The organism is Segatella bryantii, from assembly GCF_022024215.1.
Classification (GTDB): Bacteria; Bacteroidota; Bacteroidia; order Bacteroidales; family Bacteroidaceae; genus Prevotella; species Prevotella bryantii.
In genome coordinates this window covers 1,546,543-1,661,885 of the sequence record NZ_CP091798.1, presented here as the reverse complement: position 1 = coordinate 1,661,885, position 115,343 = coordinate 1,546,543, and the positions used below count along the sequence as shown (strand labels likewise).

The following is a 115,343-nucleotide window of genomic DNA, read 5'->3' as shown; positions in this document are numbered from 1 at the left end:
AAGATACAAGATTTTTAGTAAAGTACTACTTGTTTTGAAAAAAATGTGTAATTTTGCAGTCCAATTTAAACACGACTAGTGGATAGAATTTATCGAGTGCTTGGTCAACCTCGTAAAAAACAAGAACAATGGAACAAAAACGTAAAATGGTGAGTGTACTATTTATGCTTTTCAGTATACTCTTTTGTGTATGTTTGATAACAGCAAACGTACTCGAAACAAAGCAAATTCAAGTAGGTGCTATTAGTTTGACAGGAGGACTGATAGTTTTCCCTGTTTCGTACATTATTAATGATTGCGTATGTGAAGTTTGGGGGTATCGTAAGGCTCGTCTTCTTATATGGGTGGGTTTTCTTATGAACTTTTTCTTTGTCTCATTGGGTGCCCTGTGTGACTGGATTCCTGGCGCTTCATATTGGACTAATGATGCAGGTTTTCATGCTATATTCGGGTTGGCACCTCGCATTGCAGCAGCTTCGTTTATAGCTTTTTTGGTAGGTAGTTTCGTTAATGCGTATGTCATGAGTCGTATGAAGATACGCGATGGTGGACGTCATTTTTCAAGTCGTGCTATTTGGAGTACAGTATTGGGCGAAAGTGCAGACAGCTTGATATTTTTCCCGTTAGCATTGAGCGGAATAGTACCTACAGTAGAATTATTTAAACTTATGATCTGGCAGGTATTGCTTAAGACTGTTTACGAAATTATCGTATTGCCAATTACCATATGTGTGGTAAAGGCATTAAAAGATCATGAGGGTGAAGATGTCTATGATGAAGGCATTTCATACAACGTTTTGAAAATATTTAATTTATAAGCATTATGTCAAATAATCCTCAGAATCGTAAGGATGAAGGTCTGAAATCTTTAGGTGCGAAGACTCAGTATAGTCTTGATTATGCACCAAAAGTGCTTGAGACATTCCAAAATAAGCATCCGATGAATGACTATTGGGTGCAATTTAACTGTCCGGAGTTCACATCACTCTGTCCTATTACAGGTCAGCCTGATTTTGCGGAAATTCGTATTAGCTATATTCCTGCAGAAAAGATGGTTGAAAGTAAGAGTTTGAAACTCTATCTTTTTAGTTTCCGTAATCATGGTGATTTCCACGAAGACTGTGTTAACATCATCATGAAGGACTTAATCAAGTTGATGGAACCTAAGTATATAGAGGTAACTGGATATTTTACCCCTCGTGGTGGTATTAGTATTTATCCTTTTGCCAATTATGGATTACCAGGTACCAAATATGAAAAAATGGCAGAATTTCGCTTTATGAATCATAATATGAGCAAATGATTTTTTTTGCCATAAAAAAATGGAAATAGTTCTTTTGCTATTTCCATTTTTTATGTTTAAGTGTAAATATATTTATTGTAATTCCTGTTTTTGTCTTTCAGCTTGTTTGTTAACAGCAGCCTTAGCTTTCTCGTTTACGGTTTTAGCATCTTTACGATGGTATGAGAAAATCTCTTTATTCTTGGTAGAACGAATTGCAAGAGAATCATCATGTAAATATACGAATTCAAACGTGTCTCTCTTTTCTTTTTCGTTGTAAACAATGTTGTTGTATTCAACTCGGCCTTGTACCAAAATAAGCTTTCCATTGTAGGCATGCCACTCGGTATAGTGAGGTACTTCTGGATATTTTACAGGACTTTCTTCGTCATTACTACCATAAATTCGTCCGATAGCCTGAGCCTTGCTCTGGCGTGAAAGAGTAAATCCATATTCACGAGGTACAAGATAAGTCTCTTTAATAGAGTCTGGCATATTTTCAAACATCTCACGAATTTGTTTTCTGCTTATACCGCTAATATCCTTAAATACAGGTTTGACAGCGTGTGTCCATGTACCTTTAACTTGGTCAAGGTCGATAACCATGCGGGCAGAGTTCTTGCTGTCAGCTTGAGGAATAACACATATCCAGTCGCCAATACTAGGTGTACCAAATACTTGATGATTATTCATAGCCCAAACTATACGATATTTTATAGGATCTCCACCTTGGTTTGGTAGCAGTACGACAGCAGAGTCGTTAGTTCCCTCACATGCCAATCCATAGATGGCAGAGTCTCCCTTTGCATTTTGAGACATACTGATAGCCATTTTGTCATTACGAGGAACTCTTCTTTTCTTATTTTTGCACGAAGGTAGTAGGAAAAAAACCGCTAGAAGTACTATTAATAGTGTTTTAATTTTCATAACTTCTCTTTTTGCCCGCAAAGATAATGCAATATTTGTAAAAAATGAAGCTAACAATCGGATATTTGGAAATTTTTATCTAATTTTGCACGATGTGATGCCCAAAGGCATCTCTATTTAGGAAATAACTTTACTTTAGCAAAAAAGAAATATAACACATATAAAATGGCAAAGAAAATTCAGTTCAGTCTCGTTTACAGAGATATGTGGCAGAGTTCTGGTAAATTCCAGCCTCGCAAAGACCAATTAGAGCGTATTGCTCCTGTTATCATTGAAATGGGATGTTTTGCCCGTGTCGAGACTAATGGTGGAGCATTTGAGCAAGTTAATCTTTTGGCTGGTGAAAATCCAAATGAAGCTGTTCGTGCATTCTGTAAGCCTTTTAATGAGGCCGGCATAAAGACACATATGTTGGATCGTGGTCTGAACGCATTGCGTATGTATCCTGTTCCAGACGATGTTCGTGCTTTGATGTACAAAGTAAAACATGCTCAGGGTACAAATATTACTCGTATTTTCGATGGTTTAAATGATGTTCGTAACATTATTCCATCTATCAAGTGGGCTAAAGAGGCAGGAATGACTCCACAGGCTACACTCTGTATTACAAATTCTCCAATCCATACCCTAGAATATTATTCTCATATTGCGGATCAGCTTATTGAAGCAGGTGCAGAAGAAATTTGTTTGAAGGATATGGCTGGTATTGGTCAGCCTGCTCTCTTGGGTAAGCTTACAAAGGCTATCAAAGACAAGTATCCTGAAATCATTATCGAGTATCATGGTCACTCAGGTCCAGGTCTTTCTATGGCTTCTATCCTTGAAGTATGTAAGAATGGTGCTGATGTTATAGATACTGCTATCGAGCCATTATCATGGGGTAAGGTTCATCCAGATGTTATCTCTGTTCAGAGCATGTTGAAAAATGCAGGCTTTGATGTACCAGAAATCAACATGGATGCTTACATGAGAGCTCGTGCTCTTACTCAAGAATTCATCGACGATTGGTTGGGTTACTTCATTAATCCTGGTAATAAGTTGATGTCTTCATTGTTGCTTACTTGTGGTCTTCCTGGTGGTATGATGGGTTCAATGATGGCCGATCTTACAGGAATGCGTACAACTATAAATAATGTACGTAAAAAGAAAGGTGAAGAAGAACTCTCTATGGATGCACTTCTGGTAAAACTCTTCGAGGAAGTAGCTTATGTTTGGCCACGTGTAGGTTATCCTCCATTGGTAACTCCGTTCTCTCAGTATGTTAAGAATATAGCACTTTTCAACCTTCTTACTTTGGAACAGGGTAAAGGTCGTTATGTTATGATGGACGATTCTGTTTGGGGTATGATTCTTGGTAAGAGTGGTAAGGTTCCTGGTGAAATTGCTCCAGAAATCAAGGAACTCGCTAAAGAAAAGGGTTATGAGTTTACAGATGTAGATCCACATACATTGCTCCCTAATGCACTTGATGATTTCAAGAAGGAAATGGACGAGAATGGTTGGGATTATGGTCAGGACAACGAGGAACTTTGGGAACTCGCAATGCATCCAGAGCAGTATCGTAACTATAAGAGTGGCCAGGCTAAGAAGAATATGCTTGCAGATCTCCAGAAGGCTAAAGATGCTAAACTGGGCGCTAAGGTAAGTGTAGAAGAAGCAACAGCTTTCAAGCATGCCGTAGCTGATCCTATCGTAGCACCTGTTAAAGGTCAGATCTTCTGGGAATTCCAGGGTGATGCAGAGGCTGCACCAGCAGTAGAACCATTCATCGGTAAGGAGTATAAGGAAGGCGAAGCTTTCTGTTATATCTTGACCTCATGGGGTGAGTTTGAAACAATTCCTGCTGCTATGGGTGGTAAGCTCGTAGAAATCAATGCTAAGCAAGGTGCAAAGATCCGCAAGGGTGATGTAATTGCTTACATACAGCGTGACAACGCAGAATAATGGATTATCAGAAAATAATCGATAAATATTATCCGGATGATAACGCTTTACGTTACATCCTACTAACGCACAGCACACTTGTTATGAAGCGTGCTGTGCGTATTTGTGATGCTCATCCAGAGTTACACATGGATCGTAACTTCATTATGGAGGCTGCAATGCTTCATGATATCGGTATTTGCCGATGTGATGCAGCTGGTATTCAGTGTCTAGGTACAGAACCTTATATTTGCCATGGCAGAATAGGGGCAGAGATGTTACGACAAGAGGGATTCCCTCGCCATGCACGTGTCTGTGAGCGTCATACGGGAGCTGGATTGTCCAAAGAAGATATTATCAGTCAAAATTTACCTTTACCTCACGAAGATTTCCTTCCTGAAACTTTAGAGGAGCAGGTGATTTGTTATGCTGATAAGTTTTATAGCAAAACTCATCCTGAGCGTGAAAAAAGCGTAGAACAGGCAGAAAGGAGTTTAGCTAAATTTGGTGATGAAGGCTTAAACCGTTTTAAGCAATGGGAAAAAATGTTTGAAAATTAAGCATAATCCCTACTTTTTACTAAATTTGCAATTCATGAGAAGGCATTCATTCATAGCGCTATTTTTATGTGTCGTGGTTCTAGTTATGGCTGGGACCTCGCAACAATTTTGGAAACGCAAGAAAAAAAATCTGTCTCCGCAGGAATCAGCAGAGCCTGTAGATAGCGTTGTGCATGACTCTTTGGGTAATGTGGCTGTTGATACCACAAAAATGGATTCGTTACAGAAGGCTATCGTCCGTTATAATAAGGCGATAGATGACTCCATTCGCCTTGACTCTATTAATCGGGCAAAGGCATCTGGTATTGATGCTCCTGTTAATTACGAGGCCCAAGACTCTTTGGTTTATGATGCTGCATCACAGACAGCTCATCTTTATGGTTCTTCTAAAGTAGGTTATCAAAGCTACAATTTGACATCCGATCGTATAAAAATGAGTATGGGCAGTGATTTGGTACATGCTGTAGGTACTCCTGATTCGACTGCAGAAGGTGGCGTCAAAGGAAAACCTGTATTTAAGATGGGGTCAGATCAGTATGATACGGATACGATAGCATTTAACTTTAAATCAAAGAAGGCATATATTGATAATGTATATACCGAGCAGCAGGATGGTTTCCTTCGAGGCGAAAAGTCTAAAAGAGACTCTACGGGTTTGATTTATCTCCAACATGGTAAATATACCACATGTGATAAAGATGATCCTGATTTCTATATTGCACTTTCACGAGCTCGTGTTCGTCCGGGTAAAGATGTTGTATTCGGTCCTGCTTACCTTGTAGTAGCAGATGTTCCTCTACCTTTTGCTATTCCTTACGGATTTTTCCCTTTTACCAAAAGTTATTCTTCTGGTTTTATCATGCCGACCTATGGTGATGAGAGTGATCGAGGATTTTATCTACGTGATGGTGGATACTATTTTGCCATTAATGATAAATGGGATTTGAAGTTGTTAGGTGAAATCTATACCAAGGGTAGTTGGGGAGTCAGTGCAGCCAGCAATTATCAGAAGCGTTATCGTTATTCTGGTAGTTTCCTTTTTAGTTATCAGGATACGAAGTCTGGAGAAAAAGGTATGCCTGATTTTTCAGAAACAACGAGTTTTAAGGTACAGTGGAGTCATCGCCAGGATTCTAAGGCAAATCCATATAGTAGTTTTTCTGCCAGTGTTAACTTTGCCACACAGAGTTATGAGCGCAACAACCTCTCTAGTTTGTACAATCCGCAGACTATGACCCAGAGTACTCGTACTTCCTCTGTAAGTTGGAGTACTAGTTTTTCTAGTTTGGGAATGACTTTAAGTTCTACGGCCAACTTATCTCAAAATATGCGAGATTCGTCGTTGTCTGTTACTTTACCCGATTTGAATATCAATGTTTCGCGTTTCTATCCATTCCGTCGTAAGGCTAAGGTAGGTGAGGAGCGTTGGTATGAGAAAATAGGTTTTACTTATAAGGGTCAGCTCAAAAATTCGATTGATACCAAGGAAGACCAATTCTTTAAATCTAATTTGATAAAGGATTGGCAAAATGGTATGAAGCATGATATTGGGGCTTCTGCAAGTTTTACAGCTTTGAAGTATATTAATATCAACCCAAGTTTCTCTTTCTCAGATCGTATGCAGACTAGCAAGATTACTCGTAGCTGGGATACTGCTAATCAGGAAGAACTGAGAGATACCACTTATGGTTTTTATAATATCTATGATTGGAGTTTAAGTGTTTCCGCTTCTACCAAGCTCTATGGTTTCTATATTCCTAGTCGCAAACTTTTTGGAGACAAGATACAGGCTATACGCCATGTCCTTTCTCCAACAGTTAGTTTTAGTTATGCACCTAATTTTGGTTCTTCACAGTATGGATATTATGACACTTATTTGAAGACCGATGCGAATGGTAATGTTTCTATAGTGCAGTATTCTCCTTATAATACAGGTGTTTGGAGCGTGCCAGGTAATAGTAAGACTGGTAGTATCAATGTTACACTTGGCAACAACATAGAGATGAAGGTGAAGTCTGATAAAGATTCTACTGGTTATAAGAAGTTAAGCATTATCGATGACCTGTCTTTGAGTATGGGTTATAATATGGCAGCTAAGGTTCGTCCATGGTCAGATTTAAGTGTCAACTTGCGATTGAAGTGGTGGAAGAATTATACATTCAATATGAATGCTGTTTTTGCTACTTATGCTTACGAGCTTGATGCTAATGGAAATCCTTATATTGGTACACATACTGAGTATAGCAAGGGCCGTTTTGGTCGTTTCCAAGGTATGAGCCAGAATATCTCCTATACATTGAATCCTGAAAAGATTAAGAAAATCTTTGGTGGTAGTGATGATGAGGAGGACGACAAGCCTAAAAAGGACGATGAAGGCATTGATACAGATATAGAGACGAATGTAGACAAAACAATGGTTGACGCTCAGCATGGAGCTAAAAAGAGTTCTACTGTAGCAGAGACCGATGATGATGGCTATATGGCGTTTTCTATGCCGTGGAGTCTTACTTTCAGTTATGGTATTACTCTTCGTGAAAATACATCAGGTACCTTTAATAAGGAGTCAATGCGTTATCCATATAAGGTAAGTCAGACGCTGAACTTCAGTGGAAACATTCGTATCAGTGAGGGATGGAATATCAGCTTCTCTTCTGGTTATGATTTTGATTATCATAAGATTAGTATGACGACAGCCAGTCTTCAGCGCGATCTACACTGTTTCAATATGAGTTGTTCTGTAGTGCTTGCACCTTATACGAGTTATAACTTTAGTTTCCGTTGTAATGCCGCAACACTTACAGATGCTTTGAAATACGATAAGCGTAGTGGATATAGCAACGCAGTGCAGTGGTATTAATAATATAGATAACAACGTTCGTTAGATATAAATAAAGGCTTTGATTAATCAATCAAAGCCTTTAATTTTTCTTCTTCACCGACAACCCAAATAATATCGCCAATTTCAATTTTTCGATTAGGGTCTATCATAGTTAAGTTTTCCTGCCCTTCTTCAGCTCCAACAACCATACAGTGGTATTTGTCACGAACGCCACTTTCCTTAAGCGTCTTGCCAGCCAGTGGACTGTTTTCTTTAATTATGAGTTGGCGTAATTTCATCTCACGTTTTTCAATCTCAGGATCTTCAGGTATCAGTTCGTTTTCAATAGCTTCTCCAAATCGATGTAATTGTTCGTCATTACCAATTACTTGAAGAGTATCGCATGGAAAAATCACGGTATTGCCATTGGGTATATTCATTCTTAATCCTCCGCGGAGAATACTACTTAAGTGTACTCCAAACCTGTTTCTGAATTTTAGGTCCTTCAAAGAGCGTCCAACCCATGTGGATGCTTCGGGCACGTCAAACATACCGATATGGATATCACGATCGAGTAGGTGGCCCTCAAATAATGGTTTGCGTTTACCATGAACCTGTGCCTCGATATCTCGGCTTCGTAAGTTACGGATAAATATTCGTTCTATGCGAATACTTTGGCGTTTGAGTTGTTTCGACATAATCATCGATATGATGACACCAACACCAATGGTTACAATTAAAGCTCCACCAATATGTGTCATTTTGCCGAAGATATAGAAAACGAAACCTAATGCCATTGCAATCCTGAATACTATGGTAAAGATAAGAGGCAGACGATAGAACCTATTTTCTGTCCATAAGGCTTTAAACTCCTCGCTATGATTCTTTTTAATCATCATAGCTCGTAATGCAGGTGATATTAAGAGAACGGTAAGTATGGCGCAGAGTATGCTTCCAGGCCAGTAAGTGAGCACCCTTCGCATGGCTGAGAGAGCAAAGTAATTCATGGCAAAGATACCAGCAATAGAAAGGATTAAGCATATAATCGTATTGCGTGTCATCGAAATGAGCAACTTCTTCCAGTTACTTTTTTCTCTTGTGGTATTTGTGTGACTTCTGGTAGCATTATGGTTCAGACTGCGGACCCATCGTTTAGGCAGCCTCTTTGCCAGCGCATTGTAGCATGGTTCTGCAGCTCGTATCATGTATGGTGTAGCAAAAGTAGTAATAACACTGACGGCTACAACTACCGGATAAAGAAACTTACTGATTACACCAAGAGAAAGACCAAGAGAAGCGATAATGAAAGCAAATTCACCGATTTGAGCCATCGAAAATCCACATCGCATAGCAGTCTTCAACGGTTGACCACCGAGCATGAAACCCATGGAACCCATTATGGCTTGTCCAGCGAGTATTGCTAAAACTAAAAGCATTATAGGCATAGCATAATCGACAAGTATATGCACATCTACCAACATGCCGACAGATACGAAGAAGATAGCACCAAAAAGATTTTTTACGGGTTCTACTACTTTAATAATTTTATCAGCCTCGATGGTTTCTGCAAGAATACTGCCCATCACAAAAGAACCAAATGCACTACTGAACCCCACGCTTGTCGATATGATCGCCATTAAACAGCAAAGTCCGAGTGAAACGATAAGCAGTGTTTCATTATTCATGATTTTACGCGTCTTGCGCAAAAATAAAGGAATTAAGTAAATGCCAATGAGGAACCATAATATTAAGAAGAATGCTATTTTGAGTATACTTCCTACCATCTGTCCACCATCAGGATTTTGTCCACTAGCAATAGCAGACAACATAACCATCATCACGATGGCAAGTATGTCTTCCAGAATAAGTACACTCATTACAAGTCCTGCAAATGATTGTTGCCTCAATCCTAAGTCACTGTAGGCTTTGTATATAATGGTCGTAGAACTCATAGCCATCATACCACCGAGAAATATACAGTCCATCTGTCGCCATCCGAAAGAATAGCCTACCCCCACACCAAGAGTCATCATGCAGAATACGATGGTAAGGGCAGAAATGACAGGCGACATACCCATCTTTAATATCTTTTTAAAAGAGAAGTCAAGTCCTAAAGAGAACAAGAGGAAGAGCACCCCAATATCAGCCCATATCTGGATATCTTCTTTATCAATAACCGACATGAGATAGGGCATCTGTGGCGATACGAGGAAGCCTGCAACGATATATCCCAAGACTAATGGCTGCTTAAGTTTCTTAAACAGAAGGGTAACTATGCCTGCGGCTGATAGAATAAGAGTGAGATCTTGTATTAGAGGTGGTATGCCTACCATAATATTTAGGTTGTGATATTATGAATAAATAACTTAAGACGTCGTTTAGTGAGAAACTCTCGGCAGGTGTTATTACCTGCCGAGGCATGTATAAGTATGTAGCCTACTGTATCAGCAGTAGAATATGATGACGAAATTAATCGTTGAAGGCTGCTGTTATTTCACAGATCTTCACAATAGTTTGTACAGCTTTCTCCATAACCTGAACACTGACAAACTCATATGGGCCATGGTAATTTACACCACCAGCGAAAATGTTAGGACAAGGTAGTCCCTTGAAACTGAGTTGTGCACCATCAGTACCACCACGAATCGGAGCGACACGAGGAGGAACACCAGTTTCCTGCATAGCCTTGAGAACGATGTCAATGACATGCATGTTTGGTTCGATTTTCTCTTTCATATTGTAGTACTGGTCATGAAGTTCTACAGTACATGTACCCTGACCATATTTTTCATTGAGCTTTTCAGCGCAATTAGCAATATACTTTTTGCGATCTTCGAATTTGTCACGATCGTGATCGCGTATAATGTAACTCAGCTGAGCCTCTTCGATAGACCCTTCCAAATGGAGAAGATGATAAAAACCTTCATAGCCTTCAGTGCACTCTGGCGTTTGGTCTGCAGGAATCATATTCTGAAATTCTACAGCCAAGCGGTTTGCGTTAATCATCTTGTCTTTAGCATAACCTGGGTGTACGCTTACGCCCTTAATGTGTATCTTAGCGCTTGCTGCATTAAAATTTTCATACTCTAAATCGCCAAGGTCGCCACCATCCATAGTGTATGCCCATTCGCAACCGAATTTTTCAACATCAAAATGATGAGCACCCATACCGATTTCCTCGTCAGGGTTAAATCCTACACGGATATCACCATGTTTTATTTCGTCGTGATCTCGCAGGTAACACATTGCCTGCATAATTTCTGCAATACCTGCTTTGTCATCAGCACCAAGAAGGGTAGTACCATCAGTCACGATGAGGTCCTCACCGATGTGCTCTTTAAGTTCAGGGAATTTTGCAGTAGAAGAAATGATACCTGGAGAAAGCTCAATGTCATTTCCGTCATAGTTTTTCACGATACGTGCCTTGATGTCCTTACCGCTACAATCAGGGCTAGTGTCATAATGAGAGATAAAACCTATTGTAGGAATATTTTTCTTGGTGTTTGCTTTAAGTGTGGCGTAGATGTAACCCATCTCGTCCATCTCTACATCAGAGAATTTCTCGTCCTCTAATTCTTTTTTCAAGTACTTGGCGAACTCCAGTTGTTTCGCCGTGCTCGGGACACAGTCCGAATCTTCACTCGATTGAGTGTCGAATTTTGTGTAATTAATAAATCTTTCTGTTATTTCCATTTCTTATTTGAATAGAATTTTCTTACTTGCAAAAATAGCAAATTATTTTTTAATAGACAAAAATTATACCGGCCATTATTGTAGTTTATCTGACATGATTATCCTTAATTCTTGTTTTTTTTGTTATTTTTGTATCAAACAAAAAAATATGTCTATGAAAAAGCCAGTTTGGATGGATAAAGAGAATTTATATCATATTATTTTTGGTACAGATACAAAATGTGGAAAAATATATGATGTTGTTTTAATGATTTTAATAACTCTCAGTATTCTTGTTACTTTTATAGAGAGTGTACCAAGTTTGGCTTTTGTGTTCAAGACCGTGCTCGAAGTACTTGAAGCACTCATGACTGTCGCCTTCACATTCGATTATGTAGCTCGTTTATATTGTGCTCGTAACCCCAAACAGTATGCTTTCAGTTTCTTTGGTATCATAGATTTTCTATCTACGATACCACCTTATCTTGTACTACTCTTTCCGTCGGCACGTTATATGATATTGCTTCGTACGTTCCGCTTTATTCGTGTTTTTCGTGTTTTCAAGCTCTTTACGTTTATCAATGAGGGTTATCTATTGATGTCTTCTTTGCGTAGGAGTATGAATAAGATATTGGTTTATTTTATATTTGTTGTTATTTTGGTTATCTGTCTTGGCACCTTAATGTATATGGTCGAAGGCAATCGGCCAGGTACACAGTTTACGGATTTGGGTACATCAGTATATTATGCTATTGTAACGATGACGACAGTGGGGTATGGAGATATTACACCGGTAACTCCTTTAGGAAGACTCTTTTCAGCTTTTGTCATGCTTCTTGGCTATACGATTATCGCAATACCTACAGGAATTGTTACGGCTACTTTTGTCGATGAAACAAATCGTAAAGTGGAAAAAGGAAAGTGTCCTCGATGTGGAGGTAAAGTAGGGAAGAAAGATCGCTATTGTTCTCATTGTGGGGAGAAACTCTAATATTTCTTGATTTACCAACATTATGTGTTACCATTTTGATGCTTATAATGCGTTTCGATTTTTGTAATTCACTGATATACATTTGATTAGGTTTAATTTTGGATGAAACATGAAATCTTTTTTGTAACGCTTTTTTTTGTGGGATGTATAAATCGTTTTTCTATATTTGCATCAGAATTATTCAATCAAAATTAATTAATCAAAAAAAAGTTATCATGAAAAAAGTATTATTATTAGCCTTTGTTCTTTGTTCTGCAGTTTATAGTATGAATGCTTTAGCAGATATCCCTGATACAAATGTAATGATACCCGTTCATCCCCCAAGAAGATCTCCTGCACGCAATGTGATTCTCTCTGACTATAACGTAGGAATTGCAACAATATATTTTAATACGAGTTTGAAGAACGTGAGGGTCGAACTATATGAGGACGGCGTGCTTGTCGATGTGGTAGAGCAGGAAAACGTGAATGTAGGTGAAATTCTCAATCTTATCTATGATAATGAGCATTCGAGCAAGTCTTTGAGAGTGTATTCGGGCAATACTCTGGTATATTCAGAATAATCCTTGTTATAGATTAAAATATAATGTGTTTGAGTGACGTTCTTTTTATAAGAATTGTTACTAATGAGCTCGGTTTTACCGAGCTTTTTTGCTATTTGTGACATCTGAGGCTGATTTTCTTACAGAATGATATCTTTTGTATGAAAAAAATATTATCTTTGCAGAAAATATTTAGTCCATGAATCGATTATCACTATTCTTGAAGTCAACTATTGTTAGTTTAATACTCTTTTCTTTTTTATCTTGTGGGAATTCAGAGAGCGAGAAGTGTTCTGAGGTCGAGCGTTATCTTGACAAACAGGAAAACGATTCTGCCATCAACCTATTCAAGACCATAAATTACTCGGAACTGTACGATGACGACTCCAAGAATACCTATGCCCTTCTCAGAACGAGAGTGGACTACCTGGAGGGATACGAACAGGAGTCGGATACGATTATAAATCAGTGTCTCAAGCATTTCATCAGCAAGAATGACAATAAGAAAATTGCCGAATGTTATTATTATCTCGCAGTCTATAATTATGACCAAGGGCAAGTTAAGAAGGCTTTTTGGAGCATCTGTAAAGCGGATTATCATGCGGAGCAGACGAATGATATAGCATTGAAGCATAAAGTCACCGAGATACTTCTTGACTGGTACAATACTGCGGAGGAATACAGTTCAGCTCTGTCATATGGTAAGAAGAATCTTTACTTGTCCACTCTAGCGGGAGATAAAAACTGGTTGGCATATGCCTATTCCATGATGGCAACGACATACCATGGTTTGGGGCAGATGAAGAAATCGGAAGAGTTCCTCAACAAAAGTTTGGAGTATCTCAATTCGGTGCCTCGTAAGGAGCAAGCACAGTTTTATGTCTCTTTGGGTTCGGCTATCATCGACAGCGATCCTGCCAAAGCGAGGGTTTATTTTTCCAAGGCTATCAAGGCTAACAAGGACGCTTCGGCCTACTCGGGTCTCGCTATTCTGGAATATCAGGACGGGCACTTGGACGCTTCTGAGGAGTATCTGAGGAAAGCTTTGGATACAGACGACAAGTCTACCAGGATGTTCGTATATAGCAATATGTTGTCGATGTATTCTTCCAAGTGTGATTATAAGAAGGCTCTGGAATGTTCGATGAATATCAACAAACTGCAGGCTGAGAGGTACAAGGAACAGAAGGACGAGAGTCTCACTCTGGTGCAGAAGCAATTTACAAGCGAGATTGAACACCAGCGTTTTAAGCAGAGGTTGTCTGAGGGATTCTTCTTCGTCCTTATCTTTATATTGCTAGTGATAGCCATATATATCTACTTGCATTTCAAGAATGAGCGTTGGAAGAAAAATTCCCTTGAGAACCTGGTCATGCTGAATGTATATAAGGAAAAGCTCAACAAGCTGAAGGAGAAAGGTAGCCAGTCGGAGACTCCAGTTCTAGAGGAAAAGAAAATTCAGGAGAAGATCAACACCATTCAGAAGCGACAGTCGAAGATTCTCTATAATGGGCAGATACTATACCAAGATATCCTCGATGGTAAGAATACTCTCACATGGAATAAGAGAGACTATGAAAATTTCATGGAATACTATAAGGTGGTTGACTTACCGTTCGTCACTCAGTTGCAGACGGAGTATGATCATCTTTCCCCTAGGTATCAGTTCTTCCTGGTGATGAAAAATATGGGTAAGTCTGAGGAGGAAATACAGGATATCATGGTCATAAGCAGTGGAACCATCAGAACTATTAAATCTCGTGTAAAGACCTGTAAAATAGAGTAATATGGAGTGTTTCAATTTTTGAAACATTTCATATTGCGAATTGAAGCGGAGCCGTAACGCTCTTTTTTCCTTTTTAGATAGATTTTGAACTACCTTTGCTGTATAAATTTGAATATTTAAAATTTTTGTTATGAATGTAGTTCAAAAAATCAAAGAATTTAGGGTTCAGGAAATGGATTCCTCCCATGTGGAGAAGCAATACATCCTGTCTTACAATGACAGGAATTTTGCGATAAACCACAACACCAAGCTTTTGATCGACATCGTGCAAGACTCAGAGGGGCCGGACGAGTTGGTAGAGAACTTCTGTGAAGTACTCCATCGTGACTTGTCCTTTGATGAGCTTGAACTCAAGCTATCCGAAAAGTTTGAAGCCATCCTTTCTGACAGCAAAAAGGAGCCACAAATACGTCCTTTTCTTTTCAAGAAAGAGATTATCGACAAGATAAGGGTTGCAAAGATTGGCCGTTCGCTCAAGTCGTTGTTCGCTTTCAAGTTTTATTATGTTGTACTGGCAATCAATTTTGCCCTACTCACGGCATTCTTATTCTCCACGGGAGGAGAATACCTGACGCTTGAAAAGGTGAACCTCACGACGCTGGTGGTGGTATATGTTGCAATCTTACTATCCACGCTCTTTCATGAGTTCGGTCATGCCTCCGCTTGTTGTTACTACAACCTCCCTCCAGGAGCTATTGGCATCTGCGTGTACTTGAATTTGTTGGTATTTTATGCAGACGTGTCCAACGTCTGGCATCTGTCCCGTGGCAAGCGTATCGTAGTCAACCTTGGTGGCGTCTATTTTCAGATGCTTCTCCTTATACCTATCTATATAGTCTATAACATTACTCGAAACGATCTTCTCGCATATATCCTGCTCTCGTTTAACTTGAATTTCATATTGGTGCTCAACCCGCTCTTCAAGTTCGATGGCTATTGGATACTGTCTGACTTGTTGGGAGTTCCTAATCTGCGCAAAAAAGGTATCGAGTACCTTATGTATTGTATCAAGCGTCTCTTTGGAAAAAGTGGTGGTGAGAAGCCTGCCTTCATGTATTATTCCAAGTCTACCCGCTACGTCTCGATCGTGTATTCTATCGTCTCGATATTGTTCATCGGGTTTGTATTGTTTTTCTGGATGCCAATGTTCACTTGGCATTTCGTTCAAAACATACCTCACTGGTATCAGCAGGTACTCTCCAGTATTTCCTCAGATGAGGTCAACTGGGAGTTTGTTTCATATCTCATTCCACAATTGATTTTCATGGCATGTATAGCCATTACATATTTTTCCATCTTTAAAATGTTCATAGCACAACTTATAGCAAATATCAAGTATATCAGTTCCAAGAAAATTATGGCAGCTGTAGCTATGCTCTTTGTCGTGGTTCCCGATGCAGATGCACAGCAACAAGGTGATTCCTTAAGACTACATATGGAGGACAGCACCTTTACCCTCAGCGCCGTTGAGATTAAGGCGGACAAAATCATCAAGAAGAACGATGGTATGACGATAATTCCCCAGAAAGGACAGTTGAAGCTATCTACTGATGGCTATGATGTCATTTATGGCATAATGATTCCTGGTCTTGACGTGGATCGTCGAAGTGGAAGTGTTACCAGGCTTGGACAGAAGGTTGCTATCTACATTAATGGCGAGAAGGCCAATGATGCAGAGCTAAGAAATATCAAGCCTAGTTCCATCGTTCGCATAGACTATATCGACATCCCTTCGGGCAAGTTTATTAACGACCCTGTCTCTTTGAACATCATCACCCGTACAAGCACTAGTGGTGCTTACTATGCTTTTGATGATACGCAGTATATAGGCTATATGAGGAATACCTTTAATGCCACAGCGCAATGGAACCTCGAACATTCTAAAATAAGCCTGTTCGCCGGCAATGATCTTTCTAACTTTGGCAATGCAGGTTCACATGAGTGGGAGAACTATGCTTTCCCTGGCCGTAGCATTCTGCGTTCCACGGATATTCTAGGTAATCGTTACAAAAATAATAACCAGTATCTTCAGCTCAATGTCACGAAGTCTGCAAGAACTTATAATCTGGGTGTCAAGGTATCAATGGTGCGTAACGAAGATCCTTTTCAGGTGATTTCAGGAAAGGTTACTGTTGACGATTCTGGGGATAAGTCATCGCGAATCCTGAGCGATGGCAGCTCTTCACGTAGCTTTTATCCCGAGGTCAACGCTTTTGGCAATTTTATCTTAGGTCGAGGCCAGATGCTGTCGGTGAATGTGGATTTCTCTTATGGAAACAACCGTTACGGTGGCGACATCCAGGAAGAAGACTATCGTTTCCTTTCCAATGTCAAAGAGGATATCTGGCAGTGGAAAAACTTCGTCAGCTATAGTAAAATGGTCAAGACTCAGAAGTTTAGCCTACTGATGACAGACAATTACACGAGGAGTAACGCCCGATATACGGGAAGCATCGACCTTGGTCAGCGCTTCTATTCGAACGAGGGAATATTCCAGGCGGGCTATATGAATAATTTCAGCAAGAGTCTCATACTGAACCTCCAGGCCGGATCGTCATGGCTCTTGTATCGTTTAGAGGGGGCTGTTAAGACCAGCAAGCTGCTGCCAAGGGCAAGCGTCACACTACGATACACTCCGTTCAAGAGTCACGTTTTCACTCTCAACGCCAACGTGGGCAACAGTTTCCCTACCTTGAACACCTTCAACCAGGTTAGCCTTGGTAGGAATCCTTTCCTTCAGCATCGGGGAAATGCAGAGCAGAATATCACACGCATCTACAATGTCGGCCTCGCCTATAATGCGTTCTTGAAGAATTTCAATTACCAGTTGATGCTCATCAACAACACTTATATGCATCTGGCGGTTCCACGATTCGTTGTCGAAGACAATGTCATGGTTTCTACATATACCTCTGATGCTGACCTTCATCAGTATCTCGCCGTATTCTTTGGTACTTGGAACATTACCAGTGCTCTCGCACTGAAATCGGAGCTTGCTTATATCCACAATGATTTCAATGGCTATCTTGACAAGAACAAGGATACATGGAGGGTGAGACTCGATGTCACATATACATATAAGAACATGATGCTCAATGTCTATGGAAAGATGAAGGAGAATCGCCTCGAGAATACGGGAATCGAAGAAAAGGATTTCTTTAGATGGGGTATCAATGCTAAATATAATATAGGACGATGGCTCCTGGAGGTTGGAGGCAACAACCTGTTTTCTCCACGTAATTACCTAAAGTCGACCTATTCCGACATCTATTATGGTTACACTCGCTCCACATTCGACAAGATGGAGCAAGCAAATGCTTACCTGAAAGTTGCTTGGCGATTGAATGTCGGAAAAAAGGTGAATCCAGAAGGCAACAACTCTAGCAGAATTTATCCAAGTTCCATCATGAAATAAGTCTAAAAGATATCCTATTGCATGAGATTCTTTGTTTGCACCTCCCAATATCCTCAGTGATATTGGGAGTTTTTTTTTATATAGAATGAGTCTTCTGTTTCATGACCTAGTCTCAGCATGTCTTTTTCTCTTCCCAGTATTATAAATGATATTGGGATACATTGTTTGTGTTCTTTTAATGGTAGCAGATATAAAATTACAATATGTTTCAAAAAAATAAAGTTTCAGAAATATGTATAAACCTGTGTCATAGTGTGTTACATTCATTTGAAACACTTTTGAAACGAGTAAAATTTTTTAATTATCTTTTTCATTCATAACTTTGCATCGTCATCAGAAAATAACTGATAACACAGTTTGATGTAAAAAGCAGTTTTAAAGTTTCTAATTATAAAAATAGTAAGTTATGGCAAGATTATCAAATTATATGATTGATACTGAAATCTTGGATGAGAACAAGAACATGTTAGTGCATGGTTACACAGGTGCGCTCGACCTTATCGATCGTGAATTGGCTACCTATTTAAAGAGTAACAAGGATTCTTTGGATCGTGAAACCTTTCCTTTTGGTGAAGAGAATTACGATCTTCTGAACAAGCGTGGCTATATCACGGACAAGACTCCAGAGGAGGAAATCCAGCATGTAAAGAATCAGGCTAATCTGCTTCATAAGCAGAACCTCACAGGTATCAAGTGCTTCGGTTTTCTCATCACATATAATTGTAATTTTAGATGTCCATACTGTTATGAATCAAGAATCTCTAACTTTGGAAAGGATTGGTCACAGAAGGCTTTTACCAAAGAAATCGTTGACGAGGCATACGAGGCATTGGCGACCATTGAGCCAGTCAAGGAAAAACGATATCAGGGACTGCTCCTTTATGGAGGTGAGCCACTGCTAAAGAAGAATCAAGAGATAGTCAAGTATATTGTAAATAAAGGTGTCGGTTTGGGATATAGATTTGCAGCCATCTCGAATGGTTTTGAACTCGAGAACTATGAGGACATCCTGGGGCCAGATAAGTTGGGAGCCTTGCAAATCACTATTGACGGTCCTCGTGATCAGCACAACACCACTCGCATCCATAAAGATGGTATCCCAACCTTCGACAAGATTCTATCTAATGTAGAATTGGCTCTGAATAAGGGATGCAAGGTTGCCATTCGAATGAACACAAATATCGAGAATATTGGCAAGATTAAAGTCCTCCATGAACTTTTCGAGAAAAAAGGCTTCTACGAAAATCCATTGTTCCAGCTCAACAGTGCCTTGATTTATGATTATCTAGATGACTTGAAAGAGAAAGATGACAAGGCTAGGGAAGTCAATTACATGTCTCATAAGGACTATATCGACGTCTACGAGAAACATCCGGATTTCAACTTCGAGGATGAAGGTTTCTACAAGCGTATTTCCGATTCCATCACCAAAGGCCAGCGCCTGATGTTGCAGCCTACGTATTGCGGTGCACCTTCCAATTCTTATCTGCTCGACCCATATCATAATATCTACGCTTGTTGGGAGCGAGTAGGCGATGGGAGTCAGGTGGTCGGAAAATACGGTAAGAATGGGGTTGAGTTCTTCCCTAATCTCGAGGAGATTCATTCTCACAATGTTTCAGAGAAGGAATCCTGCTCAAAGTGCAAGTTTGTTTTTTTGTGCCGTGGTGGTTGCCCGCAGAAAGCCAAGACGCATAGTTGTAAACTTGTGAGGGAGTTATTCAAGACTTCCGTCAATAAAGTCTATCACAATAATAAGAAGTACTTCAAATAAAACATTAACAATTAAATGATTACAATTATGAAAAAGAATGTTATCAAGTCAGTGAACAACGATCTTTTTGATCAGGCTTACATGGAGAACCTTGAAGAGCGTATCGAGACAGCTCCGGTATCAGTTCGAACTAATCAGCAGGAACAGCAGCTCCAAGATTTCTGCAGTCCTATCTGTGAATTCACTTGCCTTGTATACTAATAACCCTATTCATTAATTAAATGATTACAATTATGAAAAAGAATGTTATCAAGTCAGTGAACAATGATCTTTTTGATCAGGCTTACATGGAGAACCTTGAAGAGCGTATTGAGACAGCTCCGGTATCAGTTCGAACCAATCAGCAGGAACAGCAGCTTCAAGATTTCTGCAGTCCTATCTGTAGTTTTACTTGCCTTGTATACTAATAACCCTATTCATTAATTAAATGATTACAATTATGAAAAAGAATGTTATCAAGTCAGTGAACAACGATCTTTTTGATCAGGCTTACATGGAGAACCTTGAGGAGCGCATCGAGACAGCTCCTGTATCAGTTCGAACCAGTCAGCAGGAACAGCAGCTCCAAGATTTCTGCAGTCCTATCTGTGAATTCACTTGCCTTGTATACTAGTCAGACAGTAGGAAGGTGACACTCTTGGGTATAGGCGATTGGTTTTTCATCAATCGCCTATTTCTGATTTATTCTTTTCAAATACGGCGAATTTTACACCTTTGTGAATAATTGTGACAGTCATGTAGGTATTCTTCACACATTAAAGAGCCTACTTTATGGTCACTCTTGCCTTTTGTAAAGGAAGAAACACCAGGAATTTATTCAAAGGGAACACCTGATTTAAAACCAGTTAGAACCGATAAAATATCATGTGAGTATAGTTTCTCTAAGGGAAATCTTTATGTGTCGCTTACTCCTTACTATAAGCGAATAAAGAACAAAATTGTTTCTATGGAAGAAAACTATCTGGATGGTTCTCTTGTATATAATGACAACCTGAAGAAATATCAGGAATGGGGAACAGAATTGTCTTTTTCTGATAATCTGTTCAGTTGGTGGATAGTAAACGCTAATGTTTGTGGTTATAGACAATACATCTCAGAAAATAGCTATTATAACAAATGTTTAAACACGATTGATTGGCAATTAGTAAGTTATTGGAGCTTGGCAAAAAAATGGGCTATTACATTACAATATATACATAATGGCAAGCAGTTAAGCTATAATGGATATATTAAACCGTCAAATACGAATTTGGCTCAGTTGACTTATAAAGTCAATAAGCGGATGAAACTATATCTTATTTATGTCTATCCATTTGGTAAGATGGATGATGAAAGATATATCTGTTCTGATAAAAAGACGATTACGACATATCAAAAAATAGATGTGCAAAAGGTCCTTTTGTCATTTACATATAATTTCAATAAAGGAAAGAAATCTAATAAAAAAGATATCTATATAAATGTAGACAAAAAATATGAATAATGATAATAGATAGATTTCTTATAAATTAAATTTCGAAACAAGCTGTGGAAGGGTTGATTTTCAGAGTTTATTAAACTCTGTTACTCTTCCGTGCATCTGAGCTATGAACAGCGTAAGGTAAGAGGAGTAGAGTATGATAGCGAATTTGTCTTCTTATCTGGATGTAGACCCAGTAAAAGAATGCCTAAGTATATTGAATTAGCTTGCAAGATATTGTTGTCGCTAGAGAACGGGGCTATTCTTTTAGTGGAGTTCTAGTAAAATAAAAAGGACCTTGAATAATTATTCAAAGTCCTTTCTTGTGGGCGTTGACGGATTCGAACCGCCGACCCTCTGCTTGTAAGGCAGATGCTCTAAACCAACTGAGCTAAACGCCCTTACTTCTTAAAAGCGAGTGCAAAGATAGAGCTTTTATTCGAAACCGCCAAACTTTTATCCAATTATTTTTAGTTTTTTCGTCAAAAAAGTGTTTTTTCTTGAAAAAATAGGGCTTATGAGCTCAAAAGGGGATATGTTAGGACTATTTTTTAAAAGTCCCAGTAAATCGTATAGACTCACGTTGGCGTGATAAGACTTGGATATCGGCAGAACCATTATCGAATATTTCCACTTGATATTGGTAAATATCCTCTTCATTCTGCGCGGTCAAGTCGATTCGGGTCAAATCTTTTTTGATTCGCTTAGTTTGATATTGTGATATACGGGCTTTAAAATTTAATCCTTTACCACCACCATACGGTAAACTGTAGGCTCGCCCAAAATAGGGAAGGTAAGAAATCAGACTGTCGTTACGAACGGTGATCTCGTAGCCATAATCTAAGTGTTGAGCTGGAAAGCGGGAAGGATATACGTGATCAACTTCCACGGTGAATTTATGTTCATTGAGAGCCGCTTGTATCAGTTGGGCATCTTGTTCGAATCGCTCAACCTTTGTTGATGACTTTTGTGATACGCATCCACAACAAAGAGTGGCTGCCATGAGAATAACTGTTAACTTCTTCATACTGATGTCTTTAGAAATCGGTACAAAGATAATTATTAATTAAATACTTTACAAAAAGTATCATGAGATTTGCATTTTTTTCAGGAACTTTAAATCTGAGGGTAAATATGAGGCTTATGGCTAATATGTAATGACTTATTAATTAGGAAGTTGTGCTGTTTTTTATACTTGTAGTATTCGATGCTATGGTTACGTGATCATTCAATGCATACTTACGAGTGATTAATAGCATAGATATGAAGGATTAATAGCATACTTACGAGTGGAAAATAGCATACTTTTATCTTTAGGGATTTAGTTGATGGTCACCTCGAACAATTGATAGATTTTGAAGAGCATGAAGATACATTAATGCAATTAATAGCCTTACTTGATATCATTTTGAATAATCAGGCAGAATATGCTACTGATATTGACTCAAAAATAGAGATTAACGACATTTATTTCTGTTTATGATATTGTTAGAAATAAGATAGCCGGATAAAAGTTGATAATCAGAAAATAGAAGGATGCGATATGTAATATGTAATAAGGTGACTCCGATGGGATTCAAACCCATGACCTTCAGAACCGGAATCTGACGCTCTATTCAGCTAAGCTACGGAGCCATATTGGATAGCTATCAAGTGATAACTTTTGCAAAAGTACAACAAATATTTGAATTGTCCAAAAATAATTGTTTTTTTCATAAAATAATGCAATTATTCGAATTATATAATACAAATAGTAACATAATAACTAATTTCTAATACGTTTTGCTAAAAAATCTTCTGTTTTGCTTGCAAATTAATAATAAAGTACTATCTTTGCATCGCAAATAAAAGAAATTTAGATTAAAAATCAAAATATGAGTAATCTGATTAAACCACAGGGATATAGAGCGCTCCTCGATATGCGCCAAACGGAACAAGGTATTAAATTGATTAAAGAATTCTTTCAGCAGAATCTTTCTACCGAGCTTCGTCTTCGTCGTGTTACTGCTCCACTTTTTGTGTTAAAAGGTTTGGGCATTAATGATGACCTGAATGGAGTAGAGCGCCCTGTTACATTTCCAATAAAAGATTTGGGTGATGCAAAAGCAGAGGTGGTTCATTCTCTTGCTAAGTGGAAGCGCTTGACATTGGCAGAATATGGTATTGAACCAGGTTATGGTATTTATACTGATATGAATGCTATCCGTGCGGATGAGGAACTTGATAATCTACATTCTCTCTATGTAGACCAGTGGGACTGGGAAGCTGTAATTAATGCTCCTCAGCGTAATGTTACTTTCCTTGAGAGTGTGGTTCGACGTATTTATGGCGCTATTCGTCGTACGGAATATCTTACCTGTGAAACTTATCCACAGATTAAGCCTTTCTTGCCAGACGATATTCATTTCATACATAGTGAAGATTTGTTGCAGATGTATCCTGATCTTACTCCTAAAGAGCGTGAGGATGCTATTTGTAAAAAATATGGTGCTGTATTTATCGAAGGTATCGGTGCTAAATTAAGCAATGGCGAAAAGCACGACGGTCGTGCAGCAGACTATGATGATTGGAGCACGGTAGCAGAGAATGGTAAGGCAGGCTTGAATGGTGATATTTTGATTTGGTATCCTGTTTTGGGTCATAGCTTCGAGTTGAGCTCTATGGGTATTCGTGTAGATAAGGAGAGTTTGCTTCGTCAGCTGAAGTTAGAAGGTCAGGAAGAACGTGAAAAGTTATATTTCCATCAGCAGCTTCTCGAGGACAAGTTGCCATTGAGTATCGGTGGTGGTATTGGCCAGAGTCGTCTGTGCATGGTTCTTTTGCATAAAGCTCATATTGGCGAAATTCAGGCAAGTATTTGGCCGGAAGAAATGCGCCAGGAATGCGAAGAAATGGGTATGAAATTGATTTGATTTATTTTCGAAGAGGGGAGGAAAATAAAACGGGGAAGTCCATCAGTTTGGATTTCCCCGTTTACTATTTGATATTATGCTAAGTCAAGATTAAGACTCTTGCGGAGTCGCTCTATAGCCGGGCGTTCTCGACATATTTTCTCGAATACTTCCCGTTTGGTAAGAATCTTACCCGCCTCTTCGGCTTTCGCCAGTCTGATGGTAAAACTGACATCAGCATTATGAAGCAATTGTATCATTGTAGCCTTGATGCGATTCTTAACTTCCTCAATCTGATCTATAAGAAAAGCATTATCGACAACGAGTTCGATATTCGGAAAATCGACAATTTTAGGTATCATATTCTTCATACGGGCTGCAATACCCATGTATTGCGGATATAGAATCATACGATTACACATAATCATCCAGTCGCGCTCAACATCTTCCTGTGTAAATACATTCTGCTCACCTTTTTCCTGACTTTGTTTGAGCTCTTCTGCTGCTTTTATTTCTTGCGCAACAATAGAATTCTGTTGTTCAGGCTTCTGTTGAAGATTTTTCCATGAATTAATAAAGTGAGCCGCTATAGATGGATTAACAGAACCATTGGCAAGTGAATTTTGTGGTTCAGCTTGCTGGCCGGCATGAGCTGATGCAGGCGACTTGATTGTAGCTGTAACAGCAATAGGAGAAGTACGCTCCTGATGACGAGAAGCAGTAATAGGTCTTTGCTCAGCCCCCGCCACCTGTGGAGCAGGTTTAGGCTGAGAACTCATGATATGTTTAAACAGGGATTTTAATCTATGGGGCATACGCCCCGCACTGGGTATATCCTTGTCTTCTGGTTGAGTAATCTGTGCGATCTGAATCAGAGTGAGTTCTACTAACAATCGTTTGCTGGAACTTTCCCGATAATGAATGTCGCATTGATTCATCAAGTCGAGCGCTTTATATAAGAAAGGTAAAGGACAGCGTTTAGCTTGTTCCTTAAACTTTACTTTCTGTTGCTCACTAGTTTCAAGAAGTGGCAGGGTAACCTCGTCCTTGGCCATCATCACATTACGTATATGCTGAGCCAATCCACTGATAAGATGACTGCCATCAAATCCCTTTTCAAGAATAGAATTAAGCAAAAGCATCGCATCGCTTACCTTATTCTCAAGCGCCAAGTCTGTCAGTTTGAAATAATTATTACTGTCGAGAACGTTCAGGTCGGCAATCACTTTTTCGTAGGTAATATTACCTTGACTATAACTGGCTACTTGGTCGAATATAGACAAAGCATCGCGCATTCCGCCGTCAGCTTTTTCTGCAATCACTTCGAGAGCGGCATCTTCATAGGTAATACCTTCCTTATCAGCAATCTGTTTGAGGTGAGCGATGGTATTAGGTACCGTCATTCGCTCGAAGTCATATATTTGACAGCGAGAAAGAATAGTAGGCAGAATCTTATGCTTCTCTGTAGTTGCAAGGACAAAGATAACATGAGCAGGCGGTTCCTCCAAAGTCTTGAGGAAAGCGTTGAACGCTGCCGTAGAAAGCATATGAACCTCATCGATGATAAACACCTTATATTTACCCACCTGAGGTGGAATGCGGGTTTGTTCCATCAGAGACTTGATGTTTTCTACCGAATTGTTGCTGGCAGCATCAAGCTCAAAGATATTGTATGAGCGCCCCTCATTAAAAGCCTTGCAACTCTCACATTCGTTACAAGCTTCACCATCTTCTCTCGGATTTTCGCAATTTATGACTTTGGCAAAGATACGGGCACATGTCGTTTTCCCGACACCTCGCGGACCGCAGAACAAATAAGCATGCGCTAATTTCTTGCTCTTTACGGCATTTTTCAGAGTCGTGGTGAGTGCGCTCTGACCCACAACTGAGGCAAATGTCATCGGGCGATATTTACGTGCCGATACAATATATTCTTCCATTTTTTTTCAGATTGATGATGCAAAGATACAAAAAAGTATTATCTTTGCAAACAATAATAATGGAATAATGGCCAATCGCCTTAACAATATCTTAGCATTTGTCGCTCATTATAAGTATTTTATAACGATCGTCATCGGTGTTCTTATCGTAGGTTTTCTCGATGAGAATAGTATTCGTGCAATTATAAAAAACAAAGTACGTATAAGCGAATTACAAGATATGATAGATCGTTATAATCAAGAATATGAACACGATTCCAAGAAATTGAACGATATGAAGACCGACCCGAAAGCGATAGAACGAGTAGCTCGAGAAGACTACTTTATGAAAGCTGACGATGAGGATATCTTTGTGTTGAGTGATGACCAGCCTAAGGAAAAATCTTTAGAAGAACAAGAGCAAGAACAAAATGAAGCAGCTGAGTAAATTGCAAAGTGCCCTATTTCTTTTTGGAGGTGTACTCATGGTTATAGGTGCAGGTCTCTTTGCATTTCAGATTAGACAAGACATAGCATCATGGATATTTCTGTGTGGTACAGTCTTTTTTACGTTGATGCAGATGATGCAAACTTATGAGGGTACCAGTATGGTGATGAAGCGTCTCAAGCGAATTCAGGGTATCGCCGATTTGTTTTTTATCATTTCTGGCATCTCGATGGTAGATACAGCCAATCACTTTTTCGTAGATCTTTTTGATAATTATCAGAGTTATATCGCATATTGTTATAATAAATGGGTCGTATTTCTTCTGATAGCAGCCATACTCGAAGTGTATACGACACATCGTATGAGCTCTGAATTGAAAAAAGAGGAGGCTTGATTTTGCGAAAAAAAACTAAAATGATACCTAATAAATTAAATAGCATAAAATAATTTTTGTAGTCAAAAAATCTACCGTACCTTTGTCTACAAACGATGAAAAAACGCTTATGAATAAAATTTTATACGCATTTCTCTCTGTATTGACCTTGGCATCATGTGCTAACTCATATAACATCACGGGTTCTTCTAATGTTTCTACTTTAGATGGACGTATGCTTTACCTTAAGATACTTAAGGATACATCATTTGTTAATATAGATTCTTGTGATGTTGTACATGGACAGTTTCATTTTGCTGGCAATGTGGATTCGGCGAAAATGGCCAATATTTTCATGGATAATGAAAACATTCTTCCACTCGTATTGGAAGATGGTGATATCACTGTAAAAATAGATGATGCTCAGCAGATTGCTAGTGGTACACCGTTGAATGATAAATTGTATAAGTTCTTTCATAAATACAATCAACTTAAAAATCAGGAGGCAGAGTTAGTTCATCAGCATGATCAGGCTATTATGAATGGTAGAAATATGGCTGCTGTTAATCAGAGACTTAATCAGGAGGCATTACGTATTTCAGAGCAAGAGGATAAACTGATTACTAACTTCGTAACGAGTAACTTTGATAATGTTCTTGGTCCAGGTGTATTCCTTCTTGTAACAATAGGATATGAATATCCACAACTTACTCCGTGGATTGAAGATATCATGAGTAAGGCTACTGATAAGTTTAAGAATGATACGTATGTAAAAGATTACTATCAAAAGGCTCAGGAAAATCAGGAAATTATGAATGGTATGAGAGATCCTATGCCACAGGCAGGTGCTGTTCAACAACCGCTGGCGCCTGTACCGACAGAAGGTATCACGCCAAACGAACTGGCTCAACCTTCTCAGCAGGCTCCTGAAGCTCAGGCTGTACAATAACCGAATTAATCTCGCAAAGATGACAATATTAATTAAGAATGGTAATATAGTCAATGAAGGTCGCTCTTTTCGGGGCGACCTTATAGTTAATAATGACCGTATTGAAGATATTTTCGAAGGCAACTGTGCACCCCGTGGTAACTATGATGATATTATAGATGCAACGGGGTGTGTCGTTTTGCCAGGAGTTATCGATGAACATGTGCATTTTCGTGAGCCTGGATTAACCCAAAAGGCTGATATCGAAAGTGAGAGTAGAGCTGCTGCTTATGGTGGAGTTACTTCTTTTTTTGATATGCCTAATACAAATCCTCAGACGACTTCGCTCGAAGCTCTTGATGATAAATTCGCACGCGGTAAGCAGAAAAGTCATGTAAATTACAGTTTCTTCTTTGGGGCAACGAATAGTAATGTAGAACTGTTGAAACAGTTGGATATACATCGTGTTCCTGGTGTGAAACTTTTTATGGGTGCCAGCACGGGTAATATGCTCGTGGACAAGATGGAGGCCTTGAAAGCCGTTTTTGAAGAATCGGCACGATTGGGACTTCCCGTCATGACTCATTGTGAAGACTCTCAGTTGATTAGCCGAAATATGGCAGAAATAGTAGCCAAGTATGGCGAGGATCCTGATGTGAAATATCATCCGGTGATCCGTGATGAAGAAGTCTGCAGTAAGAGTAGCGAATTGGCTGTTCAGTTGGCTCGTGAAAGTGGTGCTCATCTCCATATCGCACATCTTTCTACTGCAAAAGAATTAGCTCTGCTTGATCATAAGAATATTACAGGTGAAGCTGTTATTGCTCATCTTGTATTTAGTGATGAGGATTATGCTACCAAGAAAGCTCTCGTGAAGTGTAATCCTGCAGTAAAATCGAAAGCGGACAGAGATGCACTTCGACACGCTTTAATGGATGGTACGATTTATACCATTGGTACTGACCATGCTCCTCATCAGCTTCAGGATAAGCAGGGTGGATGTATCAAAGCTGCTTCGGGTATGCCGATGATTCAATTCTCATTGGTCTCTATGCTTGAACTTGTAGATGCGGGTATCCTAAGTCTGGAGAAAATGGTAGAATTGATGGCTCATCATCCTGCATCTCTATTCCAGATGAAGGATCGTGGTTATCTGCGTAAAGGTTATAAGGCTGATATTACGATAGTAAAACCAAACTGTCCATGGACAGTAACTAAGGACGTGATACAAAGCAAGTGTAAGTGGAGTCCTTTAGAGGGCAAAACCTTTAATTGGCAAGTACAGCAGACATTTTGTAATGGGCATCTGGTTTATAATCAGGGTAAGTTTGATACTGATTATCGAGCAGAAGAAATCGAATTCAGAAAGTAAAGTTTAAAGAGATATCCTATTTTGAAATTAGAATATAATATATCGGATATTGTTCCTTATATCAACTGGATTTATTTTTTTCATGCCTGGAATTTGACGGGTAAACCTCAGGCTGAAAAGGATAAATTGCAGGCTGATGCTGAACGAATTTTAGCTTCTTGGGAGGGGCATTATCATACGTATGCCCTTTTCGAATTATTGCCGGCTAATAGTGATGGTGATGATTTGATCGTAGGAGGGGAGAGAATTCCTATGTTAAGACAGCAGCGTCCGCAACGTAAGGGAGAACCTAATCTCTGTTTGGCAGACTTTGTATATCCCTTGTCCATGGGCAAGAAAGATGTAGTAGGCTTATTCTGTACAACGGTATCTCTAGAACTGCAAAAGGGTAATGATGATGATGCTTATCTCAAGATGATGCATCAGGTACTCTGTGACCGTTTGGCTGAGGGTACAGCTGAAAAAATGCATGAAGAGGTAAGGCGTCATTATTGGGGGTATGCACCTGATGAACAGTTGACGATGCAACAGACACATAATGAAGAATATCAGGGTATTCGTCCGGCTATTGGATATCCTTCACTGCCAGATACAAGTGTAAACTTTATACTGGATAAACTGTTGGATATGAAGCAAGTTGGAATCCGGTTGACAGAGAATGGCATGATGACCCCGCATGCTAGCGTTAGCGGGTTTATGTTTGCACATCCCTTATCGCGATATTTTGATTTAGGAAAAATCGGAGAAGATCAACTCCGAGATTATGCGCATCGTAGAGGACTACCAGTAGAATTGGTACGAAAGTTTCTTCAGGCAAGTCTTCTGAAGCGTTAAGATAGTCAGTTATTCTTGTAATCTATAATTTAAAAATAAATAGTAGTGATAGCTAAAATATTTATACCGATACTTCTAATGATAGTCTTCTCAGACTTATATTATGATATGCATTATTTGCGTTATCGCAAAGGTATGTCTGGATGGAAAAGATTATTGTGGTGGATGCCCGGTATTCTGATGATAGCTTATACGATAGGGTTAGCGAGCATTAAAGCTTTTGCTCCTCAAGATGTGCGTTGGCTCTATGTTTATCTTTTTCTTGTTGGAATATTACTTGTGCCAAAGTTTGTTATGGCCGTTTGCTCATTTTTGGGTTGGCAACATTGTAAGTTCCACCATACCCATAAGAATCGTGGTAATCTGATAGGACCAGTTCTGGCCGTTGTGGCAGCAGGAGCATTTCTATATGGCTTAACAATAGGACCTCGTCGCTTGGAGGTAAAACATATCGATTTATACTTTGAACAATTACCAGCATCGTTTGAAGGGTATAAGATTGTTCATTTCAGCGATTCTCACGTGGGCACTTTTAATCACAATATGGATAACTGTTTGCGTAGAGATATTGACAGTATTAAAGCTCAACATGCAGACCTTATTGTATTTACTGGTGACTTGCAGAATGTAGCACCAGAAGAAATTACATATCACTCTGATTGGTATAAAGAATTAACCAATGGGGGACATACCAAAGTGATGAGCATAATGGGAAACCATGATTATAGTGACTATATGCGAGGTCCTCGTAAAGAGATGGATGCTCGTGTACAGAAACATGAAGCTTTGCAGAGAAGTTTGGGGTGGGATCTGTTGCTCAATGAACATCGTATCATTAAGCGAGGAAAAGATTCCTTGTTTATTGCAGGTGAAGAGTGGGAAGCAAAAGAAGCAGATGATACTACCAATTATGTGAATCGAGTAAAGACTTATGCTGGAATTCCACAACAGGCTTTTGTGATAACCCTTCAGCATAATCCTCTTTATTGGGAAGAGCATTTGGTTCATGGACAGGGTATACCAGTACCGCAGCTTACCCTTAGTGGGCACACGCATGCCGGTCAAATCAGTCTTTTCGGAATGCGTCCAACGATGCTATCTTATAAGGAAGATTATGGTTTGCATCAGTTAGAAGGTAAATATATTTATGTGACAGCAGGATTAGGAGGACTTGTACCTATTCGTTTAGGGACGACTCCTGAAATCGCAGTAATCACATTGCATCGATTGAAAAAGTAGTATAACGAATTTATAATAATCAGTAGTTCCTTAATGATGAAATATTTATATCGGCTTTATCAGTTATTCATTTTTCTACCCATTTTTCTTGTCCTCTGTATCTTGACATCTCTGTCTACGTGTATCGGATGTTGGTTGGGTGATGGACATTTTTGGGGATATTATCCAGGAAAAATTTGGTCTTGGCTTGTGGTAAAATTACTGTTTATCCCGGTAAAAGTGGAAGGAAGAGAGCATCTTGTCGAAAATCAAAGTTACGTTTTTGTAGCTAATCATCAAGGTGCATTTGACATATTCCTGATTTATGGTTTTTTGAATCGAAACTTCAAGTGGATGATGAAAAAAGCTATTCGTAAAATACCATTGGTCGGTGTGGCTTGTGAGTATGCTCATCATATCTTTTTGGACAAGAGTGGTCCAAAGAAAATCAGAAAATCGTATGAGCAGGCAGAGTCAGTTCTGAAAGAAGGCATGTCGCTGGTGGTATTCCCTGAAGGGGCAAGAACCTTTACAGGACACATGGGTGTATTTCGAAGAGGAGCCTTTATGCTGGCTGATGAACTTCAGCTTCCAGTGTGCCCACTGACTATTAATGGCAGTTTCAATATTAAGCCGCGAATGAAAGATCTCTTTTGGGTTTTCTGGCATCCGATGAAGCTGACAATACATGAACCCATAGAGCCTATAGGAAAGGGAGCTGATAATATAAAAAACCAGATGGATAAGAGTTATGAGGTTATTATGTCAGCACTTGAACCTAAATATCAAGGATTTGTTGAAAATCCCGATCAATAATTGAGGGAAAATACTTATCTTTGCATTCAACGAAATATATAGGTTATATTAATTATATAGAGAAAAAATGGAAAGCGATAGTATCGTAATTATACCAACTTATAATGAGAAAGAAAATATAGAAAAAATTATTCGGGCTGTTTTTGGTCTGAATAAGCCTTTCCATATCTTGGTTATAGATGATGGCAGTCCTGACGGAACAGCACAGATTGTACATCATTTGATGAAAACGGAATTTTCCGACAGATTATTTATCATTGAGAGAAGTGGTAAGTTAGGTTTGGGTACAGCTTATATTACTGGTTTTAAGTGGGCTTTAGAGCGGAAATATGAATATGTTTTCGAGATGGATGCCGATTTTAGCCATGATCCTCATGACTTGCCAAGACTGTATGCAGCATGCCATGATGACGGTAATGATGTAGCTGTCGGCTCTCGTTATGTCAGTGGTGTTAATGTTGTCAACTGGCCTATCGGGCGTGTGTTGATGAGCTATTTTGCTAGTCGATACGTACAAATGGTAACAGGATTTAAGGTGCATGATACTACCGCAGGATTTGTATGTTATAAGCGCAAAGTATTGCAGACTATACCTTTAGACCTCGTTCGCTTTAAGGGTTATGCATTCCAAATAGAAATGAAATTTACATCCTACAAGATTGGCTTCAAGATTAAGGAAGTACCTGTTATCTTTGTTAATCGTCGAGAAGGTACCAGCAAGATGAGTGGAGGTATTTTTGGAGAGGCTTTCTTTGGAGTAATGCGTTTGCGTCTTGACGGATGGTTCCGTAAATATCCAAAAATTAAAGAATAATTTTGTCAATACAAGAATTACAAAAACTTTATGGCAGACTGCCCCAGGCGTCTGCCTTAGTTGATTTATTTAAGAAGAAGTCGATCAAGTCACTTTTTCTAGAGGGCCTTGTTGCTTCTTCTGTTCCGCTTCTTTTTTCATCAATTGCGTCAAGACTGAAGCGTACGGTGGTGTTCGTACTTGATGATAATGATGAGGCTGGTTATTTCTATCACGATCTTACTCAGATTATGGGGCAGGAGCAGGTGTTGTTCTTTCCTTCAAGTTATCGTCGTGCTGTCAAATATGGACAACGTGATAGCGGTAATGAAATTTTGCGAACGGAAGTTCTCGCCAAGTTAAGTGCTTCTTCTGCTGATGCTTTTTTTGTCGTTTCATACCCAGAGGCAATAGCAGAACTGGTCGTTTCAAAAAAGCGGTTGGATGATCATATCATAAAACTTAAAGCAGGGCAGACGTGTGTATTGTCTGAGCTTGAGCAGCAATTGAGATCATTCGGATTTGAGGAAAATGATTATGTATATGAGCCTGGTCAGTTCGCTGTGCGAGGCAGTATTATAGATGTCTATTCATATAGTTGCGAGTATCCATTTCGTATAGACTTCTTTGGTAATGAAATAGATACCATACGTACTTTCGAGGTGGAAGATCAGTTGTCTAAAGACAGAAAAACTGAAATCGAAATTGTACCGGAACTAGCCCAATCGCAAACGGAAAAAGTTTCGTTTCTCAAATTCCTTCCAGAGGATAGTATTCTGGTTATGAAAAATCTATCGTATGTGCATGATACAATAGATAATACTTATCAAGAAGGTTTTTCTTCTCAGGCCATGACAGAGCGTATGGAGGGGGCAACAGAACAAGAACAAGCCCAAATTATACGTGATATGCAAAAGGATAATAATCTGGTCACGGCTAGTACTTTCCTGAGAGATGTCGTAGCGTTTCAGCGTGTAGAATTCGGGCCCAATGCAGCAGAGGTAATGAGGCGTCAGGATGCTGATGCTCAAGAAGTATCTTCTAGAGCAACTCTACAGTTTCATACTACACCCCAACTTTTGACCCATAAAAACTTTGACCTGCTTGTTCAAAATTTGGAAGACTATATTCTTAAGGGATATCATATCTATATTCTCGCTGATAGTGCCAAACAGACGCAGCGTTTGAAGGATATTTTCGCAGATATGGATAATCCTCGAGCTAAGAGTATTGTCTTTGAACCGGTTGATAAGACGATACATTCGGGGTTCGCTGATGACGATCTTAAGATGTGTTTCTTTACTGACCATCAGATTTTCGATCGCTTCCATAAATATAACCTTAGGAGTGATGCTGCTCGTGCCGGTAAAATGGCCCTGACGATGAAGGAGCTACAGGAAATGGAGCCAGGTGACTTTATCGTGCATGTCGATTTGGGTATAGGTAAGTTTGGCGGTCTCGTTCGTGTTCCGGTAGGTAATAGCTATCAGGAGATGATTCGTATTATCTACAAAAATAATGATAAAGTAGATGTTTCTATTCATAGTCTATACAAAATAAGCAAGTATCGAAGTAGTGAAACGGGTGAGCCGCCACGTCTTTCAACCCTCGGAACAGGTGCTTGGGATAGGATGAAGGAGAAGGCAAAGAAGAAGATCAAGGATATTGCCCGAGACCTTATCAAACTCTATGCTAAGCGTAAACGTGAAAAAGGCTTTGCTTATTCTAAGGATGGCTATATGCAACATGAGTTGGAGGCGAGTTTCCTTTATGAGGATACGCCAGACCAGTCTAAGGCCACGCAAGAAGTAAAGGCTGATATGGAAAAGGATCGTCCGATGGACAGACTTGTCTGTGGCGATGTCGGTTTTGGCAAGACTGAAGTTGCTATGCGAGCAGCTTTCAAGGCTGCGTGCGATGGTAAGCAGGTAGCTGTGTTGGTTCCTACTACAGTATTGGCTTATCAGCATTATCAGTCGTTTAAAAAGCGTTTGGAAGGTTTTCCGGTTACCATTGAGTATCTTTCAAGAGCACGGTCTGCGAAAGCTACCAAGGCCGTACTGGAAAATCTGGAGGCGGGTAAGGTTGATATTATCATCGGTACTCATAAACTGATAGGTAAGAATGTTAAGTGGCACGATTTAGGACTGTTAATTATCGATGAAGAACAGAAGTTTGGTGTATCAACAAAAGAAAAACTTCGTAAAATCAAAACGAATGTTGATACGTTGACGATGTCGGCGACACCAATACCTCGTACGTTGCAGTTCTCATTGATGGGGGCTCGCGATATGAGCATCATGCGCACTCCACCACCAAACCGATATCCTATTCATACCGAATTGACGACTTATGGTCATGAGGTTATAGCAGATGCTATCAATTTCGAAATGAGTAGAAATGGACAGGTCTATTTCGTCAATAATCGTATCAGCAATTTGCAGGAAATAGCCAATCTTATCCATAAATATGTGCCAGATGCTCGAATAGCAATAGGTCATGGACAAATGAAACCCGATGAACTGGAAGAAATCTTGATGGGTTTCATGAATTATGATTATGATGTTTTGCTTTCAACCACTATCGTGGCTAACGGTATCGATATTTCCAATGCCAATACGATTATCATTAATGAGGCTCATCATTTCGGTTTATCTGATTTGCATCAGATGAGAGGTCGTGTAGGTAGAAGTAACCGAAAAGCTTTCTGTTATCTGCTTGCCCCACCTAAGAGTGTACTGAGTGTAGATGCTCGTCGTCGATTGGAGGCACTGGAAACATTCTCTGAATTAGGTAGTGGTTTCAATTTAGCTATGCAAGATCTTGATATCCGTGGTGCAGGTAATTTGTTAGGTTCTGAGCAAAGCGGATTTATGGCTGATTTAGGTTATGAAACTTATCAGAAGATTTTGAACCAGGCTATTACAGAGTTGAAGAATGATGAATTTCAGGACCTGTATTCTGATGAGATAGCAGGTGGCAATGATAAGATATCGGGAGATGATTTCGTAGACGACTGTGCATTGGAAAGTGATCTGGAAATGTATTTCCCAGATAATTATGTTCCAGGAAGTAGTGAACGTATGCTCTTGTATCGTGAACTGGATAGGATAGAGGATGATCTGGCTTTGGAAGAATATAAGAAGCGCTTAATAGACCGTTTCGGTCCTGTTCCTCATGAAGGTGAAGAGCTCATGCAAGTGGTACGTTTGCGTAGACTTGGTAAGCACTTAGGATGCGAGAAGATTATCCTAAAACAGGGTATGATGCAATTACAGTTTGTTTCGAATACGCAAAGTGCTTACTACAAGAGTATGAGTTTTGATCGAGTACTCAATTATGTAGCTTCTAATCCAAGAAAGTGTCACTTCAAGGAGATAAAAGGTAAGCGCATGATGATGATTGATAAGGTAAATAGCATAGGTCAAGCCACAGGATTGTTGGAAAGTATTGATCAAGCGGATGCGAAAAAGTAACTCTGCTTCAAAAGTCAGATATGAAAATCGCCGAATAGATAATTAGCATTCTATTCGGCGATTTATTTTTTATTGTATCTGATACCTATGCAGTAAGCAGTTCTTCTATCTGTTTTGCGATATTGTCAATACTTTCTGTAGGTTCGAATCGAGCGACAACCTGACCTTTCTTATTGGTGAGGAACTTGGTGAAATTCCATTTGATAGAAGGATTCTCTTTATAATTAGGGTCAGATTCAGTCAGCATCTTGTCGAGAATAGGGTAGATAGGATGGCTTTCGTCCCAACCTGCAAAACCCTTGGTTTCTGTAAGAAACTTATAAAGCGGAGCAGCATCATTGCCATTCACTTTAATCTTCTTGAAACGAGGAAATTCTGTACCGTAAGTCAATTTGCAGAATTTGTGAATACTTTCGTCTGTACCAGGAGCTTGCTGTCCAAATTGGTTACATGGAAAATCAAGGATTTCAAAACCTTGAGCATGGTATTTCTCATAAAGCTTTTCGAGTTCTTCGTACTGAGGTGTAAAACCGCATTTTGTTGCTGTGTTGACGATTAAAAGCACTTCATTAGCGTACTCTTTGAGTGATACATCTTTACCTTTTCTGTCTTTTACAGAGAATTCGTAAACTGTTCTCATTTTCTTGTATAAAATATATTTAGATTCGATTTGAGTAAATGTAATTGCAAAGATAGCATTATTTTCTGATTAGCGATAACAAAAGTACAGAAATTACAAAAAAAATGGATAGTAGGGAATTCCCTATTCTCGTATCGTAAATTCCTTTTCAAGAATGGGGATTTTCTTTTTACCAATCGGTTTATTTATGTACCTTTGTGTTATAAAAATGAATCATAAATAAAGGGATGAAATTATGAAAAAGTTTACTTCTATATTTAGTATTGCACTGGTTATGTTAAGTGCATTGGCATTCACTTCTTGTGATAGAATGGAGGATATGGCTATGTCTGACACATTGCAGGGTATTTGGGGTGGAACCCTTCAAAGTACCTATTATGATGACTTGGGCTATCCTGTAGGTAATGATCAATATCTTACGATTTTCCGGTTCGATCGTCAGACAGCAACGAAGGGCACAGGAGTAGAAATTGACGTAATAGGTAATCGACGGGGGTATGGGCGATTTGATTGGGAAGTTCGCAATCAGACAGCCTACCTTTATTACGAAGATGGAACAAGAGCGATAATCTATGATTATACTCTGGATGATTATCATTTCGAAGGTTATATCGATGATGGTACCCATAGAGATATCTATTTCAACTTGAGTTTCATGTCTGACGGAGATTTTAATTCTTATTATGACGACTATTATGATACCTATTATAATTGGGCAAAATCAAATCGTACCAGAGCTGGTTCAGAAGAAGGTGTTCTAATGAAAAAGGGAAAACTCTTTTTTGATAAGGATTCACTTAATGCTCTGAAAAGCAAGTAATTACGAATTTTAGCTGGGGGTATTCCTATTACAAATAGGGATTTTCCCCAAAGTGGTAGGGAAATTTCCCCCATATAGGTGGAAACTTTGTCGTATCTTTGCTCTCGTTAAAAGAAACATTTAGTAAGCATTAGTTATGAAACAGTTGAAATCATATCGAGTATGGATTGTTTTAGGGCTGTTGGCACTAACAATAGTAGGCTGTGATAATTATACTGATGAATGGTATCTAGGAAATCGTCATGGGTATTATGATGATGATGACGATGTCTCTGATGATATGTTAGCGATGGCTGAATATATTGAAGGTCAGTGGTCGGGTACATTAATTGCTAAATATACAGAGGGTGGTATTGCTTATGCTGATAGCTTCTATGTAGATTATACTTTTCAGCGTAGCAAGAATCAGGCTTCGGGTATAGGTACAGAGTATACTTTTACTTTAGCAGAGGAGCCTTATAAAACGCGTAAGTTTACATGGTATATTAACCAAGATGGTCATGTTTATATAGACTTTGCAGATCATGTCAGCATGGTGATATATTATGATGACTTCAGGTTGGATAGAAGTCGGTTCTGGGGAACGATGACTGCTATCAAAGGGGTACAAGAGTATGATGAGTTTGATTTAACCTATCAGAGTGCTCATGCTAAGAGTAATCGTCAGGGAAATGGACGTAGCTATGGTGGAAAAGCCAATACTGTAATGGTAAAGGGTGTCGCCATGAGCAAAACGAAATAAAAATATTAGGGGTCAAAAAACGAGATATATTATTGCAGAAACGTGTTAAGTTAGAGATGTAAAGCGAGTATTACTACATGCCTTTTGTGTGAAATTGGCACAAGTATAAAAAGAAAAGAATGCTCGTAAGGGCATAAAATTCAAGAAGTAGTAATGACAATTTAAGAAATTAATTTTTAAAGTAGTATTTATTCAAGTTAGAGAGTAAAAAAAAGGGCAGCCGTGAGGTTGCCCTTTTTTCTTCGTATGGTGTCTTGAGTCGATATATACTTATCAGTTAAGTTTCCAGGCTCTTAGAATATTCTCTACAGCAAGAGATTCTACATGTTCTTCTGTGTCATCAGGCAAGTTACAGAAGAAGTCTATGCCGGTTTTTTCTTCCAGAGTATCGATATTTACGACATGGCTTGCAAGAGTTCCTTGCTTAGATGCTGAAACAGTTTGGTCGAACCAAAAGCCAATAGCTTTATAGCCAGAAGAGTTCTTCATCAATACTGCAGAAAAATAATATCTTGGCACAAGAAGTCCTTTGCTTGTCGTCGTGAATATATCTGTTGACTTGTCAATAGTACCACCTTTGCAAACATATAACGTATCAGAATGACTGGAATTAACTGTAATCCATGAACGAATTAAGTTTTCCATATCACTCCAGATACCATCGTTGAACGAGTGAGCTTGTGGCTGCATGTTGGTAAGGTAGAAGGTTTGGTAGTTGGAATTTGCTGAATTCAAACGATCAGCAGAGGGACAAAGATGGCCATGGTCATACCCAGTCTTCCCAAACGGATCGTTATCAACGCTATATTGATAGCTACTGTTCATGTCAGGATCGGATGGATACTGTGGACTATCAGAATAGCGTTTGGTACGTGAGAGTCGGTTACTCCAATACATTTTATAGCAAGACCATCGGTTGGATTTCTTTTCGGTGTCCCATTCTATGGAGTAGTTGAGAGAATCGCCATCAAGGTGGCTGATGATAATGCTATTACCTCCTTTTACCTTCGGAAACTCCAAATCGCCAATATATTTCATGCTTGCTGTTGGTATGTTGGCATTTACATTAGAAGCGGAAGACCCAGATGTAGATGTTGAATTATCGTCATTACTACTGCCGCAAGCAACCAGAGCTAATACGCCCATGGCTAAAAATAAAGATTTAATTGTGTGCATAAGTGAAGTTTAGTTATATAGAATTACCTATTGAGATTTCGTTTAGAATGATAAAGGGTACGACCGACCGCATATGCAACTACGCTCGAACGTACCCTCTTGACTTAATATATACTTATAAAGGATATATTTACTTCTTCAGCTTACCGTAACGGTTCATGAAGCGGTCAACACGACCTGCTGTATCAACAAGCTTGCTCTTACCTGTATAGAATGGGTGAGAAGAGCTTGAGATTTCGACCTTAACCACTGGGTAAGTTTCGCCTTCAAATTCTACAGTGTCATTAGTCTTGCATGTAGAACATGTAAGGAACATATCGCCGTTGGACATATCCTTGAATACGACGGGACGATAGTCTGCTGGATGAATACCTTTTTTCATTTTAATCTAAAATATTTGTTTATTAATAATAATGTCACTATACGTAACGAGTTGCAAAATTACGAAGAATTTTGCAACTCGCCAAATATTTTAGGAATTATTTTCCTTTTTAGTTTGCGTAGTTAATAACAAAGCTTAATATTCTTAACTGAGACTTACCACCTGTATTTGTATTACTGTTAGTAAGTACAACTTTATTACTGTTAATATCGCTAATGGTATAAGTAAGTTCGTTGAGAGCAATTGTTCCTACAGAAGCAGTAGCCATTCCTTGGGCTGTATAATTTATTCCATTGTAGCTGTCACAAAGGATAGTTATGCTTTTAATATTTTTGGTAGCTTCGAATGTAAGTGTATTGCCTGGATAAACGCGAAGAGTACCACTACCTGCAATATAGAATTTTGGAGAATTAGATCCTGTTCCTGCTTCTGCAATAATCTTAGTGCCATCTGTCAGGGTTTGAGTACCCCATTCTGCAGCATCTGTCAAATTAAAGCTTGAAGTTGTGATTTGACCTGCTGCTTCAGAACCAGATTCTGTTGAAGTACCTTCACCTTCGATAGAGATCAACTTGCTTTCCTTATCCATTTCTTTAGTAGTATTATACAATGTCAGTTTACCACAAACCACTACAGTCTGACCTTTTTTCAACTGGCTCTTTGATGTAAACTTTTCACCATTCAAGTAGAAACCATGGTAAATCTCAAAGTCGTTAGTAGAAGTACCGTCATCAGAAATGTAGTAAGTAGCATTACCATAGTTTACAGTATCGATGCTGCCAACTTTAGCCACAATACCCTTTACGTAAACTTCCTTATTAGAATCGTAGCTATTATTTTCGTAGAGTTTGAGAACAGCTGCTACATTATAAGGGTCTGTCTCTGTTCCTGTACCTGTAGGTTCTGCTGTTGATGTACCACTATTAGAAGCAGTCTTACCGTTTAAGTATACGATATGGCTCTTGTTTGTGACAAATTCTTTTGTACCATTGTAAATAGTAACGTTACCTGCAACGACTACAGAATCTCCAATTGCAATATCACTTTCTGAAGTAAAATTCGCACCGCCAAGGCCAAGACCGCGATAAACATAGAATGTAGTTGAGGCCTCTTCATCTTTAATATAATAGGTGATATTACCAAAAGACTCATTAAAAGTACCTACTTGAGATACGACACCCTTTACATAGTAAGTAGCGTTCGCATCGAATTCATTATCCATTAAGCTATCGAGAGCGACAACGTTGAATGGATCTTCTGCAGTACCAGAACCCTTAGGTGCTACTTTAATCTCAGTATTTTCGCTGTCAGTTGGCAATGTATAAGGAGCTGGTACATCTTCACAACTAGTGAGAGAAAGTACGCTAACAGCTAATGCTATTGCTGAATAAACTAATTTTTTCATATTTGATTTCTTTTTTTTCTAATCTGTTATTTAATATCATTTAGGTCGCGAGCAAGAATCTGCCAAGTTGAGTTGTAAATGGTGAAGATACCAGTTACATCACATGTTCCAGATTTGATGATATCGTTCGCAAAGTCTGCATAAGTACTGGTGCGTAAACACAAATTACTAGAGTTGTATCCTGTAAACGCACGGTTAGCACAGTTTGATGTCAGTGATACACTACCATCGTTTGGAGCATAAACATTCTTTCCGTTAGCATCCTTGAAAGTAACGCCCTTGATCGTCATCAACTTTCCTGCATTGTCGAAAATATAGGATGCATCAGATAGCTTTGAAACATCAAAATCTTCTTTCAGACTGTTCAGTTTGGTAGTATCAGGTTCACCTACAAGCTTGTAGTGCTTTTCCCAAGTATAGCGGTCCATGCGACCTACGCCTTTGGCGCCAGTGCTCGTATTGGTATAAATACCACCAACTTCAGCCTGACCACCATAACCACCGATAATTAAATCTTTTAAGTCGATGATGACTTCCTGGCCTTCAGGTAAGTAGCCATAGAGACCACTAGCTGAAACACATACGAGAAGAGCGCCAGTTTCGTCCTGGATAGAAATCTCCTGATAGATATTACCACCACGGTCATTACCCGTTACAATACCTTTGATTTGCATATCTTCAGAAATCGTGGTATATGAATTACCGGTAATCTTATTCTTATATTTGGCTTTCAGTTGAGCAATTGTAACCAGATTAGTTGTCTCAATGCTATTATCGCCATAAGGTGATTCATCCAAGGTAGGGTCTGCATAGCTGCTTCCCATACACGAAGCAAAGATAACCCCTGCGAGCGCCAATGCTAAATATTTTAATTTTTTCATTGTTGTCTTTTTTAGAATCTATAAGATATCTGGAACATACCATTAGTACCCCATGCATAGAACTTCTTAGGGTTCTTAGAGAAGCTGTAAACGCGAGCTTTGGTAGTATTGGTAGTAGTATTAATGGTGTAGTCGCTTCGGCTCTGTACATAACCACCTGTTACAAGGTGAGTATTGTTCAGGATGTTGCTGACCATCAGATTAAAGTTCAATGAACCCTTCTTCAGGCGGATGCTCTTGCCGATACTTCCGTCAACCATCCAGCCACCATGACCTCTATACTGTTCTGGTATTATGTAGTTACCATCATTATCGACATACCCCATCTTAGACATCGTGCCACCATAAAGCATATTTGGCGCATAAGACAAGTAGATGGCATCATACCAGTTGGCATTAAGGTCGATATACCAGCCATTCTGGTGGAAGCTCAAACCTGCGCTACCCATAGTAAGAGGAGTACCGTTATCGCGATAACCCTTGTTGTATACAGTCTCAGTAACGTATTTACCCTCGATAGAGTTTAAGTAAATACCATTGGCATTATTGATATACTTAGCCTCGCTTATAGTACCTAATCCCTTCAAATCAAGGAATGAAGTTAGTTTTACTTTCAAACCGAGTTCTACACCATAATATTCTTTCTCGATACCAGTCATAGAAAGATATGAGAATGAATTGATATCATCGTAGTAGAAATTCTGCCATTCAGTTACGTGGTCAAGACGGTTGTAATAGCCATTAATATTAGCCTGCAACCAACTGCCCTTATACTGATAACTAAATTCGCTGCTGAATACATGCTCGTCTTTCAAGTTGTTTACGAAGTCATTATTCATTTCAGGAGCAGCGAAAGCGGTGTTTGCTGTAGGAGCGTTCCACTCGTAGCCTATGCCCAAAGCAAGAACGTGGCCTTTACCTGCATCATAAGTGATACGACCTTTACCGCCGCCTTCCCAGAAGCGAGCTACACCACTTTTACCGTATGAGTTATCGGCAAACATACAGTTACGCATCGCACCGTTGCGCTGCATGGTTTGGAAACTTGTTTTGCCTGAAACCATCAACTGTACTCGACCTACATTAGAAGTATAACTGCTCCAAAGAGTTGCTTTGTTGTTGTAGATTCTGTAATCGTAACCGAAAACATCACCTTCCTGTACTAAAGCGCCTTTACGGTCAGCACCCATAGTGTTCAAGTCGTATTGATATTGATCGCTTAGAGCAGAGTAGTTACCTAACGCATAGCTATTTACATTGTGGAATGACGTTGCACCGAGAAGATCGTCCATTGTTTTGTAATGACGATCATTGTTAGTCTGGCCGATAATACCCAAATTCCATACAGAGTGCTTGGTATCATGTTTGGTAAGAGTAGATGCCAAGGTCATATTGAAGGCATCATTATGTTTTGCCTCCACATAATACAAAGCATCCTGACCAGTAGCAGCTGCAGACTGGTTAGCATAGTATAATTTATCCCAGTTGATTTGACGATTAGCCTTTGACAACGTAAAGAAGTTGTACGCAGAAAGCCACTGGTTATAATCATTGCCGATATTGTTGCCTCCCCATACATCATAATAACTAGAAGGAAGAGCTTTCCAATAGTCAGGCTGTGGATTTTCACTATTATTGTAATTCAAGCGTGTACCCTTATACATGCTATATTTACCAAAGAGACTTGTTACCAGTTTGGTATTGTTGTCAATGTTCCAGTCCCAAGTAAGAATAGCAGAAGGAGCGAAATCGTTGATAACGCGAGAATTACGTTTATGTCCGTTCTGATAGCCCCAGTAAGGGTTGTACTGATTGTCATTAGCGAGCCAATACATTTCGTCAGTAGAAGCACCCTGTGAAGCGCGCTCGGTAGGATTACCCCAAGTAGAGAAAGAAAGGCTATGACCATTCTTCCACATTTTCTGAACTCCAAAGAAATAAGAAAGTGAGTTGTAGAACGTACCCTCGACATAGCCCTGTTTAGCCCAGCGATAGGTTACACCTCCGGCAAAAGCCCAACCTCTAGGGTTGAAACCAGAAGCATAAGTATACATGCCACGCGCCGTATAGTTGCGATTAGCAGCAGCAATCGAAACAAAGTGACCTTCTTGCATAGAACCAGCACGGAAGTCATAATTATTACTTCCAGCTAGACTGTTAAGACCAAAATTGTTGCTTTCAAATGGAAGAGCAAATTCTACATTGCGAGTGAAGCGATTTAAACCACCCACATTAGAGAATCTGAATTGTCCTGATTCCATGTCGTTTAATGGAGCACCGTTCGCATAAACCTGATTGTACTTCTGGTTTAAAGCACGATAGCGATAACGCATAGGAGAAAACAAATAACCAGCCTGAGATGCGAATAAATTAGTGCTGGAATTTAGAATGGTCACGTTTTGTGACATATTCTCGTCCTCTCCCAATTGTGCTTCGGTGAAAGTGAATGCCTGCTCATCTAGACTCTGGGCTTGCTTTTGCTCAGTATTATTAGTGTTTTGAGCAAGCGCAACAGGAGTGTAGCAGAGAGCCATCACAGCAATCTTTACCTTGTTTTGCATATTCTAAATTTAATAAAAATTATACTTTACTGTGCAAAGTAACGAAATATATTTTAAAAAAGGAAGTGTTTTTAGTTAAATTTTTCAGTTGTTTTGGCTTTTATATCAAATTAAATCACGATATTTGCAGAATACTTTCATCATATGTAAGTTAAGGAAGTTAGTAAGGTTAAAATTTTGGATAAACATTTTTAGCATTAATGAAAAAGAATATTCTTTTGTTGGCAGCTTGGTTTATGGCTTGCCTCACTGTATCTGCTCAGAAATCGTTTGTAGGTTATGCTATCGGTTTCTATAATCAAGAAAACTTGTTTGATACTTGTCATGATGAAGGCAAGAATGACTATGAGTATTTACCTGACAAGGGCTGGAATGGTCTTAAATATTCGAATAAATTGAAGAATATGGCTCAGGTACTTTCTGAAATGGGAACAGATGTAATTCCTGTAGGGTGTGCTGCGATTGGTCTTGCTGAAGTAGAAAACGATAATGTGCTTAAAGATTTAGTAGCTCAGCCAGCTTTGGCAAAGCGCGGTTTCAACTTTGTGCATATTGAGGGACCAGATCGTCGAGGTATCGATTGTGCCTTATTGTATAATCCTCAGTTATTTCAAGTAAGAAATGTAAAATTAGTTCCTTATGTTCAGGAATTAAAAAAAGACAGTGCCTTTTACACCCGTGGCTTCCTTACTGTAAGTGGAACTTTGGCGAATGAGCATGTTACGATTATTGTATGTCATTTACCAAGTCGTTTCAGTGCCAGTTTCTATCGTGAGAGTGGTGCACGCCAGATAAAAGTTGTTAAAGACTCTTTGCTTCGTGAAGATCCTACCTGCAAGGTTATCGTGATGGGCGATATGAATGATGATCCTGAAGATGCGAGCATGTATAAAGAGTTGGCTGCTAAGGAAAATATTAATAAGGTAAAGGCTGACGAGATGTTCAATCCTTGGTATAATGTACATCAGTCTGGCACTGGTACATTAAGTTATCAAGGTGCCTGGAACCTTTTCGATCAGATTATTCTGAGTCCAACTTTGATCAATCAGAACGGTAGCAAGGATTATTCTACACTAAAGTATTGGAAGAATCAGATTTTCCGTCGTGATTATATGTTCCAGACAGAAGGAAAGTATAAAGGTTCGCCAAAGCGTACTACAGCAGGTGGTGTTTGGCTTAATGGTTATAGCGATCACCTCCCAACAGTAGTCTATCTTTTGAAGGAGAAGAAGTAATGCCTACAGAAATGCCGATAGAGACCCATCCCTTTGAACCGTGGCTACCTAAGAATGCTCGGTTATTGATGTTGGGTACTTTCCCTCCTTCACCCAAGCGGTGGTGTATGGATTGGTATTATCCCAACTTCATGAATGATATGTGGCGAATCTTCGGCATTTGTTTTTTTGACGACAAACAGTATTTTATCGTTCCAGGTGAAAAGCGTTTTGCGCTCGAAAAAATAAAAACGTTCCTTGAAGAGAAGCGAGTTGCCATTTTTGATACAGCTCTTCGTATTCGTCGTACTAAAGGAACCGCATCCGATAAAGATTTGGAAATTGTTGAGCCAGCTGATTTAGACAGCATGCTTCGTGCTTTACCCGATTGTAGAGGTGTATTGACAGCAGGTCAGCTGGCAACCCAAATATTTACAGAACATTATGGTATAACAGCTGCCAAGAAAATGAAAATGGGCAGTTATGTTGAATTTCAGTTTGAAGGTAGGTCTCTGCGTTTGTATCGCATGCCAAGCAGTAGTAGGGCTTATCCGATGGCAACCGAGAAAAAGGCAGAATATTATCAGCGTATGTTTGATGATCTGCTGAAGTAACAAAAAAAATAATCAATAAATAGAGAATGGAAGATAATGTAACTATTATTGGAATTGCAGGTGGAACTGGTAGTGGCAAGACTACTGTCGTGAAAAAGATAGTAGAGGCTTTGCCTCCACATTATGTAGCAGTAGTTCCACTTGATTCGTATTACAATGATACGACACATATGACAGAAGAAGAGCGTCACGCTATTAATTTTGATCATCCAGATGCCTTCGACTGGAAGTTATTGACCAAGCAAATCAATGAACTCCGTCTTGGACATGCGATAGAGCAGCCTACATATTCATATTTGCAGTGTAATCGTCTTCCTGAAACTATCCATGTAGAGCCAAAGCCAGTTATTATTATAGAAGGTATTATGACTCTCTTGAATAAGAAATTACGTGAAATCATGGATCTCAAGATATTTGTAGATTGCGATCCTGATGAACGCCTTATTCGTAATATTCAGCGAGATACAATAGATCGTGGCCGCACTGTTAGTATGGTTGTAGAACGCTATTTACAGGTGCTCAAACCGATGCATGAGCAGTTTATTGAGCCAACCAAGCGCTATGCCGATTTGATAATCCCTCAGGGAGGTGAGAATATTAAAGGTATAGGTATACTATGTAAATATATCGAAGGACTGGTTCCTGCAATATAAAAAAGAAGAGCGCCCTCAACACAAGAGGGCGCTCTTTGTAATGGTGAGTTGGTATAACGCTAATTCTATATCTACTCGAAATCTTTTTCTGATAGTTCTTCGTTGGTCTTCTGCTCACGGTTAGAATTTGTATGAGTATCTTCAGCAGAAGATGTCGTGGTTGGTGTTGCATGCTGATTTGCAAAAGTTCTCTTTATCTGATGTATTTTGATGGCGTTGATACATTCGATAACCCCATAAAGCAGCATACTCCATCCGATGATTACCAATGGAGTCTCTGCAGATTCCAGCGGATTAACCATAATAAAGATACCTATTAGAAGAATGATGCTAGGTATAATCCACCAGAAAAGACCGATTTGAGCGAACTTATTGGCAGAAGCAAGGTTGGCAAACATGTTAATGGCACCTAAGATGAGAATAGATGCTAGAATGTACATCAGTCCGATAATAAATGTACTAGGCATAACCGTGAGAATACCACCTAATACGAGACTGCCGATGCCTACTATAGGAAAGGTAGGTTTTCTGTTGATGATCAAATTGCCATTGCTGTCGAATACCTGTATATCTTCATCTTGGTGTTTGATAGCGCTGTAATAAGAAACGACCGAAATCAAACCGGAGATGAGGAAGATAATACCGATAGCTATCATGAGCCAGTGCATCATTTCTTGGCGATATTGAATAAGCAGAATACCCACGATAATAGCACAAATACTTCGAAAATATGAACTTTGTAATGCTTTCATAGAAAATATATTTTTCTGCAAAGATAATAAATTATTTAAGATATTAAACGAATTATGACAACATTATATCTAGTAAGGCATGGTGAGACTTATGACAATGCCAACCATGTTATGCAAGGGCAAACCCCAGGCGAACTTAATGAAAATGGAATAGCTCAGGCTGAATCTGTGAGCCATCAGATGGCAGACAAGGAAATCGACGTATTTGTCTCTAGTGACTTACATCGCTCTGTGCAAACGTGTGAAATCATAGCAGCTCCTCACCATGCTCAGGTAGAGCAGATACCACTATTGCGTGAACGAGATTGGGGAAGTTTCACGGGTAAGTACATTCCTAATTTGCAAAATGTCAAACCAGAGGAATGGCCAGAGGATATAGAAAGTATACCCCGTCTGAAATCTCGAGCTACCAATTTTCTGACCTATATTAAAACAACTTATCCTGATAAAGTCGTGTTAGCTGTAGGCCATGGCATTATCAACAAAGCTATTCAAAGCGTCTACTACAAAAAGCCGATGAATGAAATTAAACCGATGACCAATGCAGAAGTACGTATTCTCATTTTATAGCATTGGGATATTAATCAAGAAGACACCTTGCTGAATTTAATCTGCAAGATGTCTTCTTCAATTATCCTATTTAGTCTTTTTAACCTTATATCTTATCTGTGTCCGCCGCCCAAGCTTGATCTCTCAGTGTGACCCTTGCTTGAACTTTCGCTAGAAGAGCGACTACTACCGATATTGCTGTTAACTCTACTTCCTCCGAATGAACCACTTCTTACCGTAGAACCGCCAAAGGAGCGATTTGCATTAGAACGATTTTCATTAGAGCGGTTACTAAAGTTTCCATAATTACGGTTAGTATTGCGCTCGATACCTCTAGTAACAGTAGACCTTGTGCTACTTTCACGATTGCCAAATCGTCCATTTCTGTTATCTAAAGACGGATTACTCCGATTATTATTGTTCGTTAATCCTCCGAACGAACGGTTTGCATTACTTCTATTATTACGATTCGTACTGATATGGTCACGTGTGTCAAAGTGTTGTCCACGTCCGTATTTACCATTATTCCATCCATCCCTCATGCCAACATGGGTGACTCTGTCGTGATGTCTCCAGGTACGGTTAGCATACCAAGAACGTCCTCCATTATGTCGCCAACTGTGTCCACCTCGATAAACGACATAGACTCTTGGACGACCAAAGTAGAAGTAGTTACGATGTGGATATCGTGCGTAAATTCTGAAGTGCCAATAACCGCCATCCCAATAAATAGGGCGATAGAAGTATAGGCAATTGAGGAAAGCGCGATACTGCCAGTCGAGTAATACATATTGCAAATCTAAATTTCGCTGATTCCAATATACACCAAAAAGATTGTCGTAGCTATCGATGCTCATCAGATAATCCAGATTGATTTCATAGGCAGCTTCGTACTGCTCATCAGTCAGATTAAGTTCATATGCCATCTTATCAGTTAAGAATAATGCTTCGTCACGTGCCTGATTGTAACTCATGGCGCTAGCAGAAACTGTTATGGTCAACAGTGCTATCAAGGCTATAATCATCTTTTTCATATTCGTGAGATTTAATTGTTTCTATTATTTTATCCTGATGCAAAGATATGAAGTCTGTTTAGTATTATGGGGGGAATATCCCTAAATCGATAAGGGAAAATCCCTATGTCTTTAAAATAATAACGAGACAATAACGTTATATATTATAAAATTGGTTGTTGTAAAAAAGTTAAAAATGAAAATAGGATACGCTATCCTTATTGCAAGTATTAGTAGCCCGTTTCCGTTATATGCTCAATATGCTTGGCAGGAGGAGACTGATAGAGAAGCATTGCAGTTAAATCAGAACATTACTTATAAGCTCGAGATGCAGAGCTCCTTTTCAAATCACGAAACACCATTATGGCTAAATGCTAATAAATATGGACTAAGCTCATTAGATAAATATAATGGCTATTTACGTGGAAGCCTTACTCGACCACTTCAAACTGATTCTGCTCGCCGATGGGGTATAGGATATGGGGTCGATGTGGCAGTACCCATACATTATACCAGTAAATTTGTTCTTCAGCAAGCTTATGTTGAGGCTCGCTGGCTTCATGGTACACTTACAGTTGGTGCCAAAGAGTATCCTATGGAGTTGAAGAATAATAGTCTGAGCAGTGGATCGCAGACATTAGGTATTAATGCTCGCCCAGTGCCACAAGTAAGGTTAGCCCTGCCAGAGTATTGGACAATTCCAGCTTTAGGCCGATGGCTTCATATCAAGGGACATATCGCTTATGGTAAATTCACGGATAGCAATTGGCAGCAAGAATTTTCTACAAGTTCTTATCATTATGCTACAGGAGCCTATTATCATAGTAAAGCAGGTTATTTGAAAATAGGCAGTCCTGAGCGTTTTTGTCCTTGGTCATTTGAAATAGGATTAGAAATGGCTGCCCAGTTTGGTGGAAATTGTTATAATGCTAATAATTCGTACAGTTCAGCACCTGTAACAGCTCCTCATGGGTTAAGAGATTTTTGGCATGCTTTTGTGCCTGGGGGGCAGGATGCCGCAGATGGAGAGTATGGTAATGTAGAAGGTAATCAGCTAGGCAGTTGGGTAGCTCGTTTGATGTACGATTCTGATTCTTGGATGTGGTCTTTATATGCCGATCATTTTTTTGAAGATCATTCCCAGATGTTTCTTCTTGATTATGATGGATATGGTGATGGTCCAGACTATATGGAAAAGCAGCATTCACGCTTCTATCTTTATAAGCTCAAAGATATGATGCTGGGTACCGAACTTCAATTTAAATTTGGAACTTGGCTTCGAGGACTTGTTTTCGAATATATTTATACCAAATATCAGAGTGGACCATATAATCATGATCGAACCTATAACATAGCAGATCATTTAGCAGGTCAAGACGATTATTACAATCACAGTTTCTATTCCGGATGGCAACATTGGGGGCAAGTGATGGGCAATCCTTTGTATCGATCACCACTTTATAATACAGACGGGAGTATTCGTGTAGAGAACAATCGTTTTTGGGCTTTACATTTGGGAATCAATGGTAAGCCAAGTGAGCGATTAGATTATCGCTTATTAGCAACATTTCAAGAAGGTTTTGGTACTTATAGTGACCCATATACCCGTAAACGTCATAATGTGAGCACTATGCTTGAAGCTACCTATCATTTCAATCATAATTGGCATCTCAAGGGAGCCTATGGTATGGATTTTGGCAGTATTTTAGGTGAAAATACAGGTTTTCAGTTAACGATATCTAAAACAGGAGTTTTACATTTTAAAAAGCGTCAGTAATCGTGAAACGTATAAAATATAATTTGACAGGAATTTTATTTCTAATGATGAGTGCAGTCATCTGCTCCTCATGCACGTTAGAAACAAGTGATAATGGTGATTTAGATGGTTTTTGGCATTTAGAAGCAATAGATACTCTTGCCACAGGTGGGCATCACGATTTAAGCGACCAAAAACTGTTTTGGGGCGTGGAGCATAAGCTCATTGCGCTTCAAGGAAGTGATTTCAGATTTTATTTTCGATTTACATATACCGGCGATAGTTTGAAACTCTCTTCACCTTATATCAATCATTGGCACCAGGATAAGGAGGATGGAGGTGATATACCTGTTGATGATCCTGAGATACTACGCCCTTATGGTATTCAGAATTTAGAAGAGAACTTTGCAGTAGAGGCTCTAAGTGGTTCTAAAATGATATTACGCTCAAAAGAATTGAAACTATATTTTACTAATTTCTAGTTATCGCTAGAATTTTTTTCCACTAATGATATTGGTAAAGGTCTTGAGCAATATCTTGCAATCGAACCACCAGCAGTGATGTTCCAAATAGTACAAATCTAGCTCCAGTCTTCTAAGCATTTTCTCTATGGTATCTGTATATCCATTATACAAAGTAGCATAAGAAGTTACTCCTGGTCGTATCTTGTACAATTGAGTATATCGGGCATCTCTTTCTAAGATTTGATTAATATAGTATTTTCGTTCCGGTCTAGGTCCGATAAAAGCCATGTCGCCTTTTATGACATTCCACAGTTGAGGAAGTTCATCCAAATGGTGATTTCTTAGGAATTTGCCCACATGAGTTAGGCGTGGATCGCCTTCGATATCCAGTAATTGAGGTTCTCCATGTTCTTCTGCATCCATTCGCATACTTCTAAATTTATAAATCATGAAAGGTTCACCATGTAAACCAATTCTTTCTTGGCTATAGATTACGGGAAGCCCGTCCTCCATACGAATGGCAAGAGCAATAACAGCAAGTAGGGGTGAAAATAATACGAGGCATATTATGGCCAAAATGCAATCTATAGCACGTTTCATATAGCGCATTCCTCCTTCAATTTATGCTGATAAACAGTTCCAATGATCAAATGTAGCCCCGTATAAAGAGCAATATCTGTTAAAAAGACGTATGTAAACCCGATAATAGGGAATAGAAGCATGTTAATAGCGATAAAAGCTAAGGCAAGGCCAAGAATAGTGATGAGAGTCTGGTGCATCGTCAATCCGAGATTCATTAATCTGTGATGAATATGGTTCTTATCAGCATCAAAGATTGGCCGATGATAGCGAAGTCGGTATATAATAATACGAGCGACGTCAAAAGTAGGTATCAACAATAGGGAAACGGCTATATTCATGCGTGTTGGGTCAAAGGCCATTACCAATCGATTGTCCATAGAGAGTTTAACAAAGAGGAAACTTAGGATAAACCCTAAAGTTAAACTGCCACTATCCCCCATAAAAATTTTCCGATTGTTTTTGCTTTTGCCAAACAAATTAAAGTACAAGTAAGGAACTAATACCCCCATAAGACCAGCTATCAGAATACAATATACAACGAGTCCTTCTTCCATGAAGGTTAGCAAGAATCCGCCCAAAGCAATTTCTGAAAGACCAGCACATAATCCATCGATACCATCAATAAGGTTCATGGAATTACAGATGAAAACAATGATAAAGATGGTTAGAGGCACCCCCACCCAATAGGAAATCTCATGGATACCAAAGAGACCATACATATTATTGATATATAGGCCAGCCAGTGGTAGTAGGCTTGCCGAAATGATTTGCACGACGAATTTGATATTTGCACTCAATCCTATGAGATCGTCCACGATACCTACAGAATAAATCAAAAGTAGACCGATAAAAAAGTAAATCGACCAAAGACTAATCTGAATCGTTCCTTTTCCAAACTGACTGTTAAAAACAAACAGAGCAATAATGAATGATAAAAGCATACTAGGCATAAAGGAAATGCCTCCCAAGCGAGGTACTAAGTTCTTGTGTACCTTGCGAGAATCTGGTATATCGTATAAGTTTTTGTCTTTACAATAGTTTAGTATTTCAGGTATTGCGATGAATCCGCATATGGCGCTTAGTAGAAAAGCTCCTATTATTAATGTGATGTATAAGGTCATGCGTTTAAATTAATATATATTATAAACTATAGAAGCGATTATTTATTGTCTTGCGTATAATAAAAAATAAAAAAATCTGTTTTAAAGATAAAAGTATAATTACTTTTGTGCAGTAAAAGTTAGCAATTACTAACTTATTGATTTTAGTACTTGGTGTATTATATGAAAGTATCGATCATAACAGTTACATATAATAGTGCGAATACATTAACTGATACGATTCAGTCTGTATTGGCTCAAACTTATCGTGATATTGAGTATATTATTATTGATGGTGGTTCTAAAGATAGTACTTTAGATATTGTTCGTCAATATGAATCCGATTTTGAAGGTCGACTTAAATGGATATCAGAAAGTGACAAAGGCATTTATGATGCTATGAATAAAGGTATTCGTTTGGCAACGGGCGATGTTGTTGGAATATTGAATTCTGACGATTTCTATACTAGTCCTAATGTGGTAAATCAATTGGTTCGCTATTTTGATAATTCGGATATAGATGCTGTTTATGGTGATATCCATTTTGTTAACAGTAACTGTTTAGAGAAGTGTGTGCGTTATTATTCTTCTCGTAGATTTCATCCTCGTTGGTTGCGTTTTGGTTTTATGCCTGCTCATCCTTCTTTTTATCTTAAAAAAGAGATATATGACAAGGTTGGGGGATATAAGTTGGATTATAAAATAGGTTCTGATTATGAAATGATGGTTCGTCTTTTTCATTGCTATAAAATAAAGAGCACTTATATCCCTATGGATTTTGTGACGATGAGAACAGGCGGTGCTAGCACCAAGGATATTAATAGCCGAATAACTCTAGTTAAAGAAGATGTACGTGCTTGTCGTGAAAATAATATGTATACAAACTCATTTATGATCAGCTTAAAATTTTTATATAAAATATTTGAGATCAAATGGTTCTGATTGTATTTTTGATTTTTCTAAAAGTGCAAAAAATATATTCTTTTGTTTGCTGATTTTTATTTTTTTATCAACTTTTCATACAATTCAATGTAGTCGCGGAAGCGCTTATCTTGGTCAAAATAGTCTTCTGCACGCTTTCTGCATTTTTGTCGAAAAATTAGGCGTTTTTTTTGAGAGATGTTGATGATGCTTTGCTTTACTTCTTCGATATTTCCTTTTGTGCAGACTATTCCTGTTTCTGGAGTTATGGCTTCCTGACTTCCGCCTGTGTTATAAGTTATTACTGGAGTTCCACATGCCATGGCTTCCAAATTTGTTGTTGGAAAATTGTCTTCCCTGGTCAAGTTCACATAGACGTTTGCTGCAGAGTAAAGCTGTGATAACTCTTCTTGGTTTTCTGTTCGTTTAATACCGATTATGCCTGAAGATAATTGTTTAAGTTCTTTATCTTTGAGACCAACTAAGATGATAGTGTAACTATCATCTAGAAGTTGCCTAAGCTGAATAAAGTCATCCAGCCCCTTACGATACCAGTTGGAGGCAACACCTAATATAATTATCTTTGATGTTGGAATATTATATTTCGCTCGTATGTTCTGCTCGTTCTTTTGAGGAATAAATTTATGTAAATCAATACCGTTGTATATGTTTACGATAGATTGATTTTTGAAGAATGACTTTTTTGTATCATTTTCTAACCATTTACTGACTGTAACTAAGGTGAGGTTTGGTACGGATAGAAAATATTTACGTTTATTTTCGAAATTTTGATATGATCGGTCCATTAGAATACTTTTAGGATAGTTGGATTTAAGAGGACATTCTTTGCAATGGGTCTGCCATTTTTTACAATCGACAAACATATAGTGAGCACAATGTCCTGTAAATGTCCAACAATCATGTAAAGTCCATACTACGGGTCGATTGTACTGCTTAAGAAACTCGAACAGTATTGGATAATTTATATAGTAGCCATGAATGTTGTGAAGATGAATCAAGTCTGGCTTTACTTTTTGGATATATGCAATAAGTTGTTTTGTTGGGTGTTTGGAAAGAAGACCTTGATTATCAAAAATTCTTGATATGACACCATGTAATCGTTCATCCCAATCGCTTCCTATGCGGTATAGCTTTGATTGGCTTGGGTTCATCCATCGACCATAGGCAATATAGCTTTGCCAACCTTTCTCTTGAATCTGTAGGCCTATACCTTCAGCAATTCTTCCATGAGATCCCCAATTGGCTGTTATATTTATTTGTAGAATTTTTATCATTATTATTTAGTAGGATTTATGACAACTTAAAAAATATTTTACGTGTTGTATAGGCCAAAATGGCTCAAAATGTCGTCGGTTAATAACTTTTCCGTCAAAAGAAAAATAGTGTTTATAATCAGATTGTGAGAAAATATGTTTGTATGTTTCGGATGCAATGGTAATTGAAAGTTCGTTGGCCTGGGACAGACGACCATATGGGAATGCAAAAAAGTCACATGGTTTTCCAATATGTGATTCGATGCTGTTTTTGCATGTTTTTATCTGATATTCCAGCACATTGACATCATCCGAATTTATCATGAAATGATCCATGGTATGAGCACCAATGATATGCCCCCTTTGTGCTAATTCCTGTAGGTGAGACCATCGCATCGGACGTTTGTGTGAAGTTAGAACGGTGTTCTCATTAAAATTTGCAATGTAGGTATCATCGCCTTCTACATAGTTAGGATTAACAAAGAAAAGTGCATTGATACCATATTTTTCTAGGGTTGGTGCAAAAACATTATACCCTTCCATAAAGCCGTCATCAAATGTAAAGGCGACTTTAGGTCTTGTTGGCCTTTCATGGTTCTCTATCATTTTTACAGCATCTTCAATTTTTATGAAGTCTACTATTTGTGATAATTCTTTCAGTAAATGTTCGAATGTTTTAGGTTGTGCTTCTTGCTGTATGCGATGTCCATTCAAAATATGAATTCCAGGTGCGGGAATCGCATAAGATCCTAATATGTTTAAAATTTGACTTCTAAAAAAGGAGCGTATTTTAAAATGTAATGTTTTTGTTTCATCCATAAATCACTTGCTTTAAAACATCAATTTGATGGTGTATATTCCATTTGTTGTCTATTTCTTCAAATGCTTTTTTTCTAGTTATTTCTCGTTCTGATGGTGTTTGTTGAATCCATTTTTTAACTTTTCTTACCAGATCGTCCAATTGATTTTGTTCAAAAAAATCACCTGTAAGACCAGGTCGTATGGCTTCAAATTCAGGCATTTGATGTGGAAAATTACCATGGGTAATGGCAGGACATCCAAAGGAGAGGGCGTGAATGGCCGTAAGTCCTATGTTTCCAGGAGATACACATACAGTGGCATTATAAAAGAGCTCACCTATTTTTCTGTCGTCATAGCAAGGGCCATACATCCAAAGTTGGTTTTCTACACCTTGTTTTTTTGCATAATCCTGTAAATTTACGCCATCTATATCTTTGCCGACAATTACTAAATTAGTTTTGATGTTGTCCAAATTGAGGACTTTTACGCAATCGACTAGCATCTCTAATTTTTTTCGTTTCTGAATACGTCCACAATAGATAATTGTGGGATTTGTATTTTTGAAATGGAATGCATAAATGTCGGTAGAATGTAAGTTCTTTCTGACGAATAATTCCTTGTCCGAATCCAGTGAATTGGCTATACAAAACATTTTTTTTCTGTCAAATCCAAGTCCTTCCATAAGGTTAATAGAATATTCGTTATAGAGCATTAATTTGCTGAAGAGTGAAAAAAATGTTTTTTTGATGACTTTTTTTATACCTGTTTCTCGTCCATACCATCCATGAGACCAGCATATAGTTTTTTTACCTTTTAGTTTGGCCAATAGGAGTATACACCAAGAAGATAGGCAGAAAGGTTCACCATCAAGGATATAATATTGATAGTTCTTATTAATAAGACGAATCGAGCCTTTTTGCCAATAAAATGGTCCCCAAAAAATGTTGTGGAGAGTTCCACGGTAGCCATCTAATTCCTTGTATTCGAATGTCTTAAGAGGGGATTTTATCTTATCTCCTAAATAGTAAGAACAATCAAAATTCTTTTCAATATGTGAAAAAATAGGAAGTCTATAATGTGCTCCTATATTTGTGATAAAACAAATGTAATGATTATTACTCATAAATTGATAGCATTAGCAATGGCTTGAAGCCACCCATGACCATATTTTTCATCCGGTTCTACATAGTTACCTTCACCCCATTCATTCCATGATCTTAGGAAAAGTATTTTGTGCTCATCTTCTTTATTCTGAATTACACGAATCGCATTTTCTATGTGCTTTTGGAACGTTTTGGGTGTAGCATTCACATATACACCTTCATGTTTGCCTACTCGAGCGGTTCTATCCCATTGTGGCATAATGGTAGGAAACACGTTTTCCCAGTTATCTTCTGGTGCAAAGAAGTATTTTACCACATTAGGATAATCAAATTGCATGGTTGGCAGGAAACTGAGATGTTTATGGATGTAAAGGTTGAAGATGCGTTTCCATTTTCCTTCAGCTATCATTTCTGCGCGTGATTTACCCCAAGAGTTAATGCCATCAAAACCAAGGGCCAAAAAGTCATTGTATACTTCTTTGCTGGATTCTAGGTTTGGTAAAACTCTTTTCAGAGTTCCATTTTCATTGCGCTTGATAGTGGTGGTATTGTTACCCATAGCAACAAAGAAAATCCCTGGAAGATCTTCTTTTTGGGCTAGTTCTCTCCAAGTTTGTATGAATTTTTTTACATCAGGGAAATGATAAGGATCATATATAACAAAGAGTGGTTTACCGTCGATGGTGATATATCGATGATCTTTGAAAGCTGGAAGCAAACTATAAAAGTGCTGAATGTAATCTTCTACACCAGGATAAAGTTGCTCAGCTATCATGATATTTTTCCCTTTTCCATTTTTCCACGATCGGGTAGACCAATTATGGTTAGCCCAACAAACACAAAATGGAAAATCGGGCTTACCTGAATCTACAACTTCTTGGAATGGGCGATGTAGTAATTGCTTGCCATTTCCCATCCAATAGTGCCAATAACAAAAGCCTTCAATACCTGCTTCTCGGGCCAGTTTGGCTTGTTGTTCTCTAATTTCAGGAAGTCTTAAATCATAAAAGCCTAGGTCTAGTGGTAATTTTGGCTGGTAATGGCCTTTAAAGAATGGCTTAGCTTTTACCACATTATTCCATTCGGTGAATCCTGCTCCCCAATATTTGTCATTTTCAGGTATTGGATGAAATTGGGGAAGGTAGTTTGCTATTATTCTTGCTTTCATTATTTTTTGTTTGACTTATTTTAAACGAGTTTTTTAAACTTTTATTATTCTTTTGTGCAATGATTTTTGCGGGTGTTCCTGCTACAACTGTATATGCAGGAATACTATGGGTTACTACGCTGTTTGCTCCTACGATAACACCTTCTCCAATTGTCACTCCTGGTAGTATGCAAACATTATTGCCAAGCCACACATTATTGCCAATGATCACAGGCCCTTTGCTCACAATCGGTCGTTTGTCTGGTATTATGTATAGGGATTTTTGAGTGGTGTCTCCATGAGAATTATCTGTAATGAACACATTTGTACCTGTTAATACACCATTTCCAATGGAAATGTGATTGGTACAAGTGATATGTGCTCCTCTTCGAATCATACAATGATTTCCGATGTCTATACAGGGTTGGTTGCCTTGAATAGACCACGCTGTGAGTTGAAGGTCGGGTTCTATCAAGGTGTGATCTCCGATACTGATATGGTTTAGTCCTTTTAAGTGGTATGGCTTCCACATGATGACGGAATCTCCGAATTCTTGAAATCTATTTTTTAGATATCCAGTATAGATTCTGTTTCTGCTTGATATATATACTTGATATATAACTTCTATGTGAAGAAGGGATAGAGCCTTTCCTATTGCATAGAGAATTCTGTAAATAAATTGTTTCATATTGTTACAAAAATACGATTTTTAATCTGTTTGTGAGAATATTTTTTCTGATTGAGGGAACTTATATAATCAAAAATAGGATTTCTGTACTACATATTGGTACTATTTACCACATAATCTCTTATTTTTAATTTTTGCAGATTGCACAGGAAATAAGCCATATTATTGTTACCTCTCTTTATATTTTGGAAAGTGTTCTATCAGCTTCTCATGGTATCTGAGATAGGTATAGACACCACTCAACGTCAAAATGCGTAACATACCTAGGTCTGCATATGAATATAGTGTCATTCCGCCTTGTAGTTGTATGCAGATGGTAAGATATAGAGGCATAAGTTGATGTAATTTGAGCTTGCCTTCCTTGACTCGAATGAGATATATGACAATACTATTGAAGATAATAAAAATAAATACTGATGCCACAGGACCAAAGTCGATGGTAAAATCTCCGACAAAGGTAGTGAAGTAGTAGTCATCAATTTCCAAGTTGTGGTATTTGTCTCTTCTTTCGTCATAGTTTTTGGGTGTACTTGAATCTACAATTCGTTTTACCATATTCATTGTGCGGTCTCCATTTCTTGTTCCACCAGCATCCAGACCGTAATTATTGAAGTATAGTGTTCCTTGTCCTACATACCAGTAGATGAAGCTTGTCACGCCACCTTGTTCTTGTCCAAATCGACTTATTGTTATGGCAGCAATAGGTATGGTAATGACGAGGATGAGAATGGCTCCCATTATATGGATAATTTTTTTTATTTTAACTGACAGATACCGATAAAAGAGCATGAAGCCTCCAATAATGGTCAGCATTCCGGTAACTGTACCTCCTCGTTGTCCTTTTGAGATTGGTACATAAATGCCTATGAGCATGGTGATACCTAAAGCAATGAGCAACGGCTTATTTTTCTTTTCTTTACACAGAATGTAGAAAAATAGGAATGCAGGAAAGTCGGAAAATGCATTGTAGATAATGGCAAAAATGTTGTTGATTCCTGAACCGGCATTTTGTGCTTCTTCAACCTGTTCCATATATGCTTCCTTGCCGGATGTACTGTCTGATAGTATGGCTAGAATGCCCCCAGAAGAATTTGACATGAGTTTTGGCAGCATCAGAATTGCACTCAGCGCCACAATCCAGCCTATCAGTGTCAGTATACGTGAGTTAGTATCTTCTAGTTGGGTTGTATAGATCAGATGATTGTAGGTCACGGGGGCCATAGCTATCAGCATCATGATAAACAGATAAAGATAAGGAAAAAAGCGAAGTGGTTCATAGGCTATGGCAAACACTTCATCATTGATAGACATCAGTGAAAAAAAAGCATAGATGATATATAGACTCATAATTGCAGTACCGGCATCTATTACACGTCGCTTGTAGTGATAAAATATGAAGGTTATTACCCACATTGCGAGGAAGCCTCCTGCTAAAAAGTTGTCTGTTATGTTTTGACTCATTTCTTATGTTTTATGATTTTTCTTACAAAGGTCTTTAATACTTTTTTTTCATTAAGGCTCAGTCCCATATGGTACACGAATACAAACACACATATGGGGATACAGATGAATTCAGCGATAAATGCGATGAAACTTTCCAGTTGGGTATGTAATTCGTAAGCTACTCCAGAGGCAACAAGTGTGATAAAGATTCCCGGTGCTAAGATCGATTGTAAATACTGGCTAATGCTGAATTGGCAATAAAAGTGTTTTAGGCAAGCTAGACGAACACCATGGGCACAAAATGAAAAAAACAACATGCTTATAAATACGCTATAACTTGGCAGATGAAGTTTATATAGTATCCAGGTTATTGGCAGGCATATAATTGTAAACACTTCCACAGGAAGGTGGTATTCTTTAATGTGTCCTGATGCATGCATGATGATGGTTATGGGATTGTGCATGGCAATCAATACAACATAAATTATCATGAGTTGGCTAAAACGAATCATGTTTTGGTCAGCTGATCCTAGCCACAAGTTGAGAATGAAGTCCATCTCTGAAATAAGTGGTATGGCGATAGCCATTAACGTGTAAAAGATAAATTTGTTACTAACAGTAAATAGTCGATTGAGATAGATGTAGTTTTCTTCGGCATAAGCCTTGATCATTGCTGGACGGAAGGGTAATATCATGCTGTTGCAGAGGGCGTTGAAAGCATTATTAATTTGTACAGCCACCCCAAAAGCTACATTCACTATAGGACCAAAAAATATGTTAATCAAAATAGTGTTGCCTTGTACCATACTTGTATTGGCCAAAGAACCAAATGTGGTCCATCCACCAAATGATAGAATCTGTTGGTAGAGTTTGGTATTATTTACTTGTTGAAAATGGCATTCTGGATAGCTTTTGCGAGCTATAAATGCATAGAAGAGGAAGATGATAAAAGAAACTGTCATCAGAGTGATTCCATAAAATACAAAATGGTCTATGTTTACATGGCTAATCAAAAAAGCTGCGATGAAACGTAGCATGCAATCGATTGATGAGATGATGGTATATTTGTTCATATCTTCATGTGAGAAGATGGCTGCTGTATATGGTATTTGGATGAAACTCAAAATGAGGGATATAAGGGAAAAATGGTATACCCATAAAGTGCTACTCATGCGTTCGATAGGAATGGTGAGTTGGGTATAGACAAACCATAATCCAATGGTTTCAAAGAGGAAAATAACTGCGATTGAAAAGTGAAGTACAATCTTAATACCGGTAGAGAAGATTTCCCTCATGGCTTGCTCGCTTTTTTTCCCTAATGCAATGGAATAAAAGCGTTGCAAGGCTAAAGCAAGTACGCTACAGATAAAGCTCGATAAGGTGACGACTCCAGCTATTGTATTGAAAATTCCGTAATCTTCTTTACCTAGTCCTTTAAAAATTAGGCGTACTGTATAAAGATTGATAATAGTGATGAGCAACATACGAAGAAATAAGAGAATAGTATTGGATACAATTCTCTTGTTTTTCTTTTCTTCTGAAAGTTGTTCTGGGGTAATATTATTCATTTTGTGGAAGAAGAATATTTCTTAATACATACAAGCTTGTACCTATAAAAGCTAGAATCGTCCATACAAGCACAAAAAATAAGCGTTTTGGTCCATCTGGTTTAACTGGTACGGCTGCGCCTTTTACTAAAGTAAACGCAGGAGTCTTGGCTAGAACCTTAGCTCGGGCGGCTTCCATTTGATGACTCATAGTAGTATAGGTATTATATTTCAGCTGCATTTCGTTTTCCAGTTCTTCCTGCTTTTGTCGATAACTTTCCAATATAACTTCCTCATCTGCATCAGCAAAACTACCATAAAGTTGTCTTTGCTTTTGGTAGTCTTTGTGAGCTTCTTCTGTAAGTTTCTTATAGTATTCGTAGTCTTCGCGTACCTTTTTAGTTCTGTAATTAATAATGAAACGTTCAAGCTGACCTCGTACCGAGTCGGCAACGGTTTTACAGATTAGTGGATCTTGGTCTGTCACTCCAATGGTGATGGAACCTGTTTTTTTGTCCACTTTAATGCTCACATTTTGTCTCACTTTTTCCACCAGTTTATTCTGCTTTCTTGAAATGTGATATGGATCCTTGATATTGTTATCTTTGGCTTCTTCTTTGTTCTTGCTACTCATCATATACTTGATGGAGTTTATCATTTTTTCCCACCATGGAGCCTTTTGGTGTTTGTAGAGATAAGTAAAATAGTCGGTATGAAGTGTATTCTCACTGTTGCTTACCTTAATTTTAAGCATTTGGATAATAAATCCATTATCATTCATTAAGTCAGGATACATCAAAGGGGTAATAGCATCTTCTGACTTCATAGCCGACATATCGAATCCGAAGGTCGATGCCAGTGAACTCAATGTACTTGATCCTCCTGTCATAGCATCGTTAGAAGTTTCTGGTATGATTTCTGTGTCGGTAGTATAGGTTCGTGGGATGCATATAATATACAGAGAGGAAAGAACTATAATTGTTGGCACGACAATGAAATAGATTTTCTTGCGTTTCCATATTTCAGAGAAGACTTTTCTGTAATCTACTTGTACGGCTGTTTTATTTTCTTCCATTTTTATTTTTTTTCGTAAAGTACTTTATTTACTCATATTAGCAATAGTTGCTATCATCGTAGCGATACTTGCTACACTAGTTCCCATGGTTGCCATTTCGGCAATAGAGGCCTTCTTTTTTAGTTTACTTGGTACTACAATCTCACAGCCTGGTTGAACCTTGGCTCCCTGGCTGATCTTGGCTACCATACCATTCATATAGATGATGTAAGCATTACTCTTGCGGGCTTTCTGTGAGAATCCACCGGCTGCATTGATATAGTATTTGGCACTTTTACCTTTCATATAGGCAACTGTGTTCGGATAGAGTACTGCTCCGTTTACTTTGACGGTTGCATTATATTTAGGTACATATAAGCGGTCTCCTTCACGTAATACCATGTTGGCATCACTGTTAGGGTCGGCGATAGCTTTGTCTAATTCGATACCAACACTGTAGTACTCTGGTATGTTGAATTTTGAAAGCATTGTCTGGTTATTCTGTTGTCCCAACTGTGATACAGATGAGGCGTTGTTGCTGCTTGCTGCGAGCTCCATTAACTCTTGTTGCTGTTGCTCTCGTACCATTTCCCATGCAGCTTGCATACGTTTCTTTTCTGCTTCGTTCGTCTTTCGTTCCAAGCGGGCTCCCTTGATGTAGGCTAGTTTGGTAGCACCACCGGCAGCATGAAGTAGGTCGGTCAATCGTGCATTGCGCTTGGTTAGTCCATAAGTTCCGGCAAACGAAACCTCACCACTGATCTCTACGTTTTGTTGCTCGCTATAACCAGGGTTGGCATGGATGTATACTTCATCGAATGGCATGAGGGTGAATCCTGGTGTGCCATCGATGACGAAACCGTCTTTCAGACTCATCTGATAGCTTTGCCCGATAATACTGTCTGGAGCTATAGCTTTCGGATCGTTCACACGTCTACTTACGGTTACCTTTACCGTCGACGCCTTGTCTGTCAATCCACCGGCTTGGAGTACGAAGTCTTCAATCGTTTCGTTATCGGCATACTTATAGATACCAGGATATTGTACTTCTCCTCGTATAGTGATCGTGCGTTCAGATGCTCTGTCTCTTTGTGTAGGGATGAAGAGCACATCATTTTCTTTGAGTGGTATATCGGCTGTTTTGCCCGACATAATGCCCGCAACGTCTACAGATATGACTTCAAGTGTTCTGTCACTCTTCATGCGATGCATGACGGCATGATCTGTGAATGCGTCTTCTGTTGTTCCTTCTGCGTGTTCGATGAGGCTACGTACGCTATTTATCTGCTGACTTATATTGTATTTGCCCGGGCGGAATACGGCTCCTTTTACCTCTACGGTATTCTCATAGCGAGGTAGTATAGAGTCTACGCTTACAGAGTCGCCATCAGCTATACGGAAACTGCTAAAGTCAAATTCTTCGACATTGAAAACGGCATATTCTCTGCCGGTCTTGCGATTAACACGAACACTCTTTTTGTAGGCATCACCTGTGAAACTTCCAGCGTATTTGAGCAGGCTCTGAATACTCTCGTTCTTCTTCATCTCGTAGAACATTGGTCGTTTTACTTTACCGGTAATGTTAACCAGGCAGTCATAAGGACCTACTACAATTACATCGTTATCTGTAAGTCGAACGTTTCCTGTTAGTTTGCCATTTAAGATGTAGTCATAAATGTCGACTACACTTACTAATTTATTGTGGCGATATACCTTAATATTACGGAGAGTACCAAGGTCATTGGTTCCTCCAGCCATATAAAGCGCATGAAATACGGTCGCAAATGCTGATAGGGTATAGGTTCCTGGAACTTTCACTTCACCCATTACGTTGATCATAATGGTTTTTGTCTGACCTACGGTAAGGCGAATTTTACTATTGCGATAACGGCTTCCTAAGGTATTTCTTAATCGATTGTTAGCTTGGCTTACGGTTAAACCAGAAATGTTGACTGGTCCGAAACCTTCGATGGTTACTGTTCCATCAGGTGAAACGGTATCTTGAATAGTCTTTTGTGAAACGCCATAGATTTCTATGATAACAGCATCGCCTGGCCCTAAACGATAGTTTTGAGGGGTAGCGATATTCATATTTGATTCAAAGGTCAATTCATTGTTATTGAAAATATCTCGGCCGAATACTTTTTTCTTTTCTGCCTTCTCTTTGGCAAGTAAGCGTTGGAGCATCTCGGTAGAGTCTGGAATCATCTCAAACATTTCTTTTTGCATGTCAAGATAATCCTGATCGTTTTCATCGAAAGAATGCTTACGTGTGGATAAAATCTCATGCGTATCGTTTATACGGTAAGAACTGCTACTATTCGTTTTAGCTACTTGTTTTTGATAGTCTTCGCGAGTCTTACCGTTGTTTACTCTTAATTTATCTGATGTGTTTTCTGTATTGTTACTAATGTTACCAAGGCCAGATTCTTTTTGCTCGCGTTGATATTTTTTTCGTACACGCCTTATCTGATTGATATCTACACCATTTTGCATTAATTTCGTTACAATTTGGGTATTAGAAGTGCCTTTCGTGTGTTCTTTTACTACAAATTGCATGACCTGGTTGTCTGTCATGCTACCAGATTGTGCCCATAGAGTTGTTGAGCCAAGAAGGAATATCAAGGCGCAAATAATATATTTTTTCATACTAACTTTATTCTTTCGGTTATGCTTATTTTCTATATAACCATGTTTATTGCTCTTTATTGTGTTTGTAGAGAAAAGCTATAAACAAAAATAGGTATCTTATCTTCTTTCTTTTGGGTTCAGTATAAAAAAATGTGTTTTTTAGTGGTTTCGGTTGTTAGGAACATATAATGTGCTCTATATGCAAGTATATATGTTACCAGCCTCTTCCCCAACCATTGTTATTGCCAAAGTTGTTGTCGTTATTCTGATTTTCTGAAGTGTTTTCAATTACAGGCATGTCTTGCTGAGGTTCATTATTGTCGCCATTAAAACTAGACACGGTTGTATTTACTGAAGCTGCCAACAGTACTGCGTTGCCAAGTTCAGCACTTACGATTTCTGTTTTTGGTGCTGTATATATTTTTTTTGTCATTTAATTAGTTGAATTTTTATATTTTGCTTATTTTCATAGACTTTATATTGCAAATATACGCTTTTTTTATTCCATTTAGCCATTCGGATGTCCTAATATAATATAAATTAACATTTTAATATACTTTATTATACTTTTGTATGGTTGTGATGTACATATATGTATTCAGTATGATTGGTCATTGACTAAGTAAAAAACATGGTATATTTTTAATAAATTTGAATTTATTTGACATTATGCATCTTGAGGTTTGCGTATTTGGATTCGGTATGCTAAATGGTCTCAAATACGCAAATTATGTGGCGTTTTTGTATATTCCTGAATATCAGTGTGTTACGCATTTAACGTTTCGTAAGTTTAAAAAAGGGGCGCCAAAACCACAGGTCCTAGGGGTCGAAAGCTTAGGGTTGATGCGATAAGGTCATAGAGTTTAGCGAACAAAGTCTTAGGTTTCGACCCCTAGGACCTGGGGTTTTGGCGGGAGAAAAAATCGAGGGGTGGAAAAAAGACCAAACAGGCTGATCAAAAGCTAAAGATTTTGAGCTAGATGACGATTTTTGAAGGCTATGTTTTTTGGATATATTATTTGACATTCTGTCCGCTTTGGACTTGGAAAGTGTAAAATGGAGGGGGGGTAGCCTAAAAAAAGCGTATCAAAGCAACGTGCTTTGATACGCCTTATATAGGTATACTGTTTTCTGAAGTTTTTTAGTTGTCTTCACTGAAAAGAGGATCGTCAGGTGTAACCATAGTTGGTTTTTGTTCATAGTCCTTTAAAAGCTTTTCTGAAACAAACTTTTTGTTGACTACTAGTCTGAACATATATTCATCAAACCATTTATCGGTCATGATGAAGCAACCTCCAAATCCGTTGTCGCTTCCCCAACTGTTTTCAACCTTCCATTTCTTAGGATTGCCATTCTCGTCGAGGTCTACAGCTGTAAGTGTCATGGCATGGGTACTACCGCTATCAAAAGTTTCGATTCTTTGTGCTTTGTTCATTCCAAAAGAAGTACCAAACAGCGTTCCGTAGTCATAATTGTTGATATCTAAGTAGCCGCGTTTGCGGTCAAGCTGTTTGCCTACATCGTAGGAAGAATACATCTTTCGTCCAGCTTTGATACTTGCAATAGCCATCTCTTTGATGTCCTTCATAGGCAAATTTAGATATTTCCAGTTGTGTCCATCGTATGTGTGACGATCGTATTCTACCTCGTATGTTTTATAATAAGGTCTACGAGGGTCGTTCATGACCATGATGAATGTATCGTTAATCTTTCCACCTACAGTAAACTCATAGAATGACTTTGGAGTATATTTCTTGGCTGGAGCAATAGCTTTGCCGTTTTTGTCTGTAAATGTATATGTGAATTCTTTAACAGGCTCGCCCAATGTAAGGCTTAAAATATGGTATACTTCGCCAAGCATCTCTGCTTTTCTGCTTTGAATAGCTTTTTTGTTTTTACCTTTTGCCACCATATCGCGAAGTTCAAGTCCAAATTCACGAAGTTTGGATGATATAATTCTTGCCATGCGAGAGGTGTTTTCTGAAGAATAGGTTTCTGGCATGACACTCATAGGTACTAAACCATATTTTTCTGCCAAATCAGCTACACCGCAGAATGTACCTCCGTCACTGATAGGGTTCTGGAAGAAAAATCTTACCATTTTATCATCAATAGGCTTTTTCGCATAGTCGATAGTGCCCTGAAGCATCAGGTTAGCTTTTTCTAACTGATCATAAAAGAATAAGTATGCCTGTGAATACTCAACAGTCATTTTTTGATCTTGTGCTAATGCAAAGTTAGAACGCAATACATTGAGACCTGAAAACATCCAACATCTTCCAGAACTCTTTTGATCGTGGATGCTCTGTTTTGGGGTTTCATTACTGAAATAAGTGTCTACTGTGCCTGCGTTAGCGTGATTTTTAGCTAAATTGTCGATAGAGTTAGAAGCAATGGCATTGAAAAGTGCTTTGTTAGTAGCATTGCTGTTTTGTTTTTTCTCCATCTGTTGAATCATTTGATATGTGATTCCTCCCTCTTTGTTTTGTGCCGAAATGGTTCCGGCTGTAGCTAGTAACAGTGTAGCTACGAATACTTTTTTGTTCATTTATTATTTAAGTGTTGATTTCGCATACAAAAATACGAAAAAAGTTTGGTTCGACCAATATCTGTTATGGTCTTATCTGTAATTCTTTTATATTCTTATATTCTATAATGTGTATTTCTCGGCTTGTTATTTTATTTGGTGATTCTGTTATTTTATGAAATATAAGCGATACTATTGTTGTTTATTTATGAATAATTATATTATTAATCTATAAATAACATATCAATATCATGATAAATAATAACTTGATTAAGCTAAGAATAACCTATAGATAAAAATAGAAATGCTAAATATATAAATGGTAAAATGATTTACTAATTAATCTTAAAATGATGAATAATATTATAGATGTATAAGATATTATTTGTATCTTTGTAGATGTAATTGAATATAGCCCTAACGGCATCACGGTAAGCCGGTAAAAGTGACTAGAAAAGTACAAACTAGAATCATAGCATTTGCAAATCATAAAGGTGGAGTAGGTAAGACTACTTGTGTGGCTGGTGTAGGTCAAGGTCTTGCAAAATTGGGAAATAAAGTTTTGCTAATAGATTTGGATACTCAGGCAAATTTGACGAGTTTCTTCTTTGATCCTAACGATGAAACGGAGCGATTGACTATCGCTGACGTACTTATTCGCCAAGAAAAAATCAAGCCTTATCATGTTAAGGAAAATCTGGATTTAGTTCCATCTTCTTTGGATATGGCTTTGGCAGAGAGTACTTTGATAAGTAGAATTTCGCGAGAGTTGATATTGACTCATGCACTTGAAGACATTAAAGACGATTATGATTATATTCTTCTTGATTGTCCTCCTGCTTTGAATATTGTTACAACCAATGCTTTTATCGCATCAACAGATACGTATGTGCCATTGACTGCTGAGGCTCTTCCGTTGCGTGGTATGATGATGTTGAATGATTATCTTGAAGGACTTCGCGTTAACGGTTTTGATATTAAGATTACGGGTATCATTATCAATCGTTTTAATACTCGTAAGAATCTGAATAAAGCAGTAGAACAGTCTATCAAAAATGAATATGGTGATGTGGTATTCAAAACCATTATCCGTGAAAACGTATCTTTGGCAGAGGTTCCTTTGGCTGGCGGTGATATTCAGGAATATGCACCAAGCTCTAATGGAGCTCACGATTTCGATGCGTTAACAGAAGAAATTTATCAGCGTACTAAGTAATATTCATCATTAAAAAATAGAAGATCATGAAAAAAGATATGTCTAAGCTCGTAATGGGCATTATTAATAAACCTTTAGAGGAAAATGAAGAGGTGGAGAATGTACAGCCTGTAGCTGAGCAGAAAGAAAGTAATCCTGTAACTCGAGTAGAACCTAAAGCGGAAAAACCTTCAACTCAGGAAACGGTAAAACCTACTCCTATCAAAAGATCAGCTCCGCTGAATGCTGATGATGCTATTTCCAGAGCGGAAGAATGGGAGCATTTCCGTACAGAATGTATGAACTATTCAAAATCTCCTCGTAAGGGTGTGTCTCTTTGGATTGATGATGATATTGCAGATTTGCTTAATGAATTGAAGAATGCAGAACATAGCAAGGTGTTCCTTCGCCATATGGTGAATGCTATGTGTAGTGTCTTTATCCAAAATCATAAAGAAGAAATTAAAAAAGCAATCTTGGCTAATAAGAAGAAAAATCCATTCCTCTAAATTAAAAAAGGAATAATAGGCTGAAATCGCTCTAAATAACTGCCTCAAAATTCGCAAATTCTGAACAGTCATGTAACTCGGGCTTAAATTCGCGAATTTTGAGCTCGTTATTTGAGTTAATTCTATGAGCGAATTAGGTATACATATATTGTTTATGAAGTGATTTGTAAGGATAAGTTTATGGTAGAAACAAAAAATAAAGTGTATTTTATTTTGTTGTTTCATCCATTTAGCTTATCTTTGCATTAGAATATTGCATGGAATTTAGCTTTTTCTTGTGAAAAAAGTTGATTTTCAGCAAAGTATACATCTCGGGGTTGACTGGATTTGACAGCGGGATGAAATGGTACGTAAGCACGTGGAGTCTCGTTGGCTACCTCCTTAATCGAAGTGAACATCAATTTAATTGGCGAAAATAATTACGCTCTCGCTGCCTAATCGAAGTACAGTAGATTACTGGCTTTATTCCGTCACAAGGTGATGGAACGAGACATCGCTCAACGGATGTTGTTCCGAATCTTGTTGGTTCAGCGGTGCAGGAAATCGGAAATAGTTCTGGTAGGCCTCGATGCTAGGATGAAATTTTAGAGGATAAGGGTATGGTTGGTGGTTCAGGTCTTGCCATATCACGAAAATGAAGGCTGAAATAAACGTGTAGAAAGCGTATGGTTTCCCTGTTTGGACGAGGGTTCGAATCCCTCCAGCTCCACTGAAACGCATAGTTTTAATATTATGAGAGTCTCTAAGTTTTTGATATGCTTAGAGACTCTTTATTTATTTTGTAGTTCGAATTACTTTTAAATGTCCATTTGGAGAACTTTTTCGATGATAGGGGCCATATCGTAATAACGGTATTCTGCTAGTCTACCTCCGAAAATTACATTTTCTTCTGCTTCTGCCAATGCACGGTATTGTTCTGCTAACTCATTGTTATGAGTATCATTAACAGGATAGTATGGTTCCATACCATCTTTCCACTCCGTAGAATATTCACGGCTAATAACAGTCTTATTGTTTTCGTATACTTGTTGCCCAAAACATTCGAAATGCTTATGCTCTATAATGCGGGTGTATGGTACATCAGCCTCAGTATAGTTGATAACGGCATTACCTTGGTAGTTGGCTGTATCTAAAGTCTCGGTCTCAAAACGTACCGTGCGGAAGTTGAGCTTGCCTAATTTAAAGCCGAAGTATTCATCGAGCTGACCTGTATAGACGATTTTTTCTGCTTCTAAAGTTTGGCCAGCATGGAGTGGGTCGTTAAATTCCCAAGTACCGGCAGCATTACGATGGCAGTTTAATTCAAAAAAGTCGACTTGGGTTATCGTTTGAGATCCCAAGAGTAGACCTTCTATCAGTTTATTATAGCCACCAATAGGAATACCCTGATAGGTATCATTAAAATAGTTGTTGTCGAAAACCAGTCTTACAGGAAGGCGCTTAATGATAAAAGCTGGCAAGTCGGTACACTTACGCCCCCATTGTTTCTCGGTATAGCCTTTAATCAGTTTTTCATAAATATCTTTTCCTATCAAAGTGAGCGCTTGTTCCTCCAGATTACGAGGTTCGCTTATCCCTTCAGCTTTCATTTTGGCAACAGCTTCAGCCTTTTGCTCGTCAAGTTTAGCTTGCGCCTCTTCCGGTGTTTTAACACCCCACATCTGGTAGAAGGTATTCATATTAAAAGGAAGATTATAGAGTTCTCCTTTGTAGTTAGCTACAGGGGAGTTAGTATATCGATTAAACTCAACAATAGAGTTGACAAACGACCATACATCTTTGTTGCTGGTGTGAAAGATGTGTGCTCCATAAGTATGTACATGTATACCATTCATGTTGGTGCAATATACATTGCCACCCAAATGTTCACGCTTATCGATAACCAGGCATTTTTTGCCAGCCTGATGGGCGCGATATGCAAATGTTGCTCCAAAGAGTCCACTTCCTACAATTAAATAGTCATATTTTTGATTTTCCATGTATCTAAACTAAAAATTCTTTATTTGCTACAAAAGTACAAAATTAATTTGTAATTTTGTCTCCTCATAAAGAATTGTTACAAAGACATGATGAATTTTCTAGATATTCTCTTGCTGTCTATAGCATTGGCTATGGACTGTTTTACAGTGAGTATAATTAGTGGTGTGATATTGAAAGAAAAGCGTTGGGGGGTAATTACTCGAATGAGTTTCTTTTTTGGTTTATTTCAGGCTGCTATGCCATTTATCGGGTGGCTTGGTACCAAACATTTTGCCCAGTATATCGAGGCTTTCGACCATTGGATAGCTTTTGGTCTTCTTGCTTTCCTTGGTATTCGTATGATAAAGGAGTCTTTCGAAGATAATGAAGATAAGCACTTTAATCCTACTAAAATCAAAACGCAATTGGTGTTAGCTGTTGCAACTAGTATCGATGCGCTGGCCGTAGGCATCTCTTTTGCCTGTACAGGATATACCTCTATTGGTGAACTCTGTTTTCCATTATGGGCGATAGGCATAGTAAGTTTTTTGTTTGGCGTTATAGGTAATCTTTTGGGTATTCGTTTTGGTTCGTCTATTCGTAAGCGACTTAAACCAGATTTATTTGGAGGAATCATTCTTATTATCATCGGTGTAAAAATATTATTAAGTCATCTTTTGGGTTATCATTAAAATAGCAAGAAAAGTTCTATTTGTTAACCAAAATGGTAAAAATAGTGCGATATTCATTATTGAATGCCGCATTATTTTGTTATATTTGCAAGCTATAATAACAAAATTCCTAAAAACTCGATACGATGAGACAAAAAAAATTTATTCTCCAAGAGAAAGACCTTCCTAAGCAGTGGTATAATATTCAAGCAGAAATGCCTAATAAACCACTTCCTCCTTTAAATCCGAAGACCAAGGAACCACTCTCTGCAGAAGATCTGGCACATATATTTAATTTGGAATGCTCAAAGCAGGAACTTGATACCGAACATGCATGGATAGATATTCCTGAAGAAGTGCTCGAGAAATATACTTATTATCGTTCTACACCTTTGGTACGTGCCTATGGGCTTGAAGAGGCTTTAGGTACACCTGCTCATATTTACTTTAAGAACGAGAGTGTTAACCCGTTAGGTTCTCATAAACTTAATTCTGCTATTCCACAGTGTTATTACTGTAAGCAGGAAGGTGATACCAATGTTACAACTGAGACAGGTGCAGGTCAGTGGGGAGCAGCTTTAAGTTATGCAGCTAAACTCTACGGACTGGAAGCTGCTGTTTATCAAGTTAAGATTACGATGCAGCAGAAGCCTTATCGCTCTATGATCATGCATACCTTTGGTGCAACGGTAGAAGGTAGTCCTTCTATGAGTACACGTGCTGGTAAAGATATTATTACCAAAGATCCGTTGTATCCAGGATCGTTAGGTACAGCTATTTCTGAGGCTGTAGAACTAGCAACGACGACACCTGGCTGTAAATATACTTTGGGAAGTGTGCTTAATCATGTGGCTTTACATCAGAGTATTATCGGTCTTGAGGCTGAGAAGCAGATGGAGATGGCTGGTGAATATCCTGATAAGGTAATAGCTTGCTTCGGTGGAGGTTCAAACTTTGGCGGATTAGCTTTCCCATTTATGCGTCATGTATTCGATGGTACACATAAGAATGTAGAGTTTATTGCCGCAGAACCAGAGAGCTGTCCTAAACTTACTCGTGGCAAGTTTGAGTACGACTTTGGTGATGAGGCTGGTTATACACCATTATTGCCGATGTATACTTTGGGTCATGACTTTAAGCCTTCTAATATTCATGCAGGTGGTCTGCGTTATCATGGTGCCGGTATGATTATCAGCCAATTGCTCAAGGATGGTTATCTTCATGGTGTTGATATTCCACAGTTAGAGAGTTTTAAAGCTGGTATGCTCTTTGCTCAGAGTGAAGGTATTATTCCTGCTCCAGAGAGTTGTCATGCTATCGCTGCAACTGTGCGTGAGGCTTTGAAATGTAAGGAAACGGGTGAAGAAAAGGTACTTCTCTTCTGTCTGAGTGGTCATGGTCTTATCGATATGCCTTCATATATGAGCTATATTAATGGTGACTTACAAGATTATCAGATATCTGATGAGGAAATCAATAAGTATCTTGCTGGTGTTCCACATATAGAACCAAAGATTTAAAGATTTCTCCTTATATGCGAAAAAGCCGCTGGTCGATAAATGTCGACCAGCGGCTTTTTCTGTATATAAGGGTTATGGTATCAGTTGACCACAAACTTTTTCTGATGGCGGATATAAATGCCTTTTGGCAGTTGGCTATCATCTTTGCCCATAGCGATACCACCAAGCGTATAGATATAGTCATCTTCTTGGTATGAAGTATCATACAAGGTCTTGATACCTTGTATGGCGGTAACTTCTCCCGTGATGCCAGTTTCTGCTTCTTGCTGGTTTTGCAGCAACTGTCCGTTTGCCAGTTGAGCAGCGGTGATATCAGCCACGATATCGTTAGCATAGTTTTCGATGTTGGTATAGCCATTATCTGCTATTGTTGCAGCATCATTTTTAGCAGGATCAGTACCATTCTTACTTTCCCAAGCGTCAGGCATACCATCACCATCGGTATCAACAGGAGGTTCTGTTTGGACTAACGTAGGCCATGCAGACCAGTCTTCGGCAGCTTGAGCTGGTTTGATATCATCTTGCGTATTGATATATCCCGGATTTAATCCACTACCAGTATATGTGGCTTTCTTGTCGCGTGTATCGTTAACAATGAGATCATCTACTTCATCACGATGCAAGCAAGCACCAGCATAGGAGAGAACCTTCTCATAAGCATCGTATGCTGTCTCTGTTGTAACAGGATAGTATGCGATAGGCAAATGCAGTTTCATGGTATCGCGTGTGGTCTGTGTAAAGGTATTATCAACCTTACTATTCGTAATCTGATTATAGATACCATAGGTCCAGTTATCTCGGGTAACATCGTCATACGAAGCATTTACATTGCCACGGACATAGAATTTACCCCATACATGCCACATTTTATCCCAGTCATTAGCTTCGCTTGTGCCATGCTTGGTATAATCTGTAGTACGAATGCCGATGCCCGCGATGCGTTTCTGAATGTTAGTAGAGCGTAATGCCGTTCCCGGTCCTGGTTTATAGTAATTGTTGACGATATTCACATTCATACCTTCGCCACCATAACATCCTTCACCTGCCCAGTTGTAGAATACGTTATTTCTAAGATCCATACGTTCATCCAATTGTGTACTTGGTCGAGGGCCAAGGCGTGGCACACGACTTGTGTGGTGAGCCATCAGGTTATGGTGATAAGTGGCACCGCTGCCTCCCCAGTTTCCACCATAGCCGTGAGCTCCCTTGCTGTGCCCAGAATTAACCAGACTCTGAGCAGCTAAGCACCATTGCACAGTGAGGTTTTTGGAACCATATACAGACAGGCATTCGTCTATACTCCAGCTTACAGAGCAGTGGTCTATGATAACATCACTGTTGTCCATACCACCCAGACCGTCACCTTCATGATAAGCAACAAACTTATTACCCAGTCTGAATCGAATAAAACGGATAATATTATTGCTTTTTACTTGTACGGGATAGTCTGCTATACAGATACCCTCTCCCGGAGCAGTCTGTCCTAAAATAGTAGTGTTGGTATTGAACTTTAGTTGGGCAGCAAGATGGATGGTTCCTGATACATCGAAAACAATGATGCGAGGACCACTTTGAGCATTGGCCCATCTTAGAGAGCCTACTAAAGAAGTCTTGCCATTATCCTCAAGAGTAGTGACATGATAAACCTTAGTACTGGCAGATCTACCTCCCGTGGTATACATACCAAATCCCTCGGCTCCTGGAAAAGCAGGAAGCGTAGCTGATTGTGCAAAAGCATTTGTACTCAAAACGCATAATGCTCCAAATGTTATAGCTTGCAGGTTGATTTTCATTTCAATTAGTACAAATATTAATAGTTTATTTCTATTTTATTTAACGATAATTTTTGCGATTTTCTTATTCCCATTTTCCATTTTTTTCACAACTACGTTTACTCCTTTTCGATAAGAAGTCTGTTGTGTACCATCAATAGAATAAAGCGAAGTTCCAGTTATGTTTGCTTCGTTTTCTGTGTTGAGAGTCTTGATACTCGTTGTCGTACTAGCAATAGTTGCGTCGCCAAGTCCTCCCATTTCGTTAGCTGCTCTTACTGCCCATACGTTGTCTGAAGAGGTTCCTGTAATATCGTATTCAGGAAGAGTGGTAAAGGCAACGACATTGCCATCTTTTTCAATAGCCCAAAGAAGTGCGTAGTCACTATTATCCCAAGTTAACTTATTATCCTTGATGATAACGTTAGTAGGTGCCGATGCTTGTTCTGTTGCAGCAGTAGGGTCCCATTCGTCATCACCACCCATTACTGTTTCTATGGTATAAGTAGCAGCCTCTTCAGCTGTAAGGATAGGATTGTTGGTATGAGTGTCGGCAAAAACAGTCTTACGATTGGATAAGTCGATGACAGTGCCTGTTGCAGTTGTAGAGTTATATTCAGCGAAGCGTGCAGGATAGCCACCGCTCATTTCGTTCCAACCGATGGCAGAAGGTTGAGCGATCATCTTGGTATTAATCCATAGAGCAATTGGCGTACCACTTCCCCAAGGGCGTCCCAAAGTGTAATTACCGTCAACATCATCAGTTTCACCTTTGATAATACACTGGCTTAAAATCCAACCATATTTTTTAGGTTGCGATGGTACAGCAATATAGCCGCCTGCAACATTTTGGAAAGTAACACCATTGAAGAAAGCATCGCCTTTACCACAGATATAGTCTGTGCGTCCACGGATAATACCATCTTCGAAGTAGTAGCGTCCGCCTGCATTGCAAGTCCATGTATCCTGATAGCCATAAAGGGTTACGTTCTTGTAGATGGTCTTATCGCCCTTTTCTTGTATGGCAAGGTTTCGTCCTGTAGCATCGTCAGTGCCATTTCTAAAGGTAATATCCTCAAGATAGGTATTATTGCCGGTGATTTGTAGAAGATCGCATTTGCCGATACCTTCGATAGGGCAGGCTGGCCCATATTGACCAGTTACGAGCTCGTAAGGAACATCGTTCTTGATGATAGTCTTGGTCATATCCTCGCCAATAATAGAAACATTGTTGGCAGAGAGAACGGTGGTTACACTGTTGTAGGTCTTTCCATCAGAGCCAGTAACCTGTGCAGATGTGCTTACTGGTATAACATAAGTACCTTTTTTTACGAAAATACGAAAACGTGTAGTCTTATCTTCTCTATTGGTAGCAGCAGCGATGGCTTCTCTGAAGGTTCCATCATCAGGAATGATAAAGTCGTAAAGCTTCTTGCTGATAGCAGGTTTTGTCTTGGTGGTAAACTTGATTGTAATCGTTTCTGTAATGGTATTGTCAGTAAGGTCGCTGACACTACCAGCAGCCAAATTAAATTGGTAGGTTGTCGTGTAGTTGAGGCCTTTATAGGCAAAAGTTATGGTATTACCTGAAACTGTTCCTTCGAGTTCCTGACCGTTGAGAGTAGCTTGTGCCTGTTCGGTAAGTTTTATTTTTTCATCAAAGGTAAGTACAATCTTGCCGTTAGCAGAAGCATTAGTTGCGCTTTCGGCAGGAACACTGTTTACAAGTTTTGGAGCAATACCATCGTTTACTAATTTCTCCGTTCCTAATATGTAGATGGCACCAATCGCATTACCATCATTATTGGATTCAGTTCCATCAATAGCAGAAGTCTTATCAGCTATCCAGCGGATATAAATTTCACTTTTGTTGTTAGCTTCTTCTGGAAGGTTAAAGGTGGCATCTGTCCAGCTTTTCACGCTAGGCATAGTGATAGCGCCCAGTTTGTTCCAGTTTACTTGATCCAGAGAATATTCTACATGATAAGTTTGGTAAGCATTATAGTTGTAAGCCATGGCACTCTTTACTTGAATATTGGTGTAGTTGGCTGCGTTAAACTTTATCTGCCAGTAATAGGTGCCAAGAGCGGCATTATTCATCCAGTTTACACATGCAGGTCTGCCCTCATATCCGCCATTAACAGCACTCTTGTCGAGCCATCCGTATGTGTTGCCGTCAGCATCTCTTAAAACAAGTTGGTCTGCATCATTATCTGCAGAAGCAAAGTCTGCTTTTCGTCCGTTATTGCCAGTTTTATACATATCCCATGCTACAATGTAATCTTTGGCAGAGTAGTGAGCCGTAATAGCTTGGTCGGCATTCATTACGAACTTAATATCAGCGCTACTTTCGCCATTACTCCAGTTGGTAAAGGTAAGAATCTCATTACTCGATGCGGTGAGGGTTACTTCTGTACCTTCTTCGTACATCTTCTTATTGTCGACAATAACAGGTGCAATATCGGGTTGTACCATGTAATCGGCAGCTCCTCCTTCTACGGTGTAGTCAAGCGAGTAGGTATTGATCTTTTCAAAGTTCGCAGTTAGCTTTTCTGCGGTATTAAGAGTATATTTTATTTCGTTATTAGTAGCGATTACTTGTCCGTTGGCATCAGTCCAGTTGACAAACTTGTATCCGAAATTTCGGCTAGCCGTAAGATTCACTGTTGTTCCTGCTTCAAACTCATTTCCGTTGGGATAAACCTTGATGGTACCAGCCTCGGCAGGAGATACTTCTGTATTAAGGGTATACATGGTTACAGCTTCTGTGGTTCCGTTTACAGTGCCTTCTATTTTAACGTCATTGAACCCAATCTGTTTAGTATTACCTAGTCCATATATGTAAATAACGAGTTTAAAGCTAGTAGAAGTTGCCAGTGATGCCGGTACATTGATAGTAAAACTGGTACGATAGTTAGGATCAGAGCTAGTCTTATCCTCAGCAGTAGCTTTGTTGCGAGCAGGAATCAATCCCGTTGCAAGCGTTTCTTCTATTCCTTCACCATTGATAACTTTGACATCAAATTTACCTCCGTCAGTACCAAAGCGACGTACATTGGCGCTTACTAAGGTTGGGGTGAAGGTGAGTCCTTTTGTTGGTTTAATACTCCATTCCAACGTGGCCGCTTCACTAGCATCATTAGTACCACTAATAGGTTGGAAACGTGTATAGCTGATGTTGTCATAACTACTCCCATCGGCATCTGCGATATCATCGCCATGTGAGAAAGCAGCTAAAGACACCACACCTTCTGGAGTTACTGTAGCTGCATCTGTCGTGTTGCCTGTGAAAGCCCACTGAATGGTAGCAGTTTCGTTCTGGTAGGTCTTACCGGTATTGTCTGCGTATATCATTGATGACATCAGCAGCAATAAAGTCATAAGACCTGTCTTTTGAAGAAGTTTAATCATTTGTTTTTGTTTTTAGTTTATTATTGATTAGGTAAATTATCATCATGCGTGAATTCTATTTTATATCGCATTGTTGGTCAATTCTTGTTGCAAATGTACAATATATATATAAAGGAGAAGGGGATTTTTTTTCATATCATGGGTAAAAATTGAGATAAGACCTCATTTATGGCTGGTTCTCTCATCTTGTTTAATTTTTTTTGATTTCGCCTATTATAATCAAGTATAATATATATTTATCGTTTATATATATTGTGACGTATCTACAATTGTTAACAGTGCTCGACCACAATGTTAAAAGAGTGAGATACCCCCAAAATAAAGGCTGAAAAAGTTGCATTTAACTTGCAGAATGACTATATTTACAACGTGAATCAAAAGATCACAGGCGCTAATCACTATAGGTTAGCAAGTGAGCTCATAGAGCTTCGAAAAGGTTCTAATGGGTGAAGTAAAAAGAATTAGTTTGGCGTTAAGCCATAACTTTCTGAATAAGAAAAAAGTTCAGAAGATGAAAGGAAAAAGAGACAAGGCGCGAAGATAAATTTCGCGCCTCTTTTTTTGTTTATATTTTAGTTGAGTAATTAGTGATCCTTCACGCTTATAGATTTCTTTAAACATGCTACTGTCGAGCATAATAGACAGGTACTGATCGGATACGGTTGTATGGCCGGCATCCTCTTGTAAATCATGTATGCTGTAACTACCGGGACTATAAATAGCCAGGCCGATAAATTAAATTTACTTTCTAATGAATGTTAAAAATGTACTTTCTGCAGAAATTTTCTTCGATCTTCTTGGCAATTTCATTTTGACACTTTATTTTTGCGATATAATAGTAAAAAATCTTGGAGTATGGAATACCTGTAGACTATTTTGCTATATGCCTTGTACATGTTGCATATCCTTCCGATTCGTGGCGTTTGACTTTTCGGTTGGTCTATCGCAATTCCAATTTTTTCTTCCCCATAGTACCTTTTTGCCTTTATACTGGATATTACCAAAATATCCTTTATAAGTTTAATTTCTTATTAACGTAAATGTTTTATAAGTATCCATTTAATAGTTAACTAAAATTATAAACCGATGAAAAACAAAGCCATTTTATCTATACTGCTATTTGTCTTTACATATACTAAGGCAGAGGGACAGACGATTGTTTAAACCATAATGGAAACGTAATAACCACTTTTAGCAATTTTGAAGGGGCAGGTAGTCTTCCAAGAGGATATTTTAAAGGATTTTGATCATGGAAAGAGTTGACAAATTAGTTAATGACATATTAAAGAAATGGAATCCATTAGAGGTTCCATCCGAAATAGCTGAGGATGAGTACTCTTCATATGTTACATTTATAATGAAATACTCCCAAAATATAAATAGTATCTATTTATGCCTAAAAAAAATATTGACTGATATCATGGCAAATGTATCAGGAGGTTGGAATTATAGCGCATCTGGAGGCCACGGGGTAGTTACAGGACCGACTATCATTGGTTTCATCACTGGTGTATGGGGAAGATATAATCATAAATTCAGAATTAAATAATAAACCAATAAGTTTCTATGAAAAAAATATTGTATTTTTTTATTGTCTTCGTATTGATTGTAGTATGTGCCAAAGGACAGAATACAGAAAATCTCAATACCCTTCGTGATAGTTTAGCCAAAATGGTCCTTTGGGGGACTCTGCGTAACGACACGACAATGCTCGAAAGAGCATTGAAACTTTCAGACTTCTTACTTAGTATTGATACTACGAACATCGGTAAGAGGCATTGTTATCATCACCGTTCCATGATTTTCTTTTCTTTGGGACACATGGATGAGGCTATGGCCAACGCTGAACATGCAGTTTTGACCCTTCAAGCTAATAATCCGTTACGGCTTATCTTTATGTCGGAAAAATACTTAAGGGAACAGAATAAAGACTCGGCTGCTTATTACATTGAAAAGACAATTGCTGTTTGTGACAGTTCATTGAATGATGAGTATAACGAAGATATGGCTATTAATAAGATTAAGGCAATTTATTTGCGCGATGGAGAGAAGAAAGCAAAGATTTATTTGTCAGAACTATTAAGGACACATCCAAGCCCATTGCTAAAATTATTTAAGGAAGACTGGGATGAATGGGTTCGCATGAATAATGAGGAATTAAAACTGATGAATATTAAGATCTTGAGATAGAAATGGTATGTTGGAAAGCAAACTTAGTATTCTATTATTGTGTTAAAAATTAAGGTGCGTATCATATATATTTATCGTTTCTATATATTGTGACGTATCTACAATTGTTAACAGTGCTCGACCACAATGTTAAAAGAGTGAGATAACCCCAAAATAAAGGCTGAAAAAGTTGCATTTAACTTGCAGAATGACTATATTTACAACGTGAATCAAAAGATCACAGGCGCTAATCACTATAGGTTAGCAAGTGAGCTCATAGAACTTCGAAAAGGTTCTAATGGGTGAAGTAAAAAGAATTAGTTTGGTGTTAAGCCATAACTTTCTGAATAAGAAAAAAGTTCAGAAGATGAAAGGAAAAAGAGACAAGGCGCGAAGATAAATTTCGCGCCTCTTTTTTTTGTTTATATTTTAGTTGAGTAATTCGTGATGTTTAATTTTATAACCGATGGCAGCAATAGTAATCGACATAATCGGACATAAAATATTAAAAATGCAATATGGAAGATAGATAAGCGTAGATACATTGAGTACCGTGGCCTGCGTCATGCCACATGTATTCCATGGTATGAGTACAGATGTAACAGTACACGAATCTTCTATACTTCTACTGAGTAGTCGTGACTCATATCCTTCACGCTTATAGATTTCTTTAAACATGCTACTGTCGAGCATAATAGACAGGTACTGATCGGATACGGTTGTATTAAAGAATAAACCGGAGAGAACCGTTGAACTCACTAAGCCAAATCGGGTCTTGGTAAGCGGAATAATCAAACTGACAATATTCATGAGAATACCACTCGCCTTAAGAGCTCCTCCGAAACAGATAGCGCAAAGGATAAGCCATATTGTACTCAGCATACCTTTCATACCCCGTGTTGCCAGTAGGTCATTTACAGGTGCATTACCAGTATCAACACTTGTACTACCAAATCCGCTCAGCATGGCACCTTTAAAGAGAGTTTCTACAGAAGTGTCGTTTGAGCCAACGATTTCAGCCAGAATATGTGGCTGAAAGAGAATGGCGAAGATAGCAGCAAGAAGTGAAGACGCAAAGAGTACTATAATGGCCGGCATCCTCTTGTAAATCATGTATGCTGTAACTACCGGGACTATAAATAGCCAGGCTGATAAATTAAATTTACTTTCTAATGCAGATGTATAGACAGAGATGCTGATAGCTTTTTCTGGTTCAATGAAAAAACCGGCAATGAGATAGACCATCATGGCAATGCAGATAGAAGGCACTGTTGTTATCACCATATAGCGGATGTGCTCAAAAAGGGGAGTACCTACCATAGATGAAGCAACAACTGTTGTATCTGAAAGAGGTGACATTTTATCGCCAAAATAAGCTCCAGAAAGTATAGCTCCTGCTATCCATCCTTCGCTGAATCCCTCAGCCTTGCCAATGCCCATGAGAGCTATGCCTATGGTGGCTACAGTGGTCCAGGAACTACCCGTCATTACGCTTACTATTCCGCTGATAATGCAAGAAGAAATCAGAAAAATATGTGGATTGATAATCTGCATGCCATAGTAGATAAACGTCGGTACAACGCCGCTTACCGTCCAAGTGCCTGACAGAATACCAATCAGTAAGAGTATAACTATTGTCGTGCCTATGCTTCCAACAGAAGTATTGATTTCCTTCTCGATATTCTTCCAAGGCACTTTAAAGTAGAAAACGGCAATAAGTGCACAGACGCCTGTAGCAAGAATAAGTGCCATTTGGCTACCACCATCTAAAGCTTCTGTACCATAGATTTGGATAACAATGGCTAATAATGCTATCAGAAAGATAACTGGAGTAAGCGAGAGTATAATTCTTTGTTTAGTCATTTGTTTATGTGTTGTTTGAAAGTTTATTGTATTCTAATCTTTGTACGAAATCAAGTTGGCTTCTTTCCAATCAATACTATTATCCTTAGCCTTAATACTATCTTTCGTGTATATTTTGTGTAAAAAATGAATTATGTTTTTGACAAAGGTAAGTGAAATTGCCAAAATAAGCAAGCCATTTTGAAAAAAAATGCTTATTTTTGTATGCAAAAAAAAACGAATAAAACTCATGTTAATCATTAGTACAGTCCTAGCATATTTTGCCATTCTTTTGCTAATTAGCCGTTTTACAGCTCGCTTATCCAATAATGATATCTTTTTCCGTGGTAATCGTCAGTCACCATGGTATATGGTAGCTTTTGGCATGATAGGTGCCAGTATATCAGGTATTACCTTTGTGTCTGTACCGGGTATGGTATTGGCAAGCAATATGACTTATATTCAAATGTGCTTAGGTTTTATTATAGGTTATTTTGTAGTTGCTTTTTTATTACTTCCGATATACTATCGATTAAATCTTACGACAATATACTCGTATTTGAAAGAAAGATTGGGGACTCGTTCTTATAAGACAGGTGCATCATTCTTTCTATTAAGTAAGATGACAGGTGCAGCAGCTCGTTTCTATGTCGTTTGTATTATTCTACAACGGTATGTATTCGATGCTATAGGGGTGCCTTTTCCTTTTACGGTTGTGGTGATGGTGGTATTGATATGGTTTTATACGCGAAGAGGGGGGATTAAAACTTTAGTATGGACTGATACCTTCCAGACAACTTGTATGTTTGCCGCACTTATATTAATAATCTTTCAAGTAATATCTTCACTTCATCTTACTGCAGGCGAAGCTGTATCGGTAATTGCAGCAGATGCACACAGTCAAATATTCGAGATGAGCGATTGGGTATCGAGACAGAATTTTTGGAAGCAGTTTTTAAGTGGTATCTTTGTGGTTATAGTAATGACAGGACTTGATCAGGATATGATGCAAAAAAATCTAACCTGTAAGAGTCTTCGTGATGCTCAAAAAGATATGTGTACCTATGGTTTTGCCTTTGTACCTGCCAATCTACTTTTTCTTTCGTTAGGTGTGTTATTGATGATGTTGGCTCGCCAAAATGGTATTGCTTTGCCAGAAGTGGGTGATGAGTTGTTGCCGATGTTTGCAGCTACAGGTAAGTTGGGTTCTATTGTTGTGGTACTCTTTACAATAGGTGTAGTAGCAGCGTCTTTCTCGTCAGCAGATTCTGCATTGACGGCATTGACAACTAGTTTCTGTGTTGATATCTGCAACAAAGGAAAAAGTGAGCGATTACGTAAGCGTGTGCATATAGGCATGTCATTATTATTTATGCTCTTTATTCTGGCATTTAAAGTACTCAATTCTACAAGTGTAATAGATGCCATCTATATCCTTTGTTCGTATACCTATGGACCTCTTTTGGGTCTTTTTGCCTTTAGTCTTTTTACCAAGCGTCAGGTGAATAATAAGTTGGTGCCTTATATCTGTATTGTGTCTCCTTTGCTGTGTTTTTCCCTCGATATTATCATTAGTCACTTCTATGGCTATACCTTTGGTTATGAACTCCTGATGCTTAATGGCGCCCTTACATTCATAGGATTATGGTTGTCGGGGAGCAAGTATAACAGACCGTGTAAGAATCAAGTTTAAATATAGTAAGGAGATAAAAAAAATCCTGTAAATCGATGATTTACAGGATTGTCACCTTAGGGTGGAGGGTGGGACTCGAACGATTCACGCTTGAACCTATAATAGTCATCATAAAGACGAACTATTATTTAATCTGATTGAAAAGATACGAATAAGTGAGCAAAAATCAAAATGTTTTTTGTTTTTTCGAATGAAAGTATATTCGAGACAAAGTCTCAAAGATAAAAAATATTTTTAATGTGTATGACTTTTACACTTTCTGCAGACTAGACCTACAGTCATGCGGGAGATGTTTTCTAGTGGACTTCGGTGATAGTGAAAAACGAATGAAACTTCCTCGAAAGTTCAAAACACGTTTGACGTTTAGTGATCTGCTTGACAAATAATAGAGGAATATTGGGAAGTATACCAGTATGATTACCTGTTCCTTAATACTTTTTTTCGAATTTTCTTTCTGTAACGCAGAATTTCTGCGTAACGATATGCTTATTTTGCATCATGAAACATATAAATGAAGCGTATTATGGAAGAATAATTCCTCAGCTCTTTTGTTATAAGCGCGGTCCGCATGTAAAAAACTCTAAAAAAGATTTGCCGAATCAATTTAATTGCATATATTTGCAACAGATAAACTATTAAATATTTTTTTATGGAAATTAAGTATGATATAGAAAAAAAGAAACCTCGTTTCCTGTTTTGGGGATGTTTTGCAGTATGCTGTAAACGTGTAAATACTATTGCAAAGGGAATTCTTTAAAGGTTATGGTGTGAAGTAATAAACTTTGCACCATATTTGATAAGAGCTATGGAAGTAAAAAAGACTATTGATCCTAATAAAAAGTATAATATGCCACCATCAATAAAGGTGGTCAAGCATCGTGACTCTTTCTTAGTAATTGCCCCCGAAACTGCAAAGTGGATTGTTCTTGATAATGACGAGCAATTCGATTTTTTTGAATTGCTAAGAAACTATACTTTACAAGACAGTCTTAATCGGTTTAAAGGGGATTACAATAATGCTCAACATGTTGTCATTCAACTTGAAGCAAGAAGGTTTGAAGATACTCGCACTATCATTAAAACAGATGATGGTATAATGCAACTCTATTTGACAAATTCATGCAATCTTCGTTGCCCACATTGTTACATGGTTGCAGGCGAGAAGAAAAAGGACGAACTGACTATTGCTGAGATTAAAGAGCTGCTCTATAATTACAAAAAGTATGATGGGAAAACTGTAGTCTTTACTGGAGGTGAAGTTTGCATGCATCCTCATTTATATGATATTATTTTCTACTCTCATGAGGTTGGATTGAATAATGAGATCCTTTCGAATGGAACCATGTGGACAGACGAAATGATAGAGAAGGTATCGCCTCTTATCCAGAGAATCCAGATTAGTATTGACGGTTATTCAGAAGAAGAAAATGCTAAGGTCAGAGGTAGATATAACTTTGATCGATCATTAAACACCATTGATAAGTTTTTACGCAGAAAGGTCTTAGTTGATGTTGCCATTACTCCATTATATAGTAGCTCTCTAAAAACTAATTACAAAAAATATATAGCTTTTGCAAGAAATCTGAAGAAGAAGTATGAAAAATACAATTTCAACATACGATTTACTTCAGAGATGCTTGACGGGCGTGAAGTCCATTTATCCAAAGAAGAGAAGCAAGATTACAAGGAGATAATGGGAACAATTATCAATGAATGCTTTGAAGACTATGCAGACATTCCTTTTATCAATTTCCATAAGATGGATGGAATTGAGATGAATTGTGACTATGGTAATCTAACAGTTGCTTGCAATGGGGATGTCTATTTTTGTCCTCAGGTATCTAGACTTCAGTCGGTTGTGAATTTGCGTGAAGTTGATTTTAGCGTAATAGCAGATATGGCGGAAAAGGCAAGAGAGTTGTCTAGTGTTAACAATCTTATGCCATGCAAGGAGTGTGAACTTAAGCACATTTGTGGTGGAGATTGTAGAATAAACTTTTTTGAAGTTTTTCGCAATTGTGATATTGAAAAATTGGCTTCTTCAACTCCAACAAGGATTTGTAATTCACAAGTAAAAGAAGAATATTATGATTTAATGATTCGAACAAACGAAAAACTTTTTCTATAGTGGTCATGATAGATACTGATAACGATGCGGTTGGTCATGCTTTTTATGACTATTACAAGCAAGGAAAGGCCTCAACCTTATGGTGTAATATAAAAGGTGTAGGTGACGATATCGTACCAATAGAATATTTTTTTCGTTCTTATACAGATATGCCAGAAATAGAAAAGACCGCATTATCTTTATGTTCTGGGCTTATTTTAGATGTCGGTGCAGGAAGTGGCTGTCATACTCTTGCATTACAAGATTAAGGGAAAGATGTTACTGCCATTGATATCTCACCTCTTTGTGTAAAGACAATGTCATTGCGTGGAGTCCATAAGGTATTCCTTATGGATTTCTTCTCAGTTACAGACAGATATGATACCGTGTTATTATTAATGAATGGATTGGGAATAGCAAAAAGAATTGACTTGCTGCCACTTTTATTTAAGCAATTAGATGCGATTATGAATCCTCAAGGTCAACTGCTTTGTTCATCTTTTGACATCTGCGATGTTAATGACACCGAAAGCAATAACAGAGATTTTTATCAAGAAGTTCGGTATCAAATGCGGTACAAGAATGTTATTGGTGAACCTTTTGATTGGTTTTCTATTGGTGTAGGTAAGTTGAGACAAATAACTGAAGCTAACGGATTCTCTATGACAGTTGTTAAGCAAGGTGAGGAATATGAATATTTGGCACGAATTACTCGTTAAATTCATTTGACTAATCTTTTTGTTAGGAAATAGAACGGACTGGAATAAGATTCAGTATCCTCTACAGTCAGTATCTCTTCACCTTCTTGATCAAGACCAACAAAGTTTTGTATCGTTTCTACTTGACGAGGTTCGTCTATAATCTTGATGCCTGCATAAACTTGCTTTTTTATATCTTCTATATCTATATATATGGCTTTGCTGTCTATGGAGAGATAGTACTTGATGATGGACTGATTTTGTTCTAACCATTGGACTTTATATACCCCAACAGACTGATTGAAGTCAACATAATATAGTTGATCCTTTATTTTCGAATCGACATTATCCTTCGAAATCTGATAGAAAAACTGATGCCTTCCTCTTTCATCTCTTTCAAATGAGCCAACATAGATGTGCTCAGATGTAATTGCGACCATCGACCTGAAGAAGTTGTAATCTGCAAGAGCTATTTTTTCATAAGAATTCCATTTGTTTTCGAGATATTTTTCTTCATCGCTGCTTGCCCGATTAAGAGAATTAAAGCAGAAGAGGTTTGAATGAAACTTTATTGACTCAAGATGGATGCAGTTAACCTTTATGGGGGGTCTTTTATTTGTCTTTGAGATTTCTAGTTCAACCTTCAGTTCGTCAATTCTGTTGACATCAAGCTTCTCCCCCCTAAATAAACGTAACACATTGGATGTTTCCCGAATATTGAAAGTTATTATAGAATCCTCATTGTCCTCGTTTGCAATAAGGGTATATTTCGTATAAATTATTTTGTTGGATTTAAAATCAAGTTCATAGTGATACAACAAACAATAATCTCCTGTTTCTCTAATACTCCAATACCTTTTTTTTTCATCCAACCATACTCCTTGTATGTTATATGATTCACAAAACTGACGATGACCATATAGTAAACTATCGTTTTGCTCTGTCAATGCTACTGGACTCACCTCTGCCCACAATTCGTCTATGATTTTCTGGAGTGTAGTAATCAAAGAAAATTTGTTTTTCACTAAATGCTTGCTGTCAATTTTCTCTTTGATGGACATTATCTGCTCAGATTCATTTGTACGACTCCTCGATTGGTGATATTTCTGCATAAACTCCAACATCGTAGAGAAAGCTTCATCAATATGATATGACCTTGTTGACTTCCCATATGCAGGAAGTGCATCTAAAATAATGAGTATAAGGGTAGATATATCTACTGATTCCCATATCTTCAGATTCTCATCATCTTGTAAGCCCATATAATTGTCAAGGAGCTTATGGCATATTTCTTCTTTTTTACTTCTATCAAACTTAATTGGGGACCGTGTAAACGAAGATTTATTATCATGGTAAAACTGCCAAGTAAATTGATAATTGTCCATCACTTCTTGTAAACTGCTATCTGTTTCGGCATTTTTTTGTGCTGTTTTCTCTATCAAAGCGTATGTACGGTCAAATGCCTGCTTCTTTTTCATTAAAGCATCGAGGAAGGAGTCATATTGTTCCAAAGGCACTGTCATTCCAGATATGGTAACCAAATAGCCATTTTCTTTCTTTTCTTTCTTTTTTTTCTCAAACGACAAGCGAAAACCGTCTTCTAGTTTTTCACCATTCTGTTTTTCATACATCCTAAGATTGGAGCCGTATTGAAGAAGTCTGTTTGATTTATGCAAACCTATATCTCTCCTAAATTCTTCAATTGTATGGTGAAGTAACAAATTCTTTTCAACCTGATTTAGTGGGTGCTCCGCAATTTTCTTGCAGAGGTTATACAACTTTTGGTGGAGGTATTCATGATTGTTGCCAAACTTTTGCCGTATCATGCTACGCATTTCTTAAATAAGTTCATTTTTTCCATGCAAAAATAAATAATTTTCTTCAAACAAAAGAAAAGTTACCATAAATTTGCACCAGAAGCCTGAGGATAATCCGATGGTAGCCTAAAAATTAATAATTATGACAGTAGAATGCCCAAAATGTGGAATGGAGAATGCCTATCATGATGGTGTTAATTATGTATGTCCTGATTGCGACTACGAGTGGGATGATGAACTCGACTTATTGGAGGACGAGTAAGTATTAAACTAATAAAAATAATGGTAAATTATGGAACATAACGAGAAACGGAAGATGTCAGAGATGGAAACAAAGCTTTTCTATCTTTTGACGGCTATTAGCTATAAATTGATTGATTATGGAACAATGGGAATCATTAGTTTTATAAATAAAAAATGAAGATGTAAATTACTTAGATAAGGTTAGATGTGATTTAAAAGAATTATTATAGATAGTCAATCTATCTCAAATAATGAACTGATTGCGATATAAAATCAAGATGAATATAAACACTATTATCCCCTCTGGCAATGGAGGAATTAACGGCGAAGGCAGGACACTCAAGGAAATTTGTGAGTGTCCTGTGCCTGAACATCTGATTAAGAAATTGGATGAGGAGCGACTGGCTCCTGAGGTGGTTAGTAGGATGAAGGCGGACTTAGCTCGGATGGGTACTAGTTGGGTGCCTCTGCCTGCACAGAATGGGCATGTGGACTTCAGTGCTATTGCTTGGCCTGGTGTGACGGCAAGGCTGCCTGAGAAGGATGCTTTGGTGGCTGCTATCCGACAGAACTATCCAGGAATCAGCTTGGATGATATTAATCCCAGGAACATTCGCGACATTACTTATTATATAGGTCGCAAAGCGCTTGGATCGTTATGGTATTACGATATCAAAGGCTGGGCATATTTTCGGACTATTGGATCTCGTGATTCATGAGACAGATGATGGGAGGATAGAGATTGTGCCAAATAATGTGCATCGCTTTAAGCAGCTGTATGCACACAAAGGCTATGTGTCGAAGATGCTGAAACTCATCAATGGCAAAGAGGTTGCCGATGAAGATGAATAAATAGTATTGAGTCCAAATAAAAAAATGTAGGCTATAGCCTTTTTTTATTGGCTGCGCAGGATTTCTGCGTAGCCGATGCTTATTTTCGTAGCGTTGATTCAAAAAAATGTAGAACTTAAACAAAAAAAGTATGGAACAGTTAAAAGAGTATTTATGGACAGAGAGTTTCCCCTTGGTGTTTGTATTGGCATTCATGGCTGCGATTGAAGCGATGGCTATTGTGATGAGTATTGCGATTAGATTTCGGAAAGTGTCGCACTTATTGATTGCAAATACGTTTGGCCTTTTTTTATTCTTTTTCTTGATGTCCGTAGCAATCGCAAAAACTGAAATTGGTTGCTGGCTGCTGGCAGGGATGATAATAGTATTTTTTCTGACAATTCCAATATACATGTTGTCGGAAAGATTTAGGAATTGGGTTCAGCCAATGATAAAGAAGAATGATGGGGAAAATAGAATCTCATAATGTATAATATTAAAGAAACTTGAATTAATGTAACAAGAAGAAAGAAAAAACAAACGAAAGAGTATTGCGGAATGGATTGCTGTTTTCTTATGTATAGCTGCAACTCCTGTACCATGTATCACTGTGATGTCTACTACTATAGAATTGGCAAAACAATGCCGACTATTCTTTGGCTTGGCTAAATTCTAGAAGAATCTACAAGGGTCAAAAGAGTAAGTAGAGGCAGAGTGATGCATCCCTGCATAAGGAACGCGGACTGTGCTTTCGCTTATCTCGACCCAAAGGTTTTCCAGAGCTCGCCAAGCGAGAGTAAGAGATTGGAAAGGACGTGTTCCTTTCTTTATTGTCAAATTAATAACTAAAAACGTAAAACGTCTATGACCCTATTCAAAAGTACAGCAAGAGCCCGTAAACTCACCAATAGAAATCAGGCATGAGAGTCGAGATGGCAACAGTATCTGCCATCACCCCTATTACTGCTACTGGAGGTCAAAATGTAGCAGATGCTTTCATGCGAGTTTATGGCATTGATTTGAAGAAAGCTGTGGCGTTGAACTCTGCGTATTTGGAAACAATAATTATTCAATAACATTTTAAATATTTAGTATTATGAGCATTATTCACACTTGTAAGTATTGTGGTTATAATTCATTTAGTAAAAATCATCTTAGAATGAGGATTTGCCCTAAGAAACCTTGGTGGGCTAAGATATTTGGAGATGATTGTTGCGAAGAATAAAGAAAAACTTCTATGACTAAGAAAGAAACGAAGTTTATCCAGAAATATTTGGAGTATTACGGAACTTATGGAGATGATATTCCTACTGACGGCTGGAATTTCTTGAGCAAATATCGGAAATCATTAGGTATAGACTATCAAAGATCAAAAGTTTTGATAGAGGAAGCTGTGCGTTCTTATGAAGAATCAAACAACGAGAAGATATCCGATCCTAAAGTCAAAACGCAAAGGGATTATAATGAAATAAGTTTACAACTTGGGGCGGCGATTAAACAGATTCAAAATATTCCTAGTTCAACAAATGAATTCAAAAAAATAAAGCAGTCTTTTGTCGACACCCTTTCTGAGCAGCTTAGTCGTACGCATCAGGAAGCTAATAATACACTAAACTCTACAGAATGGGATAAATTGGTTATTGCATTCTTTGGAGAAACAAATGCAGGTAAAAGCACAATTATAGAAACATTTCGAATTCTTTTTGACGAGAAAGAGAGAAGGCAAAACATTAATGCGCATGGTGTCAGCAAGGGCGGTGGATATGGCAGCACTGGCGAGCATGATACGATGGGAGAAGGCAGCCGCCATGCCTTTTGTCTTTATAGAAGTTGTAAAATTATTTTAAATATTATCAAGCTTTTTGATATCAGAAGATGGTTTAAACATAGTGGAGGTCCTGGTGATAATATTATTAGAGAAGAAGGACAATATGACTTTAAAAAAGTAGATAAGGAACTTGGGGAATATCCTGTTGATGGACTAATTGTAGGTGATGGAAGACATGACTTTACAAAGGTGTATAAAGAATACGAGATGAATATTGGTGGGAAGCCATTTGTCTTGATTGATGTTCCTGGTATTGAAGGAAATGAGGATGATTACAAAGATGAGATAAAGACAGCTTTAAGCAAGGCTCACTGCGTATTCTATGTACAAGGTCATAATAAAACTACTGATAGCGCTACAACAGAAAAAATAAAAAAGTATCTAAGAAATTGGGTTAAGGTTTATACTATTTATAATGTAAGAGGTAGTGCTGATGCATATGATATCCCAGAAGAGAGAGTAAAACTCGTTACAGATGATGTCAGAAAGGTTTGTGTTGGAATAGAGAAATCATTCTCTGATATTTTGGGTGATAGTTATGGAGGGAACACTGTGACACAAGGGCTCCTTGCCCTTTCATCTTATGCTCATTTCTCACCAATGAGAGATGATCTGATTAGAAAGCAGAAAAAACTACTATCATTTTTCAATTCTAGAGATGAGTTATATCAGTTCAGTGGGTTTGAAAGTGTCGTTAGTCTCGTAAACGAGAAAGCCTCTAATTACACTAATGAGATTTATAAAGCAAATAAAGATAAATTGGTTGCTTTATCAAAGCATGCCATTTTTGCCATTGATAAGGAACTGAATAATCAAAAGGAAACTATAGAAAAGTATCGTGGTCTTCTCAATAATTATAGGCGAGAAGTAGATACCTATTATAATTCTGCGTCACATCGTATTGAGATTCAATTGAGAGAAAAGTGTGACGATGTATTTAAAAAATTGAAAGAATCTGTTTTTACTATAATAAGTGACGATGAACCTGAAAAGAAAGAGCGAATAGCTGGTCAAGTAAACACAACTTGTGTAAGTTTACGTGAAGGAATCTTTCATATACTAAAAACTGAGAATGAAGAATTGAATAAGCGTTTAAAAGAAAGTGATCGAAAACTTAAAGGACTTCCCATCGGCATACTAAACTTTGAACATCTAAATAATGAGACCCCCAATATTTATATTAATATAAATGAAATTTTAGAGCATCTTGAGATTAGTATTGGAGATGTTGCAACTACCTTGTTTGATGTTGGAAGTACAGCGTTGGTAGGATTCTATGTAGGAGGCCCATTAGGAGCTGCAATTGGAGTCGGTTTAGGGGCTTTAGGTAAATGGTTGTTTAGTGATGGTGGAGTTGGAAAGGCTAAAGAAAATGCAAGAAAAAAGATTGACGAAGCACATGTTAGAGCATGGGATGATATTCAAAAGAATGTCATTGATAAAATAAAGAGTGATTTTAACAAACAAGTCACTAAAATTTCCACTATAGTTAACGATGCCCTATTTAATATATCACAATTAGATAGCGCCATCAATGAATCTAAAAAAAGAATATTGGATTTCGAAAAAAAATTAAAAACCGAACAATATGGAAACGTCAAAGAATAAATTGAATGAATTTCAGTCCATCATAGTGAAAGGTAAATCTTTAGGCCTCAATATGACGGATATTTCGGAAAAGTTTGAGAATGCTATACTTAAATCAAAAGACGACATTATTAGAATAGTTCTTCTTGGTGCCTTTTCCGATGGTAAAACCTCTGCTATAGCAGGCTTGCTTGGGCAGGTGATAGACAACATGAAAATTGATATTGATGAATCATCCGATGAGTTGGAAATCTATAGACCCAAAGGTTTAAAGCAAGGTTATGAGATTGTTGACACCCCAGGGCTGTTTGGAACTAAGTCAAAGGAAATAGATGGAAAGGAGATTAAATACTCTGATATAACCAAGAAATATATTTCAGAGGCCCATATCGTCATTTATGTTACGGATGCCGTAAATCCTTTAAAGGATAGTCATCGTAACATATTGAAGTTAGTCCTGCGAGATTTCAACAAGCTTAGGTCTTCAATTTTTGTCATCAACAAGATGGACGAAGCAGGGGTAGACATGTCTGACGAAAAAGACTATGAAGATGCTGCAAAAATCAAACGAAAGACTTTTATCGAAAGATTGAACAGTACTATTTCACTGACTGACAAAGAGAAGAAGGACTTACGTATTGCTTGTATAGCTTCTAATCCAAACAATAGAGGACTGGAAAAATGGTTCCAAGACCAAGAGACATACACCAAGCGGTCGCATATTTACCAATTAAGGGACTATGTTACAGAAATAACTAATACCTTAGATAAAGAGGACCTGAAGATTCAGGTCGATTTGTCAGTCCTAAAAGACCTTATAATGCAGCTAGCTAAACAAATAGCAATAATTTATAAAGAGTTAGAGGACCCATTGGTAAATATTAAATCGGAGGTTGGAGAATTAGAACACCAATTAGGAATATTAAGATCTGATTTGGTGCAGAATCGTGAAACAATGACCAATCGCTTACAGACACTCAAGGATTCTTTGCTGATGGATGTTAAGAATGCAAATACCCTTGAAGAATTCTCAAACATACTTGATACTAAAATTGGTATACAGGATGATAAAGTCACTTTTTATGTTTTTGAAAGAATGATTAATCAAATATTATCATCATGTACAGAATCCAACAATGCTTCAACTAATACAAAAAAAGCAAGTTTTGAGTCATCTTTTAGTCATGCAGACGATTTCCTAAAAACTGAAGCCCTTAAGGCTGCTAAATATGTAGGGAAAATTAAAGTAAATGGAGAGATGGTCAAAACTGCGCGAGATATTTTTGCACAAGGGCACAAATTTAAGCCTTGGGGTGCAATTAAAATGGGAAAAAATATTACCAAAGGACTTGCATGGCTTGGCGTTTTAGTAGAAGCTACAGAATGGGGAATGCAATGGTATAATAAAAGGAAATTGGACAAGGGGAAAAAAGAACTAAGAGACACGTTAAATGATACTTTTGCTAACATTTTTTCGCTCTTTAATCAAGATGAAGAGTATTATAAGAATTTTGCCCCAACCTTCATTGACTTAAGGAATCAAATTGAAGAACGTAAAAAGATACTATCTCAATTAGAGGAAAGGAATCAAAACATACGTCTCTTCAAGACTGATGTAGAGAAATGGTATGGACAGGATATAGAGGATGTAGAATATGAGGAAGTATGATATATGGACTTGAATAATATAATTCCCTCTGGCAACGGAGGCATAAATGGCGAGGGCAGGACGCTCAAGGAGATTTGTGAGCGTCCTGTACCTGAACATCTGATTAAAAAATTGGATGAGGAGCGACTGGCTCCTGAGGTGGTTAACAGGATGAAGGCGGACTTAGCTCGGATGGGTACTAGTTGGGTGCCTCAGCCTGCACAGAATGGGCATGTGGACTTCAGTGCTATTGCTTGGCCTGGTGTGACGGCAAGGCTGCCTGAGAAGGATGCTTTGGTGGCTGCTATCCGACAGAACTATCCAGGAATCAGCTTGGATGATATTAATCCCAGGAACATTCGCGACATTACTTATTATATAGGTCGCAAAGCGCTTGCCGATCGTTATGGTATTACGATATCAAAGGCTGGGCATATTATCGGACTACTCGATCTCGTTATCCATGAAACAGACGATGGGTGTATAGAAATCGTGCCAAATAATGTGCATCGCTTTAAGCAACTGTATGCCCACAAGGGATATGTGTCGAAGATGCTGAAGCTGATTAACGGCAAGGAAGTTGCCGACGAGGATGAATAGTCTTTAGTCCTAATAGTATAAAAAACGTAGGCAATAGCATTTTTTTATTGGCTGCGCAGGATTTCTGCGTAGCCGATGCTTATTTTCGTAGCGTTGATTCAAAAAAATGTAGAACTTAAACAAAAAAAGTATGGAACAGTTAAAAGAGTATTTATGGACAGAGAGTTTCCCCTTGGTGTTTGTGTTGGCATTCATGGCTGCGATTGAAGCGATGGCTATTGTGATGAGTATTGCGATTAGATTTCGGAAAGTGTCGTACTTATTGATTGCAAATACGTTTGGCCTTTTTTTATTCTTTTTCTTGATGTCCGTAGCAATCGCAAAAACTGAAATTGGTTGCTGGCTGCTGGCAGGGATGATAATAGTATTTTGTCTGACAATTCCAATATACATGTTGTCGGAAAGATTTAGGAATTGGGTTCAGCCAATGATAACGAAGAATGATGGGGAAAATAGAATCTCATAATGTATAATATTTAAGAAACTTGAATTAATGGAACAAGAAGAAAGAAAAAACAAACGAAAGAGTATTGCGGAATGGATTGCTGTTTTCTTATGTATAGCTGCAGCCATGTACTATGCTATGGTTTTAATCTATAATAAATCACCAAATAAAGCGTTTTTATAATATATGAAGGATCAGTTCAAGAAATACTTGTGGATACTCGATTTGTTGTATAGCTCTGGAGGTATAACCTTTAAGGAGATGGCTGAGAAATGGAAGGATTCGTCACTTAACGATCGCAAGACAATACTCGCCAAGCGGACGTTCGATGATTATCGTCGTGCGATAGAGGAAACGTTTAACGTGGATATTATTTGTGATGCATCGCGTGGATATCAATATCGGATTGACAATGCACGTAGTCTTTCAACTGATCGTATCAAGCGATGGCTTCTTAGTTCGTTTGCTGTTAACAACGTCCTGCAGGGAAGCCGTCGGCTGAGTGAGAGAATCATTTATGAGGACATTCCGTCGGGCAACGACTATCTGCTGGAAGTTGTCAAGGCGATGCAGGACGGCAAGGTCATCAGCGTGGAATATGACAATTTCTTCGAATCTACACCAAAACAACTGCTGATAGAGCCTTACTGCGTGAAGGTGTTCCGCCAACGGTGGTATGTTGTGGGCAAGGCAAAGGGAGAGAAGGTTATTTGGCGCTGGGCACTCGACAGATTTCTCTCTTTGGAAATAACAGACAAGAAATTCCGATTGCCAAAGGACTTCTATGCAGATATTTATTTCAATGATGCCTTTGGCGTGATAGTTGATCCTGACGAGTGTAAGGTTGAGACGATTCGGCTGAAGGCTTATAGTGAGAATCATCGCGATGATTACTTGCGACACTTGCCGCTCCACTCCTCTCAACGCGAGGTTGAGAGAGGGGAGGGATATACCATCTTTGAACTGCGCGTGCGTCCAGCCTATGATTTCTGTCAGGAGCTGTTGTCGTATGGCGAAGAGGTTGAAGTGTTGTCACCCCAGTATGTTAGAGATTATATTACCGACAGGATAAGAAAAAGCCTCAGCAGGTATAAGGTTTAGAGATGCACAGAAAAATAGAAGGAAGATAAGAAACCTTAGTGTTACTCTTTTCTTGATACAGTTTTTACGTGTATAGCCAATGAATGCACCTTTATATAGTAAATTAGTATGTCTAAGCATTCAGAATACTCGTCTGAATGTCGTGTCATCACAATTCTTGTTTCCATTTTTGGACTATTAGATTCATTTTTGAAAATAAAACAGGCGTAAATATGTCTTAGGAATGGCTATAAATAGGATAGTGGCTTTTTGCGGCGATTTTGCGCCCAAAGTACACAATTTAACGGTAATTTAGCGGAAATTGGGTTGTATTTAACTTAAAAGAGCGCGTCGAAAAAAGAAACAAAAAAAGCTTGTAAGTGTTTGTCTTACAAGCTTTTATCTTGGGTGGAGGGTGGGACTCGAACCCACGACATTCAGAACCACAATCTGACGCTCTAACCAACTGAACTACATCCACCATGTTGGTTGTTTGCTTAAAAAAACTTACAACTCATTATCGTTGCAAAGCTAAAATCTGAAGGGTGGAAGGTGGGACTCGAACCCACGACATTCAGAACCACAATCTGACGCTCTAACCAACTGAACTACGTCCACCATTTTATTTTAATAGCTTATTTCTTTTAAGCGAGTGCAAAGATAGAGAATTTTTTTGGAATGACCAAAAGAATTCTCTATTTTTTTATTTTTATTTTCTATTTAGCAGGTGTAGCTGGAGCTACAGGAGCTGTTTTTGTACCGGTTGCAGCTGGAGCTGATTTCTGAGCGCCGGCAGCAGGAGTACTCTGGCTAGCACCAGGGAAACCTGGAGTAGCAGTATTTGTAGTTGTAGACTCTCTTTCAAGAACACTTTGTTCTGCAGTAGAGGTAGGAGCTACATATGTGCAGAGAACGCTGATAACAACCATTGCCGCAGCGAGGCCCCAAGTGAGTTTTTCAATGACATCAGTGGTCTTGCGAACACCCATGATAGAATTTTGTGAAGAGAAGTTAGATGAAAGACCACCTCCCTTAGATTCCTGGATCAAGACAACAATTACCATGAAGATAGATACCAGGACAACTAAACTGATTAAAAGTGTGTAAACCATTTTTATTTTTTGTTTTTATTGTTTATTATCAATTTTTCTAAAAATCGCATTTGATCTGCAAAGTAAGCATTTTTTTTTGGATAATTCAAATTTAATCGCTGAATTATTTCTAACGCCTTTTCATATCTACCTTGTTTTATATAGATACGTGCCAATGTTTCTGTGAAGTAGCCTTCATTACCTTCTTCTTGTGAGGTTTTTTCTTCATCTTGGAGTGTTGTTGCGTTAGATGTAACTTTATCAGCTTGTGGCTTACTGTCAGAATTATTTGTCAATGAATATTCCTGTAGAGGTTCTGGTTGCGGCAATTCATCATCCATGTGGAGTTTGAATCCGCCATCTTCTAGGAAATTATCAATTAAAGAGGTTGTACGATCGGCTTTCTGACTTTCGATGACAGTTGACGCTTCTTCTGTATCTTCATCCTCTTCATCCATAGCTAGTTCTGTATCCATTTCCATCAGATATGACACATAGTCAACAGCAGCATCTGCAGGCGTTGGCTTACGCTTGTGCCTTTTTTCCTCATCATTTTCCGAAGGGATAGAGTCGAGGAATGTATCGATAAGAGCTACTGTGCGGCTTTCTTTTTCCTCTGGTGCCACCTGCTTAGCAGGTTTTGATTCTTGTCGAAGTTGATAGTGAGCAGCTTCTATCATCTTAAAAATGACTTTTCGGTCTGTAATATAGATAGCTGCACGTCTGAGTTCTTCGTCAAAACTAGAATCATGGAGCACATACAGATTTTGAAGCATTAAAAGACGAGCTGTCTGATAATAGGGGTGCAGGGCAAGGAGACTACGCAAATCGTAAAGCGTCTCTTTGTCCATTTCTTCAGGATGGTTGATCAGTCTTGTTAACTCCATTACCAGTTGGCTACAGTTGCATTAAATATTTGGTCTACGAGGTCATTCACCATTTGAGTAACCAGTTCTTCTTGTACAGCAGTGAGACTCTGTGTAGTTTCATAGCTCTGTGTAGCAGTAAACTGTTTTTCAAAATCCTCGTTGTGATTTTTATTATTAGTAAATCTTACATTAACAGTCATAGATAATTCTGTTTGGGCAGAATAACCTTCTGCTGATACAGCTTTATTACGCTGTGTGTAAGATGTAATTTCACCCTCAATCTTCAAGTCGCCATTGCGTTTAACTTGTTCCAAGCGCGTATGATCTGCGAACTTATCTTTAAGAGCATTGTTAAATAGTGGTCCCATTGGTCCCCATACGTAACTAGCTCGAATAGGAAATTCTGCAATTGTTATGGTCTTGGTCTTGGTGTAATCGATGCTGGAACCATTAAATTTATATGACACGCTACATGCTGTAAGAATGAGTAGTGTCAATGAAATCAGCAAGGCTGAAAATTTACCTTTTTTATTTGTTTGAATCCAAGCCATATTGTTTAATTCTTCTATAAAGGGTTCTGTCGGAAATGCCCAATTCTTGAGCAGCTTTTTTACGATTACCACCATTACGTTCAAGAGCTTTGACAACCATTTGTCTCCCGAGGTCGTTCAGATTGAGACTCTCTGGCTCATTGATTTCCTCTGCAATAACTTCTTCTGGTTGTGTGTGTGGTGTTTCCACTTGATATATAGGTGTAGAAGATGTATGAACTTTTGCAGGATGCATAGGAGCATTTGGAATAGAAACGGAGGTTGATGGCTCCTCATAAGGGATATTCTGAAAGCCTGCAGCACCAGCTAATCCACGAGCTTCGTCGAGTTGTTTACGAAGACTATTCATGTCGCGACGAAGATCGCTAACATTTCCACGTAGTTCGTACAATATCTTATATAGAATTTCACGTTCGTTTTCATACGAATGTTTTTCGTCTGTATATCCAATAGTAGCGAGTTGTGTACTCGATGGATCGCGTGGAATATACTTGAGCAAGCCTTCCAGGTCAATTTCACGTTTCTCACTTAAGACAGACATCTGCTCTGTAATGTTTTTTAATTGACGAACATTTCCTGGCCATTTATATTGTAACATTACTTGCTTGGCTTCTTCTGTCAATGTGATTTTAGGCAGATGATATTTCTCTGCCATCTGCATAGCAAATAGTCTGAATAATAAGATAATGTCATTGCCACGATCACGAAGAGCAGGCATTTGGATAGGTATCGTATTTAGACGGTAAAATAAGTCTTCACGAAATCTACCTTCACTAATAGCTTTGCGCATATTGACATTGGTAGCGGCTACAATACGTACATCTGTTTTACGTATTTCCTGTCCACCTACACGGATATATTCTCCTGTTTCGAGTACACGGAGCAATCTAGCCTGGGTAGCCATTGGTAATTCACCAACTTCATCAAGGAAAATAGTACCCTTATTAGCTATTCCGAAGTAACCTTCGCTTTCACCAATGGCTCCTGTAAAGGCACCTTTTTCGTGACCAAAAAGTTCACTATCTATAGTGCCTTCTGGGATAGAACCACAGTTGATGGCAAAGTACTTCTCTCGTTTTCTTGGCGAATTGTCGTGAATGACACGAGGAATAATTTCCTTACCTACACCACTTTCGCCAATAATAAGTACAGACAAATCTGTCGGCGCTACTTGTAAAGCTACGTCGAGTGCATGATTTAATCCGTCGCTGTTACCGACGATATTATAGCGTTGTTTTATTCTCTGAAGTTCTGTTGTATTCATTTAGCTGACAAAATTACGCATTTTATTTGGAATATCTGCAATTTTGGCAGAATATTTAGTTGTATGCGAGGTTTATTCCTTAGAGGTATCCTGTGTAGACTGCTGCAGTGGAGCTTGTTGGTTTTGCTGCTGAACCACAGGCTGGTTCTGCTGCTGTACCTGAGGTTTGTTAGCCTCTTGAGCCTGCAGTGGTCTATTGTCCTGGTTTTTATTATCTTTAGAACGGTTATTGCTACCGTTTTTAGGACCATTGTTTTCTGGGCGCTTACTTTCTTTATTAGGAGTAAATGGTGCACCAGAATGTTTCTTAGGAATAGAAAAACGAACTTTTTCTCCTTCGTCATGACGCTCATGATAAAGTTTCTTCAATGGATTTTCGTAAGGTTCGTCATAGCGTGCACGATTACGGAAAGCATCAATAGCTGTATAGATAGCGTGGCGGAATGAAGATGGGTTTTCTGCATTTTTTCCTGCATATTCAAAATCTACAGTTTGGTCACTTGCTGTTCGTACAAGTTGTAAACCTGTAGTAAGTACTACACCGTATTCAGGAGCTATAGCCTTGAAAGGTGCGATACCTTGATCATGATACATGGCCAAAATACCATCGAATTCATCAAAATAGCCCTCTCCGAAGAATTCTGCAGCAGGATATGGACCGAAAGCCTGAATACCATTGTCTGCCAATTCCTGAATGGCTGGAAGTATCATTTGGTCTTCTTCTGGACCAAATGTTCCATTCTCTGGATTATATGGATTGAGTGAAAGTACGGCAATGCGTGGATTAGATATGTTGAAATCTCGTCGAATAACTTCTTTGAAATGGCTGACACGAGCTATGATAATATCTTTACTAATTGCCTTAGTAACATCTTTTAAGGCGATACATGGAGTTGCAAAAGCTAAACGTAGGCGGTCATTAATCAGAATATCCATAGTATTCTGACTATTACCAAGGCAGGTTTCAATGTATTTAGTTTGACCAGGGAACTGGTAGTTTTGAATGTTAATGTTGCTATTGTTAACTGGTGCAGTTACAAGGACATCAAACAATCCTTCACGATAATCACTAATCGCTCTATCGAGTGCCATAATTGCAGCTGTACCAGACTCTTCTGTAGGTTGTCCTACGTCTACCTTAATGTCATCTTCTACTGCTGTTAGCAAATTGATTCGACCATCTTGAGCCTCGTTAGCCTGTTGGATAATCGAGAACTGAACCTTCAAGTCGAGCATCTTACGATAGTAAGTTGCCACTTTAGGTGAGCCATAAATAATAGGAGTGCAGATTTCGAGCATACCTGGCTCTTCGAAGGTTTTAAAAATGAGCTCATATCCGATACCATTGGTATCGCCGTGGGTAATAGCCACACGTATTTTTTTATTTTCTTCCATAATTGATGGTATATAATACAGCTTCAAGCTGTTGTATTAGGTTTCTTTTTTTCATGCTTGGCGCATATACGAATGTAAGGATGGTCAGGTCTCGCTGTTTGCCATCTTTGATTTGGCGCATACGATAAGGACCTCCCATTGCATCTCCTTTCATTTCCCATAGTCCACTATTTTTACATGGTGTGATGCGCTTCATATACATATCATCAGTTTCTCCTTTTAAGTAGTTGGCTAGCATTTTGTCGATATTTCCTCTGCAGATAACTACATTCTTCATACCTGCAGCAGAATTATTGGATAGCCAAAGGAAATCTTTCTTTTTCATACTGCTGTTCATGTCAACAGGCAGTAGAATATTAATCCCGAAGGTTTGCTTGACCAAACGTTCCATTTTGGGATTATGATAAGTTTGCAGTCGTTTAGCTTCGCAATACAGTTCAAATCGTTTGAGATCCTTTCTTAACTGGAGTGAATCTCCAGCAGAAGCGTGGATTACTATTTGCGGCTGTGCATAGAGATTTCGCTGAATGCGATATGTACCTTTTGCCTGATGGATAACAATGGAATGTGCCATTTTTGTGCCATCCTGTAAGCGGTTTTGCTTGAGAGAAGATACATCAAACTGGGGCTCAGACTGTGGTAAATCTGGAGTATCTACAGAAAGAATGTGCCGTAGAGAATCGTGAGAATCATTTACGACAAGAACCTCGTAGGGTTTGCCTCCACTAACCTGTCTACTATCGTCAGTGCAACTTGAAAGCAAAAATGACAGGCTGATGATAATCAGAGTTCTCCATCGCAAGTGCATTATTCCTGATCGTGTCTGATTTTACCAATTTTCTTACTTGTGCTCAAAAGACCGCAAGCAGCAAAGATATCTTGTCCACGACTAGCACGAATCGTTGTATGTATGCCATGATTGGTGAGGTAATCGCGGAAGTTTTCCATTGTTTTCTCGTCAGCCCCATGTAAAGCTACTTCAGGTATCTGATGGAATCGGATAAGATTGATACGACAATCTAGTCCTTTGAGTAACTTAATGATTTCTCGTGCGTGAGTTGTACTATCGTTAACACCTCCAAATACGATATATTCAAAAGTGAGTCTTCGCTGGTGTGAGAAGTCATAATTGCGAAGCAGATCAACAACTTCATCGATACTCATACCTCGCTGGGCTGGCATTAGTTCTGCACGTTGCTCAGGAATAGGTGAATGCATGCTAATTGCTACATGGCATTGACTTTCTTCGAGAAAACGTTTCAGTTTATTTCTTACGCCAACAGAGCTGACAGTAATGCGTTTAGGACTCCAAGCCCATCCATAGGAAGCTGTCAAAATATCTGTAGCCCGAAGCACATTGTCAAGGTTGTCCATTGGTTCACCTTGCCCCATGAATACAATGTTTGTGAGCTTGTCTACTTCTGGCAGTGAGTATATTTGATTGAGAATATCTGCAGCAGATAAACTACCTTCAAAGCCTTGTTTTCCGGTTTGGCAGAACAAACAGTTCATTTTGCAGCCCACTTGTGAAGAAACACATAGGGTAGCTCTGTCTTCATCAGGAATAAATACCGTCTCCACAAATTTGCCGTTTGCTGTAGGGAAAAGATATTTTATTGTACCATCGACAGAATGCTGAGCGTCGATAGCCTCCGCACATCCGATAGTATACTGCTCTTCCAACTTCTGTCGGTTAGCTTTGGAGAGGTTGGTCATCTCGTCTATAGACTTGACATGGTACTCGTATAGCCATTTAGCTATTTGGCCACCCGTAAAGGCTGGCATGCCTAAGCTTTTGGCTACATCCTTGAGTTCGTCAAGAGTAAGACCGAGGAGAGATTTTTTTTCTAAATTCATATTGCAAAGGTACGATTTTTCACTGAAAATATGCTATCTTTGTCACATATTTTAATATAGAAATCAAAAATGAGAGAAAAGATAGATGTTTTCTTGCCTCAATTAGGCAATGAAACGATGCACTCTATTGTGACTTCACTCGATGAAGATAAGACGGTACAACATGTTTTTTTGTTGGATCAGGAAATACGATCTACTGCTGTTATTAAACTGATAGATAGCCAGTCTGATGCTGATTATATATTACTCTGTACTAAGCCTACACGTATAGAACTTGGACAGTTTGCGTTAGAGCGAATGTTACGTGTTATGCATGAAACGCATGCTCAGATGGTTTATGCGGATCATTACACCATGGAAAATGGCAAGCGTGAAAAGCATCCGGTAATTGATTATCAGCTGGGAAGTTTACGTGATGATTTTGACTTTGGTAGTTTATGGTTGATTGATGCACGTTCTTTTCACGAGTATGTAGATCAGTTAAGCGAGCAGCATGCTTATCTATATGCAGCCCTATATGATCTTCGACTTTTCTTAAGTCGTAAGGGTGAACTTTTCCATATCAACGAGTATTTGTACACAGAAGATGAACATGACTTGCGTAAGAGCGGCGAAAAGCAGTTTGATTATGTAAATCCTCGCAATCGTGAAGTGCAGATTGAAATGGAAAAAGTCTGTACGTGTCATCTTAAACAGATAGGCGCATTGGTGGATGTTTCCAATTATGAAGAGCCAGACTTTAAAGAGCAGGAGTTTACTTTTGAAGCCAGTGTTGTTATTCCTGTATACAACCGCGAAAAGACAGTAGCAGATGCTGTACAATCGGCTTTAAATCAGAAAACTTCATTCCCATATAATGTCATCGTTGTTAATAATCATTCTACAGATAAAACAGGAGAGATTTTAGCTGATTTACAGAAGAATACCGATAAGTTGGTTGTTATTGTACCTGATCGTTTGGATCTAGGTATAGGTGGCTGCTGGAATGAAGCTATAAACGATGTCCGATGTGGTAAATTCGCCGTTCAATTGGATAGTGACGATTTATATTCTTCACCAAAAACTTTACAGAAGATCGTGGATGCTTTCTATAAGCAGAATGCAGCCATGATTATTGGAAGTTATCGTATGTGCGATTTCGATTTGAACACCCTTCCTCCAGGTATGATTGATCATCGAGAATGGACGAATGATAATGGCTGTAACAATGCGCTTCGTATTAATGGATTAGGAGCGCCACGTGCCTTTTTTACTCCATTAGTAAGACAAATAAGATTTCCAAATACCAGTTATGGCGAAGATTATGCTTTAGGACTCGCTTTCAGTCGTCGTTATCGTATAGGTCGTATTTATGACGAACTATATCTGTGTCGTCGATGGGGTGGAAATAGTGATGCTGCATTGAGTATAGACAAGATTAATGTTAATAATCTCTATAAAGACCGTTTACGTACCATGGAAGTAAGTGCGCGTCAAGCCATGAATGCGGGTTTGGCCGATATTGCTCCTGATGATGCATTGGTACGTTTCTTTAACAGACAACTTGAGGTTTGGGATGATGTAAGGAAACGTTTTTCAGATTTGAAAAATGTTCAAGTAAAATCTTTCGACAATTCTATTATAAAACTTCAGTTTAATCCAGCACGTATAGTCTCTACTGGTGCAAAAATTGATGCTAAAACGCTAGCCAATCGTGCTTGTTTCCTATGTGATGCAAATCGTCCAAAGGTGCAAATGTCGAAGAAAATAGATCATAAGTTTCAGTTACTTATTAATCCTTTCCCGATACTGAACACCCATTTTACGATACCAGCTTATCGTCATCAGATGCAAGCGATTTTGCCAAACTATTCTGAGATGCATCGTTTGTTGACAGCAACAGAGCGACTGATGGTGTTCTATAATGGTCCTAAGTGTGGAGCCAGTGCGCCTGATCATCTGCATTTCCAGGCAGGTACAAATGGGGTGTTGCCTCTACAGGAAGAGTGGAGACGAATATGCAGAAGTAAGACTAACTTGTATGAATTAGATGATTGTAATTATTTGGCCCGTATAGATGATTATATTGTGCCAATATTTGCTATTGTTAGTACACAAGAGGAAAAAGATAGAAAACTCTTTACTCTTTTATATGAAGCTTTGCCTATTCGTGAGGGTGAGACTGAACCTATGATGAATATTATCGCTTGGAGAAAAGGTGATAAATATATTTCTGTAGTCATTCCAAGAGAAAAACATCGTCCTAATTGCTATATGCAAGAAGAAAATGAACGAGTTATGGTAAGTCCTGGAGCTCTGGACATGGGTGGACTCATCATCACGCCACGTGAAGAGGATTTTCAAAAACTCACGGTAGAACGTGCGGAAGCAATTTTGAAAGAATGTGGTATATCGCAAGAAAAGATGGAGCAGATTTGTAGTAAGTTAAAAGTCGATGCGAATGATGATGAACTGAAATTAGACATGCAACCAAATGTAAAGGTTGGCATTGTTTCTGCGCAGAAAATACATTTTGTACTCAATAAACCTTATCTTGCTAAAGGTAAAGAAGTTATAGGAGAGCAAACGGTAGAATTTTCAGAAGGTGCCATTCTTTGGAATGGAACACTCTATACGCAGCTCGGTTTTCATCCAATAGAAGATGATGCCAGTTTCTCTCTTGATGATGTTACGATAGGAGTAAATTTCCATTGGGAGCGTAAGGAAACACAGACATTCCTAGGAACACTTCGATTTGTGGTCGATTCAGATCAGGTTTGTGCTATTAATGAATTGCCGGTAGAAAAATATTTGGAGAGTGTCATCAGTAGTGAGATGAGTGCTACTTCGAGTCTAGAATTGCTAAAAGCTCATGCCGTTATCTCACGAAGTTGGCTTTTTGCTCAAATGGAGCGTAGACGTTCTCATGCAGAAACAGGAAATAATTTCTTCTCATTTGTGAAGAAAGACGACGAATTGATACGTTGGTATGATCGTGATGATCATACAATTTTTGATGTGTGTGCTGATGACCACTGCCAGCGTTATCAAGGTATTACCAAAGAAACATCGCCACATGTAGCTGAGGCTATTAAAGCCACATTAGGACAGATATTAATGGATAATGGGGAAATATGTGATGCCCGATTCAGTAAATGTTGTGGTGGTATATCTGAGGAATATCAATACTGTTGGGAGAATATTAAGAAACCTTATCTTGTAGCTGTTCGTGATGAGAAATCTGCTGTTAAAAAGAAACTTCAGAGTATTCCCGACCTGACAGTAGAGAAAAATGCAGAAGAGTGGATACGTACAAGTCCGGCTGCATTTTGTAATACTACTGATAAAAATGTGTTGGAGCAAGTGCTTAATGATTATGATCAAGAAACTCCTGATTTCTATCGATGGAAAGTAAAATTGAGCCAATCAGAGATTCAACACCTTTTGTCTGAAAAACTGAAATTAGATTTGGGCGATATCGTAGATCTTATTCCTTTGGAACGAGGTAAGAGTGGTCGTATATCCCGATTGAAAATAGTTGGAACAAATCACACTTTTATTATCGGAAAAGAACTTGAGATACGAAGAGCTCTCAGCGAAAGCCATTTATACAGTTCTGCTTTTGTTGTAGATAAATATGATATAAATGAAGAGGGTGTACCACAGCGTTTTGAACTGACAGGAGCAGGCTGGGGCCATGGAGTAGGACTTTGCCAAATTGGTGCAGCCGTAATGGGTGAGAATGGATATGCATATCAAGATATCCTGCTTCATTATTATCAGGGAGCTACTATAAAAAAGATTTATAAGTAGAAATCAAATACATGAGATACATGAGTAATAAAAAAAGAAATCCTTGGAGTTGGATACCAACTCTCTATTTTGCAGAAGGACTACCTAACGTTTTGGTAATGGTAGTTGCGGTAACAATGTATATGCAACTAGGTATGAGTGATACCGAAATAGCATTATATACAAGTTGGCTTAATTTACCTTGGATTATCAAGCCCTTATGGAGTCCTTTTGTAGACTTGTATAAAACAAAACGTTGGTGGGTTATTACCATGCAACTGTTGATTGGTGCTTCTTTAGCGGGAGTAGGCTTTACACTTAATGCGCCTTTTTGGTTTCAAGGTACTATGACCTGCTTCTTTCTGATGGCCTTTTCGAGTGCCACTCATGATATTGCAGCAGATGGCTATTATATGCTTGAACTTGATGAGCACGGACAGTCATTCTTCGTAGGAATACGTAATACATTCTACCGCATAGCAGTAATATTTGGCCAAGGTGTATTAGTTGCTGCTGCAGGTATTTTGCAGGTATATTTTAGAAATCGAATAGCCTTTACATGGAGTTTGATATTCTATGCGCTAACAGGTATCTTTTTGGCATTGTGGTTCTATCATGGTTTGATTCTTCCACGGCCAAAAGCGGACAATCGCAATAATACGAATTTAACTGCTGTAGTACGGGGTATGAAGGATATGATAGTATCATTCTTTTCTAAATTTCCTTTAAAGGTTTTTGTGTTTTCTATACTATTTATTATGTTCTATCGTTTTCCAGAAGCTTTGTTAGGCAAGATGACAACAACTTTTCTTCAGCGTTCCGCTTCTGAAGGAGGATTAGGATTATCACCAATGGAATTTGGTATTGCTAATGGTACAATCGGCTTAATAGGTTTATTGGCAGGAGGTATTGTTGGTGGCTATTTGGCATCTCGTGATGGACTGAAAAAATGGTTATGGCCATTTGTGATTGCGCTAACCCTTCCTGATCTTGTCTATGTGTATATGAGCTATGCTCTTCCTTCTAATCTTTGGCTTATTAGCAGTTGCTTGTTTGTTGAGCAGTTTGGTTATGGATTAGGATTTACAGCATTAACATTGTTTATGCTCTATTTTGCTCAAGGTGAATATAAAACGTCACATTACGCTATTTGTACAGGACTTTCATATTTAGGTCTTATGCTGCCAGGAATGATTTCCGGTTGGTTGAAGGATACTATAGGATATCGTCATTTCTTTATTCTCGTTATGGTATTCTGTTTGATAACCTTTATAGTAACAGCTTTTGTTCAGATAGATGCTAATTTTGGCAAAAAGGAAGATGCTATAGATGAATCAGGGAATTACGAAGAAGAATAGATTCTAAATCATATCGTAACGATTAAATGCGGCATTTATGAGGAATGTTAATACTCTCATGAATGCCGCATTAAATATATTAGATCTTGTATCTTAGTCGATAAATCGCTTAGTTATGTCGCCATAGTTTTCTATGCGACGATCGCGGAGGAAAGGCCACCAGCGTCTTACTTCTTCACAATGGTCAAGATCGATGTCGATGATAACGCTTTCTTCTTCTTCCTTACTTGCTTGGTAGTGGAGTTCGCCTTGAGGACCAGCTATGAAACTACTACCCCAGAACTGAATGCCGCCAGTCTGATTACTAGGGTCTGGTTCAAATCCTACGCGATTAACAGCTATTACAGGGAGTCCGTTTGCGACAGCATGACCCCTCATAACGCTTGTCCATGCCATTCGCTGGCGTTCCTGTTCTTCTTTTGTGTCATAGAGTGCATAGCCGATAGCGGTAGGGTAGATTAATATTTCAGCTCCTTGAAGAGCCATTAAACGGGCTGCTTCAGGATACCACTGATCCCAACAAACAAGAATTCCTAATTTGCCCAAACTGGTCTGTATAGGTTTGAAACCTAAATCTCCTGGTGTAAAATAGAATTTTTCGTAATATGCAGGGTCATCCGGAATATGCATCTTGCGATATTTCCCGGCTATCGTACCATCTTTTTCAATAACAACGGCTGTATTATGGTATAATCCAGCTGCGCGCTTCTCGAATAGGGAGGTAACGATAACGACACCAAACTGACGAGCCAATTCTCCATAGAAATTGGTTGAAGGGCCAGGTATTGGCTCAGCCAAATCAAAATTGTTAACGTCTTCTACCTGGCAAAAATATAAGCTATTGTGTAGCTCTTGCAAAATAATAAGCTGTGCACCGCGTTTTGCCAAATCTTCTATACCTTCGGCAAGTCGCAACATGTTAGTCTTACGATCTTCAACATTATGTTGTTGTAGAAATCCTACTCTTATTTCTCTCATTGTTTTATGGTTTACATTTATTTTTTCAGAAGTATTCCTTGTGGATATTGCATAGTAAGACAATGTATGCTTCCATGTTGACGGATGATAGTTCTGCTGTCTATACCAATGATCTTGCGTGTAGGGAATACATCTTGGATTATTTTGATAGCTTTTTGATCTTTTTCAGGCTGATTATACGTTGGTACTATAACAGCACCATTTAAAATGAGAAAGTTTGCGTATGTAGCAGGCAATCGTTCGCCTTCATCGTAAATGGCATCAGGGAACGGAAGGGCTATCATTTTATATTTTGATTCGCTTTGGAGAGAGTAGTGAGTGTCTACCCATCGGCGAATTTGGTCTTCTAATGCTTTAAAATCTGCATAATGTTCATCGTCTTTGTTAGGTGTACCTACATATAATAAGGTGTGGTCAGGGCAGATTCGTACTATTGTATCAATATGTCCATCAGTATCATCACCAATAAGGTTACCATGGTCGAACCAAACGACACGGTCGACTCCTAAGCGTTCTTTGAGCTGTTGCTCAATCTGTATCTGGGTAAGAGGCTGATTGCGATGTGGAGCCATTAGGCATTGACTGGTAGTGAAAACTGTGCCTTCACCATCGCTTTCAATACTTCCACCTTCAAGTACGAAGTCATCATTTTCTTCAATACATGCAGATAGTGCAAAATTCTTATTGCTACTTTCTCGTTGATATACAAAGAGTTGCTTGGTAATTTGGTTATCTTTTTCCCATTCGAACTTTTCGCCCCATCCATTGAAACGAAAGTCGAGTACTGTTAGTGCTCGTGTTAGAGGATTGATAGTTGTAATGCCACCATGATCTCGAGCCCAAGTATCATTACTATCTATTAAATAGAAAAGTATTTTTTCTATTTGCTCGTCTGCAAGATTATTTTTAAGTAACTGCCAAACATGGTCAGGTTCTGGTGTTGCAACGATAAGATGCTCATATTTTGTTATGGTATCAGCCAGTTGCAGATAGGTTTGGGTAATATCATCTAGATATGGAGCCCAGTCAGTTTGAACGTGTGGCCATGTCAATTGGATAGCATCCTGTGGATACCATTCGGCAGGCAAAATATATGTTTTCTTTATCTTCATATTGCAAAGATAAGGTAAAAAGTGGATAGTGCAAAATGAATTTTCGCTATTTTGCCGTGTGCGAACACAAAAGCACTTGATTTAAATCAAGAATGAACCGTTTTTGGTTAATTTTATGCTGAAAAACATTGTTGTGTACGCAAACAGTAGTATCTTTGCAGTGCAATTAGAAAATATATAGATTTATTAGTTTTTAGGTTATTGATTGTTTAGGTTGTTTTTAAAAAGAAATTATTAGTTAGATTTATAGATTGTAAAATTAGGTATTGCTTAAGGTAAATAAAGATTGCAGGGATATTGCTTAAAGTTGCCGATATATATATTAAGTATTGTATTAAGTTAGATTAGGTTATTAGATATAAAGGTTATTAAGATTAGTATTAGGTTTATTATTTGTTGTTTTTGAAAAAGAGGTTCGGCTTTTGCCGTATACCTCTTTCGGTTGGCGGGGATGAAGATCTACCGCTTTTTTGTTATTATAATCATCTGTTTATTCAATCTTTTTTCCTCTGTAATAAACATCAAAGCTATCTTCAGCATAGCCATTACCCCTATATTTAAAGGATGTAGCCATGGCTCCTTTTATTTTTTCACCATAATAGAACACATTGAAAGCATCCTTAGCATAGCCACCACCCAGTTCCTTAAACGAACCTGGTACAGCATCTATCTTCTTATCACCATAATAGACGTTGAACTTGGTTTTGTAATAACCGCGAATCGAAGAAAGCGGTTCGTTTATACCTTTACGATTACGCCAGCTGGTGGATTCCTTCAGTCGGAAAGAAGCTGGATCAACATTCTCAAGCACGCGCCCATCCATATATACATTATACATATCCTTGGCATAGCCACAACCTAAATCTCGGAAGGTATGAGCATCGGCATATTTCAATAATTCACGATCGAAATAGACATGATCGTGATCTATCTCATAACGCTGGGCATTAGTAAGCTGGGTGATTCCCATCATTGCTACCAATAGAATCGATTTGCGTAAAAATATTGACTGTTTCATCTTCTTATAGTTTTATTTGGTTAATGATGCAAAGGTAATACGAATTGATAAGAATAAAATAAGATTTACCTATTTTGTAGGGGGAAATCCCTAATTTATTTTTACTATTTTTCACAGCAATTTCTTCCGTTGGTCCTTTCTCAGTTTATGGTTCCCTCTATGTATTTCTTTTTTCGTCCGTGTAAGCGATCCGTGTCCGTTCGGTATTTAGCCTTAGCATGTATTTTTAGGTGGCTACGCTTTTTTGTTTCTGTAAGCCTAATCCGTTTTCATCAGAAATTATTACCTTTGCATTCGTATGAAAAGGAAAAATATACCATGTATCGCTGTTTTGCTACTTGCGGGATTAACAAGTAGTTGTAAATGGCAAAATCAAAAGTCTGGAGAATTACTTTCAGATGTAGAAAGAACAGCGAATAAGATAGAGAATGCTCAGAAAGCGATAGATTATTTGGTGAACGATAAGGATTTGTCGGATGATAGGAATAATTCATCGAGTAATAGGGAAAATTTTCAAGTTGAGTCGGATGGAGAATCGAACTCTTCAAGCTCGACTAAGTATGCTAATTATCTTCCTGCTAGACTAACTGACAGACCTGAGCAAATTCTTTACCGGTATGCCTATACCGTATCTTATAATCAGGAATTAAAAATTCCAAATTGGGTGGCTTGGCATCTGACCCAAGCACACACGAATGGTCCTTATAAGCGTAAGGGTATCGCTTTTACGGCTGACGAAGAGGTGGAAGGTACAGTGGTCACTACGTATGATTATGCACGAAGTGGCTATGATAGGGGGCACATGTGCCCTTCTGGGGATAACAAATGGAGTAAACGGGCTCAAGAAGAATGTTTCTTGATGAGTAATATGTGTCCGCAGGTGCATGGACTTAACAGTGGAGACTGGAACGAGATAGAGGGACAGTGCAGAGCATGGGCAAAAAAATACGGCGATGTCTATATCGTGAGTGGCCCTATATTAATAGGTAAGAACCATAAAATGATAGGTAAAGCGAAGGTCACGGTGCCAGAGGCTTTTTTCAAAGTGGTGCTCTGTTTGGTGGGTAGACCTAAGGCGATAGGTTTTGTGTATCGTAATATCGAGGGAAATCGCCCTAAGAAGAGTTACGTAAATAGTGTGGATCAAATCGAGCGGATTACTAAAATCGATTTTTTTGCTTCCTTGCCAGATAAGTTAGAAAACCAAATTGAACAAGAAGCTAATTTAGAAGATTGGTAAAAAAGCATAAAATATTTTCGCTATTCGCAAAAAATGATTATCTTTGCATTCTAAAATAAAAATTTTAGCGTGAAAATATTAAAGGTGATCAATGCCCTTGAACAGTTCGCGCCTCTGCCCTTGCAGGAAAGCTATGATAATGCAGGCTTGCAATGTGGATTAACAGAGGCGGAAGTCTCAGGGGCTTTATTGTGTCTTGACGTGACGGAATGTGTCGTTGATGAGGCTATAGCAAAGGGGTGTAACCTAATTGTAAGTCATCATCCTCTTATTTTCCATAAGCTTCGTCGTATTACTGGTGAGGATTATGTACAGCGTACTGTCATGAAAGCTATAAAGAATGATATTGCTATCGTAAGCATGCATACGAATATGGATAGTGCTTTTGGTGGTGTCAATTTCAAAATAGCTGAAAAGATGGGACTTGAAAATATTCAGTTCCTAGGCAAAACTCAACATCTCGATGAATGCTATTCTGATGAAGAAAGTCAGTTGGTTGGTGGCGAGGGGATTATAGGAGAATTTTCTACCCCCCTAGCTGCAGACGATTTGGTTTT

The 115,343-nt window shown here is 38.4% G+C and carries 97 protein-coding genes, 4 tRNA genes, 1 other RNA gene and 1 pseudogene (1 of these 103 running past the window's edge); 58 read left to right on the top strand and 45 right to left on the bottom strand.

The annotated features are described in order from the left end of the window. The first annotated feature begins 128 nt into the window (after positions 1–128). Positions 129–818 (top strand): queuosine precursor transporter, encoded by a 690-nt coding sequence (locus L6471_RS11060; protein ID WP_027452989.1) that lies wholly within the window; start codon positions 129–131, stop codon positions 816–818. 5 nt (positions 819–823) lie between these two features. Beyond that, on the top strand, positions 824–1,303 hold the full coding sequence (gene queF / locus L6471_RS11055; protein ID WP_237797333.1) for a preQ(1) synthase: 480 nt from the start codon (positions 824–826) through the stop codon (positions 1,301–1,303). A 72-nt stretch (positions 1,304–1,375) separates the two neighbouring features. On the opposite strand, the gene L6471_RS11050 is transcribed toward queF, so the two are convergent. Next, positions 1,376–2,113, bottom strand: a complete 738-nt coding sequence (locus L6471_RS11050; protein ID WP_218144091.1) for a hypothetical protein — start codon at positions 2,111–2,113, stop codon at positions 1,376–1,378. A 261-nt stretch (positions 2,114–2,374) separates the two neighbouring features. On the opposite strand from L6471_RS11050, the gene L6471_RS11045 reads away from it, so the two are divergent. The 3 genes from L6471_RS11045 to L6471_RS11035 all read left to right on the top strand — a co-directional run bounded on the left by L6471_RS11045 (position 2,375) and on the right by L6471_RS11035 (position 7,549). Continuing rightward, the gene (locus L6471_RS11045) at positions 2,375–4,153 is read left to right on the top strand and encodes an oxaloacetate decarboxylase (RefSeq protein ID WP_006281765.1); all 1,779 of its coding nucleotides are present in this window, start codon (positions 2,375–2,377) and stop codon (positions 4,151–4,153) included. Further along, on the top strand, positions 4,153–4,692 hold the full coding sequence (locus L6471_RS11040) for an HD domain-containing protein (protein ID WP_006281766.1): 540 nt from the start codon (positions 4,153–4,155) through the stop codon (positions 4,690–4,692). The genes L6471_RS11045 and L6471_RS11040 overlap by 1 nt, the downstream gene beginning before the upstream one ends. Before the next feature lie 85 nt (positions 4,693–4,777). After that, complete coding sequence (locus tag L6471_RS11035; protein ID WP_404830158.1) at positions 4,778–7,549, top strand: putative LPS assembly protein LptD; 2,772 nt, start codon at positions 4,778–4,780, stop codon at positions 7,547–7,549. Between the two features lie 44 nt (positions 7,550–7,593). Here L6471_RS11035 and L6471_RS11030 read toward each other — a convergent pair whose 3' ends face one another. Next, positions 7,594–9,843, bottom strand: a complete 2,250-nt coding sequence (locus L6471_RS11030; RefSeq protein ID WP_237797331.1) for a cation:proton antiporter — start codon at positions 9,841–9,843, stop codon at positions 7,594–7,596. A 136-nt stretch (positions 9,844–9,979) separates the two neighbouring features. Further along, entirely contained in the window at positions 9,980–11,203 is a 1,224-nt protein-coding gene (pepT, locus tag L6471_RS11025) for a peptidase T (protein ID WP_006281769.1), read from the bottom strand. Between the two features lie 148 nt (positions 11,204–11,351). Here pepT and L6471_RS11020 point away from each other — a divergent pair, with 148 nt between their 5' ends. The 9 genes and pseudogenes from L6471_RS11020 to L6471_RS10980 form a co-directional block, all read left to right on the top strand. Further along, on the top strand, positions 11,352–12,173 hold the full coding sequence (locus L6471_RS11020) for an ion transporter (RefSeq protein ID WP_173652157.1): 822 nt from the start codon (positions 11,352–11,354) through the stop codon (positions 12,171–12,173). A 215-nt stretch (positions 12,174–12,388) separates the two neighbouring features. Next, positions 12,389–12,736 carry a hypothetical protein gene (locus L6471_RS11015; RefSeq protein ID WP_237797330.1) on the top strand — a complete coding sequence of 116 codons (348 nt, stop codon included), beginning with the start codon at positions 12,389–12,391 and terminating at the stop codon, positions 12,734–12,736. A gap of 178 nt (positions 12,737–12,914) precedes the next feature. Further along, on the top strand, positions 12,915–14,501 hold the full coding sequence (locus L6471_RS11010) for a tetratricopeptide repeat protein (protein WP_006281771.1): 1,587 nt from the start codon (positions 12,915–12,917) through the stop codon (positions 14,499–14,501). 130 nt (positions 14,502–14,631) lie between these two features. Next, on the top strand, positions 14,632–17,916 hold the full coding sequence (locus L6471_RS11005) for a hypothetical protein (protein WP_237797329.1): 3,285 nt from the start codon (positions 14,632–14,634) through the stop codon (positions 17,914–17,916). 406 nt (positions 17,917–18,322) lie between these two features. Further along, positions 18,323–19,690, top strand: a complete 1,368-nt coding sequence (locus L6471_RS11000; protein ID WP_237797328.1) for a radical SAM/SPASM domain-containing protein — start codon at positions 18,323–18,325, stop codon at positions 19,688–19,690. A gap of 27 nt (positions 19,691–19,717) precedes the next feature. Continuing rightward, on the top strand, positions 19,718–19,891 hold the full coding sequence (locus L6471_RS10995) for a hypothetical protein (protein WP_237797327.1): 174 nt from the start codon (positions 19,718–19,720) through the stop codon (positions 19,889–19,891). A 32-nt stretch (positions 19,892–19,923) separates the two neighbouring features. Then, positions 19,924–20,097, top strand: coding sequence for a hypothetical protein (locus L6471_RS10990; RefSeq protein ID WP_237797326.1), 174 nt, complete (start codon positions 19,924–19,926; stop codon positions 20,095–20,097). Positions 20,098–20,129: 32 nt separating this feature from the next. Beyond that, positions 20,130–20,303: a hypothetical protein gene (locus tag L6471_RS10985; RefSeq protein WP_196801578.1), complete on the top strand. Its 174-nt coding sequence runs from the start codon at positions 20,130–20,132 to the stop codon at positions 20,301–20,303. 138 nt (positions 20,304–20,441) lie between these two features. Further along, positions 20,442–21,173 (top strand): annotated as a pseudogene (locus tag L6471_RS10980) (TonB-dependent receptor domain-containing protein); the annotation flags it as partial. Between the two features lie 302 nt (positions 21,174–21,475). Here the strand turns inward: L6471_RS10980 and L6471_RS10975 are convergent. From L6471_RS10975 to L6471_RS10965, 3 genes are all read right to left on the bottom strand, one after another. Then, positions 21,476–21,550, bottom strand: a tRNA-Val gene (locus L6471_RS10975). Between the two features lie 143 nt (positions 21,551–21,693). Then, on the bottom strand, positions 21,694–22,176 hold the full coding sequence (locus L6471_RS10970) for a DUF4251 domain-containing protein (RefSeq protein ID WP_006281775.1): 483 nt from the start codon (positions 22,174–22,176) through the stop codon (positions 21,694–21,696). 534 nt (positions 22,177–22,710) lie between these two features. Further along, positions 22,711–22,784: transfer RNA gene (locus L6471_RS10965), tRNA-Arg, on the bottom strand. Between the two features lie 239 nt (positions 22,785–23,023). Between L6471_RS10965 and asnA the strand changes: the two genes are divergently transcribed. Then, a complete protein-coding gene (gene asnA / locus L6471_RS10960; RefSeq protein WP_027452976.1) occupies positions 23,024–24,061 on the top strand; it encodes an aspartate--ammonia ligase in 1,038 nt (345 codons plus the stop codon). Positions 24,062–24,135: 74 nt separating this feature from the next. Here the strand turns inward: asnA and L6471_RS10955 are convergent, their stop codons facing one another. Further along, the gene (locus tag L6471_RS10955) at positions 24,136–25,980 is read right to left on the bottom strand and encodes a DNA polymerase III subunit gamma/tau (RefSeq protein WP_094448130.1); all 1,845 of its coding nucleotides are present in this window, start codon (positions 25,978–25,980) and stop codon (positions 24,136–24,138) included. A gap of 67 nt (positions 25,981–26,047) precedes the next feature. On the opposite strand from L6471_RS10955, the gene L6471_RS10950 reads away from it, so the two are divergent. The 9 genes from L6471_RS10950 to mfd all read left to right on the top strand — a co-directional run bounded on the left by L6471_RS10950 (position 26,048) and on the right by mfd (position 36,217). Further along, entirely contained in the window at positions 26,048–26,407 is a 360-nt protein-coding gene (locus tag L6471_RS10950; RefSeq protein WP_006281778.1) for an FtsB family cell division protein, read from the top strand. Next, on the top strand, positions 26,391–26,801 hold the full coding sequence (locus tag L6471_RS10945) for a hypothetical protein (protein WP_027452975.1): 411 nt from the start codon (positions 26,391–26,393) through the stop codon (positions 26,799–26,801). The genes L6471_RS10950 and L6471_RS10945 overlap by 17 nt, the downstream gene beginning before the upstream one ends. Positions 26,802–26,910: 109 nt before the next feature. Continuing rightward, the gene (locus L6471_RS10940) at positions 26,911–27,729 is read left to right on the top strand and encodes a DUF4369 domain-containing protein (protein WP_006281780.1); all 819 of its coding nucleotides are present in this window, start codon (positions 26,911–26,913) and stop codon (positions 27,727–27,729) included. A 19-nt stretch (positions 27,730–27,748) separates the two neighbouring features. Then, positions 27,749–29,080, top strand: a complete 1,332-nt coding sequence (locus tag L6471_RS10935) for a dihydroorotase (RefSeq protein WP_237797324.1) — start codon at positions 27,749–27,751, stop codon at positions 29,078–29,080. Positions 29,081–29,101: 21 nt separating this feature from the next. Further along, on the top strand, positions 29,102–29,914 hold the full coding sequence (locus L6471_RS10930) for a vitamin B12 dependent-methionine synthase activation domain-containing protein (protein ID WP_006281782.1): 813 nt from the start codon (positions 29,102–29,104) through the stop codon (positions 29,912–29,914). Between the two features lie 45 nt (positions 29,915–29,959). After that, positions 29,960–31,153, top strand: a complete 1,194-nt coding sequence (locus L6471_RS10925; RefSeq protein ID WP_074550176.1) for a metallophosphoesterase — start codon at positions 29,960–29,962, stop codon at positions 31,151–31,153. 36 nt (positions 31,154–31,189) lie between these two features. Continuing rightward, positions 31,190–31,948, top strand: a complete 759-nt coding sequence (locus tag L6471_RS10920; RefSeq protein WP_027452971.1) for a lysophospholipid acyltransferase family protein — start codon at positions 31,190–31,192, stop codon at positions 31,946–31,948. Positions 31,949–32,015: 67 nt separating this feature from the next. Continuing rightward, entirely contained in the window at positions 32,016–32,762 is a 747-nt protein-coding gene (locus tag L6471_RS10915; protein WP_237797323.1) for a polyprenol monophosphomannose synthase, read from the top strand. A 2-nt stretch (positions 32,763–32,764) separates the two neighbouring features. Continuing rightward, positions 32,765–36,217, top strand: a complete 3,453-nt coding sequence (gene mfd, locus L6471_RS10910) for a transcription-repair coupling factor (RefSeq protein WP_237797322.1) — start codon at positions 32,765–32,767, stop codon at positions 36,215–36,217. An 85-nt stretch (positions 36,218–36,302) separates the two neighbouring features. Here the strand turns inward: mfd and L6471_RS10905 are convergent, their stop codons facing one another. After that, a complete protein-coding gene (locus tag L6471_RS10905; RefSeq protein ID WP_006281787.1) occupies positions 36,303–36,857 on the bottom strand; it encodes a glutathione peroxidase in 555 nt (184 codons plus the stop codon). A 235-nt stretch (positions 36,858–37,092) separates the two neighbouring features. On the opposite strand from L6471_RS10905, the gene L6471_RS10900 reads away from it, so the two are divergent. Together L6471_RS10900 and L6471_RS10895 are read left to right on the top strand one after the other, a co-directional pair. Continuing rightward, entirely contained in the window at positions 37,093–37,677 is a 585-nt protein-coding gene (locus L6471_RS10900) for a hypothetical protein (protein ID WP_237797321.1), read from the top strand. Between the two features lie 136 nt (positions 37,678–37,813). Next, positions 37,814–38,419 (top strand): hypothetical protein, encoded by a 606-nt coding sequence (locus L6471_RS10895; protein ID WP_094448125.1) that lies wholly within the window; start codon positions 37,814–37,816, stop codon positions 38,417–38,419. A gap of 273 nt (positions 38,420–38,692) precedes the next feature. Here L6471_RS10895 and L6471_RS10890 read toward each other — a convergent pair whose 3' ends face one another. From L6471_RS10890 to L6471_RS10870, 5 genes are all read right to left on the bottom strand, one after another. Further along, entirely contained in the window at positions 38,693–39,595 is a 903-nt protein-coding gene (locus tag L6471_RS10890; protein WP_237797320.1) for a DNA/RNA non-specific endonuclease, read from the bottom strand. A gap of 130 nt (positions 39,596–39,725) precedes the next feature. Beyond that, positions 39,726–39,977, bottom strand: a complete 252-nt coding sequence (locus L6471_RS10885) for a type B 50S ribosomal protein L31 (RefSeq protein WP_074550168.1) — start codon at positions 39,975–39,977, stop codon at positions 39,726–39,728. 109 nt (positions 39,978–40,086) lie between these two features. Further along, positions 40,087–41,382, bottom strand: coding sequence for a hypothetical protein (locus L6471_RS10880; RefSeq protein ID WP_237797319.1), 1,296 nt, complete (start codon positions 41,380–41,382; stop codon positions 40,087–40,089). 26 nt (positions 41,383–41,408) lie between these two features. Continuing rightward, positions 41,409–42,263 (bottom strand): DUF5689 domain-containing protein, encoded by an 855-nt coding sequence (locus tag L6471_RS10875; RefSeq protein ID WP_006281793.1) that lies wholly within the window; start codon positions 42,261–42,263, stop codon positions 41,409–41,411. 11 nt (positions 42,264–42,274) lie between these two features. Further along, positions 42,275–44,824: a TonB-dependent receptor gene (locus L6471_RS10870; RefSeq protein WP_237797318.1), complete on the bottom strand. Its 2,550-nt coding sequence runs from the start codon at positions 44,822–44,824 to the stop codon at positions 42,275–42,277. A gap of 200 nt (positions 44,825–45,024) precedes the next feature. Between L6471_RS10870 and L6471_RS10865 the strand changes: the two genes are divergently transcribed. Genes L6471_RS10865 through udk form a run of 3 tightly spaced genes read left to right on the top strand, consistent with a single transcriptional unit; the run spans position 45,025 to position 47,305 of the window. Then, positions 45,025–46,059 (top strand): endonuclease/exonuclease/phosphatase family protein, encoded by a 1,035-nt coding sequence (locus tag L6471_RS10865; RefSeq protein WP_237797317.1) that lies wholly within the window; start codon positions 45,025–45,027, stop codon positions 46,057–46,059. Between the two features lie 11 nt (positions 46,060–46,070). Then, positions 46,071–46,652: a uracil-DNA glycosylase family protein gene (locus tag L6471_RS10860; protein ID WP_173652303.1), complete on the top strand. Its 582-nt coding sequence runs from the start codon at positions 46,071–46,073 to the stop codon at positions 46,650–46,652. Between the two features lie 26 nt (positions 46,653–46,678). Continuing rightward, a complete protein-coding gene (gene udk / locus L6471_RS10855) occupies positions 46,679–47,305 on the top strand; it encodes a uridine kinase (RefSeq protein ID WP_027452960.1) in 627 nt (208 codons plus the stop codon). A 71-nt stretch (positions 47,306–47,376) separates the two neighbouring features. Here udk and L6471_RS10850 read toward each other — a convergent pair whose 3' ends face one another. After that, positions 47,377–48,057, bottom strand: coding sequence for an HdeD family acid-resistance protein (locus L6471_RS10850; protein WP_237797316.1), 681 nt, complete (start codon positions 48,055–48,057; stop codon positions 47,377–47,379). Positions 48,058–48,111: 54 nt separating this feature from the next. Here L6471_RS10850 and L6471_RS10845 point away from each other — a divergent pair, with 54 nt between their 5' ends. Beyond that, entirely contained in the window at positions 48,112–48,627 is a 516-nt protein-coding gene (locus L6471_RS10845) for a histidine phosphatase family protein (RefSeq protein WP_006281799.1), read from the top strand. 92 nt (positions 48,628–48,719) lie between these two features. Here L6471_RS10845 and L6471_RS10840 read toward each other — a convergent pair whose 3' ends face one another. Continuing rightward, entirely contained in the window at positions 48,720–49,640 is a 921-nt protein-coding gene (locus L6471_RS10840) for a hypothetical protein (RefSeq protein ID WP_237797315.1), read from the bottom strand. A 175-nt stretch (positions 49,641–49,815) separates the two neighbouring features. Between L6471_RS10840 and L6471_RS10835 the strand changes: the two genes are divergently transcribed. Both L6471_RS10835 and L6471_RS10830 read left to right on the top strand, forming a co-directional pair. Next, a complete protein-coding gene (locus L6471_RS10835) occupies positions 49,816–51,396 on the top strand; it encodes a capsule assembly Wzi family protein (RefSeq protein WP_237797314.1) in 1,581 nt (526 codons plus the stop codon). A 44-nt stretch (positions 51,397–51,440) separates the two neighbouring features. Then, complete coding sequence (locus tag L6471_RS10830; protein WP_051214615.1) at positions 51,441–51,857, top strand: lipocalin-like domain-containing protein; 417 nt, start codon at positions 51,441–51,443, stop codon at positions 51,855–51,857. Between the two features lie 6 nt (positions 51,858–51,863). On the opposite strand, the gene L6471_RS10825 is transcribed toward L6471_RS10830, so the two are convergent. Both L6471_RS10825 and L6471_RS10820 read right to left on the bottom strand, forming a co-directional pair. Beyond that, positions 51,864–52,439 (bottom strand): sugar transferase, encoded by a 576-nt coding sequence (locus L6471_RS10825; RefSeq protein ID WP_237797313.1) that lies wholly within the window; start codon positions 52,437–52,439, stop codon positions 51,864–51,866. Continuing rightward, the gene (locus tag L6471_RS10820; RefSeq protein ID WP_237797312.1) at positions 52,436–53,542 is read right to left on the bottom strand and encodes an MraY family glycosyltransferase; all 1,107 of its coding nucleotides are present in this window, start codon (positions 53,540–53,542) and stop codon (positions 52,436–52,438) included. The genes L6471_RS10825 and L6471_RS10820 overlap by 4 nt, the downstream gene beginning before the upstream one ends. Before the next feature lie 162 nt (positions 53,543–53,704). Between L6471_RS10820 and L6471_RS10815 the strand changes: the two genes are divergently transcribed. After that, positions 53,705–54,463: a glycosyltransferase family 2 protein gene (locus L6471_RS10815; RefSeq protein ID WP_027452955.1), complete on the top strand. Its 759-nt coding sequence runs from the start codon at positions 53,705–53,707 to the stop codon at positions 54,461–54,463. A 56-nt stretch (positions 54,464–54,519) separates the two neighbouring features. Here L6471_RS10815 and L6471_RS10810 read toward each other — a convergent pair whose 3' ends face one another. The 11 genes from L6471_RS10810 to L6471_RS10760 all read right to left on the bottom strand — a co-directional run bounded on the left by L6471_RS10810 (position 54,520) and on the right by L6471_RS10760 (position 68,678). Next, positions 54,520–55,737: a glycosyltransferase gene (locus L6471_RS10810; protein ID WP_027452954.1), complete on the bottom strand. Its 1,218-nt coding sequence runs from the start codon at positions 55,735–55,737 to the stop codon at positions 54,520–54,522. A gap of 6 nt (positions 55,738–55,743) precedes the next feature. Next, complete coding sequence (locus L6471_RS10805; RefSeq protein WP_036857823.1) at positions 55,744–56,535, bottom strand: polysaccharide deacetylase family protein; 792 nt, start codon at positions 56,533–56,535, stop codon at positions 55,744–55,746. Then, a complete protein-coding gene (locus tag L6471_RS10800; RefSeq protein WP_237797311.1) occupies positions 56,528–57,640 on the bottom strand; it encodes a glycosyltransferase in 1,113 nt (370 codons plus the stop codon). The genes L6471_RS10805 and L6471_RS10800 overlap by 8 nt, the downstream gene beginning before the upstream one ends. Continuing rightward, positions 57,637–58,788 (bottom strand): glycosyltransferase WbsX family protein, encoded by a 1,152-nt coding sequence (locus L6471_RS10795; protein ID WP_027452951.1) that lies wholly within the window; start codon positions 58,786–58,788, stop codon positions 57,637–57,639. The genes L6471_RS10800 and L6471_RS10795 overlap by 4 nt, the downstream gene beginning before the upstream one ends. After that, positions 58,736–59,455 (bottom strand): acyltransferase, encoded by a 720-nt coding sequence (locus L6471_RS10790; RefSeq protein WP_051214614.1) that lies wholly within the window; start codon positions 59,453–59,455, stop codon positions 58,736–58,738. The genes L6471_RS10795 and L6471_RS10790 overlap by 53 nt, the downstream gene beginning before the upstream one ends. A gap of 168 nt (positions 59,456–59,623) precedes the next feature. Then, the gene (locus L6471_RS10785) at positions 59,624–60,916 is read right to left on the bottom strand and encodes an O-antigen polymerase (RefSeq protein ID WP_237797310.1); all 1,293 of its coding nucleotides are present in this window, start codon (positions 60,914–60,916) and stop codon (positions 59,624–59,626) included. Then, the gene (locus L6471_RS10780) at positions 60,913–62,466 is read right to left on the bottom strand and encodes a lipopolysaccharide biosynthesis protein (RefSeq protein ID WP_027452949.1); all 1,554 of its coding nucleotides are present in this window, start codon (positions 62,464–62,466) and stop codon (positions 60,913–60,915) included. The genes L6471_RS10785 and L6471_RS10780 overlap by 4 nt, the downstream gene beginning before the upstream one ends. Next, a complete protein-coding gene (locus L6471_RS10775; protein ID WP_027452948.1) occupies positions 62,459–63,520 on the bottom strand; it encodes a Wzz/FepE/Etk N-terminal domain-containing protein in 1,062 nt (353 codons plus the stop codon). Before L6471_RS10775 ends, L6471_RS10780 begins: the two co-directional genes overlap by 8 nt. 24 nt (positions 63,521–63,544) lie before the next feature. Further along, positions 63,545–66,148, bottom strand: coding sequence for a polysaccharide biosynthesis/export family protein (locus tag L6471_RS10770; protein WP_237797309.1), 2,604 nt, complete (start codon positions 66,146–66,148; stop codon positions 63,545–63,547). Positions 66,149–66,344: 196 nt separating this feature from the next. Next, positions 66,345–66,563 (bottom strand): hypothetical protein, encoded by a 219-nt coding sequence (locus L6471_RS10765; protein WP_039869863.1) that lies wholly within the window; start codon positions 66,561–66,563, stop codon positions 66,345–66,347. A gap of 708 nt (positions 66,564–67,271) precedes the next feature. After that, complete coding sequence (locus L6471_RS10760; RefSeq protein WP_027452944.1) at positions 67,272–68,678, bottom strand: C1 family peptidase; 1,407 nt, start codon at positions 68,676–68,678, stop codon at positions 67,272–67,274. 424 nt (positions 68,679–69,102) lie between these two features. Between L6471_RS10760 and L6471_RS10755 the strand changes: the two genes are divergently transcribed. The 3 genes from L6471_RS10755 to ssrA all read left to right on the top strand — a co-directional run bounded on the left by L6471_RS10755 (position 69,103) and on the right by ssrA (position 71,073). Further along, positions 69,103–69,873 carry a ParA family protein gene (locus L6471_RS10755; RefSeq protein ID WP_006281815.1) on the top strand — a complete coding sequence of 257 codons (771 nt, stop codon included), beginning with the start codon at positions 69,103–69,105 and terminating at the stop codon, positions 69,871–69,873. Between the two features lie 26 nt (positions 69,874–69,899). After that, positions 69,900–70,361, top strand: coding sequence for a hypothetical protein (locus L6471_RS10750; RefSeq protein ID WP_006281816.1), 462 nt, complete (start codon positions 69,900–69,902; stop codon positions 70,359–70,361). A gap of 313 nt (positions 70,362–70,674) precedes the next feature. Further along, positions 70,675–71,073, top strand: a transfer-messenger RNA (tmRNA) gene (ssrA, locus tag L6471_RS10745). 85 nt (positions 71,074–71,158) lie between these two features. Here the strand turns inward: ssrA and glf are convergent. Continuing rightward, entirely contained in the window at positions 71,159–72,340 is a 1,182-nt protein-coding gene (gene glf, locus L6471_RS10740) for a UDP-galactopyranose mutase (RefSeq protein ID WP_006281817.1), read from the bottom strand. 90 nt (positions 72,341–72,430) lie between these two features. Here glf and L6471_RS10735 point away from each other — a divergent pair, with 90 nt between their 5' ends. Continuing rightward, positions 72,431–73,012 (top strand): manganese efflux pump MntP, encoded by a 582-nt coding sequence (locus L6471_RS10735; protein WP_094448176.1) that lies wholly within the window; start codon positions 72,431–72,433, stop codon positions 73,010–73,012. A 125-nt stretch (positions 73,013–73,137) separates the two neighbouring features. Next, a complete protein-coding gene (locus L6471_RS10730) occupies positions 73,138–74,511 on the top strand; it encodes a TrpB-like pyridoxal phosphate-dependent enzyme (RefSeq protein WP_094448115.1) in 1,374 nt (457 codons plus the stop codon). Positions 74,512–74,591: 80 nt separating this feature from the next. Here the strand turns inward: L6471_RS10730 and L6471_RS10725 are convergent, their stop codons facing one another. Next, positions 74,592–76,304 (bottom strand): pectate lyase, encoded by a 1,713-nt coding sequence (locus tag L6471_RS10725; RefSeq protein ID WP_237797308.1) that lies wholly within the window; start codon positions 76,302–76,304, stop codon positions 74,592–74,594. A 36-nt stretch (positions 76,305–76,340) separates the two neighbouring features. Then, the gene (locus L6471_RS10720; RefSeq protein ID WP_237797307.1) at positions 76,341–79,694 is read right to left on the bottom strand and encodes a pectinesterase family protein; all 3,354 of its coding nucleotides are present in this window, start codon (positions 79,692–79,694) and stop codon (positions 76,341–76,343) included. A gap of 1,249 nt (positions 79,695–80,943) precedes the next feature. Here L6471_RS10720 and L6471_RS10715 point away from each other — a divergent pair. Next, positions 80,944–81,243: a hypothetical protein gene (locus L6471_RS10715; protein ID WP_237797306.1), complete on the top strand. Its 300-nt coding sequence runs from the start codon at positions 80,944–80,946 to the stop codon at positions 81,241–81,243. 17 nt (positions 81,244–81,260) lie between these two features. Then, a complete protein-coding gene (locus L6471_RS10710) occupies positions 81,261–81,884 on the top strand; it encodes a hypothetical protein (protein ID WP_237797305.1) in 624 nt (207 codons plus the stop codon). A 408-nt stretch (positions 81,885–82,292) separates the two neighbouring features. On the opposite strand, the gene L6471_RS10705 is transcribed toward L6471_RS10710, so the two are convergent. Further along, on the bottom strand, positions 82,293–83,726 hold the full coding sequence (locus tag L6471_RS10705) for a Na+/H+ antiporter NhaC family protein (protein ID WP_094448111.1): 1,434 nt from the start codon (positions 83,724–83,726) through the stop codon (positions 82,293–82,295). Between the two features lie 229 nt (positions 83,727–83,955). Between L6471_RS10705 and L6471_RS10700 the strand changes: the two genes are divergently transcribed. The 4 genes from L6471_RS10700 to L6471_RS10685 all read left to right on the top strand — a co-directional run bounded on the left by L6471_RS10700 (position 83,956) and on the right by L6471_RS10685 (position 88,224). Beyond that, positions 83,956–85,398, top strand: coding sequence for a sodium:solute symporter (locus tag L6471_RS10700; protein ID WP_094448109.1), 1,443 nt, complete (start codon positions 83,956–83,958; stop codon positions 85,396–85,398). A gap of 805 nt (positions 85,399–86,203) precedes the next feature. After that, on the top strand, positions 86,204–87,526 hold the full coding sequence (locus tag L6471_RS10695; protein WP_094448108.1) for a radical SAM/SPASM domain-containing protein: 1,323 nt from the start codon (positions 86,204–86,206) through the stop codon (positions 87,524–87,526). A 5-nt stretch (positions 87,527–87,531) separates the two neighbouring features. Further along, positions 87,532–87,774 carry a hypothetical protein gene (locus tag L6471_RS10690; RefSeq protein ID WP_094448107.1) on the top strand — a complete coding sequence of 81 codons (243 nt, stop codon included), beginning with the start codon at positions 87,532–87,534 and terminating at the stop codon, positions 87,772–87,774. A gap of 48 nt (positions 87,775–87,822) precedes the next feature. Beyond that, the gene (locus L6471_RS10685) at positions 87,823–88,224 is read left to right on the top strand and encodes a hypothetical protein (RefSeq protein WP_144263800.1); all 402 of its coding nucleotides are present in this window, start codon (positions 87,823–87,825) and stop codon (positions 88,222–88,224) included. A 2-nt stretch (positions 88,225–88,226) separates the two neighbouring features. Here the strand turns inward: L6471_RS10685 and L6471_RS10680 are convergent, their stop codons facing one another. Then, positions 88,227–90,029: a hypothetical protein gene (locus tag L6471_RS10680; RefSeq protein ID WP_144263799.1), complete on the bottom strand. Its 1,803-nt coding sequence runs from the start codon at positions 90,027–90,029 to the stop codon at positions 88,227–88,229. A gap of 133 nt (positions 90,030–90,162) precedes the next feature. Between L6471_RS10680 and L6471_RS14280 the strand changes: the two genes are divergently transcribed. The 10 genes from L6471_RS14280 (at position 90,163) to L6471_RS10640 (ending at position 98,303) form a co-directional block, all read left to right on the top strand. Continuing rightward, positions 90,163–90,282, top strand: coding sequence for a hypothetical protein (locus L6471_RS14280; protein WP_094448104.1), 120 nt, complete (start codon positions 90,163–90,165; stop codon positions 90,280–90,282). Positions 90,283–90,541: 259 nt separating this feature from the next. After that, a complete protein-coding gene (locus tag L6471_RS10675) occupies positions 90,542–90,982 on the top strand; it encodes a hypothetical protein (RefSeq protein WP_094448103.1) in 441 nt (146 codons plus the stop codon). 263 nt (positions 90,983–91,245) lie between these two features. Then, positions 91,246–91,581, top strand: coding sequence for a hypothetical protein (locus L6471_RS10670; RefSeq protein WP_094448102.1), 336 nt, complete (start codon positions 91,246–91,248; stop codon positions 91,579–91,581). A 433-nt stretch (positions 91,582–92,014) separates the two neighbouring features. Continuing rightward, entirely contained in the window at positions 92,015–92,170 is a 156-nt protein-coding gene (locus tag L6471_RS10665) for a DUF6140 family protein (RefSeq protein ID WP_373886414.1), read from the top strand. A 161-nt stretch (positions 92,171–92,331) separates the two neighbouring features. Continuing rightward, positions 92,332–94,530: a P-loop NTPase family protein gene (locus L6471_RS10660; RefSeq protein WP_094448101.1), complete on the top strand. Its 2,199-nt coding sequence runs from the start codon at positions 92,332–92,334 to the stop codon at positions 94,528–94,530. After that, the gene (locus tag L6471_RS10655; protein WP_094448100.1) at positions 94,511–96,178 is read left to right on the top strand and encodes a LeoA/HP0731 family dynamin-like GTPase; all 1,668 of its coding nucleotides are present in this window, start codon (positions 94,511–94,513) and stop codon (positions 96,176–96,178) included. The genes L6471_RS10660 and L6471_RS10655 overlap by 20 nt, the downstream gene beginning before the upstream one ends. A 3-nt stretch (positions 96,179–96,181) precedes the next feature. Further along, a complete protein-coding gene (locus L6471_RS10650) occupies positions 96,182–96,757 on the top strand; it encodes a hypothetical protein (protein WP_094448099.1) in 576 nt (191 codons plus the stop codon). Positions 96,758–96,887: 130 nt separating this feature from the next. After that, positions 96,888–97,223 (top strand): hypothetical protein, encoded by a 336-nt coding sequence (locus L6471_RS10645; RefSeq protein ID WP_094448098.1) that lies wholly within the window; start codon positions 96,888–96,890, stop codon positions 97,221–97,223. A gap of 27 nt (positions 97,224–97,250) precedes the next feature. Next, a complete protein-coding gene (locus L6471_RS14140; RefSeq protein ID WP_256973027.1) occupies positions 97,251–97,385 on the top strand; it encodes a hypothetical protein in 135 nt (44 codons plus the stop codon). Between the two features lie 3 nt (positions 97,386–97,388). After that, on the top strand, positions 97,389–98,303 hold the full coding sequence (locus L6471_RS10640) for a helix-turn-helix transcriptional regulator (protein WP_094448097.1): 915 nt from the start codon (positions 97,389–97,391) through the stop codon (positions 98,301–98,303). Positions 98,304–98,688: 385 nt separating this feature from the next. On the opposite strand, the gene L6471_RS10635 is transcribed toward L6471_RS10640, so the two are convergent. The 9 genes from L6471_RS10635 to rlmN all read right to left on the bottom strand — a co-directional run bounded on the left by L6471_RS10635 (position 98,689) and on the right by rlmN (position 105,309). Further along, positions 98,689–98,764 (bottom strand) — tRNA-His (locus L6471_RS10635). Between the two features lie 61 nt (positions 98,765–98,825). Further along, positions 98,826–98,901 (bottom strand) — tRNA-His (locus L6471_RS10630). A 97-nt stretch (positions 98,902–98,998) separates the two neighbouring features. Further along, positions 98,999–99,394 carry a preprotein translocase subunit SecG gene (gene secG / locus L6471_RS10625; protein ID WP_237797303.1) on the bottom strand — a complete coding sequence of 132 codons (396 nt, stop codon included), beginning with the start codon at positions 99,392–99,394 and terminating at the stop codon, positions 98,999–99,001. Between the two features lie 2 nt (positions 99,395–99,396). Next, positions 99,397–100,260 (bottom strand): tetratricopeptide repeat protein, encoded by an 864-nt coding sequence (locus tag L6471_RS10620; RefSeq protein WP_074613781.1) that lies wholly within the window; start codon positions 100,258–100,260, stop codon positions 99,397–99,399. After that, complete coding sequence (locus L6471_RS10615; protein WP_027452935.1) at positions 100,260–100,793, bottom strand: LptE family protein; 534 nt, start codon at positions 100,791–100,793, stop codon at positions 100,260–100,262. Before L6471_RS10615 ends, L6471_RS10620 begins: the two co-directional genes overlap by 1 nt. Next, a complete protein-coding gene (locus L6471_RS10610; protein ID WP_006281830.1) occupies positions 100,771–102,057 on the bottom strand; it encodes a sigma-54 interaction domain-containing protein in 1,287 nt (428 codons plus the stop codon). Before L6471_RS10610 ends, L6471_RS10615 begins: the two co-directional genes overlap by 23 nt. Positions 102,058–102,129: 72 nt before the next feature. Beyond that, complete coding sequence (locus L6471_RS10605) at positions 102,130–103,452, bottom strand: PdxA family dehydrogenase (RefSeq protein WP_237797302.1); 1,323 nt, start codon at positions 103,450–103,452, stop codon at positions 102,130–102,132. Then, positions 103,439–104,260, bottom strand: a complete 822-nt coding sequence (locus L6471_RS10600) for a DUF4837 family protein (protein ID WP_074548815.1) — start codon at positions 104,258–104,260, stop codon at positions 103,439–103,441. The genes L6471_RS10605 and L6471_RS10600 overlap by 14 nt, the downstream gene beginning before the upstream one ends. Continuing rightward, the gene (rlmN, locus tag L6471_RS10595) at positions 104,260–105,309 is read right to left on the bottom strand and encodes a 23S rRNA (adenine(2503)-C(2))-methyltransferase RlmN (RefSeq protein WP_237797301.1); all 1,050 of its coding nucleotides are present in this window, start codon (positions 105,307–105,309) and stop codon (positions 104,260–104,262) included. The genes L6471_RS10600 and rlmN overlap by 1 nt, the downstream gene beginning before the upstream one ends. A gap of 69 nt (positions 105,310–105,378) precedes the next feature. Between rlmN and L6471_RS10590 the strand changes: the two genes are divergently transcribed. Continuing rightward, positions 105,379–109,101, top strand: coding sequence for a DUF4922 domain-containing protein (locus L6471_RS10590; RefSeq protein ID WP_094448093.1), 3,723 nt, complete (start codon positions 105,379–105,381; stop codon positions 109,099–109,101). Between the two features lie 20 nt (positions 109,102–109,121). Next, positions 109,122–110,438: an MFS transporter gene (locus tag L6471_RS10585; RefSeq protein ID WP_237797300.1), complete on the top strand. Its 1,317-nt coding sequence runs from the start codon at positions 109,122–109,124 to the stop codon at positions 110,436–110,438. Positions 110,439–110,531: 93 nt separating this feature from the next. On the opposite strand, the gene L6471_RS10580 is transcribed toward L6471_RS10585, so the two are convergent. The 3 genes from L6471_RS10580 to L6471_RS10570 all read right to left on the bottom strand — a co-directional run bounded on the left by L6471_RS10580 (position 110,532) and on the right by L6471_RS10570 (position 113,546). Continuing rightward, positions 110,532–111,416: a carbon-nitrogen hydrolase gene (locus L6471_RS10580; RefSeq protein WP_027452932.1), complete on the bottom strand. Its 885-nt coding sequence runs from the start codon at positions 111,414–111,416 to the stop codon at positions 110,532–110,534. A 17-nt stretch (positions 111,417–111,433) separates the two neighbouring features. Beyond that, positions 111,434–112,528: an agmatine deiminase family protein gene (locus L6471_RS10575; RefSeq protein WP_074613776.1), complete on the bottom strand. Its 1,095-nt coding sequence runs from the start codon at positions 112,526–112,528 to the stop codon at positions 111,434–111,436. A gap of 490 nt (positions 112,529–113,018) precedes the next feature. After that, positions 113,019–113,546 (bottom strand): DKNYY domain-containing protein, encoded by a 528-nt coding sequence (locus L6471_RS10570; RefSeq protein ID WP_036857818.1) that lies wholly within the window; start codon positions 113,544–113,546, stop codon positions 113,019–113,021. A gap of 298 nt (positions 113,547–113,844) precedes the next feature. Here L6471_RS10570 and L6471_RS10565 point away from each other — a divergent pair, with 298 nt between their 5' ends. Together L6471_RS10565 and L6471_RS10560 are read left to right on the top strand one after the other, a co-directional pair. Continuing rightward, on the top strand, positions 113,845–114,786 hold the full coding sequence (locus tag L6471_RS10565) for a DNA/RNA non-specific endonuclease (RefSeq protein ID WP_237797299.1): 942 nt from the start codon (positions 113,845–113,847) through the stop codon (positions 114,784–114,786). 69 nt (positions 114,787–114,855) lie between these two features. Further along, a protein-coding gene (locus L6471_RS10560) for a Nif3-like dinuclear metal center hexameric protein (RefSeq protein WP_094448090.1) crosses the window boundary here: on the top strand, positions 114,856–115,343 show its 5' portion. It continues 325 nt past the right edge of the window; the window shows 488 of its 813 coding nt (coding positions 1–488); the start codon lies at positions 114,856–114,858; its stop codon lies off the right edge, out of view.

What these genes read in the sequence shown, in the direction of transcription:
- L6471_RS10900 (WP_237797321.1), top strand. Translation starts at nt 37,093, where the DNA reads ATGAAAAAGTTTACTTCTATATTTAGTATTGCACTGGTTATGTTAAGT.
- L6471_RS10615 (WP_027452935.1), bottom strand. Translation starts at nt 100,793, where the DNA reads ATGGCTTGGATTCAAACAAATAAAAAAGGTAAATTTTCAGCCTTGCTG.
- L6471_RS10950 (WP_006281778.1), top strand. Translation starts at nt 26,048, where the DNA reads ATGGCCAATCGCCTTAACAATATCTTAGCATTTGTCGCTCATTATAAG.
- L6471_RS10820 (WP_237797312.1), bottom strand. Translation starts at nt 53,542, where the DNA reads ATGACCTTATACATCACATTAATAATAGGAGCTTTTCTACTAAGCGCC.
- L6471_RS14280 (WP_094448104.1), top strand. Translation starts at nt 90,163, where the DNA reads ATGACAGTAGAATGCCCAAAATGTGGAATGGAGAATGCCTATCATGAT.
- L6471_RS10680 (WP_144263799.1), bottom strand. Translation starts at nt 90,029, where the DNA reads ATGATACGGCAAAAGTTTGGCAACAATCATGAATACCTCCACCAAAAG.
- L6471_RS10835 (WP_237797314.1), top strand. Translation starts at nt 49,816, where the DNA reads ATGAAAATAGGATACGCTATCCTTATTGCAAGTATTAGTAGCCCGTTT.
- L6471_RS10730 (WP_094448115.1), top strand. Translation starts at nt 73,138, where the DNA reads ATGAGACAAAAAAAATTTATTCTCCAAGAGAAAGACCTTCCTAAGCAG.
- L6471_RS11045 (WP_006281765.1), top strand. Translation starts at nt 2,375, where the DNA reads ATGGCAAAGAAAATTCAGTTCAGTCTCGTTTACAGAGATATGTGGCAG.
- L6471_RS10690 (WP_094448107.1), top strand. Translation starts at nt 87,532, where the DNA reads ATGATAGATACTGATAACGATGCGGTTGGTCATGCTTTTTATGACTAT.
- L6471_RS10610 (WP_006281830.1), bottom strand. Translation starts at nt 102,057, where the DNA reads ATGAATACAACAGAACTTCAGAGAATAAAACAACGCTATAATATCGTC.
- L6471_RS10885 (WP_074550168.1), bottom strand. Translation starts at nt 39,977, where the DNA reads ATGAAAAAAGGTATTCATCCAGCAGACTATCGTCCCGTCGTATTCAAG.
- L6471_RS10870 (WP_237797318.1), bottom strand. Translation starts at nt 44,824, where the DNA reads ATGCAAAACAAGGTAAAGATTGCTGTGATGGCTCTCTGCTACACTCCT.
- L6471_RS10880 (WP_237797319.1), bottom strand. Translation starts at nt 41,382, where the DNA reads ATGAAAAAATTAGTTTATTCAGCAATAGCATTAGCTGTTAGCGTACTT.
- L6471_RS11020 (WP_173652157.1), top strand. Translation starts at nt 11,352, where the DNA reads ATGTCTATGAAAAAGCCAGTTTGGATGGATAAAGAGAATTTATATCAT.
- L6471_RS11000 (WP_237797328.1), top strand. Translation starts at nt 18,323, where the DNA reads ATGGCAAGATTATCAAATTATATGATTGATACTGAAATCTTGGATGAG.
- L6471_RS10795 (WP_027452951.1), bottom strand. Translation starts at nt 58,788, where the DNA reads ATGAAAGCAAGAATAATAGCAAACTACCTTCCCCAATTTCATCCAATA.
- L6471_RS10810 (WP_027452954.1), bottom strand. Translation starts at nt 55,737, where the DNA reads ATGATAAAAATTCTACAAATAAATATAACAGCCAATTGGGGATCTCAT.
- L6471_RS10660 (WP_094448101.1), top strand. Translation starts at nt 92,332, where the DNA reads ATGACTAAGAAAGAAACGAAGTTTATCCAGAAATATTTGGAGTATTAC.
- L6471_RS10720 (WP_237797307.1), bottom strand. Translation starts at nt 79,694, where the DNA reads ATGATTAAACTTCTTCAAAAGACAGGTCTTATGACTTTATTGCTGCTG.
- L6471_RS10725 (WP_237797308.1), bottom strand. Translation starts at nt 76,304, where the DNA reads ATGAAAATCAACCTGCAAGCTATAACATTTGGAGCATTATGCGTTTTG.
- L6471_RS10650 (WP_094448099.1), top strand. Translation starts at nt 96,182, where the DNA reads ATGGACTTGAATAATATAATTCCCTCTGGCAACGGAGGCATAAATGGC.
- L6471_RS11035 (WP_404830158.1), top strand. Translation starts at nt 4,778, where the DNA reads ATGGCTGGGACCTCGCAACAATTTTGGAAACGCAAGAAAAAAAATCTG.
- L6471_RS10605 (WP_237797302.1), bottom strand. Translation starts at nt 103,452, where the DNA reads ATGGAAGAAAATAAAAAAATACGTGTGGCTATTACCCACGGCGATACC.
- L6471_RS10935 (WP_237797324.1), top strand. Translation starts at nt 27,749, where the DNA reads ATGACAATATTAATTAAGAATGGTAATATAGTCAATGAAGGTCGCTCT.
- L6471_RS11050 (WP_218144091.1), bottom strand. Translation starts at nt 2,113, where the DNA reads ATGGCTATCAGTATGTCTCAAAATGCAAAGGGAGACTCTGCCATCTAT.
- L6471_RS11015 (WP_237797330.1), top strand. Translation starts at nt 12,389, where the DNA reads ATGAAAAAAGTATTATTATTAGCCTTTGTTCTTTGTTCTGCAGTTTAT.
- L6471_RS10705 (WP_094448111.1), bottom strand. Translation starts at nt 83,726, where the DNA reads ATGACTAAACAAAGAATTATACTCTCGCTTACTCCAGTTATCTTTCTG.
- L6471_RS10590 (WP_094448093.1), top strand. Translation starts at nt 105,379, where the DNA reads ATGAGAGAAAAGATAGATGTTTTCTTGCCTCAATTAGGCAATGAAACG.
- L6471_RS10665 (WP_373886414.1), top strand. Translation starts at nt 92,015, where the DNA reads ATGAGAGTCGAGATGGCAACAGTATCTGCCATCACCCCTATTACTGCT.
- L6471_RS10890 (WP_237797320.1), bottom strand. Translation starts at nt 39,595, where the DNA reads ATGCACACAATTAAATCTTTATTTTTAGCCATGGGCGTATTAGCTCTG.
- L6471_RS11005 (WP_237797329.1), top strand. Translation starts at nt 14,632, where the DNA reads ATGAATGTAGTTCAAAAAATCAAAGAATTTAGGGTTCAGGAAATGGAT.
- L6471_RS10920 (WP_027452971.1), top strand. Translation starts at nt 31,190, where the DNA reads ATGAAATATTTATATCGGCTTTATCAGTTATTCATTTTTCTACCCATT.
- L6471_RS10990 (WP_237797326.1), top strand. Translation starts at nt 19,924, where the DNA reads ATGAAAAAGAATGTTATCAAGTCAGTGAACAATGATCTTTTTGATCAG.
- L6471_RS10620 (WP_074613781.1), bottom strand. Translation starts at nt 100,260, where the DNA reads ATGGAGTTAACAAGACTGATCAACCATCCTGAAGAAATGGACAAAGAG.
- L6471_RS10565 (WP_237797299.1), top strand. Translation starts at nt 113,845, where the DNA reads ATGAAAAGGAAAAATATACCATGTATCGCTGTTTTGCTACTTGCGGGA.
- L6471_RS10785 (WP_237797310.1), bottom strand. Translation starts at nt 60,916, where the DNA reads ATGAGTCAAAACATAACAGACAACTTTTTAGCAGGAGGCTTCCTCGCA.
- L6471_RS10775 (WP_027452948.1), bottom strand. Translation starts at nt 63,520, where the DNA reads ATGGAAGAAAATAAAACAGCCGTACAAGTAGATTACAGAAAAGTCTTC.
- L6471_RS10715 (WP_237797306.1), top strand. Translation starts at nt 80,944, where the DNA reads ATGGAAAGAGTTGACAAATTAGTTAATGACATATTAAAGAAATGGAAT.
- L6471_RS11030 (WP_237797331.1), bottom strand. Translation starts at nt 9,843, where the DNA reads ATGGTAGGCATACCACCTCTAATACAAGATCTCACTCTTATTCTATCA.
- L6471_RS10685 (WP_144263800.1), top strand. Translation starts at nt 87,823, where the DNA reads ATGTCATTGCGTGGAGTCCATAAGGTATTCCTTATGGATTTCTTCTCA.
- L6471_RS10585 (WP_237797300.1), top strand. Translation starts at nt 109,122, where the DNA reads ATGAGTAATAAAAAAAGAAATCCTTGGAGTTGGATACCAACTCTCTAT.
- L6471_RS10645 (WP_094448098.1), top strand. Translation starts at nt 96,888, where the DNA reads ATGGAACAGTTAAAAGAGTATTTATGGACAGAGAGTTTCCCCTTGGTG.
- L6471_RS10735 (WP_094448176.1), top strand. Translation starts at nt 72,431, where the DNA reads ATGAATTTTCTAGATATTCTCTTGCTGTCTATAGCATTGGCTATGGAC.
- L6471_RS10800 (WP_237797311.1), bottom strand. Translation starts at nt 57,640, where the DNA reads ATGAGTAATAATCATTACATTTGTTTTATCACAAATATAGGAGCACAT.
- L6471_RS10895 (WP_094448125.1), top strand. Translation starts at nt 37,814, where the DNA reads ATGAAACAGTTGAAATCATATCGAGTATGGATTGTTTTAGGGCTGTTG.
- L6471_RS10985 (WP_196801578.1), top strand. Translation starts at nt 20,130, where the DNA reads ATGAAAAAGAATGTTATCAAGTCAGTGAACAACGATCTTTTTGATCAG.
- L6471_RS10850 (WP_237797316.1), bottom strand. Translation starts at nt 48,057, where the DNA reads ATGAAAGCATTACAAAGTTCATATTTTCGAAGTATTTGTGCTATTATC.
- L6471_RS10790 (WP_051214614.1), bottom strand. Translation starts at nt 59,455, where the DNA reads ATGAAACAATTTATTTACAGAATTCTCTATGCAATAGGAAAGGCTCTA.
- L6471_RS10830 (WP_051214615.1), top strand. Translation starts at nt 51,441, where the DNA reads ATGATGAGTGCAGTCATCTGCTCCTCATGCACGTTAGAAACAAGTGAT.
- L6471_RS10580 (WP_027452932.1), bottom strand. Translation starts at nt 111,416, where the DNA reads ATGAGAGAAATAAGAGTAGGATTTCTACAACAACATAATGTTGAAGAT.
- glf (WP_006281817.1), bottom strand. Translation starts at nt 72,340, where the DNA reads ATGGAAAATCAAAAATATGACTATTTAATTGTAGGAAGTGGACTCTTT.
- L6471_RS10995 (WP_237797327.1), top strand. Translation starts at nt 19,718, where the DNA reads ATGAAAAAGAATGTTATCAAGTCAGTGAACAACGATCTTTTTGATCAG.
- L6471_RS11060 (WP_027452989.1), top strand. Translation starts at nt 129, where the DNA reads ATGGAACAAAAACGTAAAATGGTGAGTGTACTATTTATGCTTTTCAGT.
- queF (WP_237797333.1), top strand. Translation starts at nt 824, where the DNA reads ATGTCAAATAATCCTCAGAATCGTAAGGATGAAGGTCTGAAATCTTTA.
- L6471_RS10840 (WP_237797315.1), bottom strand. Translation starts at nt 49,640, where the DNA reads ATGAAAAAGATGATTATAGCCTTGATAGCACTGTTGACCATAACAGTT.
- L6471_RS10700 (WP_094448109.1), top strand. Translation starts at nt 83,956, where the DNA reads ATGTTAATCATTAGTACAGTCCTAGCATATTTTGCCATTCTTTTGCTA.
- L6471_RS10670 (WP_094448102.1), top strand. Translation starts at nt 91,246, where the DNA reads ATGGAACAGTTAAAAGAGTATTTATGGACAGAGAGTTTCCCCTTGGTG.
- L6471_RS14140 (WP_256973027.1), top strand. Translation starts at nt 97,251, where the DNA reads ATGGAACAAGAAGAAAGAAAAAACAAACGAAAGAGTATTGCGGAATGG.
- rlmN (WP_237797301.1), bottom strand. Translation starts at nt 105,309, where the DNA reads ATGAATTTAGAAAAAAAATCTCTCCTCGGTCTTACTCTTGACGAACTC.
- L6471_RS10940 (WP_006281780.1), top strand. Translation starts at nt 26,911, where the DNA reads ATGAATAAAATTTTATACGCATTTCTCTCTGTATTGACCTTGGCATCA.
- L6471_RS10955 (WP_094448130.1), bottom strand. Translation starts at nt 25,980, where the DNA reads ATGGAAGAATATATTGTATCGGCACGTAAATATCGCCCGATGACATTT.
- L6471_RS10770 (WP_237797309.1), bottom strand. Translation starts at nt 66,148, where the DNA reads ATGAAAAAATATATTATTTGCGCCTTGATATTCCTTCTTGGCTCAACA.
- L6471_RS10570 (WP_036857818.1), bottom strand. Translation starts at nt 113,546, where the DNA reads ATGAAACAGTCAATATTTTTACGCAAATCGATTCTATTGGTAGCAATG.
- L6471_RS11040 (WP_006281766.1), top strand. Translation starts at nt 4,153, where the DNA reads ATGGATTATCAGAAAATAATCGATAAATATTATCCGGATGATAACGCT.
- L6471_RS10815 (WP_027452955.1), top strand. Translation starts at nt 53,705, where the DNA reads ATGAAAGTATCGATCATAACAGTTACATATAATAGTGCGAATACATTA.
- L6471_RS10875 (WP_006281793.1), bottom strand. Translation starts at nt 42,263, where the DNA reads ATGAAAAAATTAAAATATTTAGCATTGGCGCTCGCAGGGGTTATCTTT.
- L6471_RS10845 (WP_006281799.1), top strand. Translation starts at nt 48,112, where the DNA reads ATGACAACATTATATCTAGTAAGGCATGGTGAGACTTATGACAATGCC.
- L6471_RS11010 (WP_006281771.1), top strand. Translation starts at nt 12,915, where the DNA reads ATGAATCGATTATCACTATTCTTGAAGTCAACTATTGTTAGTTTAATA.
- L6471_RS10710 (WP_237797305.1), top strand. Translation starts at nt 81,261, where the DNA reads ATGAAAAAAATATTGTATTTTTTTATTGTCTTCGTATTGATTGTAGTA.
- L6471_RS10750 (WP_006281816.1), top strand. Translation starts at nt 69,900, where the DNA reads ATGAAAAAAGATATGTCTAAGCTCGTAATGGGCATTATTAATAAACCT.
- L6471_RS10760 (WP_027452944.1), bottom strand. Translation starts at nt 68,678, where the DNA reads ATGAACAAAAAAGTATTCGTAGCTACACTGTTACTAGCTACAGCCGGA.
- L6471_RS10825 (WP_237797313.1), bottom strand. Translation starts at nt 52,439, where the DNA reads ATGAAACGTGCTATAGATTGCATTTTGGCCATAATATGCCTCGTATTA.
- L6471_RS10970 (WP_006281775.1), bottom strand. Translation starts at nt 22,176, where the DNA reads ATGAAGAAGTTAACAGTTATTCTCATGGCAGCCACTCTTTGTTGTGGA.
- pepT (WP_006281769.1), bottom strand. Translation starts at nt 11,203, where the DNA reads ATGGAAATAACAGAAAGATTTATTAATTACACAAAATTCGACACTCAA.
- L6471_RS10915 (WP_237797323.1), top strand. Translation starts at nt 32,016, where the DNA reads ATGGAAAGCGATAGTATCGTAATTATACCAACTTATAATGAGAAAGAA.
- L6471_RS10945 (WP_027452975.1), top strand. Translation starts at nt 26,391, where the DNA reads ATGAAGCAGCTGAGTAAATTGCAAAGTGCCCTATTTCTTTTTGGAGGT.
- L6471_RS10905 (WP_006281787.1), bottom strand. Translation starts at nt 36,857, where the DNA reads ATGAGAACAGTTTACGAATTCTCTGTAAAAGACAGAAAAGGTAAAGAT.
- udk (WP_027452960.1), top strand. Translation starts at nt 46,679, where the DNA reads ATGGAAGATAATGTAACTATTATTGGAATTGCAGGTGGAACTGGTAGT.
- L6471_RS10600 (WP_074548815.1), bottom strand. Translation starts at nt 104,260, where the DNA reads ATGCACTTGCGATGGAGAACTCTGATTATCATCAGCCTGTCATTTTTG.
- L6471_RS10765 (WP_039869863.1), bottom strand. Translation starts at nt 66,563, where the DNA reads ATGACAAAAAAAATATATACAGCACCAAAAACAGAAATCGTAAGTGCT.
- L6471_RS10780 (WP_027452949.1), bottom strand. Translation starts at nt 62,466, where the DNA reads ATGAATAATATTACCCCAGAACAACTTTCAGAAGAAAAGAAAAACAAG.
- L6471_RS10865 (WP_237797317.1), top strand. Translation starts at nt 45,025, where the DNA reads ATGAAAAAGAATATTCTTTTGTTGGCAGCTTGGTTTATGGCTTGCCTC.
- L6471_RS10675 (WP_094448103.1), top strand. Translation starts at nt 90,542, where the DNA reads ATGAATATAAACACTATTATCCCCTCTGGCAATGGAGGAATTAACGGC.
- L6471_RS10640 (WP_094448097.1), top strand. Translation starts at nt 97,389, where the DNA reads ATGAAGGATCAGTTCAAGAAATACTTGTGGATACTCGATTTGTTGTAT.
- L6471_RS10860 (WP_173652303.1), top strand. Translation starts at nt 46,071, where the DNA reads ATGCCGATAGAGACCCATCCCTTTGAACCGTGGCTACCTAAGAATGCT.
- L6471_RS10805 (WP_036857823.1), bottom strand. Translation starts at nt 56,535, where the DNA reads ATGGATGAAACAAAAACATTACATTTTAAAATACGCTCCTTTTTTAGA.
- asnA (WP_027452976.1), top strand. Translation starts at nt 23,024, where the DNA reads ATGAGTAATCTGATTAAACCACAGGGATATAGAGCGCTCCTCGATATG.
- L6471_RS10655 (WP_094448100.1), top strand. Translation starts at nt 94,511, where the DNA reads ATGGAAACGTCAAAGAATAAATTGAATGAATTTCAGTCCATCATAGTG.
- secG (WP_237797303.1), bottom strand. Translation starts at nt 99,394, where the DNA reads ATGGTTTACACACTTTTAATCAGTTTAGTTGTCCTGGTATCTATCTTC.
- L6471_RS10575 (WP_074613776.1), bottom strand. Translation starts at nt 112,528, where the DNA reads ATGAAGATAAAGAAAACATATATTTTGCCTGCCGAATGGTATCCACAG.
- L6471_RS10695 (WP_094448108.1), top strand. Translation starts at nt 86,204, where the DNA reads ATGGAAGTAAAAAAGACTATTGATCCTAATAAAAAGTATAATATGCCA.